The organism is Antarctobacter heliothermus, assembly GCF_002237555.1.
GTDB lineage: Bacteria > Pseudomonadota > Alphaproteobacteria > Rhodobacterales > Rhodobacteraceae > Antarctobacter > Antarctobacter heliothermus_B.
In genome coordinates, this window is the sequence record NZ_CP022540.1 from 4348228 (window position 1) to 4461593 (window position 113366).

The 113366-nt window shown below is 62.9% G+C and carries 105 protein-coding genes (1 of these 105 running past the window's edge); 36 read left to right on the plus strand and 69 right to left on the minus strand.

What is annotated here, in order from left to right:
- Window positions 1-222 precede the first annotated feature (222 nt).
- Together ANTHELSMS3_RS20595 and ANTHELSMS3_RS20600 are read left to right on the plus strand one after the other, a co-directional pair.
- Entirely contained in the window at window positions 223-3297 is a 3075-nt protein-coding gene (locus ANTHELSMS3_RS20595; protein ID WP_094036504.1) for a valine--tRNA ligase, read from the plus strand.
- Window positions 3298-3518: 221 nt separating this feature from the next.
- Complete coding sequence (locus ANTHELSMS3_RS20600; RefSeq protein ID WP_094033518.1) at window positions 3519-4769, plus strand: IS256 family transposase; 1251 nt, start codon at window positions 3519-3521, stop codon at window positions 4767-4769.
- Between the two features lie 1076 nt (window positions 4770-5845).
- On the opposite strand, the gene ANTHELSMS3_RS20605 is transcribed toward ANTHELSMS3_RS20600, so the two are convergent.
- The 5 genes from ANTHELSMS3_RS20605 to metZ form a co-directional block, all read right to left on the minus strand.
- The gene (locus ANTHELSMS3_RS20605; RefSeq protein ID WP_094036505.1) at window positions 5846-7432 is read right to left on the minus strand and encodes a 5-guanidino-2-oxopentanoate decarboxylase; all 1587 of its coding nucleotides are present in this window, start codon (window positions 7430-7432) and stop codon (window positions 5846-5848) included.
- The gene (locus ANTHELSMS3_RS20610) at window positions 7432-8880 is read right to left on the minus strand and encodes a TrkH family potassium uptake protein (RefSeq protein ID WP_094036506.1); all 1449 of its coding nucleotides are present in this window, start codon (window positions 8878-8880) and stop codon (window positions 7432-7434) included. The genes ANTHELSMS3_RS20605 and ANTHELSMS3_RS20610 overlap by 1 nt, the downstream gene beginning before the upstream one ends.
- Before the next feature lie 93 nt (window positions 8881-8973).
- The gene (locus tag ANTHELSMS3_RS20615) at window positions 8974-9201 is read right to left on the minus strand and encodes a hypothetical protein (RefSeq protein WP_094036507.1); all 228 of its coding nucleotides are present in this window, start codon (window positions 9199-9201) and stop codon (window positions 8974-8976) included.
- Between the two features lie 154 nt (window positions 9202-9355).
- Window positions 9356-10456: a GTP cyclohydrolase FolE2 gene (gene folE2, locus ANTHELSMS3_RS20620; RefSeq protein WP_094036508.1), complete on the minus strand. Its 1101-nt coding sequence runs from the start codon at window positions 10454-10456 to the stop codon at window positions 9356-9358.
- A 127-nt stretch (window positions 10457-10583) separates the two neighbouring features.
- The gene (gene metZ, locus ANTHELSMS3_RS20625; protein WP_094036509.1) at window positions 10584-11777 is read right to left on the minus strand and encodes an O-succinylhomoserine sulfhydrylase; all 1194 of its coding nucleotides are present in this window, start codon (window positions 11775-11777) and stop codon (window positions 10584-10586) included.
- A gap of 248 nt (window positions 11778-12025) precedes the next feature.
- Here metZ and ANTHELSMS3_RS20630 point away from each other — a divergent pair, with 248 nt between their 5' ends.
- Together ANTHELSMS3_RS20630 and ANTHELSMS3_RS20635 are read left to right on the plus strand one after the other, a co-directional pair.
- A complete protein-coding gene (locus tag ANTHELSMS3_RS20630; RefSeq protein WP_094036510.1) occupies window positions 12026-12952 on the plus strand; it encodes a T6SS effector phospholipase Tle3 domain-containing protein in 927 nt (308 codons plus the stop codon).
- Window positions 12953-13074: 122 nt separating this feature from the next.
- Window positions 13075-14949 (plus strand): cation:proton antiporter domain-containing protein, encoded by a 1875-nt coding sequence (locus tag ANTHELSMS3_RS20635; protein ID WP_094036511.1) that lies wholly within the window; start codon window positions 13075-13077, stop codon window positions 14947-14949.
- 75 nt (window positions 14950-15024) lie between these two features.
- On the opposite strand, the gene ANTHELSMS3_RS20640 is transcribed toward ANTHELSMS3_RS20635, so the two are convergent.
- The 5 genes from ANTHELSMS3_RS20640 to ANTHELSMS3_RS20660 form a co-directional block, all read right to left on the minus strand.
- Window positions 15025-15531, minus strand: coding sequence for a CarD family transcriptional regulator (locus ANTHELSMS3_RS20640; RefSeq protein ID WP_094036512.1), 507 nt, complete (start codon window positions 15529-15531; stop codon window positions 15025-15027).
- A 272-nt stretch (window positions 15532-15803) separates the two neighbouring features.
- Entirely contained in the window at window positions 15804-16142 is a 339-nt protein-coding gene (gene fdxA, locus ANTHELSMS3_RS20645; protein WP_094036513.1) for a ferredoxin FdxA, read from the minus strand.
- A 55-nt stretch (window positions 16143-16197) separates the two neighbouring features.
- Window positions 16198-16578, minus strand: coding sequence for an RNA-binding S4 domain-containing protein (locus ANTHELSMS3_RS20650; protein WP_094036514.1), 381 nt, complete (start codon window positions 16576-16578; stop codon window positions 16198-16200).
- Entirely contained in the window at window positions 16579-19581 is a 3003-nt protein-coding gene (locus tag ANTHELSMS3_RS20655; protein WP_094036515.1) for a helicase-related protein, read from the minus strand. It abuts the gene before it with no gap.
- Between the two features lie 57 nt (window positions 19582-19638).
- The gene (locus ANTHELSMS3_RS20660; protein WP_368074424.1) at window positions 19639-20190 is read right to left on the minus strand and encodes a tetratricopeptide repeat protein; all 552 of its coding nucleotides are present in this window, start codon (window positions 20188-20190) and stop codon (window positions 19639-19641) included.
- Between the two features lie 88 nt (window positions 20191-20278).
- Here ANTHELSMS3_RS20660 and ANTHELSMS3_RS20665 point away from each other — a divergent pair, with 88 nt between their 5' ends.
- Window positions 20279-20569, plus strand: a complete 291-nt coding sequence (locus tag ANTHELSMS3_RS20665; RefSeq protein ID WP_094036517.1) for an SCP2 sterol-binding domain-containing protein — start codon at window positions 20279-20281, stop codon at window positions 20567-20569.
- On the plus strand, window positions 20569-21531 hold the full coding sequence (locus ANTHELSMS3_RS20670) for an alpha/beta fold hydrolase (RefSeq protein WP_094036518.1): 963 nt from the start codon (window positions 20569-20571) through the stop codon (window positions 21529-21531). The genes ANTHELSMS3_RS20665 and ANTHELSMS3_RS20670 overlap by 1 nt, the downstream gene beginning before the upstream one ends.
- Window positions 21532-21565: 34 nt before the next feature.
- Here ANTHELSMS3_RS20670 and ANTHELSMS3_RS20675 read toward each other — a convergent pair whose 3' ends face one another.
- Window positions 21566-22336, minus strand: a complete 771-nt coding sequence (locus tag ANTHELSMS3_RS20675) for an HpcH/HpaI aldolase family protein (protein WP_094036519.1) — start codon at window positions 22334-22336, stop codon at window positions 21566-21568.
- A gap of 98 nt (window positions 22337-22434) precedes the next feature.
- Here ANTHELSMS3_RS20675 and ANTHELSMS3_RS20680 point away from each other — a divergent pair, with 98 nt between their 5' ends.
- From ANTHELSMS3_RS20680 to ANTHELSMS3_RS20705, 6 genes are all read left to right on the plus strand, one after another.
- The gene (locus ANTHELSMS3_RS20680) at window positions 22435-23430 is read left to right on the plus strand and encodes a ligase-associated DNA damage response exonuclease (RefSeq protein WP_094036520.1); all 996 of its coding nucleotides are present in this window, start codon (window positions 22435-22437) and stop codon (window positions 23428-23430) included.
- Window positions 23427-25019, plus strand: coding sequence for an ATP-dependent DNA ligase (locus ANTHELSMS3_RS20685; protein ID WP_094036521.1), 1593 nt, complete (start codon window positions 23427-23429; stop codon window positions 25017-25019). The genes ANTHELSMS3_RS20680 and ANTHELSMS3_RS20685 overlap by 4 nt, the downstream gene beginning before the upstream one ends.
- 98 nt (window positions 25020-25117) lie before the next feature.
- The gene (locus ANTHELSMS3_RS20690) at window positions 25118-25984 is read left to right on the plus strand and encodes a hypothetical protein (protein ID WP_094036522.1); all 867 of its coding nucleotides are present in this window, start codon (window positions 25118-25120) and stop codon (window positions 25982-25984) included.
- A gap of 176 nt (window positions 25985-26160) precedes the next feature.
- Window positions 26161-27972 carry a M3 family oligoendopeptidase gene (locus tag ANTHELSMS3_RS20695; protein ID WP_094037272.1) on the plus strand — a complete coding sequence of 604 codons (1812 nt, stop codon included), beginning with the start codon at window positions 26161-26163 and terminating at the stop codon, window positions 27970-27972.
- 149 nt (window positions 27973-28121) lie between these two features.
- Window positions 28122-28412: a PAN domain-containing protein gene (locus ANTHELSMS3_RS20700; RefSeq protein ID WP_094036523.1), complete on the plus strand. Its 291-nt coding sequence runs from the start codon at window positions 28122-28124 to the stop codon at window positions 28410-28412.
- Window positions 28413-28499: 87 nt separating this feature from the next.
- Window positions 28500-28883, plus strand: a complete 384-nt coding sequence (locus ANTHELSMS3_RS20705) for a hypothetical protein (protein WP_094036524.1) — start codon at window positions 28500-28502, stop codon at window positions 28881-28883.
- Window positions 28884-28888: 5 nt separating this feature from the next.
- Here ANTHELSMS3_RS20705 and ANTHELSMS3_RS20710 read toward each other — a convergent pair whose 3' ends face one another.
- On the minus strand, window positions 28889-29149 hold the full coding sequence (locus ANTHELSMS3_RS20710) for a PAN domain-containing protein (protein WP_094036525.1): 261 nt from the start codon (window positions 29147-29149) through the stop codon (window positions 28889-28891).
- Window positions 29150-29316: 167 nt separating this feature from the next.
- Here ANTHELSMS3_RS20710 and ANTHELSMS3_RS20715 point away from each other — a divergent pair, with 167 nt between their 5' ends.
- A complete protein-coding gene (locus tag ANTHELSMS3_RS20715; protein WP_254694798.1) occupies window positions 29317-29820 on the plus strand; it encodes a glutathione peroxidase in 504 nt (167 codons plus the stop codon).
- A gap of 51 nt (window positions 29821-29871) precedes the next feature.
- On the opposite strand, the gene ANTHELSMS3_RS20720 is transcribed toward ANTHELSMS3_RS20715, so the two are convergent.
- The 10 genes from ANTHELSMS3_RS20720 to ANTHELSMS3_RS20765 all read right to left on the minus strand — a co-directional run bounded on the left by ANTHELSMS3_RS20720 (window position 29872) and on the right by ANTHELSMS3_RS20765 (window position 39391).
- Window positions 29872-30108 (minus strand): YdcH family protein, encoded by a 237-nt coding sequence (locus tag ANTHELSMS3_RS20720; protein WP_094036527.1) that lies wholly within the window; start codon window positions 30106-30108, stop codon window positions 29872-29874.
- Window positions 30109-30223: 115 nt separating this feature from the next.
- Complete coding sequence (locus tag ANTHELSMS3_RS20725; protein WP_368074425.1) at window positions 30224-30823, minus strand: thermonuclease family protein; 600 nt, start codon at window positions 30821-30823, stop codon at window positions 30224-30226.
- A gap of 155 nt (window positions 30824-30978) precedes the next feature.
- Entirely contained in the window at window positions 30979-32631 is a 1653-nt protein-coding gene (betA, locus tag ANTHELSMS3_RS20730) for a choline dehydrogenase (protein WP_094036529.1), read from the minus strand.
- A 103-nt stretch (window positions 32632-32734) separates the two neighbouring features.
- Window positions 32735-34195 (minus strand): betaine-aldehyde dehydrogenase, encoded by a 1461-nt coding sequence (gene betB, locus ANTHELSMS3_RS20735; protein ID WP_094037273.1) that lies wholly within the window; start codon window positions 34193-34195, stop codon window positions 32735-32737.
- Between the two features lie 24 nt (window positions 34196-34219).
- Window positions 34220-35728, minus strand: coding sequence for a choline-sulfatase (betC, locus tag ANTHELSMS3_RS20740; RefSeq protein WP_094036530.1), 1509 nt, complete (start codon window positions 35726-35728; stop codon window positions 34220-34222).
- A complete protein-coding gene (gene betI, locus ANTHELSMS3_RS20745; protein WP_094037274.1) occupies window positions 35725-36291 on the minus strand; it encodes a transcriptional regulator BetI in 567 nt (188 codons plus the stop codon). The genes betC and betI overlap by 4 nt, the downstream gene beginning before the upstream one ends.
- Window positions 36292-36424: 133 nt before the next feature.
- Complete coding sequence (locus ANTHELSMS3_RS20750; protein WP_157733597.1) at window positions 36425-37471, minus strand: DUF1036 domain-containing protein; 1047 nt, start codon at window positions 37469-37471, stop codon at window positions 36425-36427.
- 72 nt (window positions 37472-37543) lie between these two features.
- Window positions 37544-37723, minus strand: a complete 180-nt coding sequence (locus ANTHELSMS3_RS20755; RefSeq protein ID WP_368074426.1) for a hypothetical protein — start codon at window positions 37721-37723, stop codon at window positions 37544-37546.
- 130 nt (window positions 37724-37853) lie between these two features.
- On the minus strand, window positions 37854-38753 hold the full coding sequence (locus ANTHELSMS3_RS20760; protein ID WP_439098659.1) for a DMT family transporter: 900 nt from the start codon (window positions 38751-38753) through the stop codon (window positions 37854-37856).
- A 44-nt stretch (window positions 38754-38797) separates the two neighbouring features.
- Window positions 38798-39391, minus strand: a complete 594-nt coding sequence (locus ANTHELSMS3_RS20765) for a LysE/ArgO family amino acid transporter (protein ID WP_094036534.1) — start codon at window positions 39389-39391, stop codon at window positions 38798-38800.
- 140 nt (window positions 39392-39531) lie between these two features.
- Here ANTHELSMS3_RS20765 and ANTHELSMS3_RS20770 point away from each other — a divergent pair, with 140 nt between their 5' ends.
- A complete protein-coding gene (locus ANTHELSMS3_RS20770; protein ID WP_094036535.1) occupies window positions 39532-40242 on the plus strand; it encodes a DUF5765 domain-containing protein in 711 nt (236 codons plus the stop codon).
- A gap of 9 nt (window positions 40243-40251) precedes the next feature.
- Here the strand turns inward: ANTHELSMS3_RS20770 and ANTHELSMS3_RS20775 are convergent, their stop codons facing one another.
- The 3 genes from ANTHELSMS3_RS20775 to ANTHELSMS3_RS20785 form a co-directional block, all read right to left on the minus strand.
- On the minus strand, window positions 40252-41001 hold the full coding sequence (locus ANTHELSMS3_RS20775; RefSeq protein ID WP_157733598.1) for a hypothetical protein: 750 nt from the start codon (window positions 40999-41001) through the stop codon (window positions 40252-40254).
- A gap of 223 nt (window positions 41002-41224) precedes the next feature.
- Window positions 41225-42619: a sensor histidine kinase gene (locus ANTHELSMS3_RS20780; RefSeq protein WP_198319849.1), complete on the minus strand. Its 1395-nt coding sequence runs from the start codon at window positions 42617-42619 to the stop codon at window positions 41225-41227.
- Between the two features lie 575 nt (window positions 42620-43194).
- Entirely contained in the window at window positions 43195-43944 is a 750-nt protein-coding gene (locus ANTHELSMS3_RS20785) for a YebC/PmpR family DNA-binding transcriptional regulator (RefSeq protein WP_094036538.1), read from the minus strand.
- Window positions 43945-44061: 117 nt separating this feature from the next.
- On the opposite strand from ANTHELSMS3_RS20785, the gene ANTHELSMS3_RS20790 reads away from it, so the two are divergent.
- Window positions 44062-44796, plus strand: coding sequence for a glutamine amidotransferase (locus ANTHELSMS3_RS20790; protein ID WP_094036539.1), 735 nt, complete (start codon window positions 44062-44064; stop codon window positions 44794-44796).
- 3 nt (window positions 44797-44799) lie between these two features.
- On the opposite strand, the gene ANTHELSMS3_RS20795 is transcribed toward ANTHELSMS3_RS20790, so the two are convergent.
- From ANTHELSMS3_RS20795 to ANTHELSMS3_RS20820, 6 genes are all read right to left on the minus strand, one after another.
- A complete protein-coding gene (locus ANTHELSMS3_RS20795; RefSeq protein ID WP_094036540.1) occupies window positions 44800-46578 on the minus strand; it encodes an SLC13 family permease in 1779 nt (592 codons plus the stop codon).
- Window positions 46579-46603: 25 nt separating this feature from the next.
- The gene (locus ANTHELSMS3_RS20800; RefSeq protein WP_094036541.1) at window positions 46604-47524 is read right to left on the minus strand and encodes a DMT family transporter; all 921 of its coding nucleotides are present in this window, start codon (window positions 47522-47524) and stop codon (window positions 46604-46606) included.
- The gene (locus tag ANTHELSMS3_RS20805) at window positions 47521-48336 is read right to left on the minus strand and encodes a TIGR00282 family metallophosphoesterase (RefSeq protein WP_094036542.1); all 816 of its coding nucleotides are present in this window, start codon (window positions 48334-48336) and stop codon (window positions 47521-47523) included. The genes ANTHELSMS3_RS20800 and ANTHELSMS3_RS20805 overlap by 4 nt, the downstream gene beginning before the upstream one ends.
- 98 nt (window positions 48337-48434) lie before the next feature.
- Window positions 48435-50066 (minus strand): FAD/NAD(P)-binding protein, encoded by a 1632-nt coding sequence (locus tag ANTHELSMS3_RS20810; RefSeq protein WP_094036543.1) that lies wholly within the window; start codon window positions 50064-50066, stop codon window positions 48435-48437.
- Between the two features lie 134 nt (window positions 50067-50200).
- On the minus strand, window positions 50201-50956 hold the full coding sequence (locus ANTHELSMS3_RS20815) for an FG-GAP repeat domain-containing protein (protein WP_254694799.1): 756 nt from the start codon (window positions 50954-50956) through the stop codon (window positions 50201-50203).
- Window positions 50956-51279 (minus strand): 2Fe-2S iron-sulfur cluster-binding protein, encoded by a 324-nt coding sequence (locus ANTHELSMS3_RS20820; protein ID WP_094036544.1) that lies wholly within the window; start codon window positions 51277-51279, stop codon window positions 50956-50958. Before ANTHELSMS3_RS20820 ends, ANTHELSMS3_RS20815 begins: the two co-directional genes overlap by 1 nt.
- 153 nt (window positions 51280-51432) lie before the next feature.
- Here ANTHELSMS3_RS20820 and ANTHELSMS3_RS20825 point away from each other — a divergent pair, with 153 nt between their 5' ends.
- Together ANTHELSMS3_RS20825 and ANTHELSMS3_RS20830 are read left to right on the plus strand one after the other, a co-directional pair.
- Window positions 51433-51765, plus strand: a complete 333-nt coding sequence (locus ANTHELSMS3_RS20825) for an OB-fold nucleic acid binding domain-containing protein (RefSeq protein WP_094036545.1) — start codon at window positions 51433-51435, stop codon at window positions 51763-51765.
- 120 nt (window positions 51766-51885) lie between these two features.
- Window positions 51886-52437, plus strand: coding sequence for a peptidoglycan-binding domain-containing protein (locus ANTHELSMS3_RS20830; RefSeq protein WP_094036546.1), 552 nt, complete (start codon window positions 51886-51888; stop codon window positions 52435-52437).
- Window positions 52438-52510: 73 nt separating this feature from the next.
- Here the strand turns inward: ANTHELSMS3_RS20830 and ANTHELSMS3_RS20835 are convergent, their stop codons facing one another.
- From ANTHELSMS3_RS20835 to ANTHELSMS3_RS20855, 5 genes are all read right to left on the minus strand, one after another.
- Window positions 52511-53902, minus strand: coding sequence for a Do family serine endopeptidase (locus ANTHELSMS3_RS20835; protein ID WP_439098679.1), 1392 nt, complete (start codon window positions 53900-53902; stop codon window positions 52511-52513).
- Between the two features lie 318 nt (window positions 53903-54220).
- Window positions 54221-54379 carry a DUF2065 domain-containing protein gene (locus tag ANTHELSMS3_RS20840; RefSeq protein WP_302630581.1) on the minus strand — a complete coding sequence of 53 codons (159 nt, stop codon included), beginning with the start codon at window positions 54377-54379 and terminating at the stop codon, window positions 54221-54223.
- 33 nt (window positions 54380-54412) lie between these two features.
- On the minus strand, window positions 54413-55522 hold the full coding sequence (locus ANTHELSMS3_RS20845; RefSeq protein WP_094036548.1) for a protease modulator HflC: 1110 nt from the start codon (window positions 55520-55522) through the stop codon (window positions 54413-54415).
- On the minus strand, window positions 55522-56691 hold the full coding sequence (gene hflK / locus ANTHELSMS3_RS20850) for an FtsH protease activity modulator HflK (RefSeq protein WP_094036549.1): 1170 nt from the start codon (window positions 56689-56691) through the stop codon (window positions 55522-55524). Before hflK ends, ANTHELSMS3_RS20845 begins: the two co-directional genes overlap by 1 nt.
- A gap of 61 nt (window positions 56692-56752) precedes the next feature.
- Window positions 56753-58192, minus strand: a complete 1440-nt coding sequence (locus ANTHELSMS3_RS20855; RefSeq protein WP_094036550.1) for an FAD-dependent oxidoreductase — start codon at window positions 58190-58192, stop codon at window positions 56753-56755.
- Window positions 58193-58375: 183 nt separating this feature from the next.
- Between ANTHELSMS3_RS20855 and ANTHELSMS3_RS20860 the strand changes: the two genes are divergently transcribed.
- Window positions 58376-59329, plus strand: coding sequence for a calcium/sodium antiporter (locus ANTHELSMS3_RS20860; RefSeq protein ID WP_094037277.1), 954 nt, complete (start codon window positions 58376-58378; stop codon window positions 59327-59329).
- Between the two features lie 108 nt (window positions 59330-59437).
- Window positions 59438-60700 (plus strand): SulP family inorganic anion transporter, encoded by a 1263-nt coding sequence (locus tag ANTHELSMS3_RS20865; RefSeq protein WP_094036551.1) that lies wholly within the window; start codon window positions 59438-59440, stop codon window positions 60698-60700.
- A gap of 154 nt (window positions 60701-60854) precedes the next feature.
- On the opposite strand, the gene rpiA is transcribed toward ANTHELSMS3_RS20865, so the two are convergent.
- The 4 genes from rpiA to ANTHELSMS3_RS20885 form a co-directional block, all read right to left on the minus strand.
- The gene (gene rpiA / locus ANTHELSMS3_RS20870; RefSeq protein WP_094036552.1) at window positions 60855-61637 is read right to left on the minus strand and encodes a ribose-5-phosphate isomerase RpiA; all 783 of its coding nucleotides are present in this window, start codon (window positions 61635-61637) and stop codon (window positions 60855-60857) included.
- Window positions 61638-61728: 91 nt separating this feature from the next.
- On the minus strand, window positions 61729-62160 hold the full coding sequence (locus ANTHELSMS3_RS20875) for a hypothetical protein (RefSeq protein WP_094036553.1): 432 nt from the start codon (window positions 62158-62160) through the stop codon (window positions 61729-61731).
- A gap of 118 nt (window positions 62161-62278) precedes the next feature.
- Entirely contained in the window at window positions 62279-62962 is a 684-nt protein-coding gene (locus tag ANTHELSMS3_RS20880) for an anti-sigma factor (RefSeq protein WP_094036554.1), read from the minus strand.
- Window positions 62959-63510 carry a sigma-70 family RNA polymerase sigma factor gene (locus tag ANTHELSMS3_RS20885; protein ID WP_094036555.1) on the minus strand — a complete coding sequence of 184 codons (552 nt, stop codon included), beginning with the start codon at window positions 63508-63510 and terminating at the stop codon, window positions 62959-62961. The genes ANTHELSMS3_RS20880 and ANTHELSMS3_RS20885 overlap by 4 nt, the downstream gene beginning before the upstream one ends.
- A gap of 92 nt (window positions 63511-63602) precedes the next feature.
- On the opposite strand from ANTHELSMS3_RS20885, the gene cobS reads away from it, so the two are divergent.
- From cobS to cobT, 3 genes are all read left to right on the plus strand, one after another.
- Complete coding sequence (gene cobS, locus ANTHELSMS3_RS20890) at window positions 63603-64589, plus strand: cobaltochelatase subunit CobS (RefSeq protein WP_089278288.1); 987 nt, start codon at window positions 63603-63605, stop codon at window positions 64587-64589.
- 201 nt (window positions 64590-64790) lie between these two features.
- A complete protein-coding gene (locus ANTHELSMS3_RS20895) occupies window positions 64791-65186 on the plus strand; it encodes a hypothetical protein (RefSeq protein WP_094036556.1) in 396 nt (131 codons plus the stop codon).
- Window positions 65187-65449: 263 nt separating this feature from the next.
- Window positions 65450-67327: a cobaltochelatase subunit CobT gene (gene cobT, locus ANTHELSMS3_RS20900; protein ID WP_094036557.1), complete on the plus strand. Its 1878-nt coding sequence runs from the start codon at window positions 65450-65452 to the stop codon at window positions 67325-67327.
- A gap of 80 nt (window positions 67328-67407) precedes the next feature.
- Here cobT and ANTHELSMS3_RS20905 read toward each other — a convergent pair whose 3' ends face one another.
- On the minus strand, window positions 67408-67893 hold the full coding sequence (locus ANTHELSMS3_RS20905; RefSeq protein ID WP_157733599.1) for a hypothetical protein: 486 nt from the start codon (window positions 67891-67893) through the stop codon (window positions 67408-67410).
- A 127-nt stretch (window positions 67894-68020) separates the two neighbouring features.
- On the opposite strand from ANTHELSMS3_RS20905, the gene ANTHELSMS3_RS20910 reads away from it, so the two are divergent.
- Both ANTHELSMS3_RS20910 and ANTHELSMS3_RS20915 read left to right on the plus strand, forming a co-directional pair.
- The gene (locus tag ANTHELSMS3_RS20910) at window positions 68021-69787 is read left to right on the plus strand and encodes an aminopeptidase P family protein (protein WP_094036559.1); all 1767 of its coding nucleotides are present in this window, start codon (window positions 68021-68023) and stop codon (window positions 69785-69787) included.
- 57 nt (window positions 69788-69844) lie between these two features.
- Complete coding sequence (locus ANTHELSMS3_RS20915) at window positions 69845-70186, plus strand: DUF427 domain-containing protein (RefSeq protein ID WP_094036560.1); 342 nt, start codon at window positions 69845-69847, stop codon at window positions 70184-70186.
- Between the two features lie 63 nt (window positions 70187-70249).
- On the opposite strand, the gene ANTHELSMS3_RS20920 is transcribed toward ANTHELSMS3_RS20915, so the two are convergent.
- Window positions 70250-71062 carry a sulfotransferase gene (locus ANTHELSMS3_RS20920; protein WP_094036561.1) on the minus strand — a complete coding sequence of 271 codons (813 nt, stop codon included), beginning with the start codon at window positions 71060-71062 and terminating at the stop codon, window positions 70250-70252.
- 153 nt (window positions 71063-71215) lie between these two features.
- On the opposite strand from ANTHELSMS3_RS20920, the gene ANTHELSMS3_RS20925 reads away from it, so the two are divergent.
- The gene (locus tag ANTHELSMS3_RS20925; protein WP_198319851.1) at window positions 71216-72418 is read left to right on the plus strand and encodes an SH3 domain-containing protein; all 1203 of its coding nucleotides are present in this window, start codon (window positions 71216-71218) and stop codon (window positions 72416-72418) included.
- Window positions 72419-72506: 88 nt separating this feature from the next.
- Here the strand turns inward: ANTHELSMS3_RS20925 and ANTHELSMS3_RS20930 are convergent, their stop codons facing one another.
- Window positions 72507-74114: a chloride channel protein gene (locus ANTHELSMS3_RS20930; protein ID WP_094037278.1), complete on the minus strand. Its 1608-nt coding sequence runs from the start codon at window positions 74112-74114 to the stop codon at window positions 72507-72509.
- 146 nt (window positions 74115-74260) lie between these two features.
- Between ANTHELSMS3_RS20930 and ANTHELSMS3_RS20935 the strand changes: the two genes are divergently transcribed.
- A complete protein-coding gene (locus tag ANTHELSMS3_RS20935; protein ID WP_094036563.1) occupies window positions 74261-75634 on the plus strand; it encodes an FAD-binding oxidoreductase in 1374 nt (457 codons plus the stop codon).
- A 79-nt stretch (window positions 75635-75713) separates the two neighbouring features.
- On the opposite strand, the gene recN is transcribed toward ANTHELSMS3_RS20935, so the two are convergent.
- The 13 genes from recN to ANTHELSMS3_RS21000 form a co-directional block, all read right to left on the minus strand.
- The gene (recN, locus tag ANTHELSMS3_RS20940; protein ID WP_094036564.1) at window positions 75714-77366 is read right to left on the minus strand and encodes a DNA repair protein RecN; all 1653 of its coding nucleotides are present in this window, start codon (window positions 77364-77366) and stop codon (window positions 75714-75716) included.
- Window positions 77367-77402: 36 nt separating this feature from the next.
- Window positions 77403-78257 carry an outer membrane protein assembly factor BamD gene (locus tag ANTHELSMS3_RS20945; protein WP_094036565.1) on the minus strand — a complete coding sequence of 285 codons (855 nt, stop codon included), beginning with the start codon at window positions 78255-78257 and terminating at the stop codon, window positions 77403-77405.
- 129 nt (window positions 78258-78386) lie between these two features.
- Complete coding sequence (gene lpxC / locus ANTHELSMS3_RS20950) at window positions 78387-79316, minus strand: UDP-3-O-acyl-N-acetylglucosamine deacetylase (RefSeq protein WP_094036566.1); 930 nt, start codon at window positions 79314-79316, stop codon at window positions 78387-78389.
- A 387-nt stretch (window positions 79317-79703) separates the two neighbouring features.
- On the minus strand, window positions 79704-81335 hold the full coding sequence (ftsZ, locus tag ANTHELSMS3_RS20955; RefSeq protein WP_094036567.1) for a cell division protein FtsZ: 1632 nt from the start codon (window positions 81333-81335) through the stop codon (window positions 79704-79706).
- A gap of 387 nt (window positions 81336-81722) precedes the next feature.
- Window positions 81723-83051 (minus strand): cell division protein FtsA, encoded by a 1329-nt coding sequence (ftsA, locus tag ANTHELSMS3_RS20960; protein ID WP_094036568.1) that lies wholly within the window; start codon window positions 83049-83051, stop codon window positions 81723-81725.
- A complete protein-coding gene (locus ANTHELSMS3_RS20965; protein ID WP_094036569.1) occupies window positions 83048-83962 on the minus strand; it encodes a cell division protein FtsQ/DivIB in 915 nt (304 codons plus the stop codon). Before ANTHELSMS3_RS20965 ends, ftsA begins: the two co-directional genes overlap by 4 nt.
- Window positions 83950-84870 carry a D-alanine--D-alanine ligase gene (locus ANTHELSMS3_RS20970; protein ID WP_094036570.1) on the minus strand — a complete coding sequence of 307 codons (921 nt, stop codon included), beginning with the start codon at window positions 84868-84870 and terminating at the stop codon, window positions 83950-83952. The genes ANTHELSMS3_RS20965 and ANTHELSMS3_RS20970 overlap by 13 nt, the downstream gene beginning before the upstream one ends.
- Before the next feature lie 227 nt (window positions 84871-85097).
- Window positions 85098-86024: a UDP-N-acetylmuramate dehydrogenase gene (murB, locus tag ANTHELSMS3_RS20975; protein ID WP_094036571.1), complete on the minus strand. Its 927-nt coding sequence runs from the start codon at window positions 86022-86024 to the stop codon at window positions 85098-85100.
- 40 nt (window positions 86025-86064) lie between these two features.
- Window positions 86065-86349: a hypothetical protein gene (locus ANTHELSMS3_RS20980; protein ID WP_094036572.1), complete on the minus strand. Its 285-nt coding sequence runs from the start codon at window positions 86347-86349 to the stop codon at window positions 86065-86067.
- A gap of 66 nt (window positions 86350-86415) precedes the next feature.
- On the minus strand, window positions 86416-86664 hold the full coding sequence (locus ANTHELSMS3_RS20985; RefSeq protein ID WP_094036573.1) for a DUF2484 family protein: 249 nt from the start codon (window positions 86662-86664) through the stop codon (window positions 86416-86418).
- Between the two features lie 513 nt (window positions 86665-87177).
- Window positions 87178-88584 (minus strand): UDP-N-acetylmuramate--L-alanine ligase, encoded by a 1407-nt coding sequence (murC, locus tag ANTHELSMS3_RS20990; RefSeq protein ID WP_094037279.1) that lies wholly within the window; start codon window positions 88582-88584, stop codon window positions 87178-87180.
- Between the two features lie 13 nt (window positions 88585-88597).
- Window positions 88598-89734: a UDP-N-acetylglucosamine--N-acetylmuramyl-(pentapeptide) pyrophosphoryl-undecaprenol N-acetylglucosamine transferase gene (locus ANTHELSMS3_RS20995; protein WP_094036574.1), complete on the minus strand. Its 1137-nt coding sequence runs from the start codon at window positions 89732-89734 to the stop codon at window positions 88598-88600.
- Between the two features lie 100 nt (window positions 89735-89834).
- Complete coding sequence (locus tag ANTHELSMS3_RS21000) at window positions 89835-91001, minus strand: peptidoglycan glycosyltransferase FtsW (protein WP_094036575.1); 1167 nt, start codon at window positions 90999-91001, stop codon at window positions 89835-89837.
- Window positions 91002-91200: 199 nt separating this feature from the next.
- Between ANTHELSMS3_RS21000 and ANTHELSMS3_RS21005 the strand changes: the two genes are divergently transcribed.
- Window positions 91201-92385, plus strand: a complete 1185-nt coding sequence (locus ANTHELSMS3_RS21005; RefSeq protein ID WP_094036576.1) for an NAD(P)/FAD-dependent oxidoreductase — start codon at window positions 91201-91203, stop codon at window positions 92383-92385.
- A 9-nt stretch (window positions 92386-92394) separates the two neighbouring features.
- Here ANTHELSMS3_RS21005 and murD read toward each other — a convergent pair whose 3' ends face one another.
- The 8 genes from murD to ANTHELSMS3_RS21045 form a co-directional block, all read right to left on the minus strand.
- Window positions 92395-93798 (minus strand): UDP-N-acetylmuramoyl-L-alanine--D-glutamate ligase, encoded by a 1404-nt coding sequence (gene murD / locus ANTHELSMS3_RS21010; RefSeq protein WP_094036577.1) that lies wholly within the window; start codon window positions 93796-93798, stop codon window positions 92395-92397.
- Window positions 93799-93860: 62 nt separating this feature from the next.
- Window positions 93861-94943, minus strand: coding sequence for a phospho-N-acetylmuramoyl-pentapeptide-transferase (gene mraY / locus ANTHELSMS3_RS21015; protein WP_094036578.1), 1083 nt, complete (start codon window positions 94941-94943; stop codon window positions 93861-93863).
- A 14-nt stretch (window positions 94944-94957) separates the two neighbouring features.
- Entirely contained in the window at window positions 94958-96400 is a 1443-nt protein-coding gene (locus tag ANTHELSMS3_RS21020; RefSeq protein ID WP_094036579.1) for a UDP-N-acetylmuramoyl-tripeptide--D-alanyl-D-alanine ligase, read from the minus strand.
- Window positions 96397-97890, minus strand: a complete 1494-nt coding sequence (locus ANTHELSMS3_RS21025) for a UDP-N-acetylmuramoyl-L-alanyl-D-glutamate--2,6-diaminopimelate ligase (RefSeq protein WP_094036580.1) — start codon at window positions 97888-97890, stop codon at window positions 96397-96399. Before ANTHELSMS3_RS21025 ends, ANTHELSMS3_RS21020 begins: the two co-directional genes overlap by 4 nt.
- Window positions 97891-97957: 67 nt before the next feature.
- Window positions 97958-99757, minus strand: coding sequence for a peptidoglycan D,D-transpeptidase FtsI family protein (locus tag ANTHELSMS3_RS21030; protein ID WP_094036581.1), 1800 nt, complete (start codon window positions 99755-99757; stop codon window positions 97958-97960).
- Window positions 99754-100101 (minus strand): cell division protein FtsL, encoded by a 348-nt coding sequence (gene ftsL / locus ANTHELSMS3_RS21035; RefSeq protein ID WP_094036582.1) that lies wholly within the window; start codon window positions 100099-100101, stop codon window positions 99754-99756. Before ftsL ends, ANTHELSMS3_RS21030 begins: the two co-directional genes overlap by 4 nt.
- Before the next feature lies 1 nt (window position 100102).
- A complete protein-coding gene (gene rsmH / locus ANTHELSMS3_RS21040; protein ID WP_094036583.1) occupies window positions 100103-101104 on the minus strand; it encodes a 16S rRNA (cytosine(1402)-N(4))-methyltransferase RsmH in 1002 nt (333 codons plus the stop codon).
- Window positions 101104-101556, minus strand: a complete 453-nt coding sequence (locus ANTHELSMS3_RS21045) for a division/cell wall cluster transcriptional repressor MraZ (protein ID WP_254694800.1) — start codon at window positions 101554-101556, stop codon at window positions 101104-101106. Before ANTHELSMS3_RS21045 ends, rsmH begins: the two co-directional genes overlap by 1 nt.
- A gap of 814 nt (window positions 101557-102370) precedes the next feature.
- Between ANTHELSMS3_RS21045 and ANTHELSMS3_RS21050 the strand changes: the two genes are divergently transcribed.
- The 8 genes from ANTHELSMS3_RS21050 (at window position 102371) to ANTHELSMS3_RS21085 (ending at window position 108505) form a co-directional block, all read left to right on the plus strand.
- Window positions 102371-103018 (plus strand): MotA/TolQ/ExbB proton channel family protein, encoded by a 648-nt coding sequence (locus ANTHELSMS3_RS21050; RefSeq protein WP_094036584.1) that lies wholly within the window; start codon window positions 102371-102373, stop codon window positions 103016-103018.
- A 4-nt stretch (window positions 103019-103022) separates the two neighbouring features.
- Entirely contained in the window at window positions 103023-103400 is a 378-nt protein-coding gene (locus ANTHELSMS3_RS21055) for an ExbD/TolR family protein (RefSeq protein ID WP_094036585.1), read from the plus strand.
- Window positions 103401-103404: 4 nt separating this feature from the next.
- The gene (locus tag ANTHELSMS3_RS21060) at window positions 103405-103809 is read left to right on the plus strand and encodes an ExbD/TolR family protein (RefSeq protein WP_094036586.1); all 405 of its coding nucleotides are present in this window, start codon (window positions 103405-103407) and stop codon (window positions 103807-103809) included.
- Window positions 103806-104711 carry a hypothetical protein gene (locus tag ANTHELSMS3_RS21065; RefSeq protein ID WP_094036587.1) on the plus strand — a complete coding sequence of 302 codons (906 nt, stop codon included), beginning with the start codon at window positions 103806-103808 and terminating at the stop codon, window positions 104709-104711. Before ANTHELSMS3_RS21060 ends, ANTHELSMS3_RS21065 begins: the two co-directional genes overlap by 4 nt.
- A 64-nt stretch (window positions 104712-104775) precedes the next feature.
- The gene (locus ANTHELSMS3_RS21070; protein WP_094036588.1) at window positions 104776-105579 is read left to right on the plus strand and encodes a TatD family hydrolase; all 804 of its coding nucleotides are present in this window, start codon (window positions 104776-104778) and stop codon (window positions 105577-105579) included.
- Entirely contained in the window at window positions 105576-106376 is an 801-nt protein-coding gene (locus tag ANTHELSMS3_RS21075) for an MBL fold metallo-hydrolase (RefSeq protein ID WP_094036589.1), read from the plus strand. Before ANTHELSMS3_RS21070 ends, ANTHELSMS3_RS21075 begins: the two co-directional genes overlap by 4 nt.
- Window positions 106377-106399: 23 nt before the next feature.
- The gene (locus tag ANTHELSMS3_RS21080; RefSeq protein WP_094036590.1) at window positions 106400-107335 is read left to right on the plus strand and encodes an AEC family transporter; all 936 of its coding nucleotides are present in this window, start codon (window positions 106400-106402) and stop codon (window positions 107333-107335) included.
- Between the two features lie 246 nt (window positions 107336-107581).
- Complete coding sequence (locus tag ANTHELSMS3_RS21085; RefSeq protein WP_254694801.1) at window positions 107582-108505, plus strand: DMT family transporter; 924 nt, start codon at window positions 107582-107584, stop codon at window positions 108503-108505.
- A gap of 2 nt (window positions 108506-108507) precedes the next feature.
- Here the strand turns inward: ANTHELSMS3_RS21085 and ANTHELSMS3_RS21090 are convergent, their stop codons facing one another.
- Both ANTHELSMS3_RS21090 and mgtE read right to left on the minus strand, forming a co-directional pair.
- Window positions 108508-109062, minus strand: a complete 555-nt coding sequence (locus ANTHELSMS3_RS21090) for a 5-formyltetrahydrofolate cyclo-ligase (protein WP_094037280.1) — start codon at window positions 109060-109062, stop codon at window positions 108508-108510.
- A 2-nt stretch (window positions 109063-109064) separates the two neighbouring features.
- On the minus strand, window positions 109065-110459 hold the full coding sequence (mgtE, locus tag ANTHELSMS3_RS21095) for a magnesium transporter (RefSeq protein WP_094036592.1): 1395 nt from the start codon (window positions 110457-110459) through the stop codon (window positions 109065-109067).
- Between the two features lie 110 nt (window positions 110460-110569).
- On the opposite strand from mgtE, the gene guaD reads away from it, so the two are divergent.
- A complete protein-coding gene (guaD, locus tag ANTHELSMS3_RS21100; RefSeq protein ID WP_094036593.1) occupies window positions 110570-111856 on the plus strand; it encodes a guanine deaminase in 1287 nt (428 codons plus the stop codon).
- On the opposite strand, the gene ANTHELSMS3_RS21105 is transcribed toward guaD, so the two are convergent.
- The 3 genes in view from ANTHELSMS3_RS21105 to nthA are tightly spaced (each overlapping or abutting the next) and all read right to left on the minus strand, a layout consistent with a single transcriptional unit that may run on beyond the window.
- Entirely contained in the window at window positions 111853-112167 is a 315-nt protein-coding gene (locus ANTHELSMS3_RS21105; protein ID WP_094036594.1) for a nitrile hydratase accessory protein, read from the minus strand. The two genes, guaD and ANTHELSMS3_RS21105, sit on opposite strands and share 4 nt — an antisense overlap.
- The gene (gene nthB, locus ANTHELSMS3_RS21110) at window positions 112164-112838 is read right to left on the minus strand and encodes a nitrile hydratase subunit beta (protein WP_094036595.1); all 675 of its coding nucleotides are present in this window, start codon (window positions 112836-112838) and stop codon (window positions 112164-112166) included. The genes ANTHELSMS3_RS21105 and nthB overlap by 4 nt, the downstream gene beginning before the upstream one ends.
- On the minus strand, window positions 112835-113366 hold the 3' portion of the coding sequence (nthA, locus tag ANTHELSMS3_RS21115; RefSeq protein WP_094037281.1) for a nitrile hydratase subunit alpha. 89 nt of this gene lie beyond the right edge of the window; the window shows 532 of its 621 coding nt (coding positions 90-621); its start codon lies off the right edge, out of view; the stop codon is at window positions 112835-112837. The genes nthB and nthA overlap by 4 nt, the downstream gene beginning before the upstream one ends.

The window sequence follows — 113366 nt, forward strand, 5'->3', positions numbered from 1 at the left end:
CCTGGCATCGCCGCACCCTTATCGTTTCGAGGCCCCTCTCCTCCTCCCTGGGGCTCTCGTTGACTCAACCCGCGATGCTTGTCATCGCGGGTTTTTTTCCGTGCTTTCCCCCGTTCTGGACCCGCCGTGGCCGCCCTCGGACAGCGGCCCGGTCTCCGCGCCCCTTCCCCTTGGCGTCCACCTGTCGTAGACCCAGCGCCAACACAGACGAGGACGAGACCGATGCCGCTGGAAAAGAGTTTCAACGCTGCCGAGGCCGAACCGCGCCTCACCGCCAAATGGCTGGACACAGGGGCCTTCCGCGCCGGGGCAAACCGCTCGCGCGACGAAAGTTTTACAATCATGATCCCGCCGCCGAACGTCACCGGCGCGCTGCATGTGGGCCATGCGTTCAACAACACGCTGCAGGACATCCTGACCCGCTGGCACCGGATGCGCGGCTTTGACACGCTCTGGCAGCCCGGACAGGACCACGCGGGCATCGCGACCCAGCTGCAGGTCGAGAAAAAGCTCAAAGCCGAAGAAGGCAAGCGCCGCACCGATCTGACGCGCCCCGAATTTCTGGACAAGGTCTGGGAATGGAAAGGCCAATACGGCGGGACCATCATCAACCAGCTGCAGCGCCTCGGCTGTTCCTGCGACTGGGACCGCAACGCCTTTACCATGGCGGGCGCGCCGGGTGACCCGAAGACGGGGCATGAAAACAGCCCCAACTTTCACGACGCCGTCATCAAGGTCTTTGTCGACATGTTCGACAAGGGGCTGATTTATCGCGGCAAACGCCTCGTGAACTGGGACCCGCATTTTGAGACCGCGATTTCCGACCTTGAGGTCGAGAACATCGAAACCCCCGGCCACATGTGGCACTTCAAATACCCGCTCGCCGGTGGCGTCACCTATATGTACGAGGAAAAGGACGAAGAGGGCAAAACCGTCTTCTCCGAAGAACGCGATTACATCTCCATCGCCACCACCCGCCCCGAAACCATGCTGGGCGATGGTGCCGTTGCCGTACACCCATCGGACGAACGCTATGCCTCGATCGTTGGCCAACTCTGCGAAATCCCCGTCGGCCCGAAAGAGCACCGCCGTCTGATCCCGATCATCACCGACGAATACCCCGACCCCACCTTTGGCTCGGGCGCGGTCAAGATCACCGGCGCGCATGACTTCAACGACTACCAGGTCGCCAAGCGCGGCGGCATCCCCATGTACCGCCTGATGGACACCCGCGCCCAGATGCGCGACGACGGCGCGCCCTACGCCGAGGCCGCCGCGATCGCCATGAAGGTGGCCCAAGGCAAACAAACCCTGACAGAGGCCGAGGCCGACGCCATCAACCTTGTCCCCGACCACCTGCGCGGCCTCGACCGGTTTGAGGCCCGCGAAAAGGTCATCGCCGAGATCACCGCCGAGGGCCTGGCCGTCATGACGACGTCGGACGACCCCCGCCTTGGCCCGCAGAAAAAGCTAAAAAAAGGCGAGGAACCGCCCGCCGTCACCCCCGCCCCGCTGGTCGAATCCAAGCCGATCATGCAGCCCTTTGGCGACCGCTCCAAGGTCGTCATCGAACCGATGCTGACCGACCAGTGGTTTGTCGAAACCTCTGAAATCGTTGGCCCCGCGCTGGATGCCGTCCGCAGTGGCGACATCAAGATCATGCCGGAATCGGGCGAGAAAGTGTACTACAACTGGCTCGACAATATCGAACCATGGTGCATCTCACGCCAGTTGTGGTGGGGCCACCAGATCCCGGTCTGGTACATCCCCGGCGAAGAGGACTGGTACCCGATCTGCGCCGCGAACGAATCCGAAGCGTTGGACAAGGCCCGCGCCATTTCCGCCGAAGGCACCGAATTCCGCATCGTCGAGAACGCTCAAGAGGCGGCTGAGGTGCTCGAAGACCTCCGCGAGCACATGCATCTGCGCACCGAAGGCCGCATTCGCACCGCCGATAGCCCCGCGCAACTGCCCATGTTCCGCGACCCCGACGTGCTGGACACATGGTTCTCATCCGGTCTCTGGCCCATCGGCACCCTTGGCTGGCCCGAGCAAACCGATGAACTCAAACGATTCTTCCCGACCTCCGTGCTGATCACCGGGCAGGACATCCTGTTCTTCTGGGTGGCGCGGATGATCATGATGCAGCTTGCCGTCGTCGATCAGATCCCCTTCCACACCGTCTACCTGCACCAGCTCGTCCGCGACGAGAAGGGCAAGAAGATGTCGAAAACCACCGGCAACGTCATCGACCCGCTGGAGATCGTTGACGACTACGGTGCCGACGCGCTGCGCTTTACCAATGCCTCGATGGCTTCTATCGGTGGCGTGCTGAAACTCTCGGTCGACCGCATCGCGGGCTACCGCAATTTCGGAACAAAACTCTGGAACGCCTGCCGCTTTGCCGAGATGAACGGCGTTTTCGAGGGCCACGCCACCCGCGCCGAGGCCCCGCAGGCCGCGCAAACCGTGAACAAGTGGATCTTGGGTGAAACCGCCCGCGTGCGCGAAACCGTGGATCTGGCGCTGACCGAATACCGCTTCAACGATGCGGCCAACGCGCTTTATGCCTTCACTTGGGGCAAGGTCTGCGACTGGTACGTCGAATTCGCCAAACCCCTGTTCGACGCGCAGGATGAGGCCGTCGTGGCCGAGACCCGCCAGACGATGGCATGGGTGCTGGACCAGTGCCTGACCCTGCTGCACCCGATCATGCCCTTCATCACAGAGGAACTCTGGGACACGCTGGGCGCGCGGTCCAAACTGCTGGTTCACGCCGATTGGCCGACCTATGCCGCCGCCGACATGGTCGACCCGGCCGCTGAGGCCGAAATGTCATGGGTTATCGCCCTGATCGAAGGCGTCCGGTCGGCGCGCGCGCAAATGCACGTCCCCGCGGGCCTTTATGTGCCGATGCTGGTCAAGGGCATCTCTGCCGACGAACAGGCCGCGTGGGACCGCAATGAGGTGCTGATCAAGCGCCTCGCCCGGATCGAGGGGCTAGAGGCGGTCGCCGACTTCCCCAAAGGCTGCGTGACCGTCCCCGTGGGCAACGCCACCTTTGGCCTGCCGCTGGCCGACATCATTGATGTAGGCGAAGAAAAGGCCCGTCTGGAAAAGACCCTTGGCAAGCTGGGCAAGGAAATCGGCGGACTTAAAGGCCGGTTGAACAACCCCAAATTCGCCGTCTCCGCCCCGCCGGAAGTGGTCGAAGAAGCCCAGGAAAACCTCCGCCTGCGCGAAGGCGAAGAGGCCAAGCTGAAAGAAGCGCTGGCGCGACTGGCCGAAATCGGCTGACGATCCAGACCGCAGACATGAAAAGGCCGGGCAACGTGCCCGGCCTTTTTTGTTGCCTGCGGGTTTGGGTGCTCTGTGACGGCAAAGCTTTTGACATCTTTGGTGGGGCGTTGCGGGCTGGTCGGAGAGATATGCGCGAAAGTTGGTGATGCCCTGAGGGGCGACATATCATGGCGGTGTCGAAGCGCCGTCAATTCTCAACCGAGAAAGGGATATGCCACATGCAAGAGAATACCATCACCCAGCTATCTGATCCATCCGGGATTTCGCCGGACCCGCTGACCGACCTCATCCGGGACGGCGCGCGCAAGCTGATCGAGCAGGCGATTGAGGCGGAACTGTCCACGCTGCTTGGCGCCTTTGCCGATCACAAGCTTGAGGATGGTCGCGCAAGACTGGTTCGTCATGGGCACCTGCCCGAGCGTGAGATTTTGACCGGTGTCGGGCCTGTTGCCGTGACGGTGCCGCGTGTGCGGGACCGCAAGCCGGGCACGGACAAGATCGCGTTCACGCCCAGCATCCTGCCGCGGTATCTGCGCAAGGCAAAGTCGGTCGAAGAGCTGCTGCCCTGGCTTTACCTGAAGGGCGTGTCCACCGGCGATTTCAGTGAGGCGCTTGCCGCCCTGCTGGGGCCACACGCCAAGGGCCTCTCGGCCACTACGATCACGCGGCTGAAAGCGGACTGGTGGTCCGAGTACGAGGCCTGGGAAAAGCGTGACCTCGGCACCCGGCGGTTTCTCTACATCTGGGCCGACGGCGTCTATTTCAAGCCGCGAAGGGCCGAGGAAAAACAATGCGTTTTGGTGATCGTGGGTGCGGATGAATACGGCCGCAAGGAGCTGCTGGCCATGACCGACGGCTTCCGCGAAAGCACTCAGAGTTGGCGCGAGGTTCTGCTCGATCTCAAACGCCGCGGACTGAAGCAGGATCCCAAGCTCGCCATAGGCGACGGCGCCCTGGGGTTCTGGGCGGCACTGCGCGAGGTCTTCCCCTCGACACAGGAGCAGCGGTGCTGGCTCCACAAAACCATGAACGTGCTCAACGCGCTGCCGAAATCGGTGCAAGCCAAGGCCAAGGCGCACCTGCACGACATCTGGCAGGCCGAAACCCGAGCCGCGGCGTCGGCCGCCTTCGACTTCTTCGTCGATGCCTACGGCGTGAAATGGGACAAGGCAGTCGCCAAGTTGGTCAAGGATCGGGATGCACTACTGACCTTCTACGACTACCCGGCCGAACACTGGAAACACATCCGGACGTCAAATCCGATCGAGAGCACGTTCGCCACCGTCAGACACAGGACGAAACGCACCAAGGGCTGCCTCAGCCGCAAGACTGGGCTCGCCATGGCTTTCCGGCTGATGATGTCTGCTCAGACGAAATGGCGAAAACTCGACGGGCGGAATCGCCTCCCGGAGGTCATCAGCGGGGTTGAGTTCCGCGACGGCGTCCGCCAACTTCAAAACGCCGCCTGATCACGCGTCACCAACTTCTGCGCATATCTCCTGGTCGGAACGGCACAGCCACTTGCCGCTATCACACTCTCGGCAGCCCCTGACAGGACTTCACCGAAAGATAGTGCCGGAACTAGACCCATCATTGTATATGCAGCCCAGTCTGCAAATGTAGTAATCGACCCAACACCACATCCCTGACCAGCCAGATGATCGACCATCCGAGCAACTGTTAAGCCTTTGCTCGCATCCGATTTCGCACCATAGATCTGGCAGTTCCGGGCCGCCTCCGCCCGGCACGTTTGGCGCTCGCATTGCTTGAGCAGACATGCCGTTGCCGCTGTCTGAGCAACCGCAACTACAACTTTTTTGAGGAGACGTAGACATCGCCACCAGCAGGATGTCTGAGATTGAGACCGTTAGCCGCCCACCAATCGTTATCTCAGATTTTGGATCAAGAAAAAAAACGGCGGTGTCGTGCGAGTCACTTGGAGTAGCCACATCAACGATTGAGCTTTCATCAATCTCAATGGTTTGGCCCATCGGAGACAGGGACCTATGAATACAAATCTTCCCCTTTCCGGCAGGGCCGTTATAGCCCCGAACGCCGATTAGCGGTCGACCTTTCTTTTCTAATGATGGATGGATTCGAATGTTCTTTGCGGATTCTTCCATTGCAATTGTCCTCCGAATTGTGAACGGGAACTGGTGTTCACAGCGGCATTCTATCACACTAACGCCATCTACGCTTCACAAGGCTGGGGAGAGATGCTGTTTCGGAGAGTGGTGTAGGTTCTGCTATCGCAGATCAGGACCTGTCGTGCGTCACACAACATTGGCCTATCTGGGGTCAAAGAGGTCCGTGCGTTCCGAAGAGCTAGTGATCCCGCTTCGACCTCCAAACCCACAAAATCCGGGCGCTTTTTGCTGCCCTGTCTATGTCATGCAGACCTGCATACGACACGCCGACCAATGCGCAAACGCCACGCGCCTCCGCACCCGCCGGGGGAGGCAAACCTTAACGGTTCGTAAAAACGCCTCTGTAAGCCATTGATTTCACTTAGGCGCAAAGCTGTCCACGCGTGGACAGCCCCAATTCACACCAGTGCCGGGGTCATTCTGATCACAGTCGGCCCCTCCGCCTGAAACGCCTCTACCAGCGCCGCTTGTAGCCCCTCCAGATCCGACGGCTCCACCGAGCCGGCCCCATAGGCCCGCGCGAGGGCCAGAAAATCAGGGTTCCTCGCCACCACCGCATTGGGGGCGATCTGGCTGGCCACCATACTGTCGCGGATCTCCCCCAAAGAGCCATTGTCCCAGACCAGAATAGGCAGCGGCAGGCCCAGCTCCACCGCCGTGCCCAGCTCTGGCAGGGTATATTGCAGGCCATAGTCGCCCATGATCGCACAGGTCGGCAGCCCCTTGCGCGCCACCGCCCCACCAATCGCGGCGGGCAGCGCATAGCCCAGCGTGCCAAAGCCGGACGGATGATGCCAATGGCCCGCGCGCGGCATGTCCCAGACCTCCTTGCCGCCATAGGCCAGCTGGGTCATATCCGAATAGATCATCGCATCGTCCGGCATCGCGGCCCGCAACGTCTCCGCCACCTCAACAATGCCGGGACGCTCCGCCATGATCTCGCCCCGCCAACGACGGCGCGTCTCGGCCACACGGCCCGCATCCCAACAGGCAGTCCGATCATCGTTGCGCGCCGGGATCGCGATGGTCAGTGCTTTCATCAACGCCGCCGCGTCGCCGACAAACCCCATGTCCCCAGCCCGCAAGCCTGACAGCACCTCCGGATCCAGATCCACCCGGATCGTGCGCCCCGTGTTGCCCAAGCGATCCCGCCACAGATCCACTTCGGACAGTTCCGTCCCCAAGGCCACAACCAGATCCGCCTCTGCCGCGATCCGCGCGCTATCGGGTCGTGCAAGGAACGAGCCAAAGAACAGCGGCTGATCCGCAGGCACAATGCCCCGCCCCGCATAGGTCACGAAACTGGCCGCCCCGGTCTGCTGCAACAGCGCCGGCACATACTCGGCCCCCGCCGCCGCCCCGCCACCAAACACGAACAAGGGTTTCTCTGCCTCGGTGAGCGCATCAATCACGGCGTAGATCTGATCGTGTGTCAGATGCGGCACCTCGGGCCGCAAGGGGGGCTCTGGCGCCGGATCGGCCAGCGCACCCAACGCCGCAATCGGCACATGCAGCGCCTTGGGCCGGGGCCGCGCGCTGGCAAATTCGCCAAAAGCCCGGTCAATCAGGGCAAAGACCGCCGTCGGATCAGAGGCCGTTTCCGACCAGTCGCACACCGTCGCGCCCGCCGCCCGCTGGTCGCGCATCTGGTGCAACTGCCCGCGCCGCGCCGCCACCTCATCCAGACAAGAGGCCAGCGCCAGCACCGGCACGCTGTCGGAATAGGCCTGCCCCAGTGCCGTCATGGCATTCACAAAACCCGGACCCGTGATCAAATAGCACACGCCCGGACGCCCCGAGGCACGGGCATAGCCATCGGCCATGAACCCCGCCCCCTGTTCGTGCCGGGCCAGAACATGCGTGATGCCGGCCTCTTCGATGCCGCGATACATTTCGACATTGTGCACGCCGGGAATGCCAAAGATCACCTCGACTCCACGCGCTTTCAGGGCATGGCTGATCTGTGCGCCAAGGGGTTTCTGCATCAGGCCCTCCAAAAGCCAATTGTGAACAGGGCAAAGACGGCCAGCAGTTCCAGCCGCCCGACCAGCATGGCAAAAGTCAGGATCCATTTTGCCGTGTCGCTGAGACCAGCAAAGTTGCCGGTCGGACCGATCTTATCCCCCAGCCCCGGTCCGATATTGGCGATCGCCGTGGCCGCCCCGGAAACAGAGGTGATGAAATCCAGCCCCGTCAGGCTGAGTGCGACAGACAGCACCCCCAGCGTGACGACAAAGAAAACAAAAAAGCTCATGACCGAACTCATGACATCCGGGCCCACCGGGCGCCCCTCGTAACGCGGAACGAAAACACCGTGTGGGGCACGAATACGGCGCAACTGCACCCGGATCGAGGCGAACAACAGTTGATACCGAAAAATCTTGACCGAACAGGCGGTCGATCCCGCACAGCCGCCAATCAACCCGATGAAAAAGAACATCGCCACAAGGAACGGCCCCCAAGTCATGTAGTCGACGCTGGAAAAGCCGGTGCCCGTCATGATCGAGGTGATATTGAACAGGGCTTCGCGCACGGCCTGTTCCGGATGGTGTGGAAAAATCGACAATAAGATAGAGGCGGTGACGACAACCAACACAGCGATGATGGTCACAAACGTCACAACCTGACTGTCCCGGAACAAAACAAAACGGTGCCCGGCAACCATCTGGACGTAGCGGACAAAAGGCAGCGCCGCGAGCACCATAAAGACCGAGGCGACGTACTCTGCCGGACCTGCAAAGACTGCAAAAGAGACATCGTAATTGGCGAAACCGCCGGTGGACACGGTGGTCATCGCGTGCACCGTCGCGTCAAAGGCGTTCATCCCGCAAAACAGGTAGAAGATCGTGCAGAACAGCGTGAGCGAAATGTAGATCGACGAGATCGACGCCGAGATTTGCGTCGCACGGGGCAGGATCTTGCCCATCGTGTCAAACGCCTCAGACCGAAAAATCTGCATCCCGCCGACCCGCAGTTCGGGTAGAAAAACCATGGCGACAACGATGATGCCGATCCCCCCCAGCCATTGCAGCAACCCGCGCCACAGCAACAGCCCTTTGGGAAGATCGTCGAGGCCAGTAAAGACGGTCGACCCGGTGGTGGTCAGCCCCGACATGGCCTCGAACAGCGCGTCCGTATAACTGGCGTCTGTGGCGCCCAGAACAAACGGCAAGGCACCAAAGACCGGCAGAGCGACCCAAACCCCAGTGGTCAACAAAAAGGTCTGCTGAAGGGTCAAGCCCTCTTTGACCGCGTTGGAGCAGGCCAATGACGTCAGCCCGCCCGCCAGAATGGTGATTGAGGCGCTTTCCAGAAAAACTGGCCATTCGCCACGGCCTTCGGCCAGATCGACCACAAGGGGCAACAGCATGGTGCCACCTAGACAGGCGACCAACAGGCCAATCACATAGGCGACAGGACGTACATCGAACATGAAGGCGAGCGTTGGCCTGACCGCGCGGGACTGTCAAGCATACGGGTTACAACTGAGCGCCAGATCACGGTAACTGTCCCCGCCAGACGTTGATCAAGCAGCCAGAAGATCGCGAAAGACAAACGGTAGAATGTCGTCCCGACGGATACCAAGGCTGGCCAGTTCGGCGTCGCTTGCGCATTCCAACGTGATGATCTGGCGTAACCGGGCACGGCGCAGTTGGGCCGGGTTTAGCCCGAACCCTACTTCAGACAGATAAACGTCAATCCGGGTGTTGAGAGACCTGTGGCCCATTCCGATCTGGATATTGTCGCGCGTCATGACTGGAAACCTTTCCTTCTTACGGTCGGTTTCCTCCCTGTGCGGAGATTGCCACAGAACCCCTGACCAAGCTATGAATGGGAATTACAATGCCGTGAGGCCCGGTGCGCTGCTCAAAGTCGCGGCATCCGTTGCCCGGGTGCCGCGAAAATCATCATCCGACATGAAAGAGCGTCGAGAACAGTTTAGGGTCAAGACTGTCGGCGGCAAACAGATCGCCCTCTGTCAGGACAGAGACCGCATCATGGCTGTGCAGACTTTCTTGATGGCTGGCCACAACGCGATAGTCGCCCACCCGTTCGTCCGCCTGCAATTGTTCCGCAAATAGGCGCGCTGCGTCTTCGACAAAGATCGGGTTTGCGGCGTTCAGCTCTGCAAAGGCCTGTTCGTCTTCACGTTTGACCATAACTTGCGTTTCTGTCGGCACGGCGCGGCGGCACATGTCCACCACATCTTCAAACCACAGGCAATCGCCTTCACGCAGCTCGACCGAAATCCTCGCAACCGACCGCTGCGAATGCGGCGTTGCCAGTTGACCGCGGGTCTGACGGGCATGTTCGCTAAGTTCCAGCGAGCAGGGACAGGTCGACGAATAGACATAGTCAAGATGCATGACCTTGCGGCGCACCCCGTCCCGTTCGACCAATTCCAGCGCGATGTCGTAGTACTGATAGCCGGACAGGCCGGACCGCAGGCTGTCCACCTTCATCGGAAAGGAAAAGCGCATGTTGATCCGTGCGTCAAAGCTTTCGAGGTCGGACTTGTAGTCGTCCAGCGCGGCCTCGATCACCTCAAAGCTAAAGGTTTTCTCCGCATGGGCATAAAAGGACCGCATGATGCGGCTCATGTTGATGCCCTTTTTGTCCGCCTCAAGGCTGACCGTACCCGTCACCGAGGTTTCCAACCGCAAGTCGCCATTGTCTCGTGTGCGATACTGGATCGGCAGGCGAAAGTTGGAGATGCCGACATGCTGGATGGCACGGTTTGCCCCCCGGATCAGAGAGGACGGGCCATTCTGCAGATCCGGCAACGTGTCCTTATAGGCGGCATCGACGCTGAAACCCTCAGGGTATACGCGCGCAAACGCCGGATAGGTTTCTGGCGTGGCGTCGGGCGTCAAGCGCCCGACAATCGGATCCAGCGCCGCAATTTCGGCGTCATGCGCCTTGGACGCCCAGCGCCGTAGCAGCGCCAGCGCCTCTGCCGCCTCTTCCTTGCTGGGTTTCCGGTCGATGGCCGGTGTGTGGATATTCATGTCAGGTCCACCTCTTTCGCGCATGTCCTACACCTTGAGACCTAAGAACTGTTTAGCACAATTCCAATCTCAACCACATATACGTCATCGGCATCCGATCGGATCATTCACAGACGGCACTGGATCGTCAAACTACGTCCAAGGCCTGTTTCACATCGCGAACAATGTCGGCCGGATCCTCGATCCCGACCGACAGACGGATCATCCCGTCACCGATGCCCAGCGAGGCGCGTTGTTCCGGCTTTAACCGCTGATGGGTTGTCGTGGCCGGATGAGTAGCGATGGATTTCGCATCCCCGAGATTGTTCGAGATGATCACGATCTGCAAAGCGTTCAGCAGGCGAAATGCCGCCTCCTTGCCGCCGACCACTTCGAAGGACACCAGCGTGCCGCCGGCCCCCAACTGGCGCTGGACCAGTGCGTGTTGTGGGTGGCTGGCATGGCCGGGATAGATCATCCGCGACACCTTGGGGTGGTCTGCCAGCGCCTCTGCCAGCGCCACGGCACCCTCTGTCTGGGCGCGCACACGCAGGCCCACGGTTTCCAACCCTTTGAGCATGATCCACGCGTTGAACGGGCTCATCGAGCCGCCTGTGTGCTTCATGTAGGGTTCCACGACGCCGCGGATGTGTTCCCGCGTTCCCAGGATCACACCGCCCAGACAGCGGCCCTGCCCGTCGACGTGTTTGGTTGTGGAATAGACAACCAGATCCGCGCCTTGTGCGATGGCCTTGGAGTAAACTGGCGTCGAAAAGACGTTGTCGACAACTACAGTCGCCCCCACCTTGTGGGCCAGCGCGGCCACGGCCTCTATGTCGACCAGTTCCAGTGTCGGGTTGGACATGCTCTCGAAAAAGACCGCCTTGGTCTCCGGGCGGAGCGCTGCCTCCCACTGGGCCAGATCGGCGCCATCGACAAATGTCACCTCGACCCCGTAGCGTGTCAGAACGTCCTCAAGGATATACAGACACGACCCGAACAGCGCGCGGGCGGACACCACATGGTCCCCCGCCTTTAACATAGACGTCAGCGCGCCATTGACCGCCGCCATGCCAGACGCACAGGCAAACCCGTCTTCAGCCCCTTCGAGCAGCGCCATGCGCTCTTCGAACATGGCGACCGTCGGATTGCCGTAGCGGGCATAGATAAATTCATCCTCACCCGCCTTCAGAAAGCGCGCTTCTGCCGCCTCAGCGGTGTCATAGACAAACCCCTGCGTCAGAAAGATCGCTTCGCTGACCTCTCCCCACTGGCTGCGTTTGGTACCACCGTGCACGAGGTTGGTTGCCTTGCCAAAAGGTTGGCCGTTGTCAATTGTCATGGGTTCTCTCCCAACAAAAAAGCCCCGATCGCGGTCAAGCGAAAGGAGCCTTCCGTCTGACCTCTTTAGCGGAATTTCAAGGGGCGATGCCCTTTGTGGCCCGCAATCCGGTAAACAAATCGCCACGCCGATTGGCATAGAGACGTTAAAAACACATTGCAAGAGCGTCACGTCAATGTAACCGGACCTTCACGAATTCGTCGCAGCCTTGGCTTAGCTCCTCGCACAAGATGTAGTGGGACGTTGCAATGCCAATGCTATGCGTCACCGTGACGGATTCCGACCCTCGCCTGCATGGCGATGATGTACCCTTGCAGCCCGCCCTTGCCGCTGCTCTTGCGGCGGACTCCGGGCCGGTCACCATCATGGTGCATGGGTACAAGTACCAGCCGGGGCACCCTATCCATTGCCCGCACGGCACACTGATGTCGCCAGAGCCGCGCAATGGCGACTGGAAGATTGTCAGCTGGCCAGAGCGGCTGGGACTGCATGGGCAGCGCGGACAGGGTCTGGCAATCTCTTTTGGCTGGCGGGCACGCGGGTCGATTTGGGCGGCGCACCGGCGGGCCGAGGCGGCTGGCCATGCGCTGGCCGCGCTTGTCCGCGAAATCCGTCAATACGCCCCCACCCGCAGAATCAATGTCGTCGCGCATTCTCTGGGCGCACGGGTGGCGCTGACTGCGATACGCGTCGGCCCTTGTGGCGCGATCACGCGCGCAGTTCTGCTGGCGGCGGCAGAATACGGCGAGATCGCGTCACAGACGCTGGACAGCCCGTCCGGGCGGCTGACAGAGGTGCTCAACGTCACCACGCGCGAAAACGATCTTTATGATTTCATGCTGGAATGCCTCGTGCCCCCGCAGCGGCGGGGCGATCGGATGCTGGGCCATGGCGGCCTGCGTCACCCGCGCCTCGTCACCCTGCAATTGGACGACACCCGCAGCCTTGCTGCGCTGCGCCATGCGGGCTTTCCGATTGCTGCGCCAGAGCGATTGATCTGCCACTGGTCGCCCTACCTGCGGAAAGGGGTCTTTCCGCTCTACCGCGCCGTCCTGACTGGAGCGATGCCGCTGGATCGGCTGCGCGCGCTCTTGCCGGACGACTGCGCACCGCGCTGGTCGCGACTGCGACTACGCCTGCCCCGTCCGCAACCCCGACTGCTGCCCGCAGAGTGAGCGTCGATTGGCCTACAAAGGGCGGACCGCATTGATTTGAGGCAGACGGGAAATGTCACCTGTTGCCACTGACGCCGTCTCCGGCACACTATGGTGTATAGGCGCAAACAGTGGGGTGGGGTGTGGATTCCTTTCTTTTTCAGGCTTCTGTTTTTCTGCTTGCCGCAGTGATTGCCGTCCCGCTGGCCACACGGCTGGGGCTGGGATCGGTATTGGGTTACCTTCTCGCCGGGCTGGTCATCGGTCCCGGGCTGGGCTTGGTTGTCGATACGGCGGACATCCAACACTACGCCGAATTCGGCGTGGTCATGATGCTGTTCCTGATCGGGCTGGAACTGGAACCTCGCGCGCTCTGGGGCATGCGGCACCGTCTGATCGGGCTGGGCGGTCTGCAAGTCACGCTGACGACCTGCGCGATCCTTGCGGGCGCTATGGCGTTGGGGCTGGCCTGGCCGACGGCGCTGGCCGTGGGACTTGCACTGGCGCTGTCCTCTACCGCTATCGTATTGCAAACTCTTAATGAAAAGAAACTGATGCAAACCAACGGCGGCCGCTCTGCCTTTTCGGTCCTGTTGACGCAAGACATTGCGGTTATCCCCATGCTGGTGATCTTTCCGCTGTTGTCGGTTGCGGCGTTTGTCAGCCCCGCACAATTCCTGAACAACGTCGACGACCACGCGGCCGAAGCCCACCACGCCAGCCTGTCGCTGGTCGAAGGATTGCCCGGTTGGGGGGCGGCACTTGTGACGCTGGGCGTGATCGCGGCGATCATCCTTGCCGGGGCTTACGGAGCAAGACCGCTGTTCCGCTACGTCCACGCCGCCCGCCTGCCAGAGATGTTCACTGCCGTGGCGCTGCTGATCGTGATCGGCATTGCCTTTCTGATGATCCTGGTAGGGTTGTCCCCGGCCTTAGGCACCTTTCTTGCCGGAGTTGTTCTGGCCAACTCGGAATTTCGACATCAGCTGGAATCGGATGTCGAACCGTTCAAGGGCCTGCTGCTGGGTCTGTTTTTCATAACCGTGGGCGCAGGAATCGACGTTGACGCGCTATTGGCCGAACCGCTGACCATACTTGGGATAGCTCTGGCGGTGATCTTGATCAAAGGCGCGATCCTCTATGGGCTTGGGCGCAGCTTTGGCCTGCGCAAGCGTGGTCTATGGCTGTTTACGTTGGGCCTGGCACAGGCTGGCGAATTTGGCTTTGTGTTGATCTCATTCGGTCGTCAACAAAACGTCTTTCCCGACGTTCTGGGTGATCGACTATTGCTGGTGATCGCCATGACCATGCTGATCACACCGCTTTTGTTCCTGTTTTTCGACCACCTCAATAAAGGCTTCAGCAAGGTCACCGAGGACCCGACCGAAGACACGATTGACGAAGAAGGGCCCGTAATCATTGCCGGGATCGGGCGCTTTGGGCAGATCGTCAATCGTCTGGTCCGGTCAGCCGGCCATCGGACGGTGGTTCTGGACCACGATATCAAGACCATTCAGTTGATGCGGCGCTTCGGGGTCAAAGGCTTTTTCGGCGACCCCACCCGGCCAGAACTGATGCATGCTGCGGGAATCGAAACCGCGCGCGTTCTGGTGGCCGCATTGGACGACCCCAAGGCCACGACCAAGCTGGTCGCCTATGCCCGACGCGTTCGCCCCGATCTGCACATTGTCGCCCGCGCCCGCGACCGAATGCATGTTTATGCGCTGTACCAGGCCGGCGCCAATGACATCGTCCGTGAAATGTTCGATTCCAGTCTGCGCGCCGGGCGCTATGTTCTGGAAAACGTGGGCATGACAGAGTTTGAGGCCGCCATCGCCGAAGAGACCTTTTACCACCATGACAGAAAGACCATTCAGGAACTGGCGGAACTGTGGGATCCTTCCGTGCCACAGGCCGAGAACGCGGCCTATGTGGCGCGATCCAAGGAGTTGGAGCGCGAGTTGGAAACCGAACTATACACCGCCCTCGCCGCGCGCGGAAAGCAGGACGCCGCCTGACCCTTGATCGATCAGCCCAAGAAAAAACCGCGCCCGGTTAGGGACGCGGTCAATACAGTTCAGACTGTCGTTAGATTACGCGGCGCGCAGGCTCAAAACGTCGTCCACCTGCTTGGCGGCGGCGGTCTCATCACCGGAAACGGCGGCAACCTCACGGGTCAGACGCTCCAGCGCAGCCTCGTACAGCTGACGCTCAGAGTAGGATTGTTCGCGCTGGTCATCGGCGCGGTGCAGGTCGCGTACGACCTCGGCAATTGCGATCAGGTCGCCCGAGTTGATCTTTTGCTCATACTCCTGGGCGCGACGTGACCACATGGCCCGCTTGACCTTGGCCTTACCGCGCAGCGTTCTCATCGCCTCGTCCACCACATCGGGTGAAGACAGGGACCGCATGCCAACTTCGGTGGCCTTGTGCGTCGGAACGCGCAGGGTCATCTTGTCCTTCTCAAAGGAGATCACAAAGAGTTCGAGGTTGATCCCGGCGATCTCTTGCTTTTCAATCGACACGATCTGGCCGACGCCATGCGCCGGATAAACCACATATTCATTGGGACGGAAGTCAGCTTTTTTGGTCTTGGTCATGTAAGTCAGTCCTCGCAACTCATCAGTTGACAGGCGACAAGAAAGACGACCGGGGATCGCAAGATTCCCGTTCATCTCATGTCATACAGTCTGGTTATGCCCCGAAAGGCCGTCGGGCTTTGCGCCCGGCATGTGCAGCATCATGTGAAACATATGTATAGCACAGAATGCGAGCGCATCCTAGCACAGTCACATATTCGCAATTACGCCTGAAAAATCAGGCGCTTGCCCAGAGAACTGCGGATTTCTCCACAGCATCCTCGCGAATCAACTCAGCCCCCTTCGCCCGGAGCCTCGGTAAAGTACTTGTCCAGCTTGCCAGTCTCACCGTCGCGTTCCTCGGCTTCTGGCAGAGGGTCTTTCTTAGTGATGATCACAGGCCACATTTCAGCATACTTGCGGTTGAATTCAACCCATTTTTCCATGTCCGGCTCTGTGTCCGGGCGGATCGCATCCGCCGGGCATTCCGGTTCGCAAACGCCGCAATCGATGCATTCGTCGGGATGGATCACCAACGCGTTCTCACCCTCATAGAAACAATCCACCGGACAGACCTCGACGCAATCCGTGTATTTGCAGGCGATGCAGTTGTCGGTGACGACGTAGGTCATGAGGCTCTCGTTCCTGGGGGCGCACTTTGGGGACTAGCTAATCCAGCATCCGCCATCATTCAAGCGCGGAAGACCGCGACTTGTCGTACTGGCGGCGGTCCTTCTTGGTCGGGCGACCGCCACCGTCATAGCGCGGGGCCTCTGGCTGGCGTTCTCGTGGCACCGGGGGCGACAGATCTTCATACAGCGCCTGCGCCTCGGGGGCCGGGCCGCGCCGGTCCCCCAATGCGATGACGCGGATCACCCGCACATCGCGCCCCTGTGGAAAGGTCAACACATCGCCGGGGGCCACCATGTAGGCTGGTTTGGCCACCGGGTTGCTGTTCACCCGGCAATGCCCGCCCTGAACCGCCTTGGCCGATAGCGAGCGCGTTTTGAAAAAACGCGCTTGCCAGAGCCATTTGTCGATGCGGATCTTGAGAGCGGGGTCAGCCAATCAAGTCTTGTCCTTGAGCCCCATAAGCGCGGCTGCAAAGGGGTTATCCGGATCGATCGGCTTTTCCCTGCGTGGTGGACGCGCCTCAAAGGTTTTGCCACCCTCGTGCTTGGGCGGTCTGCCCTTGCCCTTGGGTTTGCCGCCCTTGCCGCGTGGCCGGTCGCCGCCTTCGCCGCCCTTGTTGCCACGCTGGGGACGTCCGCCGCGATCGCCTTTGGGGGCATCGGCACCGGATGCGTCAGCATTGCCACCACGCGCTTGGCGACGGGGCTTGTTCCCGCCCGCACCACGGCGCTGGTTGTTGCCGCGATTGCCACCCCATGTGAAGGCGTAGAACACCTCCAGCTCTGGTCCGGCCAGCGCCTCGTCCGGGGCGGTCCCGGGCAGGATTTCCTCTTCGGGCGTGTCGGGAACAGGGGTTTCAGCGACAGGCTCCGCCGGTTCGGCAGACACTGGCGCCTCACCTTGATCTTCCAACTGGGCCACTGGTTCTGCCACATCCGCAGGCGCGGGCGTTTCTGCCGCATCAGGTGTCACACCTGCCGGTTCCTCCGCGGCGGCATCCATCACGGGCTTGTCGTCTGCCGGGGCACCTGCCTCTGTCGCCACAACCGCATCGACCGGCTTCACCTTGGCGCGTTCGCCCTTTTCAGCACGATAGCCAAGGCCCTGCATCAGGTCGGCAAACTGCTCCAGCGTCATGCCGGTGATCGACAGCATGTCCGGCTTGGCCTCAAACCCGCTACGGCTGTCCTCGGCGCGCAGCATATCGGCCAGACGTTCCAGCATGTCGATGCGAATCGACCGAGCACCCGCCTTGCGATACCCAGCCAACGAGTAGTGCTGCGCCGGAACCTCATCAATGTTTGGCACGGTCACAAGCCCCGGCGGCGGTGCCTCGGGGAACTCATCCAGCCCGTTTGCCAGCGACCACAGCACCAGCCGCAGCCTTGTGGGCGCGGGCTTGAGCAGCAGAGGCATAAAGATCGTGTACTGACCAAACCGCACACCGTGTTTGCGCAGCGCACCGCGCGAATCCTGATCCAGTGCCTTGACGTCATCGGCGATCTGGGCGCGCGGAATGACGCCCATGGCCTCGACCAATTGAAACGCAAATCCGCGCGACAGTCCGGTCAGCGTCTCATCGTCGCGCATCTTCAGCAGAGGCTCAAACAGCGCGGCGATCTTGCGGTCCATGAAATGCTGCAAGCGGCGCTCGACCTTGCTGGCCACGTCCGGCCCGGCCTCTTCGTCCACAAAGGCAACAACGCGCGGTTTCAGCGCGTCGTCACCCTTGGCGAGTTTGCCGACCGCCTGGCTGCCCCACATCAGGCCGCCCTGCTCGGTAAAATCGATCTCGGTATCCGGCGCATTGTAGAATCGGTCCGCCCGCAGATGGAAATGCGGCGTCAACGCCTGCAGGCTTGCCTGCCGCAGCGTCTTGGCCTCTTGTCCGGTTGCCTCTTTGTCCTGGCGGAACCGGAACCCTTCGAGCCGACCGACGAGATGACCCTCGACAGTGACTTCACCTTGATCGTTTACTTCGGCCAAGAGGGCCTCCTTTTGTTTCAACCGCCGCAACAGCACAGAGGTGCGGCGGTCTACAAATCTTTGCGTCAGACGGTCGTGCAGCGCATCCGACAGGGCGTCTTCTACAGCGCGAGTCCGCCCGCGCCAATGGTCTTCGTCCGCGATCCAGCCTTTGCGCTGCGCGACATATGTCCATGTGCGGATATACGCCAGCCGTTTCGACAATGTGTCAATGTCGCCATCGGTCCGGTCGATGCGGTTGACCTGTCGGGCCATGAAATCATCGGGAACGCCGCCTCTTTGGTGCAGGTGTCCAAAGATAACGCTCAACAAGGCCGCATGTTCCGCCGGAGAGATTCCCCGAAAATCAGGGATTCGGCACACATCCCACAGCAGCTTGACCGACACCGCATCAGAGGCCCGCGCCCGCACCTCGGCCTCGCTGGCCAGCGCGCGCAGGGCGCGCAGATCATCAGATTCGCGCGTCCTCAACAGGGTGTCGTTGTCCGGGCTGACCTCCAGACTGGCCTCCAGCGCGTCGATGGACCCAAAGCGCAGTACCGAAGACCGCCATTGCAGCTTTTTCAGCGGGGCAAAGCTGTGGTTGCAGATCGCCTCGGCCCACTCATCCGGCAACGGCCCCGCATCGCCGGTCACGCCAAAGGTGCCGTCCGACATGCCGCGCCCAGCGCGCCCGGCGATCTGCGCCAGTTCATTGGGCTGCAAGGCGCGCATCCGCCGACCGTCGAATTTGGCCAGCGAGGAAAACGCCACATGGTCGATGTCCAGATTCAGGCCCATGCCAATGGCATCTGTCGCCACCAGATAATCGACCTCGCGGTTCTGATATAGTTCCACTTGCGCATTGCGGGTCCGGGGTGACAGCGCGCCCATGACGACCGCAGCGCCGCCCTTTTGTCGCTTCAGCAGTTCGGCAATGGCATAGACGTTGTCGACCGAAAAACCGACAATCGCGGTGCGCGCAGGCAGTCGGCTGATCTTTTTCGACCCTGTATAGACCAGTTGGCTCATCCGTTCGCGTCGGACGTATTCCACCCCCGGCACCAGCGCCGAAATCGGCCCGCGCATGGTATCAGCCCCCAGAAACAGCGTCTCGTGGGTGCCGCGCATCCGCAGCAGACGGTCGGTAAAGACATGGCCGCGTTCAGGATCAGCACATAGCTGGATCTCGTCGATAGCGACAAAATCCGGGCCCATCCCCTCGGGCATCGCCTCGACGGTGCAGACCCAGTATTGGGCGCGCGGCGGCACGATGCGTTCCTCGCCCGTCACCAGCGCCACAACGGACGGGCCGCGAATAGCCACGATCTTGTCGAATACCTCGCGCGCCAGCAGGCGCAATGGCAGACCGATCACACCGCTGCGATAGCCAAGCATCCGCTCAATGGCATAGTGGGTCTTGCCTGTATTGGTCGGGCCAAGAACGGCCGCGATCCGAGAGTTCTGGGCCATGGGGCCGCCTATGTTTCGGGCACCCGCCCCAAGCCAGAGCAGCGTCCGTTCGCCTCGTCAGAGTGTGATGCCGATGGCCTCACGTTCAAGCCGCTCCATCGCCTGTGAAACGTTGGGGTCGTGCGGCCTGAGTTCAAGTACCTTTTCAAAGGCGCGATAGGCAAGGATCGGTTTGCCGACCTGCTCATTGATCGCCCCCACCCCGCGCAGCGCGGCAAAATGGTCCGGGTTCAGAGCCAGAACATGTTCCAGAGCATCCATCGCCGGGCCGAACCGTTCCGCCTCGAAGTACGCCAGCGCCAAACCGTGCCAGCCTTCGGCGAATTCCGGCGCATGGTCGGTCAGAGCGTAAAAATGTTCGATCGCAGCGGCAGAATCCTTGACCTCCAGCGCGTCTCGCCCGCGCTTCAACAACAAGTCCATGCTGGCAGATCCGGACTTTGACCACTCAGAAATGATCTGATTCTCAAGACGCTGCGCGGCCACCTCGGTTTCGGCCTGCGACAGCTCTTGCAGCAGCTCCTCTGCCCTGTCCTGAGCCCGCCCAAGGGAAGGTAGGGAAATCATGACTAGGGCACAAAATGCCGCGAGGATACGTTTGTATTCCATATTAGCCGTCCTCATAACTTGGGATGAGTGTAGCGCCAATGCGCCGATTGGCCAGCGCACGTTTTTGAGAGAAAGCCGAGGAATAAAAATGAGTGACACTGTTAACGCGGCCGTAACCGCCCTGAATGAAAAAATGGACGGAAACGGGTTTGAAGGCACCGCGAAAATGACCATCGAAGACGAAGGCAGCCTGATCATCGACGAAAACGGCGCTCATGCCGGCGAGGAAGACGCGGATGTCACCCTGACCGCCAGCGCCGAAACCTTTGAGGCGATCGTCAGCGGCGATCTTGATCCGACATCGGCCTTCATGTCCGGCAAGCTAGCCATTGAGGGCGATATGTCCGCCGCCATGCGTCTGGCACAGGTTCTGGCCTGATGAACGTCTCCCCCGCCCCTTTTCATGCCGATCTCGCTGAGGGTCCGGCTGACTCCCGTGCCTGGTGGATGACCACCTCGGACGGGTTGCGCGTGCGCATCGCGCATTACGCAAGCCAAGGGGCGCGGGGCACGGTTCTGCTCTTTCCCGGCCGCACTGAATATGTCGAAAAATATGGCCGTGTGGCGCGCGTCCTGTCGGACGCGGGCTATCACACGCTGGCCATTGACTGGCGCGGCCAGGGGTTGGCCGACCGGATGCTGGGTGAACGCCGCACGGGCCATGTCGGCGTGTTTGAGGATTATCAGCACGATGTCGCGGCGATGACGCGGCTGGCAGATGATCTGGGCCTGCCCGGCCAACGCCACCTGATTGCCCATTCCATGGGCGGCTGTATCGGGTTGCGCGCCGTCTATGACGGGCTTGACGTGGCCTCTTGTGTCTTTACAGGGCCGATGTGGGGCATCCGCATCGCCGACCCGGTGCGCCCCGCCGCATGGGCCATCTCACGCATGTCGAAAACCGTGGGGCTGGGACATCTCTTTGCCCCCGGAACCGGTGTCGACAGCTATGTCGCCTCTAACGCCTTTGCGGAAAACCTGCTGACCACCGACGCCGAAAGCTGGGACTATATGCGCCGTCAGGTGCTGGCGATCCCGGAGCTGCAACTGGGCGGGCCATCGCTGCACTGGCTGCATGAGGCTCTTGCAGAAACGCGTCGCCTTGCCCGCCTGCCCTCCCCCCAGCAGCCCAGCATCTGCTATTGCGGCACCAATGAACGGATCGTCGACATCGACCGAATCCGCGCCCGCATGGCCCGCTGGCCGAACGGACGGCTGGACATGGTCGACCAAGGTGAACATGAAATCCTGATGGAGGCACCGCTGATCCGGGAACGCGTCCTGGCAGAGATTGTCTCCCATTTCGACAGCGCGGGCGCGCAGACCGCGCTGCGGGCCTGATCCCGCCGACACACCCACGCGCCGCACCGTTCACTCAATCGCTGATGCCGTGAACCGCCCGGGCCGCCTCTGCCGCGCCCTGCCGCATCCATGTCTGTTCAGAGGCGATGCAGAAGATGTTGACGCCATATTGCGCGGCCCAGTCCTGCGCCGCAGCTCCTGTGCCGACAAAGCTGGCATAGCCCTTGCCAACCGCGCGGCACGCGGCCCCCACGCGGGCCAGCGCCGCCTTGACCTCATCATTGTCTATATCGGTATGCCCGTAGCCCACCGACAGGTCCGCCGGGCCCAGAAACAACCCGTCCACGCCCTCGACCGCCGCGATCTCTTCGCAGGCCTCGACCGCCGCAGGTTCCTCGATCTGGGCCAGCACCACGGTTTCGTCCCGGCTTTGGGCCAGCACCTCGGGCATAGAGCGGATGCTGTATCCGGCCCAGCGGCTTGACCCGGCATAGCCGCGCCCGCCCAGACCAAAATGGGCTGACCGCGCCACGGCCTCCGCCTGAGCCACGGATTCGACATGGGGGACAATCACCCCCACCGCGCCATAATCCAGCGCCTGCAAGATCTCACGCGGACTGGCATCGCCCACCCGTACCATCATCGGAAAATCCAACGCCCGCGCCACGGCAATACAGGCATCCATCCCCACCCGGTCGAACGGCGCGTGTTCCGCATCCAGACAGACAAAATCCAACCCCGACTGCGCCAGCACCTCGATCACCGGGATCGAAGGTGCCTTGACAAAGGTGCCCGCCAACGGTGCGCCGCTCAGTACCTGTTTCTTGAAATCCGCGTAACCCATGGGCCCTCCTGCTGTTCCCGCCACCCTTGCGCACCCCATTGGAGGGGCACAAGAGCACCCTCGCTGGTCCGCGCTAAAAAAGCCCCTATCCTTGCACCATGACAAAGCCGGTCCTCACCTTTACCGACCGGGGCATCTATTGCCCCGCCGGGGATTTCTACATTGATCCGTGGCGCCCGGTGGACCGCGCGCTGATCACCCACGGCCATGCCGACCACGCCCGACCGGGGCACGGCGCGTATCTGGCCACAACTGGCGCGCTGCCGGTGATCCGTCATCGGCTGGGGGAGATCACCGCAGAGGGTATCGCCTATGGCGCGGCGCAGGCCATCGGCGGCGCGCGCGTGTCCTTTCACCCCGCTGGACACCTGCCCGGTTCCGCCCAGATCCGGGTTGAGGTCGGCGGACAGGTCTGGGTGGCGTCGGGTGACTACAAGACCGCGCCTGACGGTCTGTCCGAACCGTTTGAGCCAGTGCGCTGTCACGCCTTCATCACCGAATGCACCTTTGGCCTGCCCGTCTTCACATGGCCGTCGCAGGACGCAGTTGCGGCAGACATCAACGCATGGTGGGCCGGCAACGCCGCGCAGGGCCGCGCGTCGCTGTTGGGGGCCTATTCGCTGGGCAAGGCGCAGCGTCTGCTGTCCATTCTGGCCCCCCAAGGCCCGATCCTGACCCACGGCGCGGTCGAGGCCACCAATGCCATCCTGCGCGCGCAGGGCTATGCGCTGCCCGACACGATCCCGGTCACACCAGATACGGACACCAAGTCCCACAAGGGTGCGCTGATCCTTGCTCCGCCTTCGGCACTTGGCAGCACATGGGCGCGCCGTTTCGGTCCAGCCTCTACCGGGTTTGCGTCCGGCTGGATGCGCCTGCGCGGCATCCGCCGTCGCCGGGCCATGGACCGGGGGTTTGTCGTATCTGACCACGCCGACTGGCCCGGCCTGCATCAGGCGATCAAGGCGACCGGCGCGGAAAAGGTATTTACCACACACGGTTACACGGATATCTTCGCCCGCTGGCTCAAGACCCAAGGCTATGACGCCGAAGTTGTCCCGACCGAGTTTGGCACCGAGGAAGAGGCGTCATGAAACGCTTTGCCGCCCTCTTCACCGCCATCGACCAGACCACCAAAACCACGGCCAAAACAACGGCTTTGGCCGAATACTTTACCCACGCACCCGACAGCGACAAACTCTGGTGCATCGCGTTGTTCACGGGCCGTCGGCCCAAACGCGCCGTCACGACCACTGCCTTGCGGACATGGGCGGCAGAGCGCGCTGAAATTCCTCTCTGGCTGCTGGAAGAGTCCTATCCCATCGTCGGCGATTTGGCCGAAACTCTGGCCCTGATTCTGCCGCCGCCTTCGCGGACCTCTGACCACAGCCTGACCCACTGGATCGACATTCTGCGCGCCTTGCACGACGTCCCGCTGGAGGAGCGCAAACCCCGCATTCTTGATGCATGGGACCAGTTGGACCCAACAGAACGGTTCCTGTTCAACAAACTGATCACCGGCGGGTTTCGCATCGGCGTCAGCCGAAAGCTGATGACCCGCGCGTTGGCGCAGGCCACCGGGCAACAAGAGGCCACCCTTGCGCACAAGCTGATGGGCGGTTGGACACCCGGCGACACTAGCTTTCACGCCCTGATCGAGGCCGACGACCCCGCCGCCGATCAAAGCCGTCCCTATCCGTTCTACCTTGCGCATCAACTGGATGACGCACCTGACGCGCTGGGTGCTCCGGCAGATTGGCAAGCGGAGTGGAAATGGGACGGCATCCGGGGGCAGTTGATCCTGCGCGACAATGCCCATCACGTCTGGTCGCGGGGCGAGGACCTGATGACCGACCGTTTCCCCGAATTTGCCCGCGCCGTTGATTTCCTGCCGCCGGGCACCGTGCTGGACGGTGAGATTGTCGCGTGGGACGGCACGCAACCGCTGCCGTTCAACACGCTGCAACCGCGCATCGGGCGCAAGACAGTGCCCAAGAAACTGCTGCGCGAGGCCCCCGTGATCCTGCTGGCCTATGACCTACTGGAACACAACGGCCAACACCTGCGCAACAGCCCGCTGATCGACCGCCGCGCGGCACTGGAAACGCTGCTGGCCGACCTGCCAGAGGACGTCCCCATCCGTCCCTCCCCCGCCTTGCCGTTCGACAACTGGGCCCAACTCGCCAAGACCCGCGACAAGGCTCGTGACATGCGCGCAGAGGGCCTGATGCTGAAACGCAAAAACAGCCCCTATCTGTCAGGCCGCAAGAAAGGCGACTGGTGGAAGTGGAAGCTGGATCCGCTAACCGTCGACGCCGTCATGATCTACGCCCAACAGGGCCACGGCCGCCGCGCCAACCTGTTCACCGACTTCACCTTTGCGGTCTGGCAAGGCAACGATCTGGTGCCATTCACCAAGGCCTACTCCGGCCTGACCGACGCCGAGTTTGAGGAGATCACCCGCTGGGTGCGCAAGAATACCCTGCAACGCTTTGGCCCGGTGCGGCAGGTACGGCCCAAACATGTCTTTGAGATCGCCTTTGAGGGCATCCAGCCAAGCCCTCGGCACAAGTCCGGCCTTGCCTTGCGGTTTCCCCGCATGGCCCGCTGGCGGCATGACAAAACCGCCCAAGAAGCCAACACATTGGACGATCTGCATGCGCTGCTTGCCGCCTACGGCTGACACAAACCGCGGTTTCCGCAGGGTCCGGTATTGCGGACTGGCAGGGCCAGCGCCTAAGTGGCTACCCTTGGCACATTAAATTCAAGGTATTGCCACTCATGCTCCGTCCCGCGCTGCTCTCATTTGTCCTTCTGTCGCCCGCTGTCGCATCAGCGCAATCCTTCAGCTTTGACGGCACGGTTGCGCTTGGCACGACCGACATCGCTGGCGGCTCTGGGATTGGTGTGATCGACGCCACGGCGGCCATTCCCTTGACCCAACGCTTTCCCCTGACGTTCGAGATTGGCACTTATCTCTTCGGGCTTGACGGCAAGCGACCGCACGAAACCTATGCTGCCTTTGCCTGGGACGACACATGGCGCGCAGGTGTGGTGCGCCCGGCCTTTGATCAGGTGCTGCCGTCGGTCTTTGCCCGAACAGCCCCCTATCTGGCCTATGAGCGCGCCGAATACACCCGCGCCCACGCCACGGTCGAAGCGATGCGCCGCACGGCGGTGCCGTGGGGGGTGTCGTGGCAACAGGCATTCGGTCAAACAGACGTCGCCGTTTCGATCCACGATGCGAAAAAGGGCAACTTTCGCTCTGCCTCGGTCGCGCTGACCTATCAGGGCGCGGGCTGGACGCTGGCGGCTGCGGTGGAAACCGTGACGTCGGACGATTTTACCCATGAGGGATTCAACGCCAAACTGGGCGCGCGGTTTGACGTGGGCCAGATGGATGTCGGCGTCACCTACCTAAGCCCGGACGTCAACGAAACCCCCGACGCGCTGGCGCTGGACGTCGTCGTTCCGGTGTCCACCCGGTTTGATCTACTGGCGTTTGGTGAGTTGACGGACAAAGCCACCGATGACGCCTACGGGCTGGCGCTGGACTACAAGATCCAGCCGGACTCCAGTGCCCTGTTTGCTGTCACCGATGGCGAACGAGACAGCGCGGTTCACCTGACGCTGGAACGCCGTTTCTGACGGCCGCATAGCGGCGGTGCGGGCCGACCTGCACCGCGTGACCCGCGCCATTTCCCCTGCCCATGACCGGCATAGACGGATTTTCGACGAAAATCCGCACCGCCATACCCGTTTCGACTGTTGAAGCCGCCCGGGCAGCGGCTTAGCTGTTGATCAAACAGACCAAGGAGAACCCCATGACCCTGCGACCCGTCTTTGATGCCAATGCCACTGCCGGGGGCAAGGGCCTGGGAGATCTGCCCGAATGGGACCTGACCGATCTCTACGCCTCTCCCGACGCGCCGGAACTCAAGCGCGATCTGGACTGGCTCGAAGAGGCGTGCCGCAGCTTTGCCGCCGACTATGAGGGCAAGCTGGAGACACTCGACTCGGCGTCCTTTCTGACGCTGGTGCAGCGCAATGAACGGATCTCCGCCGTCGCGGGACGCATCATGTCCTTTGCCGGCCTGCGCTACTACCAGCTGACCACCGACGCCGAGCGCGCCAAGTTCCTGTCCGATTGTCAGGAAAAGATCACCAATTACACCACGCCGCTGGTGTTTTTCTCGCTCGAGGCCAACCGCCTTGGCGACGACCACTATGAGGCACTGTTTACCGGCAACCCCGATCTCGCCCGCTACAAACGCGCCTTTGACCGGATGCGCGCGATGAAGCCCTATCAGCTGTCGGATGAGCTGGAAAAGTTCCTGCACGATCTGGGCGTGGTCGGCGACGCCTGGGAAAGGCTGTTCGATGAGACCATCGCCGGGCTGACCTTTGACGTCGACGGCGAAGAGCTGAACATCGAGGGCACGCTGAACCTGCTCACCGATCAGGACCGGACCAAGCGTGAGGCCGCCGCCCGTGAACTGGCCAGCGTCTTTGCCGACAACGTCCGGACCTTTGCCCGCGTTCACAACACCCAGACCAAGGAAAAGGAAATCCTTGATCGCTGGCGCGGTATGCCCACAGCGCAATCCGGCCGCCACCTGTCCAACGACGTCGAACCCGAGGTGGTTGAGGCTCTGCGCAACGCCGTTGTCGCCGCCTATCCGCGCCTGTCGCACCGTTATTATGAGCTGAAGCGCAAGTGGCTGGGTCTGGACGTGATGCAGGTCTGGGACCGCAACGCGCCGCTGCCGATGGAAACCGAACGTGTCGTCGACTGGGACGAGGCGCGTGAGATGGTCATGACCGCCTACAACGCCTTTGACCCGCGCATGGGCGAGATCGCCACGCCCTTCTTTGACAAGGGTTGGATCGACGCGGGTGTGAAACCGGGCAAAGCCCCCGGTGCCTTTGCCCACCCCACCGTCACCGATGTCCACCCCTATGTGATGCTGAACTACCTCGGCAAACCGCGGGACGTGATGACGCTGGCGCATGAACTGGGCCACGGCGTGCATCAGGTGCTGGCCGCCGATCAGGGCGAAATGCTGTCCTCCACCCCCCTGACGCTGGCGGAAACCGCATCGGTCTTTGGGGAAATGCTGACCTTCCAGAAGATGCTGGAAAACGCCAAAAGCGACAAGGAGCGCAAGGTCCTGCTGGCGGGCAAAGTCGAGGACATGATCAACACGGTCGTGCGCCAGATCGCCTTCTACGACTTTGAATGCAAATTGCATGAGGCACGCCGCGGCGGAGAGTTGACCCCGGACGACATCAACGCCCTGTGGATGTCGGTGCAGGCGGAATCCTTGGGCGGCGCGTTCGAGTTCATGGAAGGCTATGAAACCTTCTGGTGCTACATCCCGCACTTCGTCCACTCGCCGTTCTACGTCTACGCCTATGCCTTTGGCGATGGCCTCGTGAACGCGCTCTACGCCGCCTACCAAGAGGCGCCAGAGGGCTTTCAGGACAAATACTTTGACATGCTCAAAGCAGGCGGATCGAAGCACCACAAGGACCTGCTGGCCCCCTTCGGTCTTGACGCCAGTGACCCCAAATTCTGGGACAAGGGCCTGTCGATGATCGAAGGCTTCATCGAAGAACTTGAAGCGATGGAATGACCGCAATGGCCCCAGCGCGTCCGCCGCGCTGGGGCCATACCAACGAGTTGACTTGCCCTAGGGGAAACCGCCACAGGAATTCCCCGTTCCGAAACGGTAGCGATTGATAGGGTCAGCCCTATTCAATCAACATTTCGGAGACGTATTTCATGTCCTGCAAACTATTCTTGTCCGCATCCATCGTTTCGATTCTGTTTACCGCCAGCGTTCAGGCGGAAGAATTTGAAAAATGCTCCATCACCCCAGTCGATCAGGTCGGGTTTATCGACACCTTCACCACACCCGACGACTGCGTTGCTGCCTGCAAGACCACTGAGGGCTGTGATAGCTGGACTTTTCGACCGCACAGCTTTGACGCTGGGATGCCCGGCCAGTGCAAGCTGATCAAGGGCGTGTTCAGCCGCGAAGAGTCCGACAAGGTCTATTGCGGCGAGATGTGATCGCCCCTGCCGGTCGCGGGTTTTCGGCGACCGGCTGCCCTGACCGGGGGCAACCCCATGACCTTTGGTCTCTGACAGGAGCCCCCCATGAGATCCATACGTCTTCTGGCACTGTTCGCCTTTCTGGGCCTGACAGCCCTGCCCGGCCATACGCAAGACACCTATCCCGCCAACGGCACACAGATCGAACTGGAAGGGACCAAGTGGATCGTCGCGGGCGCAGGCACCACGGCAATGGACTACACCGCCACAGGTGAAAGTCTGGCCGTCTACATCAATGAACCACATGGCTGGGTCGCGGTGATGACCCTTGTGCCCGATGCGGGCAAAAAGGTCGCTCTGGACCCTGCCGCGCCGATGCTCTGGATTGACGGCGAAGAATACAAGCCGTTCTCCGGCAACGGCTACCTGTTGAAAACCGGTAAGGGCAAACCCTTCATGTTGCTGGAATACGACCGCGCGGCCAACTGATCCGCTCAGCCGCCCAGGCGCCCGCAGAAGTCGCGCGTATGATCCTCTCGCGTGCCGTCATCCGGCAGCAAACGGCATTCCCCCGGCGCGGTCTTGGGGTTGAAAGTGTGCGGCGTATAGGACCAAGCCACGCATCCCTCTGTTTGTTCACAAAACGCCAGACAGGCGTCCGGCCCCACCAGTTCATAGCTGTACTCGATCACGCTGCCGGTGGGGTACAGCTTGCAGCGGTCCTCGGCGACGGACGGCCCTGACAGGGTCGCCAAACACACGGCCCAACAGATCGTTCTGCAAGATGGGGACACCTGAACCTCCATTTTCGACGCCGCATCACCCGTTCAGGATGCGCAATCCTGCGCAGGGGTCAAGCGCGCCCGGCTAGGATGCCCACAAACGCGCCGGGGATCGCCACAGCCTCATTACGGGCCATCCCTTGACCCTGTTCGCCGCTCTGCTCGCGTTTCCCGTCTGGGCCGCGCAGGGCTTTACCTTTGCCAACATCGACGGCGGCACGCTGTCGATGGATGACTGGCAGGGCCGTCCCGTGCTGGTGGTCAACACCGCCTCTCAATGTGGCTTTACCCCGCAATACGACGGGCTTCAGGCGCTTTATGACCGCTACCGCGACCGGGGTCTGATCGTGCTTGCCATTCCGTCTGACGACTTCCGGCAAGAACTGTCCACCGCCCAAGAGGTCAAGGATTTCTGCGCGGTCAATTTCGATCTCGACATCCCGATGACCGACATCACATCCGTCCGGGGTCCGCAGGCACACCCGTTCTACCGCTGGGTCGCGCAACAGTCCGGATTCACCCCGGCATGGAACTTCAACAAGGTTCTGATCGGCCCCGACGGCCAGATCAATGAGACCTTCGGCTCTGCCACCCGACCGCTGTCGGGAATAATCACCCGCGCCATCGAGGCGGCGCTGAAATGAAATACGCCCCGGGTCATCCCGGGGCGCGTTCCTACTGATCAATGCCCGTGTTCAGGCGCGCAGCATGCCATAGATCTCATCCTTGAGCGACGCGCGCTGCTTGCGCAGCTGATCTTCGGCCAATTGTTCCATCGGTTCGACATTGGTCTCTGCCCGATGCACCTGACGGTTGATTGCATGATACTCGTCCGCAAGTTTCACGAAATGTGCGTCCGACTGTTTCAACTCGTGCATCTTGTCCGCGAATTCCGGAAACTCTTCGGGCAGTTCGTGCGGTGTGTGTGACATCGGCGTCTCCTTTTCTTCTGTTCGAAGACCAATTTACACAAGCCGGAACCACATGCTTTGACCGGGATCAAATCCGCGCAGCCATTGCCTTTTTTCTCACAGCCAACTCAGGCTGTCAGCGTTGCGCCCGCCGCCATCCGGCATCCTGCGCCTCAGCCTCTGAACAGAACCAGCGCTCTCCTTTGGCCGGACTGATCCGCGTCGTCCCATACCACGATTGCCCCGGGACATGGTAAATCCGCGCATTGCCTCGGCTAGAGATATTGCCCTTGATCACACAGCCATCGGGGGCCTTGGCAAGATGTTGCGCGTCATGACCACGCCGCGCCGCCTTGCGAAAATCGGCTGGTGATTGCACACCCGCCCCGTGCAGGCCCGCGCCGCGTTGCATCGCGGCGGCCTGTTGCGGCAGGTAATCATGGGAATAGTCCAGGTACGCAAAGGCCAGTCCGCCCCGCACCAGCGCCGCGCCCAGATCCTCACCCGCAACTTCGCAGCGCGCAACGGTGCGCCCGTATTTGTCGATGTCCACAGCCGCGCACCGGGCATTGCGACCGTCGAACCGCGCCCGCACCTCGCCAGTGATCCAACTGCCACAGGGCCACATCGGAGCTGTCCGGCTACCGCAGAACTGCGCCTTTTCAGGCGCGTCGATGCCATGCAGCCGGATACGCGTCTCACCAATTACGACCGTATCACCGTCGATGACACGCAAGGGCCCGCTCAGGTCCGCCAAAGCGACCGACGCCAGCGAAGAGAGAACAAGAGCGAAACAAAATCTTAACATATCGTTAAGATCGGCCCGCCCGCACCCAAATTCAAGCTGCAAGTTAACGAATGGTTAACCGGACCTTAACTGCATTAACAGTTTCAGCGCTGCGCGGTTTCCCACTCCGGATGCACCCAAGGCTGCACATTCTCCGGTGGCATACGACGTCCCAGAACGTGATCCGCGATTTTCTCCCCCACCATGATTGAGGGCGCGTTCAAATTGCCATTGGTGATACGCGGAAAAATCGAACTATCCGCCACTCGCAGCCCCTCAACCCCAATCACCCGGCCCTCTGGATCGACCACCGACATGGGATCGTCCGCCGCCCCCATCCGGCAGGTGCCGCATGGATGATAGGCGCTTTCGGCGTGCTCGCGGATCACCGCGTCCAGATCCGCGTCCGATTGCGCCTGATCCCCCGGCTGCAATTCCTTGCCGCGATAGGGCGCAAAGGCCGCTTGCCCAAAGATCTCCCGCGTGAGCCGGATACAGCGGCGAAAGTCCTGCCAGTCCTGCTCTTCGCTCATGTAGTTAAACAGAATGCGCGGGTCCGTATCGGGATCGGCTGACCGCAACGTCACCTCGCCCCGTGACGGCGACCGCATCGGCCCCACATGCGCCTGAAAGCCATGCCCCTCGGGGGCGACCTGACCATCGTAGCGCACGGCGATGGGCAGGAAATGGTACTGGATATCCGGGTATTGCACCCCCGCCTGCGACCGGATAAACCCCGCGCTTTCGAACTGGTTCGACGCCCCCGGCCCCTTGCGCGCCAGCAACCATTGCAGCCCGACCCAGGCCTTGCCCATCAGGCTCCAGTATTTCGCAAGGCTGACCGGCTGCGTCGCGGCCATTTGGATATACAGCTCCAGATGGTCCTGCAGGTTCTGCCCCACGCCCGCCCGGTCCGCCAAGACCTCGATGCCATGTTCTGCCAGATGAGCGCCGGGCCCGATCCCCGACAGCATCAACAGTTTGGGTGAGTTGATCGCACTGGCGGCAAGCATCACCTCAGCCCGCGCGCGGATCACCTCGACCGCGCCGCCCCGCGTCACCTCGACCCCCACGGCGCGGCCCTGCTCAAAAACAACCCGCCGCGCCAAGCCGCGCACCAGTTCCGCCCCCTGCGCCAATGCCGGACGCAGATAGGCCTTTGCCGCCGACCAGCGTTCCCCTTGCCAGACGGTCATGTCAAACGCGCCAAAGCCTTCTTGCTGCTCACCGTTGTAATCGCCCGTGACCGGATAACCCGCCTGCCCGCCTGCCTCGACAAAGGCCTGCACCAGCGGGTTGTCCCGCTTGCCGCGCGTCACATGCAGTGGCCCGCCCTGACCGCGCCACGACGGATCGCCACCATGCCCGCCGTCGTGCCAGTCCTCCATCCGCTTGAAGTACGGCAGCACATCCGCATAGCCCCAGCCCTCACAGCCAGCATCGCGCCAATGGTCATAATCCAGCGCATGACCGCGCACATAGATCATGCCGTTGATCGACGACGACCCGCCGATCACCTTGCCACGCGGACAGGCCATGCGCCGCCCGCCCATGTGCGGTTCCGGTTCGGTCTGATAGCCCCAGTCATAGCGCGGCATGTTCATCGGATAGCTCAGCGCGCCGGGCATGTTGATGAACGGCCCCCAGTCGCTGCCGCCATGTTCGATGACGATCACCGATTTGCCCGCCTCGGTCAGCCGCGCCGCGATGGCACAGCCGCCCGATCCCGCGCCGACAATCACATAATCCGCTTCCATGGGTCCGCCCCTTCAACCTTCAAAACGGGCACACACCCTACCGCCCCCACCGCGCGCTTGCGGGCGCGGGGTGGGCGGGTGGGCGCGCCCGCAAGCGCGCCCCTCAGAACGGCGCCTCTACGTCGCCCATCCGCACAAACACCGACTTCAACTGCGAATAATGTCCGATCGCCGCCTTGGAATTCTCACGCCCGACACCCGACATCTTGACGCCCCCAAAGGGCAGTTCTACCGGCGCGTCATTGTACGAATTGATGAAACACGATCCCGCGTCCAACGCCTCGATCACCCGATGCGCGCGCGCCAGATCGCGGGTAAAGACCCCCGCCGACAGCCCCATCGTGGTGTCATTGGCGCGCGGGAGCACCTCATCCTCGGACTCGAAATCCAACACCGCCATGACGGGGCCAAAGATCTCTTCGCGCGCGATCACCATGTCATCGGTCACATCGGCAAAAACCGTCGGCGCGATGTAGAACCCGTCCCGTTCCAGCGCAGCCCCGCCGCAGACCAGCCGCGCACCCTCGGCCACGCCCTTTTCGATATAGCCCAGCACAATCTCGCGCTGCCGGGCGCTGACCATCGGGCCAAATGTCACCGCCTCGTCCATCGGATCGCCGATCACAGCCCCTTGCAGACGCACCGCCAGACGCTCCAGAAACGCCTCCTTGATGCCCTTTTGCACAAAGACCCGCGTGCCGTTGGAACAGACCTGCCCGGAGGAATAGAAATTCCCGAGGATCGCGCCCCCAACGGCGTTTTCCAGATCCGCGTCGTCAAAGATCACCAGCGGGGATTTCCCGCCCAGTTCCATCGTCACATGCTTCATGCCCTCGGCGGCGGCGGCATAGACCTTGCGGCCCGTAGGCACCGATCCTGTCAGCGATACCTTGTCGACACGGGGATCGGTGACCAGCGCCGCCCCCACGGCCCCCGCGCCCTGCACCACGTTATACAGCCCTGCGGGCGCGCCCGCCTCGATCATGATCTCGGCCACTTTCAGCGCGCAGAGAGGCGTTTCCTCAGACGGTTTGAAGATCATCGCATTGCCGCAGGCCAGCGCAGGCGCGCCCTTCCAGCAGGAAATCTGCGTCGGATAATTCCACGCGCCGATGCCAACGCACAGGCCCAGCGGTTCGCGCACCGTGTAACCCCAGTTGCCGTCCGGCAGTTGCACATGTTCACCCGTCAAACTGCCCGCCAGACCGCCGAAATACTCCAGCGCATCCGCCGCGCTGGTCGCATCCACATACAGCGTTTCGGACAGCGGCTTGCCGGTGTCATAGCTTTCCAGAACCGACAGATCGCGGTTCCGTTCGCGTATGATATCGGCCGCCCGGCGCAGCACGCGGCCCCGTTCCGTCCCGCTCAGCTTGCGCCATTCGGCCTGCGCCCGCCGCCCGCTGGAAATCGCCTGTTCGATCACCGCCGGCGTCGCCGCGTGCAGGCGCGCAATCACCGCGCCGGTGGCCGGATAGACCACCTCGATCACCTCACCTGCGGTATCCTCAAGATACTGGCCATCGACAAAATGCGAGGCCTGCGGTTGCGTGTCATAACTCATCATCTGTCTCCTGTAGAACCGACGCTACTCGCCGCGTGGAAAGCGCTGGCTGTCTTCCACGTCATTCAAATCCATATGGTTGCGCATGTACCGCTCGCTGGCTTTTTGCAGCGGCTGGAAATCCCACGGGAAATAGCCACCCTGCCGCAACGCCTCATAGACCACCCAGCGCCGCGCCTGAGACTGCCGCACCTCGGCATCGAACCGCTCCAGATCCCAGCGCGCGGCGGATTTGACCCGGAATTTCTCCAGCACCTCCGCATGGACCGCGTCCTCGGCCAGATTGGTCAGCTCATGCGGGTCAGCCTCAAGGTCAAACAGCTGCTCGGGGTCCAATGCGCAGTTGGTGTATTTCCACCGCCCCTCGCGCAGGCAGACCAGTGGCGCATAAGAGGCCTCTGCCGCATATTCCATCGCCACCGGGGAAATGCGCGCGCGCCCCTGCATGACCGGCGTCAGGCTTTCACCCTCGGTCCACGGCATGACCTCGGACATGTCCACCCCCGCCAGATCACACAGCGTCGGGCACAGGTCGATGGTCGAGACCGGCGCGTCGATCCGCGCGCCCTCGGCCCCCGGTACCGCGATCATCAAAGGAACCCGCGCCGCACCTTCGTAAAAGCTCATCTTGAACCACAGGCCCCGCTCGCCCAGCATGTCGCCGTGATCTGAAACAAAGACCACAATCGCCTCTTGCCGGGTCTCTTCCAGCACCTCCAGCAGCTTGCCGATCTTCTCATCAAGGTATGAGATATTGGCGAAATAGGCGCGCCGCGACCGGCGAATATCCTCTTCCGAGATGTCAAAGCTGCGCCAGTCGTTGGCGTCAAAGATCCGCTTGCTGTGCGGATCGTGATCCTCATACGCCATGGCCGGAACCTCTGGCGTCAGGTGGTCGCACTCCTCGTAAAGATCCCAGTACTTCTTGCGCGCCACATAGGGGTCATGCGGATGGGTAAAGCTGACGGTCAGGCACCAAGGGCGGTCGTCCTTGCCCCGCGCCAGATCATACAACTTGCGCTCGGCGTGATAGGCCACCTCATCGTCGTATTCCATCTGGTTGGAAATCTCGGCCACACCGGCGCCCGTCACCGACCCCATGTTGTGATACCACCAGTCGATCCGCTCACCCGGTTTGCGATAGTCCGGTGTCCAGCCGAAATCTGCGGGGTAGATATCCGTGGTCAGCCGTTCCTCGAACCCGTGCATCTGGTCGGGACCGACAAAATGCATCTTGCCAGAAAGACAGGTCTGATAGCCCGCCCGCCGCAGGTGGTGCGCATAGGTGGGGATGTCCGAGGCAAACTCTGCCGCGTTGTCATAGACCCGCGTCATGCTGGGCAATTGCCCGGACATGAAACTGGCCCGCCCCGGCGCGCACAGCGGACTGGCGGTATAGGCGTTCTGGAATCGTACCGACCGTTCCGCCAGCGCGCGCAGGTTCGGCACATGCAGCCAATCGGCAGGACCATCCGGGAACAACGTCCCGTTCAACTGGTCCACCATCACGATCAGGATATTGGGTTTGGTCATGTCGTCCTCATCAGGGCGTGGGCGGTTTCGATGACTTGGCAGGCGGCCCCCTCGACGCCGTTGCCCGACAGCGCCGCCCGCAGGTAGACGCCATCAATCAGCGCCGCGATCTGCTGGGCCACCGCGTCCGGGTTGTCGGCCCGGTCGCGCAACGCATGCACCAGATTGGAATGAAGCCGCCGTTGATAGACATGCAACAGGCGCGCGGCCTCTGGTTCCTTCCGCGCCAGCACATAGAAATTCAACCACGCCGCCACCGTGTCAGAGCGAAAACAGCTATCGGCAAAGTTCGCCGCGATCACCGCCTCCAACCGCGCACCGTCCGGGGCAGAGGCCAGCGCATGGCGCACCTCGGCACCGTATTCTGTCAGGATATGGCGCATGGCGGCGAGGAAGATCTGTGCCTTGCCGCCAAAGTAATGATGCGCCAGCGCGCTGGACATGCCGGCCCGCCGCGCGATTTTTGAGACGGTCACGTCCAGCGACCCGGCCTCTCCGATCTCGGCCACCGTGGCCTCCATGAGCGCCGCGCGCCGAATTGGTTCTTGTCCGATCTTTGGCATCGCCACAGGATGGTTTTTATTGACTGTCCAGTCAATCAAAAACACCGCGACCAACAACCACACGCAAAAAGCGCCGAAACCCTGCTCAGGTTCCGGCGCTGAATGTCTGTCGAAAACCTCCGTCGCGCGGCGGTCAGTCGACCCGGCGATAGGTCAGCACATCGCCCAACTCAGGGATGATCAGTTCCAGCCGGACCGCCGTCACCTCGCCCAGATGCTCACACCAACTCTCCTGCGTCTCCAATTCGGTCCGGGTGAACCCGACCCCCTCATAGGGCGCATCCGGACACGTCCCGCCCAGCGTCATCCACTGATGGCCGATGAATTCGCCGCCGTAGTAGTCGTAGACATCCGCTCCCGCGATCGTGAATTTCGCTTCGGGATCGTCCACCGACTGCCAAGACCCCTGCAACATGCGCCGCTCTTCGGCAAAGAAATCGCCGTCGAACACCTCTGTCACCCGCGCCAGCGCCACCTCGACCGTGATGTCGCCGTAGTTGACCATGTCGCCTTCGATCTCGACAGCCAGCGGCATGGGCCAGTGTTGCAGATCGTCCAGAATGCTGTCCGCCGAACCGCCGCCGTAATATGCGTGATATCGCCAGCCCTCGATCTCAAAGCTGCAAAAATCCAGCCCGTCGATCAGTTCACACCCCGTGAAGATGCCGCTTTGGGTAAACGGCTCTCCCAGACTGCCGCGCGGAAAAGGCACGACACTTTCCAGAGGCAGATCCTCTTCGTTGTATACGGGGTCTGGATCGTCTGGCTCCGGGCTGGCCCCGTCTGCCACCAATGTCAGGGTGAAATCCGCGGCCTCGCCGGTATCGACCTTGCGAAAGCGCGTGCTGTCATAGCCCCGCGCGGCGCAATCCGTGTCGCCCTCGATGGTGAAGGCCCCAGAGGTGCTGCAAAAGGAAAACGGCCCGTCGAAACCGCCACCTTGGACCGTAGCCCTGTAGTAGAAATACTGGCGATCAAAGGCGCGCGCCATGACCGTCTTGCACTCTCCCGGAGCCAGTTGCCACCAGCCCTCGGATGTCCAGATCCCGCCGGGGGCCTCATAGCCGATGGCCACGCTTTGCCGCAGATCCGTGTCGTTGCAAACGTCCAGTCCGGCCTGCGCGGCCATTGGCATTACCGCCAATACAAACGCAGCACGACGCAAATTCCGTGTCGTCAAATTCTGTCCTCCCTGTTTGGGAAAACATCAGAGACGTCACACGGACGCCCTGTCGAGCCTTTTGACGCAAAATCAGAGGTTCAGCGTACCCAGCACCCGGTTCTGCGGCAGGCGGGCCACTTCGACGCCGCAGTCGGTGCGCCGCAGGTTGTAGCCATAGCCGCGCATCCGAAACCGCCATTCTGCGTCGGAAAGAACCTTCTGCCGTTCGTTCAGCAGGAAATTCTCGATCTCTGTCATGTCTTCAGTCATTCTACCCTCCGCAAACATCTAATTTCTCCCGATATGCTGCACGCGAATGCTTGCAACATCGTTAAAAATTAGGGCGCGATTGCGCCTAATCGAAGGTGTTTCAGCGAAAACGTGACCTTGCGTCAGCGCATCAAATCTTGGTTTCCGGCACCAGCGGTGTGATTCGCCGCTTGAGCACCGCTTCACGCCAAGTGATGAAAATCACCGCCGCCATGATCACCGATCCACCCGCGATGACCCAAGGATCCACAGGCTCGCCAAAGACAATCGCGCCCAGCGACACGGCCCAGATCAGTTGCAGGAACGTCACCGGCTGCGTCACCGTCATCGGGGCGGCGGCAAAGGCCAATGTCATGGTGTAATGTCCGGCGGTGGCGAAAAACGCCACGCCCAACAACACCAGCAACTCCCACCACGTCGGCCAGACCCAGACCGCAATCGCCAAAGGCGCCAGGCCGATGGTCACGCCGACGGACAGCAGCGCCACCACCACCGCCGCGCTGACCTCACCCGACAGGATCTTGGCCAAAATGTACGACACGGCAAACAACAGGGCCGTCCCCAGCATGGCAAAATGCCCCGGGTCCAGTTCGCGAAAGCCCGGCCGCAAGATCATCAGCGCCCCGATCAGCGCCGCCACAATTGCCATCACCCGCCGCAGCGCCAGACGCTCGCCCAGAAAGATCACCGCCAGCACCGTCACATAGACCGGGTTGATGTAGTTCATCGCCGTCACCTCGGCGATGGGGATGCGGGTCATGGCGAAAAACCATAACGCCACGCCGCAGGTGTGAAAGACCGCACGCAGCGAGAACAGCCGCCACATACGCGGCGTCAGGCGGGCTTGCGCAAGGCTCTTGGCCATCGGCAACAAAAAGACCAGACCCAGCACATAGCGCAGAAAGGCCGACTCCGCCGCCGGGATGCGCTGGCCCAAGGATTTCACCAAGGCCGTCACCGCGACAAAGCACAGCCCCGTCACCACCATCCAGAACACGCCCCACGCCGGGCTTTGTTGATTGTTCGCCATGCCCATGGCTTAACCCATTGTTCCGCAGGCACAAGCCCTGCGGATCACATCAGGATCAGCTTGGCCGCGATGGCCCACATGGTCAGCCCGATCACCAGATCCAGCACCCGCCACGACGAGGGGCGCGCAAACAGCGGTGCCAGCGCCCTTGCGCCATAGCCCAGCGTAAAGAAAAACACGAAAGAGGCCGTCATCGCACCCAGCGCAAATCCCAGCCGGTCGTCATATTGCGCCGACACGGCCCCCAGCAGAACCACCGTGTCCAGATAGACATGCGGGTTCAGCCAAGTCAGGGCCAGACAGGTCAGCACAGCCGCCCGCAGGCTCTGTGCGCCTTCCCCCGCGGCCAGCACCGCGCCCCCCTTCCACGCCGCGTACAGCGTTCTGGCCCCGTACCAGATCAGGAACGCGGCCCCAAACAGGCGCATTCCCCATTCCAGCCCCGGCACCGCTTCGACCAGCACGCCAAAACCCGCCACCCCCGCCGCTATCAGCGCCGCGTCCGACACCGCACAGACCAGCACCACGGGCAGCACATGCGCCCGACGCAGCCCCTGCCGCAGCACAAAAGCGTTCTGCGCCCCGATCGCAAGGATCAGGCTCAACCCCAGGGCAAAGCCCGCCAGTACCGCTACCATTGTGCCCCCGCCTGTTGACATGCTCCGGTGCCGTCCCCTCGCGCGGAACCGCCCCAAGGGCAAGCGAAAACACCGCCACCCCGCCAGGGCATTGACCTTGCCCGCCCTTTCCAGAAATCTGTCCGTAAGGGAGCAAACACATGTGCTGGAGTGAAACCGCCACATTCGCCATGGTCGGGCTTGGGACCGCCGCCACCGTCGCCACATGGCGGCGCGGAGACCCCGCGGGCATTTGGGGAACGCTGGGCTATTTCACCCTGATGGAGGGGCTGCAGGCCTGGGGCTATGGCGTGGTCGACCAATGCGGCACGCCCGCCAATACCACTGTGACCGTGCTGTCCTACCTGCACATCGCTTTACAGCCCATCGTGATCAACCTGTTCTGTCTGGCCCTCGTCGGGCCGGGCATTGTTCCACGCACCAGACAGCGGGTGCTGATGCTGGCGTCGCTGGCCTCGCTCACCCTGTTGGCGCGGCTGATCCCGGCGGATTGGCTGGGCACCTGCCTGCCCGGCACGCCGCTGTGCGGGGCGGCGTTCTGCACCATCTCGGGCGACTGGCACATCGGCTGGACCATGCCGCTGAACAACCTGTTCAGCCTCGCCCATTGGGTCGGCGGGATCGGGCAATACCCCGACTACCTGCTGGCCAGCCTCGTGTTGCCCTGCCTCTACGGCGCATGGCGCTTTGCCGTGCTCAACACGCTTGCCGGGCCACTGCTGGCCTCTGGGCTGACCAGCAACCCCGCCGAGATGCCGGCCATCTGGTGCCTGCTGTCGATCGTTCTGGTGCTGATCGGGATCAGCCCGCTGATCCGGCGGCAGGTCTTTCCCGCACGCGCCACCGCCTAAGATCCCGCCTCAACGCCGCGTCCGCCCCGGTGGGTAAAACAGATACTCCGCCAACACGCCCAGCTTGAACGGCAACCGCCCCTTGCGTTCCACCAGTTGCTTCAACGTCAGATGGCGGCGGCGCACAATAGCGCGGGCAATGCGAAACTCGGTCCGCCGCTTGCGCTCCAGCACCGCGGCGGGCAGCAGCCGCTTGATGCCTTTCCACAGCCAGCCCAGCTGCAAAAACGCCAGTGCCTTGAACAGGCCCTTTTGCAGCGACGACCATGTCACCCGCACCGTTGCACTGCCCACCGCCACCAGCCATAGCGGCAGTTGCACCGAAAACAAAATCAACCACAGGCCCATCGACGTCACCGACAAGGCCAGCGAGGCAAACAGGATCACCAGCCACGCCACCGCCCGCTCCGCCCGGCTAAGCCCGTTGAACCAGTCCATCAGCCGCGCATAGCGCACCTGAACAATCGCCAGATAGCCCTTCATCATCAACTGGATGCGCCGCAACAGCGCCTTGCCCAACATCAGGGGCACAACCGATGACATCAGCCATTTCTTGATCAGCTCGACGCGAAAGAACATAGCGCCCTGCGTCTTGAGCCAAACAAAAAGCACCGGCAATTCAACACCGATCAGCTTTTTCATCAGCACCTTGAGCTGGGTCAGGATCAGCCCCAGCGCAATCAGCACCTCATGGCCGAAATACCAGGTCGCCGCCCCCGAAAGCGCGACGACAACGACCAAAAGCAAGAGCGCGCGCAACAACATCCCCCCGGCTTAGGCGGTTTTTGCGCCTCCCCGCAAGTCGGGCATTCCGTCGGGATCGTGCCTATTTGACAGATACGGTGGCGCGACGCTGATCCAAAACCAGCGCCAGGACACTGGGCACAGCACGAATCTGCATGCGATCACAGCCGCCGCCCCGCGCACTGACATCGTCACAAAGGGCAGACGCCGACCTGCCCGCGCTTGGCGCCGTCACGGTTCAGCTGGCCTGAAAATGCGTCGAGGGCACATCAATCGTCCACTCGATCCCATCGGCCTGCATCTCGTAGGTGGTGTCCGCATTCAGCACTGTCCTTGCGTAAGACGTCAGGACAGTAGTGCCAAAACCATCTCGGACAGATTTGCATTCAACGACCACCCCGGTTTCCAGCCATCTGAAATGCAACCGACCATCGGCACGCGCAACATGCCAAGAGATCGCCACCTTACCGCGCCCCTGCTTCAACGCACCGTATTTTGAGGAATTGGTCGCCAGTTCGTGGATCGCCATCCCGATTGCCTGCACACAATCCGGTTGCAGCTTGATCTGTGGCCCGGTGATGACGACCCGCTGGCCGTCGTTTACAGACCTAAACGGCTCTAGATGCCCTGCGACAACGTCGTCGAGCGAAACATTCGACCAAGCGTTATGAACCAACAGGTCGGTCGATTTCGACAACGAGGCCAATCGCGCACCGAAATTCTGGGTGAACTCTTCCAGCGTTTCAGCGGTTCGTGCTGTTTGACGCTGAATGGCCAACACAACGCTCAACATGTTCTTGGCGCGATGGATCACCTCTTTCGAGATCAGGTCACGGGCCCGTTCCGCGTTGCGCACATCGGTGACGTCGCGATGAATATTTGAGATCGCGATGATCTCACCCTCCATGCTCCGGATCGGCGCGCAACTGACCCAGACCTCGCGTTTTGTGCCATCCTTGGCGACACGCGTTGCTTCAAAATCCTGCAACCTGCCAGCGATGATTTCATCTCGGTAATAGCTGGCGCGCGTCGGCCAATTCTCGGGGTAGAGTGTTTCAAGAGGCTGGCCAATAATTTCCGCCCGTTCGTAGCCGTACAGCCGTTCGGCGGACGGGTTCCAGGTGATGATTTTGCCATCCAGATCATAGCTTATGATGGCGTCGCTGGTTGTGGCGACCAATGCGGCCATTGCATTGGAATTGATGTGGGCCTGTTCTATTTCTTCCTGTTCGATATGCCGCTTGGTGATATTGCGATGCTGGACGATCAGGAACTGTTTATCGCCTCTCTGATAGCGGTTCGCGGTCAGTTCGAACCAGCGTTTTTCAGTCGGGCTGTTGCAGGGGTATTCGCACCGAAAGGTGTTGCCGGTCGTTAGTGTCCGTCGCAGCCCGTCCGGGATGATTTGCGCGACAGCGTTCGAAGAACCGCTCGCCGGGGTGCAAACCGCCATGTAATTACTGCCGACCGAGCAACTCGCCAGATTCCCCCCGTTTTCCAGACAAAAATTGTCCCATGCCGTGTTAGAGGCAAGAATGCAGCCGGTCGAGCTCAGCACGACAATCTCGTCATCCAGCGCATTCAGCATGTCCATCACGTCGGATAGCTCGTCAGTTTGAACGATTTCTTGCATCCCCACATTCCTTGGGCTTCGACAAACAACTGGGCGTAGGTATCCTTTTTCGCGTCCCATGCACTATGACAGCTTCCTTAGATTTAGAAACCTGCCAACATCGTCAAAGCAGCTTGCGCCGTTTCGCTGATTTGAAGGACGTCGCGACTATTCATTCAACCAGCAAAGAATGCAATTCGTCACGTCAACCGCAGGATCTTGCACGCCGGGAAAACCCCTGCCGCATGCCTCAGATCGCGCAATATTTGGCCAAACCCGCCGCCCCTGCGGCCCCCCGCACAACGGTCCAATCCCGGCCACCGTGCCATACGCGTCTCAATCGTCTACAGGACGTCCAAAGTCTGCCACGGGCTGCACAGTAAATCCCTGTCAAAACCACCCAATTCCTCCGCCAGAAACAGGCCCGGAAATCTAGGCCACTCCATGCGCAAATCTTAACGCCGCGTAAAAACGCCTCTGTAACCCTTTGATTTCGCGTCACCGAGTCGTTGTCCACGCGTGGACACACTCTCAACCCCAAACAAAAACCCCCGCCAAAGCGGGGGTTTCCTCACGTCTCTGAAAGGCCTGAAAGTTCAGGCTTCTTCCAGCTTCGCCATGACCTCATCCGAGGCTTCAAAATTGGCCGTCACCCGCTGGACGTCATCATCATCCTCCAGCGCCTCGATCAACCGCATCAAGGACTGCATGCCCTCAAAATCCATGTCCGTGGTGGTGGTCGGCTTCCACACCAGCTTGGTCGAATCCGACTCGCCCAGCTCGGCCTCCAGCGCGGTCGACACCTCGTTCAGATCGGTGTCGGCACAAAAGATGACATGGCCGTCCTCGGCGCTTTCCACGTCCTCTGCCCCCGCCTCGATCGCCGCCATCATGACGGTATCGGCGTCCCCCACGGAGGCCGGGTAGATGATCTCTCCCTTGCGCTCGAACATGAACCCGACAGAGCCGGTCTCACCAAGGTTGCCGCCGTTCTTGGCAAAGGTCGACCGCACCGTCGACGCGGTCCGGTTGCGGTTGTCGGTCATCGCCTCGACGATGACCGCCACACCGTTGGGGCCATAGCCCTCATAGCGGATTTCTTCATAGTCCTCGGCGTCACCGCCGGTCGCCTTCTTGATGGCGCGTTCGATGTTGTCCTTGGGCATCGACTGCCCCTTGGCTTCTTTCACAGCCAACCGCAGGCGCGGGTTTTTCTCGGGGTCAGGGTCGCCCATCTTGGCGGCGATGGTGATCTCTTTCGACAGTTTCGAAAAGATCTTGGCCCGGATCTTGTCCTGACGGCCCTTGCGGTGCTGGATGTTTGCCCATTTGGAATGGCCGGCCATGGTGGATGTGCCTCTTTGTCGGATGTCTTGATATATCCGCGCCTCTATATGCCAGCGCCGCCCCCCTTGCCAAGTCCGGGCGTTGCGCGGGGGGCTGACCTGCGCTAGCGCTGGGGTATGAGCAAATTCCTTCTCCTCCAATTGCGCCCCGAACCAGAGGCCAGCGACTCTGAGTATCACGCCATGCTCACCACCTCGGGCCTGACAGAGGCGCGCGTTCACCGCATATGTCTGGACCATGAGGACCTGCCTCCTGACCTCGACCCCGGCGACTATGCCGGCGTGATCGTCGGCGGCGGCCCCGGCTGCGTCAGCGATCCGCCCGCCAAAAAGGCGCTGGTAGAGCGACGCATCGAAGAGGCGATCCTGCACCTGATGCCAAGGATCACGGCGCAGGACATCCCCTTCATGGGCTGCTGTTATGGCATCGGCATCCTCGCGCATCACCTTGGCGCGGAAGTGTCCAAAGAGCGGTTTGGCGAACCCGTGGGCGCGGTGACCTGCCATCTCACGCCCGAAGGCGCACAAGACCCGCTGACCGCCGACCTGCCCAGTCAGTTCGACGCCTTTGTCGGCCACAAGGAGGCGGTGCAGCACCTGCCCAATGGCGCGGTCCACCTGATCTCATCCGGGCCCTGCCCCTATCAGATGATCCGCTACGGACAGAACGTCTATGCCACACAATTCCACCCCGAGGCGGACGCCGCCGAGTTCGAGACGCGCATCCGCATCTACCGGCACAAGGGCTACTTCGCCCCCGAAGAGGCCGACACCCTGATCCAGATGTGCCGCGCCGCCCGCGTCACCGAACCGCCCCGCCTGCTGGAAGGGTTCGTAGAACGCTACGGCTGAGAACTACAGCGGCCAGAAAAACGGGATCAGGACAGAGGCCAGCACGCCAATGCTCAGGTTCAGCGGCAGGCCGACCTTGAAGAAATCCGAAAACTTGTACCCGCCGGGACCGTAGACAAGCGTGTTGGTCTGATAGCCGATGGGCGTGGCAAAGCTGCACGAGGCCGCAACCATGACCGCCACGACCAAGGGACGCGGATCGACGCCTATCGCGGTGGCAAGGCTGATCGCGATGGGCGTCACCACCACGGCCACGGCGTTGTTGGATACGGTTTCCGTCAGCAGGCTGGTCATCAGGTAGACCGCCCAGATCACCAGCGGTGCAGGCAGCCCGGTCATCAAGGGGGCAACCCCGCCCACAATCAATTCAACCGCGCCAGAGGCTTGCAGCGCCGCGCCTATGGCCAGCATGGCAAAGATCAGCGCCAGCAACTGCCCCTCGACAAAGGAAAACGCCTCATCCGCGTCGATGCAGCGGGTCAGCAGCACAATCGCCACGGCCACCACCGCAAGCGACAGGATGGGGGCCACGCCAAAGGCCGACAACACCACGATCCCGGCCAGCGCCAGCAGCGCCACCGGGGCATGCCCGCGCCGAAACGCCCGTGCCGACGGTTGCGCCACGTCGACCAGCTCCATTTCCGTAGCCAGCCGCTTGATGTCTTCGGCGCTGCCCTCCAGCAGCAGGGTATCGCCCACCCGCACCACCAGATCGTCCAACTGCCGCCCGATGTTCTGGTTTCGCCGATGCACCGCCAGCGGATAGACCCCGAATTTCCGCCGCAGACGCAGCGCGCCAAGGCTGCGGCCCACCATCTTGCAGCCCGGCGTGATCAACACCTCGACCGTCGTCGTCTCTTTGGCAGAGACCTGATCGACGCGTTTCAACTCTTTATTGCGTTGCAGGGACAGCAATTCGTTCATCTTGGTGCGCAGGACCACCCGGTCACCTACCTGCAACTCAACGCCTCGCAGATTGCGGCGCAGCGACTCATCACCCCGGATCACGTCAATCAGGCGCACGCCGTCGCGTTTGAAAAGCTGAACGCCCAGAACTTCGCGCCCGATCAGGTTGCTGTCCGGCGGGATAACCGCCTCTGAGAAAAACTTCATCCGCGAACGGTCCGACAGCATCCCCGCCATAGAGGTCCGGTCCGGCAGCAGAAAGCGACCAAAGAACAGCAGATAGAACATGCCCCAGGCCACAAGGATCACAGCCAGCGGCGTGACCTCAAAGATGGTGAACGGCTCCATCCCCTGCGCGCGCGCCACACCATCGACCAACAGGTTGGTCGAGGTGCCGATCAATGTCAGGGTGCCACCAAGGATCGCCGCATAGCTGAGCGGGATCAGCAGCTTCGACGGGGCAATGCCCATGGAATTGGCGATTTGCACAAAAATGGGCAGCATCACGACCACCACGGGGGTGTTGTTCATCACCGCAGAGGCCACGACAACCACCATCAGGATACCTGCAATGGCCTGTCGCGGACGTCTGGCAACCTGTTCCTGCGCGTATCCGGTAAAGGCATCCAGCGCCCCGGTCCGCACCAACGCCCCCATGACGACAAACATCGCCGCGATGGTCCATGGTGCGGGGTTTGACAGCACCTCCAGCGCCGCCTCATAGGGCAGCGCGCCCATCAGCAACAGGACCGCAACACCACCGATGGCGGTCACCTCTGTCGGATAGGACTCGCGCACAAATAGCACGAACATCACGGCCACAACGGCAAGGGTGACCACCGCTTGGCCCGTCTGGCTCAGCTCTATTCCGATCATGTTTCGCTCAGCTTTCCGCCCGCTCTCAACCGACCGCATTCTGGCGTGGCGCCGGTTCGGGTACAAGCGGTTTACGCTGCGGCTGCACAAGGAACATCCCCGCCATCATCAGGATCAGCGCGGCCCAGACCCAGCCGACATAGGCCTCTGACAGGAACAGCATCGCCCATGTGACCCCAAAGAGTGTCACCAGATAGCTGACCTGTGCGGCAAACACCGCCCCCGCCCGACCCACCAGCCAAACAAAGGTCGAATAAGCAAACCCATGCAAAACGGCTGCGGCGATCATCGCCTTGTCCGGCGCGCCCAGCGGCAGGCTTGGCACAATGAACTGTCCACTGGACAGCGCCAACGGCAGGCTCAGGACCGCCCCAAGGACCGACGCTCCGGTCAACACTTGCACAGAGTCGAGCCCCTGCATGCCCCATTTGGCAACCACATTGCCCTCCAGCGCGTAACAAACAGGGGCGATCAACCCGATCGCGATCCAGATTGCATCGGTCCCGGCGGGCAGGCTGGCCTCTGGCAGCACCAGCAGGGCGACCCCGCCCAGCCCCGACAACAAGCCCGCCACACGCGAAAGCACCAGACGATCCGTCCCCAGCGCCAGCGCGATCGGAAACGCAAACATCGGCACCGAACTCAGCAAGATCGACAACACGCCCGATGGCAGATGCACCGCCGCCTGATAGGAGGCGATGCCGGGTGCCACCGTGCCGATCACAGCGATAAACAGATACAGTCGCAGGGCTGCCGGGTGCATCGGCAGGCGCTTGCCCTTGAGCAGCGTCAGCATGCCCAGCAATAGCCCCACCAACACCGTCTGCCAAAAGATCAGCCCGAAATGGCGATAGCCCTCAGACACCGCGATCTTTGTCAACGGTTGTGTCGCCCCCCATGCCGCGCCCATGATCACCAGCATGGCAAAGGGCAGCAACCGGGTCATGCGGGACCGGACTGTTCCAGCCGCCCGCCTTGCCGAACCATCTTGACCGTGACGGCCTTGCCGGTGGCATCGTCGGTTTCGACATAAACGCCCGATAGCGTCGCCTCACCCAGCGCAGGGTTGAACCGGCTTTTGCCCATGCCGTTGACAAAACGCCGCAGCGGCTCTGCCGGGTCCATCCCGATGACAGAGTTGTAGTCGCCGCACATACCCGCGTCAGTTAGAAGGGCCGTGCCCCCGGGCAGGATCTGGGCGTCCGAGGTCGGCACATGCGTATGCGTGCCAACCACCAGACTGGCCCGCCCGTCGCAGAAATGCCCCATGCCCATCTTCTCCGAGGTCGCCTCGCAGTGCATGTCGACCACAATCGCCTGCGCCTGCCCGCCCAGCGGATGCCGCTTGAGCAGATCGTCGATGGCCACAAACGGGCTGTCGTAATTGCGGCTCATGAACACCTGCCCCAGCGCCTGCGCCACCAGCACCTTGCGCCCGCGCGCGTCTTTGTACATCGCGGCCCCACGCCCCGGTGCCTGACGGGCAATGTTCAATGGTCGGATGATGCGCGTGTCGCCCTCGATATGGGTCAGCATTTCCTTTTGGTCGAAGGCGTGATCGCCCAGCGTGATCACATCCGCACCGGCCTCAAAGATCGCCTTGGCGTGTTCGCCTGACAGACCCGCGCCATTGGTGGCGTTTTCGCCGTTCACGATCACGAAATCCAGCCGCCAGTCCTTACGCAGGGCCGGTAGCCGCTCTGAGATTCCCTGCCGCCCCGCGCGGCCCATGACATCGCCAAGAAAGAGTATTTTCATGGGCGACAGGGGTAATTCGCGCCGCCGGGAAAGCAAAGCCCCAATCGTGCGCCAAACAACCCGCCAGCTTGCCAAATTGCCGCTGGACCACGCAGCAATCAGCCCAGCCGCGCCAGCACCCCCTCGGCCCAGCGGTCGCCGGAGGCCCCGAAACAATCATGCAACGAATCCGCCGCCACCACACTGCCAAGCGCCAGCCGCCCCAACAGACACAGCCCCAGCGCCACCTTCCCGTCCTCGCCAATCACACGTCCATCCGCGGTTGTCTGCGCGGCAAGCCCGTCCGCCAGCGGGCTCATCCACCCGTCGCGCACCAGACCCGCCACCAGAGGCGCAGTGATCGACGACAGGACAGGCGATGGCAAAACCGCATCGATCATCACCGAAGCCGCCTCTGATCGGCCATCCCCCTTCAGGACCCAGCCTGCCGGAACCATGTCGATGTCCGGATCGCTGGCCAGAGCCAGATCAACCACTCCGGCGTCGATCAGCACCGCCAGTTCAACGCTGGACGACAAGGGCGGGCCATAAGAATACCGCTTCACCCCTTCGTCAAACCCGACCAGCGCCTGTGCCGTCTCCGCATCCGTCTGCGCGGCGTTGTACCCGGCCCGCAACTCGTCCTGCCATTTCCGCCAGACCTGACCGACGGCATAGCCAATCGTCGGCGCAGCGGATCCCTCTGCCATCGCAATACCTGATCGCAGGGTGTCCATCGGCCCGTCTGTCTCTTGCGCGCCGGGCGTCCGCCATTCCGTGTCCAGCCACTGCATGACCTGCTCCGCTGTCTTAGCAGCGCCGCAACCCGCAAGAATGCGCACAACCGCCGGCACCAGCGCGGCGTTGATAATTGCCGCCGCCTCCTTGGCAGAGGCACATGCCGCCTTGGCGATGGCCCCTTCAAATGCCGCCGTTTCAGACGCCAATGGCGTGAACCGCGCATCCAGCCCCTCTGTGCCCGGCTTGGGAAAGGGTGGCTTGCCGTCCAGCGAAAACGGCAGGATCCGCGCAGGCTCTTGCCCGGAGGGGATATACCTGCCTTGATCGAACCGCCCGCCCTGCGCTGTTGTCAGCGCCCGAAGCACATCAAAGGCCGACAGTGCCAAACCGCGGATCGCAACGGTCTGCCCCGCCCACCCAGAGGCCGCAGAGACCAGCCGCGTGGCCGGATACGCCTGCGCCAGGGTTCCGTCCGATTGGCGGCTGTGCGCCTGCCAATCTGCTAACTGGTCATCTGGCGTGACCTCTGGCTGACCGGGGGCCAGCAGCACCTCGGCATAGGGACCGCGCCATTGGCCATCGACCTGCAACGTCCAGCCGCCCTCAGCCTGCTGCACGGCCTCAACCAGACCGGCATGACGCGACACGCCTAGATAGCCCAGTTCCCGCAGATCCGCCCAGCGCGCCTCTAGATAGCGGCCCATTGCGGCGCGGGTCGGAAAGGCATCCGGTCCCGGCGCATCGGCCAGCCAATCGGCAAAGCTGCCGACGCGCGAATATTCCGGCGGCCGTATCTCGATATCGCGCACAGGGATGTTCAACAGACACGTCGGGCTTTCGTCCGGGGAAAAATTCGGACCAGCGCCGCAGGCCGGCAGCGCATCGAACACATCCACCTGCAGGGACACCCCGGCTTTACGCCCTTGCGCCGCCAGCGATTCCAGCGCGCCAAGCCCGCGCGGACCCAATCCGACAACGGCAATCATTCTGGATGGGTCATCGCGTTCCATGGATATGCCTTCATGTTACTTGCGCAGGCACGTTGGCAGAGCCCCCAAGCCGCCACAAGCTGTTCCAAGGCTGACATCGGGTTAGGCGGTCTGACACTACGCCCAAACCGACCACAACACCCGCAGGGGCAGTCTCAGCGGCAGGCCATCGTGGCGGCCATCCGGTCCGCGCCATAGGCCCCCAGATCCCGCGCCGCAAAGGTTCCGTCGAAGGTCACCGCAACGATCCGCGTCCAATCCCCACTGGCAAGGATCATCTCCGGCCTGGCACCACATGTGCGCAGCCCGCCCGCGATATAATCCCAACCGATCCGATGGTTGCTATAGTCGGTCGCCGCCGCAACCTCGTGCAAGGCCCCATCGACAAACCGCCAGACGCGCAGGGTCTTGGCCAAATGCGGGCGGTCGACATAGGCGATTTCTATCGCGCCGTCGCCATCCAGGTCCGCCGCCCCCACCGGTGCCAGCCAGCGAAACCGCTGGCCGATAAAGGGGGTCGCCGCCAGCGGGTCAAGGCTGCCTCCTGCAACGGACCAGACCGCCAGCCGCGCGCCGCGCGTCTCGTGGCTCTCGACCGTTACGATCTCTGGCAGTCCGTCGCCGGTCACATCCCACAGCCGTGGCGCCACGTCCTCGAACACCAGTGGCGCGTTCCAGCGGCGGCGCAGCACGCGCCCGTCGGACAGGGTCACCGCCAGCGTGTCGTATTCGACCTCATCGCCCAGCACGCCATGCGGGTAGCGCGTCACCGCGCCCTCATAGCGCGCCGAAACCGCCTCCTGCGCGACAGCCGCCACAGGAGACGTCAGCCACAGGCAAACCGCCATCCCCGCGCCGCGTGTGATCGCCGTCCAAGGACGCCCCGGTTGACGCGGCGCCCCCTTGCGCATCAGATCTGCTTCTCGGGCATCTTCACGACCAGACCGTCCAGCGCATCGGTGACGCGCAACTGGCAGGTCAGGCGTGACTGCGTGGCATTGGGTTCAAAGGCGAAATCCAGCATGTCCTCTTCCATGTCTTCTTTCGCGGGCAGCTTTTCGACCCAGTCCTCGGCCACATAGACGTGGCAGGTGGAACAGGCGCAGGCGCCGCCGCAATCCGCTTCGATTCCGGGGATATTGTTGTCCCGCGCCCCTTCCATGACGGTCAGACCGTTGGGGACGTCGACGACATGTTCTGTGCCGTTGTGCTCGATATAGGTGATCTTGGCCATTTCACCGCTCTCCTTGAAATTCGACATCCTAGGTAGTGCGCCCATCCCGCCACCGCCAGCCCCTATTGCACCTGTGCGACCACAGATGCCTTTCGTGATCAGGACATCGCGAAAAACATGGCACTATCCAGCATATGTTCTATATTTGTTCACATGAACTGGCCCCGCCCCCCTTCTTGCATTCCCGCGAACCGCTTGCGCGAGCCGCCCAATGGGGCACGCGTCACCGTGGCGGGACTGGTGATCCTGCGCCAACGGCCCGGCACGGCCAAAGGCGTGATCTTTATCACGCTGGAGGATGAGACCGGCGTGGTGAACATCATCGTCTGGCGCAAGCTGTATGAACGGTTCCGGCGCGCGGTGATTGCGGGCCGCATGTTGCGCGTCACTGGCCGGGTCCAGCGCGAAAATGGCGTGACCCATATCATCTCGGAACAGATCGAGGATATCTCATCCCTGCTGGACCGTTTGCTGGACACCCCGTAACTCGGCGCGACCGGCGGCCGGTCGCTATCGGCGCTCTGGGCGAGGTCCGGCACTCTAGGCAGCGCCTGTCAAAACCGCTATGTTCCCCGCAACAAAGGCACACAAGAGGCCCGAGCAGAGATGTCCCGACCCACAACGCCCTCGGCCGCGCTGCTGGCAGCGCTGACCGCGCTTGCCGCCTGTGGCGACCCACAGACCGTCAGCCGTGGTGCGCTGCCCGCCGCCGGCCAACCGCCCATGGCCGAACATGTCGAGGACGGCACCTGCCGCGCCCGCGACGTGCAACCGGCGATCTATGAGCATGTCATGGGCGAGGTGCAGGTGGTTCAGGCCGAGATCGCCGAGGATGGCACCGTGATCCGCCCGCCGATCTACCGCAAGGCCCCGGTGCCGCGCGTTGTGCGCGAACGCGGCGAAATCACGTTCCAGGCCCCCTGCCCGGAACAGATGACCCCCGAATTCATCGCCTCGGTCCAGCGCGCGCTGGCCGCGCGCGGCTACTTTGCGGGCAATGTCACCGGCACGCTGGACGCGCCGACCACCGCCGCCGTGCGCGCCTATCAGTCAGAGCGCGGGCTGAAAAGCGCGCAGCTTTCACTGGAAACCGCGCGGGCGCTGGGGCTGGTTGCGGTCGAGCTGCCGCCAAGGGATACAGGCGACGCCGCCCTCTAGCCCGACACATCCCCGAACGGAAAAAGGGCGGCCCGAAGGCCGCCCTTTGTGTTTCAAGCATCCCGGCGACGGATCAGCCGTCAGACAGGCTCAGCGCGACAAAACGCGGGTCGCCACCGCTGCGCACCAGCAACAGGATCGACTTGCGACCCTCGTCGCGAGCCTCGGTGATCCGGGCCTCAAGGTCGTCGATGCTGCTGATCGCCTGCTGACCTGCTTCGGTGATCACGTCACCGGCGCGCAGGCCCTTTTCAAACGCCTCAGACGTGCCATCGACATCCATGATCGCCAGACCCTGCATACCAGCAGGCACGCTCAGCTCCGAGCGGATCGCATCCGTCAGTGGGCTAAGGGTCAGGCCAAGGGTCTGCAATTCCTCTGCCGCCTCCGGCGCCACCGGTGCTGCAGCGGGTACGGCGCCCTGCGCCTCTTCGCGGCGGCCCAGCGTGACCTTCAGCGTCTGCGTCGCACCATCACGGTTGACGACCACACGCACGGTCTTGCCCACCGGGGTGTTTGCCACGATGCGGACCAGCTGCCGGGTGTCTTCGACATCGACCCCGTCGAACGACAGGATCACGTCACCTGCGGCCACACCGGCCTCCAGCGCCGGGCCTTCGGGCACGTCCGACACCAGCGCGCCTTTGGCTTCGACCAGATTGAGCGCGTCGGCGACATCTTCGCTGACGTCCTGAATGCGCACACCCAACCAGCCGCGACGGGTTTCGCCGAACTCTTGCAGCTGGCCGACCACATTGGTCACCACGTTCGACGCCATCGAGAACCCGATGCCGATCGACCCGCCGTTGGGCGACAGGATCGCGGTGTTCACGCCGATCACCTCACCCGCCATGTTGAACAGCGGACCGCCAGAGTTGCCGCGGTTGATGGCGGCATCGGTCTGGATGTAGTCGTCATAGGTGCCACTCAGGGCGCGGTTGCGGGCCGACACGATCCCGGCCGAGACGGAAAAGCCCTGTCCCAGCGGGTTGCCCATCGCCATGACCCACTCACCCACGCGGGCGGTGTCACTGTCGCCAAAGCTGACATAGATCAGCGGGCGCTCTGCCTCGACCTTCAGCAGCGCAATGTCGGTGTTCGGGTCCGTGCCCACCAGCGTCGCAGGCAATTCGAACCCCTCGAAGAATTCGATGGTGATCTCATCCGCGCCTTCGATGACGTGGTTGTTCGTCACGATAAATCCGTCTTCGGAAATGACAAACCCGGAGCCCAGCGCCGAAGAGCGGCGCGGACGGTCGGGACCGCCACGGTCCTGGAACTCACGAAAGAAGTCCTCGAACGGGCTGCCTTCGGGGACCACGCCGCGCGGGCCGGTCCGACCGGCAACCGTGGTCGAGGTGGTGATGTTCACGACGGCAGGGCTGATCCGTTCTGCCAGATCGGCAAAGCTCTCAGGCGCGCCACGCGCCTGTGCCATCAAGGTTTGCGATACGATCAGGATCATCGACAGCGATGCCAGCCAGAACAGCCGCAGCGGTGTCGCATTTTCCTGCGTCAATGCGGGGGATTGCGGTTTCAATGGGGTCTCCTTGTCTCTGCCAGCCAGCAGACGCGCGGGGCCGCACGCCGCCGCCTGCCTCCTGTCGGTCAGTGTGTCAAACATAGGTGCGCGCGCGCAACACCAAAGGGATGAAATCCCACCTCACCGGTTTGTGAGAGCGTCGTGACAGGGGGGAATCGGCACATTTCCGCTAGGCGATCCTCTGCCACCGGCGAAAAAACCGTTTGGCAGCGGACCTCTGCACGCACCGGCCAAGCGCACTCAGCCTTTGGCGATCCACAACACCAGCAGGCCAGAGACCAACGTCAACAGCCCCAGATTGCGGCGCTGTTCGATGGACAGGCTGCGGAGCGCCTCCAACAGGCGCTCCACAAGCGAAGGGGCCAGCGCATAGACCAGCCCCTCGATCACAAGGACCATTCCGATCCCCGTCAGTATGTCCGTCCCGCTCAATTAATTGTCGGCGGGCGGGGTGTCGGCCTCAGGCGCCTCGGGTGCGGGCGCCGGATCAACCGCTTCGGGGGTCGGATCAACCGCCTCCGGGCTTTCGGGGGCCGGATCGACCGGAGCCGGATCAACCGGGGTCAGGTTGAACGGTTCCGGCATTTCCGGCGCTTCGGGGGCATCCGGCGCTGGCGCATCCGGGGCCTCGGCGCGGGCCACAGGGTCCGGCAACGTCACAGAGCCGTTGGTCGACAGCTCGTTCTTGAAGTATTCAAAGAACTGGCTGTCCGGCGTCATGACCATGGTCGAGTTATCGCCCTTCAGCGACGTCTCATAGGCCTGAAGCGAACGGTAGAAGGCAAAGAACTCAGGGTCGGCACCATAGGCATCGGCAAAGATCCTGTTGCGTTCAGCGTCGGCCTCACCCCGGATCACGTTGGCATCCCGGTCTGCAACCGACAGCGTTTCAACCACGGTACGATCGGCCAAGGCACGAACACGCTGCGCGGCTTCGTTACCACGGGCGATTTCGTCCGCCGCTTCGCGCTCACGCTCTGCCTTCATCCGGTCAAAGGTGGCTTCAAGGTTGCGCTGCGGCAGGTTGGTCTGCTTGAGACGCACGTCGACCACATCCAGACCCAGCGAACGGGCCTGTACGCGGGCGCTGTCACGGATGCGGATCATCAACTCGCCCCGATCCTTGGACAGGATACGGTCCGATGTGACCTGATCGGCACCCAGCACTTCGCGGATCTGCGCGTTCAGGATGCCTGACAGCCGATCCTCGGCCACGCGGATGCCACCGACACCCACAGCCTGACGGAACTGGACAACATCGGCGATCCGGTAACGGGCGAAGGCGTCGACGACCAAGCGGCGGTCATCCGACGGCGTCACCTCGATGGTTTGCGTGTCCAGCGACAGGATACGGTCGTCATAGCGCACAACCTCCTGAATGAGCGGGATCTTGAACGCCAGCCCCGGCTCTTCCTTCACGGCCTTGATCTGGCCGAACTGCAGCACCAGCGCTTTTTCACGTTCGTCCACCACAAAGATCGACGACAGCACGACGACAATGGCCACCACGAGGGCGGGCAATAGGTAAGTTGTCTTGCGCATCAGTTGTTCCCTCCGCTGCGGCGAAGTTCATTCAGCGGCAGATACGGCACGACGCCGCCACCGGCAGCCCCGCCACCATTGGTCACCGAATTGTCGAGGATCATCTTGTCGACCGAGCCCAACACGCTTTCCATCGTCTCGATGTACAGACGGCGGCGCGTGACCTCGGGGGCCAGCGCGTATTCCTGCTGAACGCTGGTAAAGCGCGCGGCCTCACCGACCGCTTGGTTCACGACCTGCGCCCGATAGCCTTCAGCCTCTTCGCGGGTCTGGGCCGCTGCACCGCGTGCCTCGGCAACGACACGGTTGGCGTAGGCGTCAGCCTGACGTTCCAGCCGGTCACGTTCCTGCTCGGCCGATTGCACGGCGCGGAAGGCATCGATCACTTCGCCCGGCGGGTCGGCATTGTCGAGGTTGATCCGAACGATGCTGATACCACTGTCGTATTCGTCCAGCGTTGCCTGAATCTGTTCACGCGCGCCATCGGCAATCGCGCCACGGTCACGGTTAAGGATCGGGGCAAGGGTCGACGCCGCGATGATCTCACGCATCACCGATTCCGACACCGCCTGAACGGTCAGTTGCGGATCGCGGATGTTGAACAGCAGCTTGGCAGGGTCCGAGATGTTCCAGACCACCTGGAAATCGATGTCGACGATGTTCGCATCGGTGGTCAGCATCAGACCGTCGTTGCCACCACGGCCTGCGCCCACGGTTTCGGTCCGTTCCGAGGTCACATTGACAACCTCATAGGTCACAAACGGCCAAGGCGCGATGTTCAGACCCGGATTGCCGGTGTTCGAATACGTGCCAAGGAACAATTCGACCGACTGCTCTTCTGGCCGCACGGTATAGACGCTGGCAAAGGCCCACAAACCGAACAGCACCAGCACGCCGATGCCCACGGTGCCCCGCGTCAGGCCGGGACCACCCGAGCCGCCGCCGCTGCCGCCAGCGCCGTTGTTGCCCGATCCGCCGCCGCGCCCGCCCATCAGAACGCGCAAGCGTTCCTGGCCTTTTTTCATCAGCTCGTCGATCTCGGGGATCTGGCTGTCTTCCGGACGTCGTCCGCCGCCGCCACCGCCGCCACTGGGCGGGCGTTGACCGTTGCCACCACCGTTCTGGTTGCCACCGCCACCCCCCCAGGGGCCGCCGCTGTTACCTGCCATGAACTTCCGTCCTTCCTCGTCTGTCGATGTGTTATGTTACCTGTGCCCGGCGCCCGCAAATTCAAGCGGTCCGGGTCGGATTGCGCATCGTCACCATTTCCTCGGACATTGTCGGATGCACCGCCACCGTCCGGTCGAAATCTTCCTTGGTTGCGCCCATCTTGATGGCGATACCCGCCAGCTGGATCATCTCCCCCGCTCCCGGTGCCACGATATGACATCCCAGCACCTTTCGCGAGGCCTTGGAGACGATCAGTTTCATCAAAACGCGGTCGGGTTTGTCGGCAAAGGCGGTCTGCATGGGCCGGAAAGAGGTGCAGTACACCTCGATCTCTTCCTGTTCGGCCGCAGCCTCTTCGGTCAGGCCGATGGTGCCCATTTCGGGCTGGGTGAAAACCGCGCTGGGGATCAGCTCGTGATCGACCAGCGTCGGGTTGCCCTTGAACACCGTTTCGACAAAGGCCATGCCCTCGCGGATCGCCACCGGGGTCAGGTTCACCCGGTTGGTCACGTCGCCGATGGCATAGACCGAGGGCACCTTGCTCTGGCTGTACTCATCCACCTCAATGGCCCCGCCCCGGCCCAGTGTGACACCGGCCTCCTCCAGCCCCATGTCGGCAGTGTTGGGCGCGCGGCCCGTCGCAAACAGAACCGCGTCGAACTCGCGGATCTTGCCGTTGGTCGCCTTGACGCGGATCGCACCGTCGCTGGGCCCCACATGGTCGTCGCCGCCATATTGCATTGCTTCGACCGGCGCGGCCTCCAGTTCTTTGTCCGCGTCGCACGCGCGCTGCATCTCGACGATGTTGGTGCCGGTGTGCAGGTCGATGCCGCGTTCCTTCATCGCGTCCGCGATCAACCCGCGCGCCTCTTCGTCGAAACCGCGCAGGATCTGCGCGCCGCGATAATACTGCGTCACCTCAACACCCAAGCCGTGCAGGATGCAGGCGAACTCACAGGCGATATAGCCGCCACCGATGATCAGGATCGACTTCGGCAACCGCTCCATATGGAACAGATCGTCCGACACCATGCCCAGATCGGCATTCGGCATGTCCGGCCGCACAGGCCGCCCGCCGCTGGCGATCAGGATGTGTTTCGCCGTCTTCACCTCGCCGGTGGACAGCTCGACCGTATGTGCATCTTTCAGCCGCGCGCGGGCGTCAAAGCTATCGACACCAGACCCGGACAGCAGCTTGCGATAAACGCCTTCCAGCCGGTCCAGTTCGGCGTCCAGCTTGCCGCGAAACGCCGTCCAGTCAAAGACCCCGTCCGCCACGTCCCAGCCATAAGAGCGCGCCTCGGCGGGCATCCCGGCGTATTCGCTGGCAAAGACCATCAGCTTTTTCGGCACACAGCCGCGGATCACGCAGGTGCCGCCATAGCGGTCCATCTCTGCCAGACCCACCTTGGCCCCGGTCTCACCCGCCGCAACACGCGCCGCGCGCACGCCGCCAGAACCGCCGCCGATGACAAAGAGATCGTAGTCGAAATCGCTCATATCTGCATCCTTGCCTGACCCGCCAAGGTGTATTTCACAGGCAGCCCGGGAAAGCCAGACAGCGAATGCCCCGCATCCGTCACAGCCGCGTGGCCCAACGGGGCGCTGGGACTTGTAGCGCGGCCGCGCACCCCCATCTTGGCGCTGTGCCCCTTCGGCACCTTTCATGACAGAACGGACATCATGACCTTTCTCTTTGTTCTGGGCGGTTTGATCGCCCTTGTGGCGGGCGGAGACCTGCTGGTGCGCGGCGCGGTCAACCTTGCCCGCAGCCTGTCCGTGCCGCCCTTGGTGATCGGCCTGACGCTGGTCGGCTTTGGCACCTCCGCGCCGGAACTTGTGACCAGCCTGCAAGCGGCACTCAGCGGGTCGCCCGGTCTGGCCGTGGGCAACGTGGTGGGCAGCAACATCGGCAACGTGCTGCTGATCCTCGGGATTGCCGCACTGATGGCCCCGATCGCGGTGGACACCCGCGCGTTGTGGCGCGACGGCGCGGTGCTGGCAGGGGCCACCGCACTGGGGATGTGGGCCATGACCCAAGGCACGATTGGCCGCGCAACCGGCGCGGTCTTTGTGCTGGCGCTTGTGGCCTATGTCTTCACGACCCTTGTGCTGGAACGTCGCCGCGCCAGCGAAACCGCCGCGATCTACACTGCCGAGGCGGACCTGCTGGCCCAACACCCCACCCGAACCGGCCGCGATGCCCTGCTGACAATCGCCGGGCTGGTGCTGACGGTCCTAGGCGCGCGGTATCTGGTACAGGGCGCTGTGGGGATTGCCGCCTCAATGGGGGTCTCGGAGACCGTGATCGGTCTGACCATCGTCGCAATCGGCACGTCCATGCCTGAACTGGTCACCTCCGTCATGGCTGTCCGGCGCGGCGAAGGCGCGGTCGCCCTCGGCAATGTCATCGGCAGCAACGTGTTCAACCTGCTCGGCATTCTGGGCATCACGGCGCTAGTGGTCCCGATACAGGTGCCCGCCCAGATCCTGAACGTGGACATCTGGGTCATGGCCGCCGCAACCGTGGCGCTGCTGGTCTTTGCCACAACAGGGGCGCGGGTTTCACGGCGTGAGGCCGGGGCGCTGCTGGCGGCCTATGGCGCTTATTTGGGCTGGCTGCTGATCACCGCCTGAAACAACACACAATTGGCCCGCCACGCCCGCCCCTGCGACTTTGCTGCATTTGCAGCGACTAAAACCAGACGTTAGGTTGAGCTCAGACATTTCAAAAAACCTGAACTCATGAAACCCAAATTGATGACGGTTCTGCCCGGCTACAGCCGCGCAGACCTATCCCGTGACACGCTGGCCGGCGTGACCGTCGCCATGGTTGCCCTGCCCCTCAGCCTCGCCATTGCCATCGCCTCGGGGGCCGATCCCGGGGCGGGATTGGTGACTGCCATCATCGGCGGTTTTCTGGTGTCGCTGCTGGGCGGCAGCCGGGTGCAGATCGGCGGGCCAACCGGCGCGTTTATCGTTGTGGTCTATGGCACCATCATCGCCCACGGCTATGACGGGCTGGTGATCGCCACCTTGATGGCGGGGGTCTTGCTGCTGATCGCAGGCGTGCTCAAGGCGGGCAAGCTCATCGAACTTGTGCCAGAGCCGGTCATCAACGGCTTTACCATCGGCATTGCCGTGATCATCGCCGCCAGCCAGCTCAAGGATCTGCTGGGCCTGACGATGGCAGAGGTTCCGGCCGATTTCCTGCCCAAGATCGAGGCGCTCTGGGCCGCGCGCGACACATTCAACGGGGCCGCACTGGCCACCGGGTTGGGAACGATGGTCCTGATTGTTTTGCTGCGCCGCGCCGCACCCCGGTTTCCGGGGCTGGTGGTGGCCGTGGGGTTGGGGTCCGCCGTTGTGGCCCTGCTGGCGCTGCCCGTCGACACGATCCAATCCCGATTTGGCGCGCTGCCCGCCACCCTGCCCACGCCCGCCCTGCCCGAACTGTCGCTGGCCCGGATGCAGGAACTGCTGCCCTCGGCGGTGGTGATCGCCTTTCTGGCGGGGGTGGAATCGCTACTGTCGGCGATGGTTGCTGACCGCATGATCGAAGGAAAGCACCGCCCCAATGCCGAGATGCTGGCACAGGGGGCTGCCAATATCGGTTCATCCTTGTTTGGCGGCCTGCCAGTGACGGGGGCCATTGCCCGCACGGCCACAAACGTCCGTGCTGGTGGCCGCACGCCCGTGGCCGGGTTGGTCCATGCGACGACGATCCTTGTGGTGATGCTGGTGGCCGCGCCTCTGGCTGGCAAACTTGCGATGCCCGCGCTGGCCGGATTGCTGATCCTGACCGCATGGAACATGTCAGAGCCGCACAAATGGCGCGGCTACATGGCCGGTCGTCGGTCGGATGTGGTGCTGTTGGGTCTGACGCTGGTGTTGACGGTGTTGGCGGATCTGACTGTGGCAATTGCCGTCGGCGTGGCCTTGGGACTGGCCCTGCGGCTGGCCCGCCGCGACGCCCCACCCGCCGACTGGACACCGCGCGACAAATGATCCGCGCGCCCCTCCAAACCTTGCCGTAGGCCGGGCTTAAGCCCGGCACACGCCGTCGCGAAAACAAAGGCAAAGCCTAACAGTTCGTTAAAACGCCTCTGTAAGCCCTTGTTTTTACACAGGCGCAACGCTGTCCACGCGTGGACAGCCCCGCTCAGAGGTCGCGAAAGATGTTGTCATCCTCGGCAAATTCCAGCTGCGCCTCACTGACGGTGCCTTCATTGATATCGCGGGTCTCAACCCGTCCGTCACCATAGCCAATGATCACCTTGTCGCAGATATCGACGAACAACCCATTCTCGACCACGCCGGGAATCTGATTGAGCACCATGGCCAGCTGCCGCGCATTGCCGATCCGCCCCAGATGCAGGTCCAGAATATGATTGCCCTCATCGGTATAGAACGGCTTGTCGCCATTCATCCGCAGCGTCGTCTGACGGCCCATCACATCCATTGACACCAATGTCTCTTCGATCAACGCCTGCGAGGTCTGCAGGCCAAAAGGGATCACCTCGACCGGCAGCGGAAAACTCCCCAGCCGCTCGACCTCCTTGGCCGCGTCGGCGATGACCACCATCTGATCGCTCGCCGTCGCCACGATCTTTTCCTGCAGCAGTGCGCCGCCGCCGCCCTTGATCAGGTTGAGATCGCCGTCGAATTCATCCGCGCCATCAATGGTGATGTCCAGCCAGCGCGCCTCATCCAGAGAGATCACCTCGATCCCCACATCCCGCGCCAGTTCGGCGGTGCGGGTCGAGGTCGGCACGCCACGAAAGCGCAGCCCCTCTTCGCGCACCAACTCCCCCAGGCACCGAACCAGCCACGCCGCAGTCGAGCCGGTGCCCAGCCCCACACGCATGCCGGTCTCCACAAGGCTTGCCGCGTGTTTGGCAGCGGCGAATTTCGCCTTGTCGATCGGGGACAGCTCTCCGGTCATGGATCTCTCCTATGGATTTGGGGCAACGGACCGCGCCCTTATAGGCGGCACCTGTCCGAGGCGCGAGATCAAAATACCGCGAAAAGCGGGGTCAGTCCCGAACCCAGACCGGATCAAAGCCCAGCAAGAATCGCCCGCCCTGTCCAGACACGCCAGCCAGTGGTTTGCACCGGGCTTTGGCCGTTGTCAGATCGGTCTTGCGCGGCGTGCGGTTAAAGTAGCTGAGATCGGTCAGGACCTTGCGGTCGTTCACCTTGATCCATGCCTTGCGAAAGGCAGTGCGAGTGTTGCGGTGGGCAAAGCTGCTGGTGGCGCTGGTGGCACCACAGACATGCGCGACACCGCCGATGTCCAACACTGCCCACGCCAAATCCACCCCACCCATACTGGCGTCCCAATTCAGCGTGTTCTGGGTGAATGCGGCAGTGACCGGGATCTCGACAACTGTCTGCTGCGCGGGGGCCGCCCCGGCAGCACAGACCATTGCAGCGGCGACAAGTGTGGACAGGCGAATGCGGACCATGGTGACTTCCAAAATAACAACTGGGGTTCCCTCCAACGGCTAAGCCGCGCGATCCTGTGCTTCAAGCGCCCACCGCCGGTGACGCCAAAGCGCGTCGTAAATCGGCAACACGGACGAGTCAGGGGGTGGTCAGACGGCCCTCGGCGCGCAGCCCGGACGACGGTTGCCCCTGTGGGGCACCGCCCGCAGGCTCTTCGCTGACCAGCAGCACCGCACCGCTGAAATCGCGCGCAAGGTCCGGAGACAGCGCAACCAGCGTTTCCTGACCGCGCAACAGCGCAAGCGACACCGGCTCACCGTCGTCCCGCAAATGCCACAGTTCCAACACGCGACCGTCCGCAACGCCGTCGGACGTTCGCACCACGGTCAGCACTCCGGTCGAGGCATCAAACCGCGCTTCCAGCGTCAACGCGCCATCGGCTCCGATCAATGTACCGCTCAGGACCGGGCGGTCGGGTTCCAGCAGCCCGGAGGCAAAGACAATCCACGCCAGGGCCACGCCGACCACCGCGCCAATCAGATAGGGCAACACCTGCTGCCACACCGGGGCCTTCTCGACCGCACCGAACACCTTGCCCTCGATCCGGCGCAGCACCTGGGGCGGTGGTGTCTCTTCGGGGATCAGATCGGTGAAGCAGGCGAAATATTCCGCCCATGCCGCGACATCCTGTTGCAGGTCCGGCTCTGCCACCAGATGTGCCTCGAAGCCGGCGATCTCATCTTTGGGCATCAGACCCAGCGAATATTCCGCTGCCCCGGCTTCCCAGCCGCCCGGCACATCCCTGTCCAACGTCGTCTTCATCGGCTCAGGCAGTCGCGCAGCGCCAGCAAATCGTCGCGCAATGTCGCTCGCAGACTGTCCTGCGACGCCCCCGCGCTGCGCGCCAGATCGGCATAGGTTGCCCCGTACAGATAGGCCTGTCGCAGCATGTCGGCGCGGGCGCGCGGCAATTCGCGCAGACAGGTCTCCAGCGCCTGTGCCTCTGCGCGCAGACCCTCTAGCTCTTTGACCTCAGGACGGGGCGCATACAGCCGCTCGGTGATTTCCACCGGACCGGTCATCCGGCCCGCCGCGCGTTCTGCCCCAAGCCGCGCGATAGAGGCGTCGCGGGTGATCGTCACCAACCATGTCAACGGCGAGGCCAACGCGCCACGATACTGCGCGGCGCGTTCCCACACGCCGGTAAACACCTCTTCCATGACCTCCTGCGCCAGCGCCTCATCGCGCAAGATGCGCAAGGCGATGCCGTAGAGTTTCGAGGATGTCGCCGCGTACAACTTGCGGAACGCGGTCCGGTCGCCGCGGGACACGCGGGCCAGCAAAGCTTCGATCTCTTCCTGCGCGGTCATACCGATGGCCTCACCACTTCCTCTTGCCCCTCGCCAAGATATGTTGCACCTAACGCGAGGCATTAGAGATTTGACAGAAGGACGCGGGCACCATGGCCGACGGGATGATCGATATCAACGCGAAACCGACCGAGGAAATCTCTGTCCGCGAGGTGTTTGGCATCGACAGCGACATGATTGTCCATGGCTTTCCGGATCGCACCGCACGGGTGCCGGACCTTGATTCCACCTACAAGTTCGATCCCGATACGACCTTGGCGATCCTTGCAGGCTTCAACCGCAACCGCCGTGTGATGATCCAAGGCTATCACGGCACAGGCAAATCGACGCACATCGAACAGGTTGCAGCGCGTTTGAACTGGCCCGCCGTGCGCGTGAACCTCGACAGTCACATCAGCCGGATCGACCTGATCGGCAAGGACGCGATCAAACTGGTGGACGGCAAGCAGGTCACGCAATTCCAGGAGGGCATCCTGCCTTGGGCGTTGCGCAACCCGACCGCGATTGTCTTTGACGAATACGACGCAGGCCGCGCCGACGTGATGTTCGTGATCCAGCGCGTTCTGGAAACCGATGGCAAGCTGACGCTGCTGGACCAGAACGAGGTCATCACCCCGCACAAATACTTCCGCATCTTTGCCACGGCGAACACCGTTGGTCTTGGCGACACGACGGGCCTGTATCACGGCACCCAGCAGATCAACCAAGGTCAGATGGATCGCTGGTCGCTGGTGGCAACGCTGAACTACCTGTCGATCGATGCGGAAACCCAGATCATTCTGTCCAAGGCCCCACACTACAACAACGAAAAGGGCCGCAAGACGATCCGCCAGATGGTGACCGTGGCCGATTTCAGCCGCCGCGCCTTTATGAATGGTGAACTGTCGACCGTCATGTCGCCCCGGACCGTGATCGCCTGGGCGCAGAACGCTGAGATCTTCCGCGATGTCGGCTACGCCTTCCGCGTGTCCTTCCTGAACAAATGCGATGAATTGGAACGCCAGACCGTGGCCGAGTTCTACCAGCGCTGTTTTGATGAGGAACTGCCCGAAAGCGCGGCATCGCTCAGCCTCGGCTGACGGAAAGGCCCGCTTGCGGCCGCATTGAGACAACAAACAAATGGGCGCGTTGCCAGTCAGGCACGCGCCCGTTTTGCGTCTGGCACTTAGATAGCCAAAGGCGCGGTCCGCCGCAGAAACCTGTAACCCGGGCGTTACATCCCTAAAAAGTTTTCATACCGCACAACAGATCATCCATATTTTGGCACTAAAGTCCAAATCATGAGCGGTTTGAAAACATTTCTTCTGACCTTCTGCGTGATCGGCTCCATGGCGCCACCTTGTGTCGCAATGCCCGATGACATGCGCGAACGCGCGCAGGTTTTTGCCACCTGCCTTGGCCGCGCATCCGCCGAGATGGAGCATAGCTGGCTCATCGGGGATGGCGCGGATGCGGCGCAAGACCGTCGCGCCCTGTTCGAGATGCTGTTGGACACGGTTGCGCCCCGGTCTGGCATCCCCGGCCCCGAACTGCTTGATATGCGCATCCGCGCCAAGTTTGCGCAGGCCCATCTGCTGCAAATAGCCACCTTCCACACGGACCCGGACCGAAAACGCCGCGCCGGAGCGGCGGCCCGCCGGGCACAACGCCCCTGCGCTGCGTTGATCATGGGCTGATCTGCTCGCCCCGGCCCAGGTACAGCCTAGACAGAACCTGTTCACGTCTTCTCGGAAACGGCCAATCAGACGCTTTGCCGGACACCAAGTCCAAAAGCACCCGACCCGGCCTCACCAGCAGACAGGTCCGGATCTTGTGCAACATCGCGAAAATCTCTTCACTCAAAACAAAATGGGCAAATTCGGCAGCCTTCCCCAAAAGCGCTCCACGACCACGCCTGCGCCCCCTTGCGGGCGCACCTCAAAGGGCGGATAAAAGCCCCATGAACAAGCCCAGCGACAACCCCGCCGATCCGTTCAAGAAGGCCCTCGCCGAGGCGACCAAAGTGATGGCCGACGACCCTGAATTGTCGGTCAGCTATTCGGTCGACCCGTCCGGCGTGTCAGGTGAATCCATGCGCCTGCCACAGGTTTCGCGGCGAATGTCGCGCGATGAGGTCATGCTGGCGCGTGGCACCGCGGATGCTCTGGCGCTGTATCACCGTTATCACGACAACAGCACCCATTCGCGCTACATGCCGCAAGGCGACATGGCGCGCGAATTGTACGAATCGATGGAAACCGCCCGGTGTGAGGCGATGGGTGCGCGCGACATGCCCGGCACCGCTGGAAACATCGACGCCAAGATCGCCGCCGAAGCAACCCGGCGCGGCTATGGTCAGCTCCGTGAGGCGGCCGATGCGCCGCTGTCAGTGGCCGCCAACTATCTGATCCGGCATCTGGCGACCGGGCGCGATCTGCCGCCCGACGCCACCAACGTCATGAACCTGTGGCGCGGGTTCATGGAAAATCAGGCGAGTGGCACGCTTGACCGGTTGGACGAGACACTCGCCGATCAAACCGCCTTTGCGAAATTCGCCCGCCAGATGATCACCGATCTGGGCTATGGCGACCAATTGGGCGACGATCCCGACAGCTTTGACGACGACTCCGATGAAGACGGCGTTGACGACGATCAGGACGATCAGGAACCCGATTCCACCGGCGACGACGACGATGACGGCGAAGAGGCAGAGGCCTCTCCCGAACAATCGCAGGAAGACACTCAGGATCCGTCGCAGGCGCAGGTCTCGATGGATGAGATGGCCGATCAGGAACTGGGCGAAGAGACCGAGATGCCAGAGGGCGAGGCCCCGCTGGAGCCGCCCGCCCCGCAGCCCTTTTCTGAGGCCGATCCGGATTACACCGTCTATTCGACCGACCACGACGAAGAGATCGCCGCCGAGGATCTGGCCGAACCGGTCGAGCTGGAGCGCCTGCGTGCCTACCTCGATCAGCAGCTGGAACCGCTCAAGGGCGCGGTGTCGCGACTGGCCAACAAACTCCAACGCCGACTTCAGGCGCAGCAGAACCGCAGTTGGGAGTTCGACCGCGAAGAAGGCATTCTGGACGCCGGTCGCCTTGCCCGTGTGGTGGCCAACCCGACCACCCCGCTGTCGTTCAAGGTCGAGAAAGACACGGAATTCCGCGATACGGTGGTGACACTGCTGTTGGACAACTCGGGGTCCATGCGCGGCCGCCCGATCAGCATTGCGGCGATCTGTGCCGACGTTCTGGCGCGCACGCTGGAACGCTGTTCTGTCAAGGTCGAGATCCTCGGCTTTACCACCCGCGCGTGGAAAGGCGGGCTGGCGCGTGAGGCGTGGCTGAACGCGGGGCGCGAACAACAGCCCGGCCGCCTCAACGACCTGCGCCACATCATCTACAAACATGCAGACGCGCCGTGGCGGCGCACGCGCGACAATCTGGGCCTGATGATGAAAGAAGGCCTGCTGAAGGAAAACATCGACGGTGAGGCGCTGGAATGGGCGCACCGCCGGATGGCAGGCCGCCCCGAAGCGCGCAAAATCCTGATGGTGATTTCCGATGGCGCGCCGGTGGACGATTCCACACTGTCGGTGAACCCGGCCAACTATCTGGAAAAGCACCTGCGCGACGTGATCGCCATGGTTGAACGCAAGCGGCAGGTCGAACTGCTGGCCATCGGCATCGGCCACGATGTCACGCGCTACTATGACCGCGCCGTGACCATCACGGACGTCGAACAACTGGCCGGCGCCATGACCGAACAACTGGCCGCGCTGTTCGACAGCGATCCGCGCGCCCGCGCCCGGTTCATGGGGATCAAGCGCGCTGGCTGACAATCGGCCGGACTGACACAGCGCAACACAGCGCCACATCTGTTCCGGTCGCGTACATCGCGACGCCGCTCTGGACGCTGTCACCCACTTGTACGGGCCTGAGTGTCATCATTGTCACCGCGGTCCAGCGCATAAGGTTGCTTGACCGCAGAGTTGAGCGGATTGCGCCCGTCGACGGTGAATTGTGCGTGGTGCACCTTCCAGCAATCGGGGTAGCGGTGCAGGATCGAGAACCCTTCATGGGGCGAATCTGACAGCACCTTATTGTGGTACACATAGCGCGTTTCATGCGTGGCCCAGATCGTGTCCGGGTCGCGAAATTCGGCATGGGTGACTCGGCGGATCATATGCGTGATGCATTGCTCGTGTTGCCGCGCCATGATCGTCTCAAACAGCGCCCGCGTCTCGGCCTCTGTGTTCAGGGTTCGACGCCCCTCAAAGCTCTCGACGGTGTTCGGGATGGCGAACCAGCGCAACAGGGCCGTCATATCCCTCGACAACATGGCGCCGCCAGAGCGGTCCAGCAGATCCTGAAAGATACGGTGGGCTTCTGGATGATCGTTCACGAAGCGGCTCCTGCGGTCAATTTCGACATGCAACATATGGGGTCGGGCACAGTATGGCGCGCGGCAAATCGCCTGCCCTTGCCACCCGCGCGCCTGACGCTAGTCTGCGCCGCAAAGGAGACACCGCATGTTTCAGACCTTTGTTGAGACCGCCTCACCCGATCAGGGTCCGCCCCGCCTGACCGCCTTGCGCGAAAAATTGGCCGAGGCGGGCCTAGACGGGTTCCTGATCCCCCGCGCCGACGCGCATCAGGGCGAAGATGTCGCCCCACGGGATGAGCGTTTGTCATGGCTCACCGGGTTCACCGGGTCGGCGGGCTGGTGCGTGGCCCTCCGGGAACGAGCGGCAGTTTTTGTGGACGGACGCTACCGCGTGCAGGTCAAGGCACAGGTGGCCGATGTTTTCGAAAAGGTCGACTGGCCGGAAACCTCGCTCGCCGACTGGATCGGCACCGTGCTGGACACGGGCAAGCTGGGCTTTGATCCGTGGCTGCTCAGCGTGGATCTGCACCGCGCGCTGGCGGACAAACTGCCCGGCCTGACCCTGCCCCCCACCGACAACTTGGTCGACGCGATCTGGCCGGATCAGCCCGCCCCGCCGCAGGGGCGCGTCTTTGCGCAACCGCTGGATCTGGCCGGGGAACCCCACGCGGACAAAATCACCCGGCTGGCCAAGGATCTCTCCGCTCAGGCGGCGGTGATCACCCTGCCCGACAGCATCGCATGGCTGCTCAATATCCGCGGAAGCGACATCGCCCGAACACCTGTTCCGCACGGTTTCGCCGTGCTGCACGCCGATGCCACCGTGACACTGTATTTGGACGCGGCCAAGTTGGCGGATCTGGGCGATCACCTTGGCCCGCAGGTCACGACACGCGCGCCCGAGGACTTTCTCACGGATCTTGCCGCCCTGACCGGCCCGGTGCAGATCGACCCGGCCAGTTGCCCTGTGGCCGTGGCCGATGCCCTTGGCGACCCGAAGGACGGCCCCGATCCCTGCCTGTTGCCGAAGGCGATCAAGAACGCTGCCGAACTGGACGGCACCCGCGCCGCCCATCACCGTGACGCATTGGCGATGGTGCGGTTTCTGGCGTGGTTGGACGCACAAGCCCCCGGCACATTGACAGAAATCGGCGTCGTCAAACGCCTTGAGGAAGAACGCCGCGCGACCAATGCCCTGCGCGACATCTCATTTGAGACGATCTCTGGCAGCGGTGCCAACGGTGCAATCGTACATTACCGCGTCACCGACAACACCGATCGCCCCGTGGGCGAAGGTGAGTTGCTGTTGGTGGATTCGGGTGGTCAGTATGTGGATGGCACCACCGACATCACCCGCACCATTGCCATCGGCACACCGGGTCGTGATGAAACACAGGCCTTTACCCGTGTTCTCAAGGGCATGATCGCCGTCTCTCGCCTGCGCTTTCCAAAGGGGCTGGCGGGGCGCGACATTGATCCCTTTGCCCGCGCCGCGCTGTGGGAGGCTGGACTGGACTATGGCCACGGCACCGGCCATGGCGTTGGCTCTTATCTGTCCGTCCACGAAGGCCCCCAACGCATCGCCCGGACTGGCACCGTGCCGCTGGAGGCGGGCATGATCCTGTCCAATGAGCCCGGCTTTTACCGCGAGGGCGCTTTCGGCATCCGGATCGAGAACCTGATCGCCGTGCAATCCGCGCCAAAACTGGATGGGCAGACCGTTCCTCAGATGCTGGAATTTGAAACTTTGACCTGGGTGCCCATAGACACCCGGCTGATCGACGTTACTCTGCTGACCGAGGCCGAACGGAACTGGCTGAACAGTTATCACAAACAGGTCTATGAAACATTGGCCCCGCATCTGGATGCGGCAACAGGTCAGTGGCTGTCTGGGGCCTGTTCTGTCATCTGACATACCAACGTTACACGGCCCGCGTCTTTTGTGCGGGCAAATTCTGGGGGACATGACATGAGCAATATCACCATCACGCCGGCCACCGGCACCTGGGTTGTGCGCGCAGGGGGGGCCGTTCTCGGCGAATCCAGCAATGCGCTGGAATTGCAGGAAGACGGTTATCCGATGGTCGTCTACTTTCCGCGTGGCGACATCGCCATGGCCTTTCTGGATCGCACCGACCACACCACCGCCTGCCCACACAAGGGCGCGGCCAACTATTTCTCGATCATGTCGAAATCCACGACTTATGTGAACGCCGCGTGGTCTTATGAGGATCCAAAGGCGGATGTGTCCCAGATCAAGGACCACATCGCGTTTTCAGTGCAGGACGGCGTGGCGGTCGAACGCGTCTGACCGCAGGCCTTGCCGTTAAGATGACCCAGACCCCGTGCGCCCCCGGCGCGCGGGGTTTGCGTTTCAACCGCGCCGTTTCAGCAACCCGTTGGAATAGACCAGCCGCTGATTGATACGTCCGCAGACGCCGGTCAGCAGGCCCGACACGATGGGGTATTCGTTTGCCGCCATCCAGCTGCCATCATAACGGATCGTTGCCGCCAGATTGGGTTTGCGGATACTGCCATTGCCCGTGATGATATGGCTGCGGGTTTTGCCAAAGGGCGTCAGCATGGCCTCTTCGAACGGCACATCCAGCCAATTGCAGATCAAGGTCAACACTTCGCGCGGGCGCAGAGCCAATTCCTCATACCCCAACTGAAATCGGGGAAGATCACGTTGTGCCAAGTCTGTGTCGATCCGTTTGACGTTGCGCAGCCATGTCACATAAGCCGAAATCAGATTGTCGCCCTTTCGCCGCCGCCGCGACGCCACCCAGGACCGCACGTCGCGGGTGACTTGCAACACCCGCACATCGTAGTCCCCCAGTGCGTCAACGTGATCCAGTGCGTTCGGCGAACTGTCGAGAACATAGCGCACCGCAGGCGACAGCCCGCGCGCCGCGTCATCCACAAGCGGAAAATGCGATTTGACGGTAATGTCCGGGTTCAGCTCTGGCAGGACCTTGGCCCAGAGCGGACATTGATTGGCGGGCCGACCGCAGGTGCAGATACGCTCGGCCCCCCTGCCCTTCAGGTGGTCGGTGTTTACCCCGGATGTCAGGCGCACGGCCTCACCGACGCCCACGACATGGGGAGAGACACCCAGCGCCGCGTCAAGGATCGTCGTGCCGCTATGCGCAGCGCCGACGACAAGAAGAACCTGTTTGCGGGTCACGCGGTGTTACCCCCCGTTTATAGCAACACGCTCGCGCCATACCGCAGCCCCTGCGCGCGGGCAAAGCCGAAATCACCGCCCGAACCGGCCATCCGCCGCCGATCGCACGGTTTGCGCGCCGCGCGCACCGATTTTCCGACTCCGGGCAACCGATTGATATATAATGATGCTATCCCCTATCACGCCCCTGACATTGCCCAACCGGGCGCTATGGGCCACGTCTGGGACATCGCCTATGCAACAAGGGACGACACCATGCTTAGATTGCTGACACTCCTCTCGGCCATTTTCTTCGCCAGCGCGGCAGCGGCTACCAGTTTTTGGGTGGATGCCCCCAGGGACGGGTATCTCAACCTGCGCACCGGGCCATCCGTCCAATACCAGATACTTGGCAAGATGCCGCACGGCAGTCAGGTCAAACTGCTCGAAGCGCCCGGGAAATGGGTCAAGGTGCGGCATGTCTCTGGCCTGATCGGCTGGACCCACAGCGGTTTTCTGACCGACCGCAATCCGGCCAAGGGCCATGACCGTGACCCCGGGCATAGCCGCGGGCAGGATTACTGGATCGATGCCCCCCGTGACGGTCACCTCAACCTGCGCAATGGACCGGGACAGGCCTATCATGTCATCGAAAAGATGCCCCATGGCGCCAAGGCCCGCGTAATCTACAAACAGGACGGTTGGTACAAGCTGACCTTTGGCGGCAAGACCGGATGGGCCAGCAGCCGCTACCTGTCAGAGCGTAAGCCGGCGGCCCAACATGACCGCAACCCCGGTCACAGCGCGGGTCAGGACTATTGGATCGATGCCCCTCGCGACGGGTATCTGAACCTGCGCAACGGACCGGGACAGGCCTATCATGTCATCGAAAAGATGCCGCACGGTGCCAAAGCCCGCGTGATCTATAAACAGGACGGTTGGTACAAGCTGGTTTTCGACGGCCGGACCGGATGGGCCAGCAGCAGATACCTGTCAGATCGCAAGCCGGCGGTCCACCGCGACCGTGACCATGACAACGGGCAGGTCTACTGGATCGACTCCCCCCGCAATGGCCGCCTGAACCTGCGCAACGGACCGGGGAAGGGCTATAAAGTCATCGACAAGATGGCCCATGGTGCCAAGGTCCGCGTACTCTACAAACAGGACGGTTGGTACAAGCTCACCTTTGACGGCAAGACCGGATGGGCCAACAGCCACTTTCTGTCGGACCGCAAGGTCAAAGGCAATGGCAAGACCAATAACAAGAAAGGCGGCAAGACTTTCGACAGCTTTGAGGATGCCGTGGCCGCATGCAAAGGGGTGTTGGGCGTCGACCGCCAAGCCTGCCTTGCCAGGAACATCTCAAGGATCAAGTGACCGCGCCACGGTGCCAGTGCTGATACCGACGATTAACCCAAACACAGGGCGGGCCATGCGTGGCCCGCCTTTTCACATTCCGTCAGATCTACCTGTGCTCTTCCTTCGCGGTCGCCGCCAGCGCCCGGTTATAGGCCTTTAGCGCATCGACGTGGAACAAGGCGCCTTGCAGCACCGGTTTGTCCTCAACCAACGTCACCACCGGCAGGAACGCAACGCCCGACTTGTCGAAACGCGGCAGAGCCGTCTCCAGCGTTGCGGTGGCCTGCACATACAGTTCCTGCTCTATCATCCGCAGGCAGGCGTCCTCATCCGCGGCATTGTCGTCGGTCGGTTTGCGCATCACGCCCTGCACCCGGAACATCGCCAGCAGATAGGCCTGCGGCCCGGCTGCCAGATGCACGTTGCGCCGCTTGAGCTGGGTCAGGAAGAAGGATCTGTTCACCACCCGGCTGGCCAGCGCGGTCGACATCGACACCGACACCATCACAGCCAATCCGGTCTGCCAGTCCCCGGTCAGTTCAAACACGATCAGCGTGGTCGAGATCGGCGCGCCCAGCACCGCCGCCGCCACTGCGCCCATGCCCGCCAGCGCGTACAGCGTAAAGGCCGACGACACCTCTGGGAACAGTCCCGTCGCGATATGGCCAAAGGTCAGCCCGGTCAGCGCCCCCACCATCAGCGAGGGCGAGAAAATCCCGCCGCCCATGCGCCCGGCCATGGTGATCGACACCGCCGCCACCTTGATCACCGCGAACACCAGCGCCTCGTGCATCAACAGCCCGCCTGTCAGCGCGAGGGACGTCGTCTCATATCCGACCCCGATGATATGGGGATACAGGATCGCCAGCCCGCCCAGCAGCAGGCCCGCCACCGCCGGACGCAGCCAATAAGGCAGGCCCAACCGCTTTTGCAGCCGCGTTTCCATGTCGTCGGCGAAAAAGATCGCGTTCATCATGATCACCGCCACCAGCCCGCAGACCAGCCCGAGAATGAAAAACGCGGGCAATTCTAAATAGAACTCTACCGTCGTCGTCCCCGGCAGGACAAATTCGGTGACATCGCCATACACCAACCGGTTGATCACCGTCCCCGCCGCGCTGGCCACCACAATCGGCGCAAAGGCGTGCAGGGCAAAGTGTCGCAGGATCACCTCCAGCGCGAACAACGCCCCGGCAATCGGCGCGTTAAAGCTGGCCGAGACCGCCGCTGCAACCGCGCAGCCCAGCAGATCGCGCCCGGTGATCCCGTCCACCTTCAGGGTATTGGCGACCCAGCTCGACGCCATGGCGGCGATATGCACCACCGGCCCCTCACGTCCTGTCGATCCGCCGGTCGACAGGGTGATCCATGAACACAACGCCGAGGCGATGCCCGCTTTTTTCTCGACCCGGCCATCGTTCAGCGCCGCGCCTTCGATCACATCGGCCACCGCCCGCACCCGCCCGTCCGGCGTGGCCACATGCAGGATGAGCCCCACAGCGATCCCGCCCAGCACCGGGATCACCAGAACCCAGATCCATGGCAGATGCTCGGCAAAGGAATGCAGCGTGTTGACGTCCGGCGTGCCGTAGACCAGCGTCTGCAGCCACTCGACCGCGCCGCGAAAGGCAATCGCCGCGAGGCCAGAGGCGATCCCGACACCTAAAGCGATGAACCAGAACTGGATCTGTCCCGGCCCTTGGTGCCGTAACATATTCCAGCCTTGCTGGCAGGCTGCCTTGATGCTGTGCAGTTGCTCTCGCAGCAGGCTGGACAATCCCGCCTCCCCAAATCCCGTGTCTTTCGCGCGACGCGCGCGCTGGTTAAGGTAGCCCGAGCAAAATGCCGGAGTTCCCCCCAATGCCCATCGCGCAGGCGATCGATGATCTTAAGACCCTCCTAGGCGAACGCGTCAGCCTGTCCAAGAGCGATCTCGACGCGCATGGCGCATCGGAATCCTATTTTCCCTCCACGCCCCCTCAGGCCGTGGTCTATCCCCGCACCACAGAAGAGGTCCGCGACATCGTCAAAATCTGCGCCAAGGCCGATGTTCCGATGATCGGCTGGGGGGCAGGCACTTCTCTTGAGGGCCACGGTCAGGCGCTGCGTGGCGGCGTCACGGTGGATTTCCGCCACATGAACCGGGTGCTGGAAATCCGTCCTGCCGATATGGACGTGACCGTACAACCCGGCGTCACCCGTGAGGCCCTGAATGAGGAACTGCGCGCCACTGGCCTGTTCTTTCCGGTCGATCCGGGGGCCAATGCCTCACTTGGCGGCATGGCAATGACTCGCGCCTCTGGCACCACAACTGTGCGCTATGGATCGATGCGCGACAATGTCATGGGGCTGGAGGTGGTGCTGGCAGACGGTCGAGTGATCCGCACCGGCACCCGCGCCCGAAAAAGCGCCGCAGGCTATGACCTGACCGCGCTCATGGTCGGCTCTGAGGGGACGCTGGGTCTGGTGACGGAACTGACCCTGCGCCTGCACGGTCAGCCAGAGGCGGTCAGCGCCGGGATCTGCGCCTTTCCCGACATGAACGCGGCCACTGCATGCGTGATGGAGACGATCCAGATGGGCATTCCCCTTGCCCGGATCGAATTTGCCTGTGCGCAAACCGCCCGCGCCTTTAACGCCTATGCCGGCACCGACATGGCAGAGGCACCGCACCTGATGGTCGAGTTTCACGGCAGCCCGCAAAGCACCGAACAGGACGCCGAACGCTTTGCCGAGATTGTCGCAGACCACGACGGCAGCGCCTTTCGCTGGTCCGCCCGCGAAGAGGAACGGCGCGCGCTCTGGGCGATGCGCCACAACGGCTATTACGCCATCCTTGCCTCGCGCCCCGGTGCCCGCGCGGTTGTGACCGACATCTGCGTGCCAATCTCGCGTCTGGCACAGGCGGTCGAGGCGACACAGGCCGACATTGCTGCCAGCGGCCTGCCCGGCCCGATCCTTGGTCATGTGGGCGACGGCAATTTCCACGCGATCCTGTTGGTCGACCCCGACCAGCCCGCCGAACTGGACAAGGCCAAGGATCTGGCCGCCCGCATGGCCACCCGCGCCATTCAGCTGGGCGGCACCTGCACCGGCGAACATGGCGTGGGCTACGGCAAACTGCCCTTCATGCAATCCGAACACGGCGACGCATGGCAGGTCATGGGCAGCGTGAAAACCGCGCTGGACCCGCAGAACCTGATGAATCCCGGCAAACTGGTGCCCAGCAACTGATCGCCCTTGTCGGAAGTGGTTGGATGTCCATCCGCCTACCGGGCGGTCAAGACACTCTAAGATGCCCCCGGCCCGCGCCTCAGGCCTTGAGCAGCGCCCGCGCCGCCGCGCGGGCCTCAGAGGTGACCACATCGCCGGACAGCATCCGCGCGATCTCATCCTCGCGGTCGCCAACCGCCAGCGGCAACACTTCGGACAGCGTCATCTCGCCCTCGACCCGTTTGGACACCCGCCAGTGATGCCCGCCAAGCGCCGCCACCTGCGGCGAATGCGTCACCACCAGCACCTGCCCGCCCTCGGACAGTGCCTTGAGCCTGCGGCCCACCGCATCCGCCGTTGCCCCGCCAACGCCGCGGTCGATCTCATCAAAGATCATCGTCGCCCCGCGCCCCTGCGCCTCTGTCAGGCAAACCTTCAGCGCCAGCAGAAACCGCGACAGCTCGCCGCCAGAGGCGATCTTGTTCAGCGCACCCGCTGGGGCACCGGGGTTGGTCGCCACGGTAAAGGCCACCATATCGCGCCCCTCCGGGCCTGCCGGGCCCTCGGACACGGCAGTGTGAAACACCGCCCGCTCCATCTTGAGCGGGGCCAGTTCGCCCGCCACCGCCACGTCCAACCGCCCCGCCGCCTCGCGCCGTAGCGCACTGAGCGCCTCGGCCGCCGCGTCATAGCCCGCCTCGGCTGCCTTTAGGTCCGCGCGCAGCCCACCGATCCGCGCCTCGCCCGCGTCCAGCGCCGCCAGCCGTTCTGACAGATCCGCCGCCAATCCCGCCAGTTCATCCGGCATCACCTGATGTTTGCGCGCCAACCCACGGATCGCAAAAAGGCGTTCCTCGGTGTCGTCCAGATCCGCCGGGTTGAACTCCAGCGCCTCAAGGCAATCGGCCACGCCCCGCGCCGCCTCGTCCAGTTCCGCCATGGCCCGCGTCAGCGCGCCAATAGGCGCATCCAGCCGCCCCTCGGCCTTTTCCGCAGCCCCGTCCAGCCAGCGCAGCGCATTGGCCATCGCGCCCTCTGCGCCATCATATCCCAGCGCACTAGAGGCCTGCCCGATGTCGTCACGGATCTTTTCCGCTGCTTGCATGGTGCGACGGCGGGCGTCCAGCTCTGCCTCTTCGCCCTCAACCGGACCCAGCTTGTCCAACTCATCCACAGCGTGACGCAAAAATTCCTCTTCTGCACGCACCGCCTCCAACGCCGCCTGCGCCGCATCCAGTGCCTTGCGCGCCGCGCCCATCGCGCGCCATGCGCGACGCACCTCGGCCTGAGCCGGTCCTGCGTCCGCGTACAGATCAAGGATCGCGCGGTGCCCCTTGGGATCCAGCAACCCGCGATCGTCATGCTGTCCGTGCAACTCGACCAGGGTTTCCGACAGACGCCGCAGCACCTCACCGGACACCCGGCGGTCATTGACCCAGCCGGTCTTGCGCCCGTCCTTGGTGTTCACCCGGCGCAGGATCAGTTCATCCGACGCAGGCAACCCTGCCTCTTCCAGCACCGACCACGCCGCGTGACCTTCAGGCAACTCGAATTCGGCGATCACCTCACCCTGCTCGGCACCAGAGCGCACCAGCTCGGCACGCCCGCGCCAGCCCAGCACAAAACCCAGCGAATCCAGCAGGATCGACTTGCCCGCGCCGGTTTCACCCGTCAACACGTTCAGACCCGGCTGGAACTCCAGTTCCAGCCGCTCAATGATCAACATGTCCCGTATTTCAAGCGCGCGCAGCATGGTTCGCCGTCGGGCAGACCTGTGGTCCGCCGCTCCTTACAACCACTCGCCCTTGATCATCTGACGATAGATCGCCGACAGCCAGTTGTCGCCCAGCACAGAGGGCTTCAGCCCCTGCTTGGTCAACAGTTTGAACCCATCCTCATACCAGTCTGTCGACTGATAGTTGTAGCCAAGGATGGCCCCGGCGGTCTGCGCCTCCTCCAAAAGACCAAGCGAGAGATAGGACTCAATCAGTCGATACAGCGCCTCGGCCGTGTGGGTCGTGGTCTGGAAGTCCTCGACCACCACACGGAATCGGCTGATTGCGGCACCGTAATGCGACCGTTTCAGATAATACCGCCCGACTTCCATTTCCTTGGCTGCCAGATGATCAAAGGCCAGATCGAATTTCAGGATCGAGGACCGCGCGTATTCGCTGTCAGGATAGCGTTCGATCACCGTGCGCAGTGCCTGCAACGCCTGAAAGGTCAGCCCCTGATCGCGGCCGACCAATTCGATTTGATCATAGTAGGACAGCGCAAGCAGATACTGCGCATAGGCGGCGTCGTCCTCGGCGGGATAGAAATCGATGTAGCGTTGCGCCGCAGAGCGCGCGTTCTCATAGTCGGCATCTTCGTGGTAAGCATAGGCCTGCATGATCAATGCACGCTTGGCCCATTCCGAATAGGGATATAGCCGCTCTACTTCACCAAAGTAAAAAGCAGCGTCCTTTTCGTCCTTGCGCGACAGTTCATATTCGCCGCGTTCGAAGATCTGCTTGGCGGTAAAGCTTTCCAGCGGCACGCCACCGGGGCCCACTTCTTTGCGCTGCAATTCACCACAGCCCGCTAGCGACAGCGCAAGTGCCATCGCCACGACCCCAAGTTTCCGCGATCCGCCCCCAGTCATGCCCGATCGTCCTCTACTTCGTGCGGCACCGCCTTGAGCGGTTGCCATTGGGAGCGGTCTAGCACAGAAAATTCCGGTGCAAAATGTCTTGTGGACCGAATAATGCGCGCCATGCCGCCCACGGGGCGCTTAGGCCACGGCCGGAATCTCGTGCCGCTCGACACCTGCGCCCGGAAGGCGTGCCGCCTGCGCCGGATCACACAAAACCACGCGGAACGCACCGGGCATGTCAAACAGCGCCCGCAACAGGGCATTTGTCATCGCGTGACCGGCCTTGTGGCCTTCGTAATGGCCAATGATCGGCGCGCCAGCCAGCGCAAGATCGCCAAGCGCGTCCAGCATCTTGTGCCGCACCGCCTCGTCCGAATGGCGCAGTCCGCCGGGTGACAGGACCTTGTCGCCATCAACCACAACCGCGTTTTCATAGGTGCCGCCCAGGGCCTTGCCCGCCGCATGCATCGCTTCGACGTCCGAGGCGCGGCAGAAGGTGCGGCTGTCGCACAGTTCGCGCACAAAGGCGCCGTTCGCAAGGTTGAGCGTCTTGGTCTGTTCGCCAATCGCCGCGTCGGCAAAGTCGATGTGGAATTGCATGGTCAGGCCCTGCCCCATCTCCGCCGGAGACAGACGGGCCCACCCCATGTCAGTACGCACTTCGACAGGGGCAAGAATTTCAATCGCACGGATCGGCGTCGCCAGTTGACGCAGGCCACGTGTAAGGATGCCGCGCACAAACGGAACCGACGACCCGTCGAGGATTGGGGCCTCGGGTCCGTCGATCTCGATCAATGCGTTGTGGACACCGCAGCCCGACAGGGCCGCCATGACGTGTTCGACGGTCGACACAGAGGTGCCCGCGCGGTTCACGATCCGGGTACACAGCGGTGAGGCATCAACCGCATCCCACCGCGCAGGAACCATCGTGTCGCCAAGCGCGATGTCGGTGCGTTTGAACCAGATGCCATAGTCGGCACTGGCAGGACGGATCGTCAGGCGCGCAGGCGCGCCGGAATGAAGTCCAACACCAGTAAATGTGATCGGCGAACGAAGAGTGGTTTGCACGAGGCTGCCCCTGAGTTGCACACGTCCCCCCAACCTGGACGCGGCTTTGACATTGGACCTAGCGAAGCCTCACCCTTGCCTCAAATCAAACATTGCAACGGTGTGAAACATCACCCGTGAACAGTCGGCGAAACCCCGCCACACGCCTGAATACATCACCTCAACTTATTGAAATATAATCCCTATTCCGTCGAATCCCACCCTGCATCACGACACCATGAATCCGCCGAAAACCGGTGTTTTTTGCAGAAATGTTGCGCTTTGTGAGCACCTTTGTTCCCCGCTCTGAAACAGAAAAACGCCCCCTGCTTGGGCAGAGGGCGTTCTCACGAGGTCGACTTGGTCAGGCGCTCGGGTCGGGCCCGTCCGCCTTAAGTTCACTCAGGTTCAGTTGGCCTGACGGCGCAGGAAGGCCGGAATTTCGATCCGGTCATCTTCGGCTTCGGGCTCTTGGTCATGGATCGGCGCCGGGCGATGCGCCTGCACCGGAGGCTGCGCGCGGCGGGCCTGTGCCGGAGCGGCTTGTTGCTCGGTGTGGCCGGTCATCCGACCGATCAGAGAATTGACGCTAAAGCGCGAGCGTTCCTCTGCCGGGGCTGCGGGCGCGGGCTGCGGAGCAGCGGCGGCCTGTTGTGCCTCTTCGCGGGTCCGCGCGGCGGCGGCCTTCAGCCGGTCCAGCGTGGCCGGGCTGGGCGTGCCGGGAGCGGGGGCGCGCGGCGCGACAAAGTCCTGCGGGTCCGCCTCGATCGTGTCGGGGGCGGGGCGGAACTCTGCCACATGGGCGCGGTACACCGGCGGCGGCAGGCCGTCGTCGGCGTGCTCTTCCTCGATCACCTCGTCATAGTCACGAGAGATGACCGGATCGGCCTGACCGACCTCATCCATCTGACCGAACAGCGACGGCTCCGGCTCTGCCTCGGCGGCGCGGGCGGCAACCGGTTCCGGTGCGGGCTGCGGCGCGGGGGCCGGAGCAGGAGCCGGGGTTGTGTTTGCCAAAGTGCCCAGCGGCTTGGACAGCGGACGGCGCGGCACCGGCACATCGCCGGTGTTTTCGCGGGCATCAATACCGGTGGCGACAACCGACACACGCATCCGACCTGCCATACCATCGTCCAGCGTGCTGCCGACGATGATGTTCGCCTCGGCGTCCACTTCCTCGCGGATGCGGTTGGCCGCTTCGTCCAGTTCGAACAGCGTCAGGTCGTGTCCGCCGGTGATGTTGATCAACACACCGCGTGCGCCCTTGAGGCTGATTTCGTCCAGCAGCGGGTTGGCAATAGCCTTCTCCGCGGCCTGAACCGCGCGATCTTCGCCCTCGCCCTCGCCGGTGCCCATCATGGCCTTGCCCATCTCGTCCATCACCGCGCGCACGTCGGCAAAGTCGAGGTTGATCAGACCCGGACGGACCATCAGATCCGTCACCCCTTTGACGCCCTGGTACAGCACGTCATCCGCAAGGCTGAACGCCTCGGTAAAGGTGGTCTTTTCGTTCGCAAGGCGGAAAAGGTTCTGGTTCGGGATGATGATAAGCGTATCGACAACCTTTTGCAGGCTTTCGACACCGGCCTCAGCCTGCTTCATCCGCTTGGCGCCCTCAAACTGAAAGGGCTTTGTCACCACGCCAACGGTCAGCACACCCAGTTCACGCGCCGCTTGCGCGATGATCGGGGCCGCCCCTGTCCCGGTGCCCCCGCCCATGCCTGCGGTGATGAAACACATGTGTGCGCCGGCCAGATGGTCAACGATCTGTTCGATGCTTTCCTCGGCCGCCGCAGCACCCACACTGGCGCGCGCCCCGGCACCCAGACCCTCGGTCACTTTCACGCCCAGCTGCACGCGGCTTTGCGACATGCTTTGGGCCAGCGCCTGAGCGTCGGTATTGGCGACGACAAAGTCGACGCCTTCAAGGTTTTTCTCGATCATGTTGTTGACGGCATTGCCGCCCGCGCCGCCCACGCCAAAGACCGTGATCCGGGGTCTCAGCTCGTCCTGTCCGGGCATCGAAAGATTCAGTGCCATGTTGTCGTCCGCCTGTTTTTTATTCCGGTTTCAGGCCTGTGCGCGGCCCGTTCACTTGAATCCTACCGATAGACGCCCGGTCCGTCACGCGAAAAACGCGTGAAAACCACCAGATGTGGCAATTTCGCGGCAAATTTTGGCTGTATTTCGCCAACCCGGCAACATACTGGGGGTTGGGCCTATCAGACCACTAAAACCACGCCACAGACACTCGTGGCGCGCTTTATACCGACTGACATTTTGAGGGAGTCTGCCCGACATCCCGTAGCCCCGCCTCTGTGGACGGATTTGTGTATAACCTAACAGAAGCTTGCCAGCCCGTCAGCCCCGGAAGTGATCCTCAAAACGGATTTTTTCGGGCCTGACGGCCAGCGGTGTCCAGCCCTGTTACCAGTTCTCACGGAACCATTGCATTGCGCGTTTCAGCGACCGCGCCGGCAGCCGATCCACCGGAATTTCAAAGTCCCACCATTCGTCCTGCGGATGCGCTGCGAACAGGCACAGACCCACCGCCGTGGCAAAGCCCGGCCCCGTCGCCGCCTGCGGCAATCCGTGGACGCGCAAGGGGCGGCCAAGGCGCACCTGCTGGCCAAGGATCTTGGTTGCCAATCCATCCAGACCGGGGATCTGTGACGCTCCGCCGGTCAACACGATCTGCTGGCTTGGCAAATGGTCAAAGCCCGCCGCATCCAATTGCATCCGCACCTCTTCAAGGATCTCCTCGACGCGCGGACGCATGATGCCGATCAACTCGGCGCGGCTGACGGTGCGGCGGTCATGTTCCCAATCGCCGGTATCGCCGCCAATCTCGATCATCTCACGGTCGTCGATGCCAGTGGCAACCAGCCCGCCGTAAAACGTCTTGATCCGCTCCGCCGTCGCCATCGAGACCTTCAGCCCCTTGGAAATGTCGCGGGTAACGTGATCGCCGCCCATGCGCACGCTGTCGGCGTAGATCATGTGTTTCTTGATAAAGATCGACAGACCCGTGGCACCGCCGCCCATATCGATACAGGCAGCCCCCAGTTCCTGCTCATCCTCGACCAGCGCCGAGACACCGCTGACATACCCGGAAGAGGCCAATCCGGCCAGTTCCAGATCGCAACGCTTGATACAATGGGCAAGGTTCTGGATCGCCTGCCCTTCGACCGTCAGCATGTGCATGTCACAGCCCAGCTCATTGCCGATCTGCCCGCGCGGATCGATCAATCCGCTGCGATGGTCCAGCACAAAGTTCACCGGCTGCGCGTGCAGCACCTCACGACCATAGCCAAAGTCCGGCACATCACAGGCCGACAGCACCCGCGCCACGTCCTGTTCATCTACCGTGGTGCCCATTACCTCTGCTTTACCCGCCAACCCGTAAGAACGCGGCTCGGCCCCTGAAAAGGCGGCGATGACATGATCGACCCGGATACCGGCCATCTTCTGCGCCGCCTGCACCGCCGTGCGGATCGACCGTTCGGTGGCGCCCATATCGTGCACTTCGCCGTGACGCACCCCGCGCGACCGCGTTGTCGCGGCCCCGATCACCCGGAATCCAGACTGCCCCGCCAGCGACCCGATGCCATCATCCGACGGGTCTGTTCCGTCGAAACGCAACACCAGACAGGCCACCTTGGACGACCCCACGTCCAGAATGGCCACCACGCCGCGCTGCATCGCCGCGCGACGCATGTTGCGCATCGCTCTTTGGGACTCGTAAAGTTCGATCATCGCACCACTTCCCTACCAGCCTCAATCGCCTTGATCCGCCACATCTTTTGCGTGGCGTCCTCGGTCATTCGTATTGTCGGTCTGCGCGGCAACCGCAGATCGACCACCGTCAAATCCCGCGCCAACAAGTCCAGACCCGGCGTCAGCGCCATGCCGATGGCCTGTTCCAGCGCCCGTTCCGCGCCCGCCTCGGGCAGCATGATCCGCTGATCACGGTCCAGCACCACGTCCCAGCGCCGCGCGCCGATCCGTTCAAACCCGCGCAGCCGCGCCCGCACCGGCCCGGTCAGCGCGTACAGCCGCAGCGCCTCGTCCACCGCCAGCTCCGCCGCGTCGCCCGCCACCACCGGCAGCGCCGCATAGGCCGCCCGCGCAGCGGCGGGGCCGACAAAGACCCCTTCGTCATCCAGCAATTGCAGCCCGTCAGCGGTCCGCCACAGCACAACCGGCTGGCGCTGGATCACATCCACCTGCAACACCCCGCCCTGCCGAACGCGCACCTGCGCCGTCTTGACCGCATCCAGCGCCGTCACCGTGCGCTGCACCTGCTCAAGATCCAGATCGAAAGAGCTTTTGGGAAAGTCGATCGACAGGTCTTCCCGGATCGCCGCCGCCACCTCTGGTGCCGCGCCGTCGATCGCCATCATGCGGACCTGAAACTCTGGCCGGTTCTCGACCGTGTCACGCACTTCGCTCAGCATCAGGTGAAACGCCTCGCGGTTCTCATCCACCGCGAACCACGCCGCCCCGATCCCGAAACACAGCCCAAACGGCAGCAACACCCGCAAGGTAAACCGAAAGAACGGCGTCAGCATGAGCCGTTCCAGCCGGTACTTCAGCTTGGACGCCCGCGGGTCCAGCCGCGCCATTTGCGGATCGTCATTGGCGGCCTGCGCCTCTACCTGTCGCATGAGGCCTCCTCGACCATCCAGCCGCAGAACTGGCCAAAGCTCATCCCAACCAGCGCGCCGTGCTCTGGTGACAAGGACGTCGGCGTCATGCCCGGCTGCGTGTTCGTCTCCAGCAGGATCAACCCGGCCAGCCCGCGCGCCTCATCCCAGCGGAAATCGGTGCGCGACACGCCCCGGCACCCCAGTGCCTTATGGGCGCGCAGGGCGTAATCCAGACAGGCGTCGGTGATCTCTTGCGGCACCTCGGCGGGGCAGACATGCCGCGACCCACCGGTCTTGTATTTCGCGTCGTAGTCGTACCAGCCCTCGGTGACGATATCCGTCACGCCCAGCGCCCGGTCCCCCATCACGGTTGTGGTCAACTCACGCCCCGGCACAAAGGCCTCGACCATGACAACCTCGGGCATCGCCGCATCCAGCGCTGGCGGCCCGTTGGCCGCCTCATCCACCAGATAGACCCCGACCGACGATCCCTCATTGTAGGGTTTCACCACATAGGGCGGCGTCATCACATGGCGCGCGCGCACCTCATCGGCCCGCGCCAGCAGGCTCTCGGCCACCGGCAACCCGGCGGCGCGGTACACGTCCTTGGTCTTTTCCTTGTCCATCGCAAGGGCCGAGGCCAGAACCCCGGAATGCGTATAGGGGATGCGCAGCCACTCCAGGATACCCTGAATACAGCCGTCTTCCCCCCAGCGCCCATGCAATGCGTTGAAAACCACGTCCGGGGTGAGCACTGCCAGCCGCTCGGCCACATCGGGGCCCGCGTCCAGTTCAATCACCTCGTATCCTTCGCCCCTCAAAGCGGCGGCGCATTCCCGACCGGAAACAAGCGAGACCTCGCGCTCTGACGAGGGACCACCTTTTAACACCACCACTTTCGGGATTGTCCTGCTCGACATTCCCAAATCTGCCTCAACTGCCCGGGGGCCTTGCCCCCATTCTTATTCAGGGGGGTACACCCCCATTTTTTTACAGAGGGCCAAGCCCCCGTTCTGTCTCAGGGGGAAACACCCCCATGGATCGCGCAGCGGTTCAACACCCTGTCGCTGGTTCTTGCGCGGTCACTGCCGCAATATGTTGTACAACCTGCCTGTGGTTGCCGGACCCTGCTTTTGTTGTTGTGCCAGTGGCCCTAGCTGCGGTCCGGCTCACCGACCCGCATGATTTCCCAGTGTAGCTCTATTCCGCTGTGTTGGAAAACCTTTTTTCGCACCGATTCGCCCAGCCCTTCAAGGTCCGCTGCCGTGGCGCCCCCGGTATTCACCAGAAAATTCGAATGCTTGGGCGACATCTGCGCGCCGCCCTGCGTGGCCCCGCGCATTCCCGCCTCATCGATCACCTTCCACGCCTTCAGGTCATGCACATCGTCCGCCTGCCCGGTCGAGGAAAACCCCGCCGGATTGCGGAACGTGCTGCCTGCAGTGCGGTCCTTGGTCGGCTGCGTCTCATCGCGCTTCTTCAACTGCGCATCCATCCGCGCGGCCAAGGCATCGGGATCGCCCGGCAGCCCCTCAAACACCGCCTCGACCAGCACCCAGCCCTCGGGCAAATCGCTTTGACGGTACTGCAAAGCCAGCTCCGCCGCCGGGATCACCACCAGATCGCCGTCCCGCGTCACCACGCGCACCTCGACCAGATGATCGGCCACATAGGTGCCATAACACCCCGCATTCATCCGCACCGCACCGCCAATACTGCCCGGAATGGTGCGTAGAAATGTCAGGTCAACGCCCGCCTCTGCGCTGCGCTTGGCCACATGCGCATCCAGCGCCGCCGCCCCCGCCGTCACCCGAGACCCTTCAACCGTGATACCGTTAAAGCCGCGCCCCAACCGGATCACGCAGGCCCGAATGCCGCCATCGCGCACAATCAGGTTAGAGCCGACGCCCATCGGGAACACCGGCACTTCGCGCGGCAACTCCGTCAGAAACGCACGCAGATCGTCCAGATCAGCAGGTTGAAACAGCCAATCCGCAGGCCCGCCCACGCGCAGCCATGTCAGATCGTTCAGCGGGCGGTCCGGGGTCAGCCGCCCGCGCGGGGTAGGAAGATCGCTCATGTCCGGTTGCTAGGCCGCACGACGCGCCACCGCAAGGGGATCATTCAACCTGTGGGACCATCTCGGCCTTGATCCGCCGCCAACGCCCGATCAACGCGCCCAGCCCAAGACCCAGCAACGCCGGGGCCGCGCCCAACAACCAGATCACAACATAGGCCAGCGCATCCCAGCCCTGCGCCACCTGGCTCTTGTACAGCCCCCAGGCCATCAACACCGCCAAAAGGACGGTCACTGTCCACGCAGCACTCGACATCCCATAACGCAAAAAGCCCCAACCGGCAGTCAAGCCGATCAGCGCCGCAACAGCGGGAATAACGAAAATCATCGGCGGGGCCCTCCTTGCGGCAACAGTCTTGCCGCGCAGACTCAAACCGCACCAGTCAGGATGCCCTTACCTTGCAGCGGTCTGCCGCATCCAGCGAAACATGTAGCGCACTGGCCAGCGCAACACACTCATGCCCGCGAACAGGACAAACAGCCCGACCCAAGGGCCGTTCTGATAGGTGACAAACCCGACAAGGGGGATGCCCAGCGCGATCAGCACATAGGCACGCGTCCAATGATTGTCCCGCGACGGGAGCATCGCCAGCACATTGGCCAGCAAGGCCCAAGCACAGGCGAGTATTAGCGATACCGACATTGTCTGCCCTCCGTATCCCCCCAGAGGTGGCGATAGCTTGCGCCAGTCGCGCCAATCACGCAACCCCCGCGATCTGTTCAAATGCAGAAAAGGCGATGAGTTTAAGCCTTTTACACCGATCTGTCGGCACGAAATGCCACTTTGGCCCGCCAGCGCTCCATATCCGTGTTCAGCGCCGGCATATTCTCGAGCAGACCAAATTGCCGCTCAAACGCCGTCCCCGGCCCCTCTATCCGGGCCCGTCCACACCTCGAACACCCAAGGGTCTTCGATGTTCCGACCGCGCGCGACAAAACACCCGCCGCCAAGCCAAACCGCAACGGCTTATCCCTCACCCCAGTTTCTTCTGTCCAAAAATATCCCGGGGGAGGCCGAAGGCCGGGGGCAGCGCCCCCCAAACAAAAACAGCCCCCGAAGGGGCCATTTCTTAAAGAAACGTAAAATCGTCTCTGTAACCTATTGATATCTCACACCCCACACGCTGTCCACGCGTGGACAGGGGTAGGCCGGGCTTCAGCCCGGCACCGCCTCCAGCCGCGCCGGCAACCCATTTGCCCAGGCCGAAATCGTGCCCGCCCCCAGACAGACCACCATATCGCCCGGCTGCGCCTGCTCACGGACCAGCCGCTCCAGATCGTCCTCGTCGCGGATCGCCCGCGCATGCCGGTGGCCGTGCCGGACCAGTCCCGCCACCAGATCGTCCCGCGTCGCCCCCGGAATGGGCTCTTCCCCGGCGGCAAACACCTCGGCAATCGCCACCACATCCGCCTCGTTGAAGCAGGAACAGAATTCCTCAAAGTGATGCGACAGACGGCTGTACCGATGCGGCTGATGCACCGCGATCACCCGCCCCTCACTGGCCTGCCGCGCCGCCTTCAAAACGGCGGCAATCTCGACCGGGTGGTGGCCATAATCGTCGATCACCGTGACCCCGTTCACCTCACCCACCTTGGTAAAGCGCCGGTTCACGCCGCCGAAGGCCGCCAAGGCCTTGCGAATCTCATCGCCCGACATGCCCAGATGCCGCGCCACCGCGATGGCCGACAGAGCATTGCTCACGTTGTGATCGCCCGGCATCGGCAGGGTCATGTCCTCGATCACCTCACCCGTCTGCTGGAACACCACGTCAAAATGCGCCACGCCGCCTTTGTAGGTCAGCCCCACGGCGCGCACATCCGCCTGCGCATTGAACCCATAGGTCACCACGCGCCGATCAGACACACGCCCCACCAGCGCCTGCACCTCGGGGTGATCGGTGCAGCAAACGGCCAGCCCATAAAAAGGAATGTTCGACACGAAGTCATAGAACCCGTTGCGCAGGTTCTCGATCGTGCCCCAATGTTCCATATGCTCGGGGTCGATGTTGGTCACGATGGCGATGGTTGCGGGCAACCGATTGAAGGTGCCGTCGCTTTCATCCGCCTCGACCACCATCCACTCACCCTGCCCCATGCGGGCGTTAGAGCCATAGGCGTGGATGATCCCGCCATTGACGACCGTGGGGTCAAACTCACCGGCGTCCAGCAGCGTGGCGACCATCGTGGTGGTGGTGGTCTTGCCATGCGTGCCCGCGACGGCGACGTTGGATTTCAACCGCATCAGCTCGGCCAGCATCTCGGCCCGGCGCACGACGGGAAGACCACGGCGGCGCGCCTCGTCCAGTTCGGGATTGCCCGGCTTGATCGCCGAAGAGATCACCACAACCTCGGCCCCCTCAAGGTTCGAGGCCACCTGCCCCTCGAACACCCGCGCGCCCAGGTCCACCAACCGCTGGGTGATCTTAGTTGATTTCAGATCAGAGCCCTGCACCGAATAACCGTGGTTCAGCAGCACCTCGGCGATGCCGGACATGCCGATGCCGCCGATGCCGACGAAATGGATCGCGCCCACATCGCCGGGCAGCTTTGTCGCGCCGGTCATGCAGGCGCCCCGCTCAATCCCCAAGTCCTTCATCTACCGTGCCCTCATCGTTTGTTGTTATGCCTGCCAGTTCTTCGACCAGCGCGGCCAAGTGGTCCGCCGCCTCGGGTTTGCCCACCCGCAGCGCCGCTTGGACCATCCGGATCGCGCCCTGCTCATTGCTCAGAACCGCCTGGATCGCCTCTGTCACCGTCTCGATTGTCAGTTTTGTTTCCGGGATGCGGATAGCCGCGCCAGCATCCACCAGCGCCTGCGCGTTGGCCATCTGATGATCGCCTGTCGCATGCGGATAGGGGATCAGGATGCTGGGCCGTCCGATCACCGCAATATCCGCCACCGACGACGCGCCAGAGCGCGAGATCACCAATTGCGCCTCACTCATGCGGGCAGGCACATCATGAAAGAACGGCTGCACATCCGCGTCCAAACCGTGTTCGGCGTAGTAAGTCGCCACGCGCAGCTCATCCTCGTCCCGCGCCTGATGGCTGACGCGCAGGTTGCCGACCATCTCCAGCGGCAGCGCCGCAATCGCGGGTGGCACGATGTCCGACAGCGCCCGCGCGCCCTGAGAGCCGCCGATCACAAGGATCGACATCGGATAAGGTCCGGGCGCGATATAGCCCGCGCCCGCCCGTTCCCGCACCGTCAGGCGCACCGGGTTGCCGGTATGGATGCCCTCGACCCCTTCGGGCAGGTCAGTCGGCCAAGTGCCGCAGGCCATGACGTCAACCTTGCTGGCAAACCAGGTGTTCACTTTGCCCAGGACGCCGTTTTGTTCGTGGATCATGCGCGGCAATTTCATCAGCCAAGCGGCGGTCAGCGCCGGGACACTGGGATAGCCGCCAAAGCCGACCACCACGTCGGGGCGATCCCGCCGCATCCCGATCATCGCCGACACAACGCCCGAGGCCAGCCGGAACGGCACCAGCGCCTTTGCCAGCACCCCGCCACGATCAAACGTTGCAGAGGCCACGGTTTCGATTTCGACCGCTTCAGGAAAGGCGCCGGTATAGCGTGCGCCGCGCTGGTCGGTTGACAGCTTTACCCGCCAGCCGCGCGCCAGCATGATTTCCGCAAGGGCCTGCGCAGGGAACATATGTCCACCTGTGCCGCCCGCCGCCATCACCAGCAAAGGCTTGCGCTCGCCCATTTACCCAACTCCGTAACCGATCCACGCGCGGATATATCATCCCCACGTCCTCGTCCATGACAAGGGGAAGACCGGCAGGTTCCTGCCCATAAGGCCGGTGTCACCGCGCCCGTCCGCGCAAAATGTCGCGGATTTCGCCTTGAGGGCGCGACCGGGTAAAGGCCAGCAGCATCCCCACCGCGATGCCACCCGCGATCAAAGACGATCCGCCGTAACTGACAAAGGGCAGCGTCATGCCTTTGGCCGGCAACAACCGCACCGCAACGCCCATGTTGATCATCGCCTGCACGCCGAACATCGCCGCAAGGCCGGTGCCTGCCAGTCGGATGAACGGATCGCGTTCCCGCATCAGTCGGATCAGGCTGCGCATCACGATAGCGGCGTACAAGGTAAGGATCACCAAAACCATAAGCAGGCCGTATTCCTCAGCCGCGACGGCGATGATGAAATCTGTATGCGCGTCCGGCAGGCTCCACTTCACCTGCCCCTCACCCACGCCAACACCGAAAAAGCCCCCCTCGCGGATCGCGTTTTCGGCATAGCCAAGTTGTGAGGTTGGATCGACCTCGGGGTTCAGGAACCCGTCAAAACGGCGCTGAAAGTGCTCGGACGAGTTATAGGCCACCATGCCGCCAAGCACGACCAGCCCCGCCAGACCCACAAGCAGCAACATCGGCGCGCCGCCGACAAACCACATCACACCCCAGCCGAACAAGACCAGCGCCGCCTGGCCAAAGTCCGGTTGAAACGCCAGCATCATCACAATCGCAAACATGAGAATAAAGGAGTACATCCGCCCCGGCGGGCCGCTCAACTCTTGCCCAGCCGCCATCAGCCAAGCGGTCAGGATCACGAACAGCGGCTTGAGAAACTCGGACGGCTGCACGCTGGCAAAGCCCAGCGAATACCACCGCACTGCGCCCTTGCCGAAATCCGTGCCCAACACCGGCAAAAGCGCCAGTGCGATAAAGGCCACAAAGAACCCCATCACCGCCAAACGGCGCACCATCACCGGCCCCATCATCGAGGTCAGCACCATGGCCACCATTGCCAGCCCGCCAAAGAACGTCTGCTTTTGGACATAGTAGAACGGTGGCTGGCCGAGGCGATCCGCCAGCGGCGGCGAGGCCGCTAGCCCCAGCAACAGCCCCACACCGAACAGCATGAAAATAAAGGACAAGGTCCACTTGTCCACCGTCCGCCACCATTTCGGCAACACAGGCTCGCCACCCTTAACGGGCACCGTGCCGTAAACCATTTCTGTCATCTGAACACCGCTACTGCCTCGGACCGCCCGGTTTTCCGGGTCTGACGGTCAGTGTAGCGCAGAAATCTAAGTCACGCCAAATGAATCCGGCGACTGCCGAGGCGGTGTGCCCACGCGGCCACGTTCATCCCTGCCTTTCGCGGGATGACTCCGCGCCGCCCTCTGGCCTTTTCCTAGGTTTGCCCCTACCTCCCGCCCCATGCATGTCAACACCTTGATCCTTGGCGCAGGTGCCGCCGGACTGATGGCCGCCGCTCAGGCGGGGCCGGATGTTCTGGTCATCGACCATGCCAAAGCCCCCGGCGAAAAGATCCGTATCTCCGGCGGCGGCCGCTGCAATTTCACCAACATGTATTGCGATCCCGATAGCTTCCTGTCTGAAAACCCGCATTTCGCCAAATCCGCGCTTGCCCGCTTTACGCAATGGGAATTCATCGAAATGATCGACCGCCACGGCATCGCGTGGCACGAAAAGACGCTGGGACAACTATTCTGCGACGGGAAGTCTACCCAGATCGTCGACATGCTGTTGAAAGAGATGGAAAAGGCCGGTGCATGCCTCTGGCTGCGCACCGCAATCAAGGACACCCGCCACACCGACGGGCGCTTTGTCACGCTGCTGGAAAAAGACGGTCGGGAGATTGAAGTCACCTCTCAAAACCTGATCCTCGCCACAGGCGGCAAATCCATCCCCAAGATGGGGGCCACCGGCATCGCTTACGACATCGCGCAACAGTTTGGCCATGACCTCACGGACATCCGCCCCGCGCTGGTCCCCCTTACCTTTGGCGACCGTTTCGCGCCGCTGGCCGGGGTCGCGACAAACACACGGGTTTCAACCGAGGCGACCAGCTTTTCCGAGGCCATGCTATTCACCCATCGCGGCCTGTCCGGCCCCGCCATCCTGCAAATCTCCAGCTATTGGAGTGAAGGTCAGGAGATCGTGGTTGACCTGTTGCCGGATCTCGATCTTTCCAATCTTCTGCGGGACAAGCGCCAAACCGATGGCAAGCGTGCGCTCAGCGCCGAACTGGCCACACAACTGCCCGCACGTCTGGTGAGCTTTCTTGGTCAGGAGATTGATCTGAAAGGCAATATCGCGGATCTATCGGACATCCGTATGGATCAGCTGACAGAGGCCCTAACCGAATGGCGGCTCAAGCCCACCGGATCTGAGGGCTATCGCACCGCCGAAGTCACCCTGGGCGGCGTCTCGACCACCGGTCTCGACTCCAAGTCTCTGATGTCAAAGCACCTTCCCGGTCTGTATGTCATCGGAGAGGCCGTCGATGTTACCGGCTGGCTGGGTGGCTACAACTTTCAATGGGCTTGGGCCTCTGGCATGGCCGCGGCGCGCGACATTCAGAGCCGCGCAACCGCTTGAAATCGGACGCTATTCCTGACCTGTCGCGGACATAACGCAGGCGATGAAGTCATCCCCGCGTTGTTCAAAATTGTCATACTGATCGAAACTAGCGGCCGCCGGGGCCAGCAGAACCACCTCTCCCGGCTGCGCATCCGCAGCGGCACGGGCCACCGCCGTTGCCATGTCACCGCAGATTTCCGCTGCCACACCCGGCAGTTGCAACGCAAAGCTTTCTGGTTCGCGGCCGATCACATAGGCTTTGGCCACATGATCCAACGCAGGCTGCAACGCCCCCAAACCGCCGTCCTTCATCAACCCGCCACAGACCCAGCGAATTTTCGGGAATGCCAGAAGCGCCTTTAGCGCGGAGTCGACGTTTGTTGCCTTTGAATCATTGACAAAGGTGACGCCGTTCACCTCGGCCACCCGCTGGCTACGGTGCGGCAAACCGGTAAAACTGCGCATTGCGGCCTCGATCTCACGCGGGGCAAGGGTCAGACTGCGGCAGGCGGCGTAGGCAGCGCATGCATTCTGGTGGTTATGCGCCCCTGGCAGCCCGGCAATGTCGCGCAGATCCAATGAGGCCACCTGCCGCCCCTTGCGCCACTCTGACAAAAACCCTTTGCGCACAAAGACATACCATCCCGGCCCGCCCAGTTTTTGCCCACTGGAGACCCGGATCACACGGTCATCCGCGCGCCCCTCAGACAGTTGACCGGCCAGGTACAGCCCCTCGACCTCATCGACGCCAATGACAGCGCGGTCCGGTCCACCCTCGGCAAACAGCCGTCGCTTGGCCGCGAAATAACCGCCAAGGCCCGCGTGCCGGTCCAGATGATCAGCGGAAAAATTGGTGAAAACAGCCACATCCGGCGTCAAGCTGCGTGCCAGATCGGTCTGATAGCTGGACAGTTCCAGAACCACGACCCCGCCATCCTCCGGCGGGTCGATGTCCAGCACGCCGCGCCCGATATTGCCGGCAAGCTGGCTCTCGCGGCCCGCTGTCGTCAGGATATGATGGATCAGCGCCGAAGTGGTGGACTTGCCGTTGGACCCTGTCACCGCAATCACCTTGGGCGGTTGGTCAAACATGTCCCAATCGCCACCAAGGCTCTGAAAGAAAAGCCCGATATCGTTGTCCACCGGTACACCCGCCCGCAGGGCTGCCGCGATGGCTGCATTGGGTTGCGGATATAGATGGGGGATACCGGGCGATGTAATCAGGCAGGCCACATCGTCAAACGCCTCTGCCCGGTCCAGCCTGCGGACCTCAAACCCGTCGTCTTCGGCCCGGGCCCGGGCCGCGTCAGTGTCGTCCCAGACCACCACCCGCGCACCACCCTCGCGCAGCGCGCGCGCCGCCGACAGCCCGGATCGGCCCAACCCCAGCACCGCGACAACGGCGCCCTCGTACCCGAGAACAGGGATCATGACAGTTCTCCCACAAGGTCACAAAGGCACGCCAAGCGCCTGTTGGACATGAAGCTTCCGGTTCAGCGTACTTTCAGTGTGGCCAGTCCGATGATCGCAAGGATCAACGAGATGATCCAGAACCGGATCACGATAGTCGGTTCCGCCCAGCCCTTTTTCTCATAGTGGTGGTGGATCGGGGCCATCAGAAAGACGCGCTTGCCGGTCTGTTTGAAATACAGCACCTGAATGATGACCGACAGTGCCTCGACCACAAACAGCCCGCCGACGATGGCCAGCACAACCTCATGTTTGGTGGCTACCGCAATCGCCCCCAATGCACCGCCCAGCGCCAATGACCCGGTATCGCCCATGAAAACCGCCGCAGGGGGCGCGTTGTACCACAGGAATCCCAGACCGCCGCCAACAACCCCAGCGGCAAAGATCAGGATCTCACCAGTGCCTGGCACATAGTGCACGTCCAGATACTCGGTGAAATCGACCCGCCCCACCGCATAGGCGATCACCCCCAGCGTCGAGGTGGCGATCATCACCGGCATGATGGCGAGCCCGTCCAGACCATCGGTCAGGTTAACTGCGTTGGCCGCGCCCACAATCACGATCATGGCGAAAGGCACAAAGAAATAGCCCAGATAAACCAGCGTATCCTTGAAGATCGGAAAGGCCACGCGGTACGACAAGTCGTCAGGATGATAGGCCGCAGCCCAGAATCCGGCGATCCCGGCAATGACAAATCCCAGCAATAGCCGCACCTTGCCGGACACGCCTGCGGTGTTCTGCTTGCTCACCTTGGCGTAGTCGTCGGCAAACCCGATAGCCGCATAGGCAATCGTCACAAACAACACCATCCAGACAAACGGATTGTCCAGACGCGCCCACAGCAGGGTCGACGTAACCAGCGCCCCGATGATCAGCAACCCGCCCATGGTGGGGGTGCCCGCCTTGGCGAAATGCCCCTCGGGACCGTCAGCGCGGATCGGCTGGCCCTTCCCCTGCCGCTTGCGCAGCACGTTGATCAGCGGCGGACCAAAGAGAAAGCCAAAGATCAACGCCGTCAGGAACGCCCCGCCTGCGCGAAACGTGATATAGCGAAACAGGTTGAAGGCGTCGCCGCCGTCACTGAATTCTGTCAGCCAGAATAGCATGGCCCTCGTCCTTCCTAGCCTTCCAGATCCGGTGTCGATTGGCGCAATTTGCGGATGGCGTCAACCACGCGCCCCACCCCCATCGAAAGAGAGCCCTTGGCCAGCACAACGTCGCCCGCGTCTAAATCGCGCCCCACACGCTCGGCCATCTTGTCAGCGGTTTCGGTCCAATGACCGCGCTTTTCCGTCGGCAGGTCGCGCCACAGGTGCTGCATCAGCGGCCCGATACAATGAACAACATCAATCCGGTCCAATGCCGGGTTCTGTGCAATTACGCGGTGCAGAGCCACTTCGCTGCGGCCCAGTTCTTTCATGTCGCCAAGGTACGCGATCCGACGCCCCCGCGAGACGCGCCCAATGCCGTTGCGCGGTTCTGCCGCCGCCAGCACTTCCAGCGCAGCCGCCAGCGACGCCGGGTTGGCATTGTAGGCATCGTCGATCAGATCGACGCTGATGCGCCCATCCACCGGGTCCAGCGCAATCTTTTCGCGTTGGCCGCGCCCCGCGCCCGGCTGCCATTGGCCCAGCGCCATAACTGCCAATGCCGGATCAAGACCCAGCGCATCGGCCACAGCCAGTGCGCCCATGGCGTTGACGGCAAAGTGCCTCCCCGGAGCCAGAACCTTGAACAGACGCGTCTCAACCCCCGCCCGGCCCACGGCCACCGTGCAGGCGTCTCGCACTGTGACGCGGTACAAACGGTACTGGTTGCAGGCCTTTTCGCCAAAGCTGACGGCAAAGCGGCGCCCCGCATCGGCCTTTTCCCGCAAGATCGGGCTGATCGGCAGATCGCCGTTGAAAATGGCGGTGCCGTAGGGTTCCAGTCCATCAAAGATGGCGGCCTTTTCGCGCGCAATGCCCTCAACGCTGTCAAAGGCGGCAAGGTGTGCGGGCGCGACAATCGTGACCAGCGCCACATGCGGGCGGGTCAGCCGCGCCAAAGGTGCAATTTCGCCGGGGTGGTTCATGCCGATCTCGATCACGGCAAAATCCACATCGCGTGGCATCCGCGCCAGCGTCAGCGGCACACCCCAGTGGTTGTTATAGCTTTTCTCGGCGGCATGGACGCGGCCCTGCGCGCCCAGGACCGTGCGCAGCATTTCCTTGGTCGATGTCTTGCCGACCGAACCTGTCACCGCAACGATCCGCGCGCGGGTGCGGGCGCGCGCGGCCTCACCCAATGCTTCAAGTCCGGCCTGCACATCCTTGACGATCAATAGAGGTGCAGAGTCATCCACACCCTCCGGCACATGGCTGACCAGTGCCGCCGCCGCGCCACTGTCCAGCGCTTGTTTGACGAAATCATGACCGTCGCGCGCCGCCTTGAGCGCCACAAACAGATCGCCGGGCTTCAGGGTCCGGGTATCAATCGACACGCCCGTTGCAGTCCAATCGCAGGGCGTGGTGCCGCCGGTGGCGGCGACCGCCTCGGCCGAGTTCCACAAAGGCGTGCTCATATCCCCTTCCCGTCCAACGCCGCCACCGCAATGCTGGCCTGCTCTACGTCGTCGAAGGGGTAAACCGTGTCTCCCACGGTCTGCCCGGTCTCATGCCCTTTGCCGCAGATCAGCAGCGCGTCACCGGGGCCCAGCCCGTCGACACCGCGCAGGATCGCCTCTGCCCGGTCAGCGACCTCAAGTGCCTCAGGCGCGCCCTGCATCACCGCTGCGCGGATCAAGGCGGGATCCTCAGAGCGCGGGTTGTCGTCGGTGACAATCACGCTGTCGGCGTTTTCGGTTGCTGCCATGCCCATCAGCGGGCGTTTGCCACGATCCCGGTCGCCGCCCGCGCCAACCACGGCGATCAACCGCCCCATGACATGCGGACGCAACGCCTTGCAGGCGGTCGCCACCGCGTCAGGGGTATGGGCGTAATCGACAAAGATCGCCGCCCCGTTGACGCGCTTGGCGGCCAATTGCATCCGTCCGCGCACCGTCCCCAACAGGGGCAGCACATCAAACACATCCTCCGGGTCACCGCCGCAGGCAATCACCAGCCCCGCCGCGACCAGAATGTTTTCCGCCTGAAAGCCGCCGATCAGGCCAAGGCGTTCCTGCCGCACCGTGCCCTCAAAGCTCAGCCGGATTTCCTGCCCCGTGGCATCAAACCTCTGTGCCTCAAGACACAGATCTGCCGCCTCACGTCCCACGGTGATCACCTCTTGGCCGCGTGCCCGCGCAATGGCGAGCATGTCCACGCCGCGCGGGTCGTCGATGTTGATCACCGCGATCCCGTCCTCGGGCAAGACGCGGGCAAATAGCCCCGCCTTGGCAGAGAAATACTCGTCAAAGCTTTCGTGGTAGTCCAGATGGTCCTGGGTGAAGTTGGTGAACCCCGCCGCCGTCAGCGTCACGCCGTCCAGCCGCCGCTGCGCCAACCCGTGACTGGACGCCTCCATCGCGGCGTGGGTCACGCCCGCCTCCGCCGCGCCGGACAACACCCGGTGCAGGGTGATCGGCTCTGGCGTGGTGTGCTTCAGCGGTGTTTGCCAATCGCCCTCAACGCCGGTGGTGCCGACATTGACCGCGCGCAGGCCCAGTTCCTGCCAGATCTGCCGGGTAAAGCTGGCGACCGATGTTTTGCCGTTTGTGCCTGTCACCGCAACCACGGTTTCCGGCTGAGATCCGAACCACAACGCGGCCGTATAGGCCAGCGCCTGACGTGGATCCTCGGCGATTACCAGCGCCGCGTTCGACGCCGCCAGTTCCGCCTCTGCCATCTTTGCGCCCGCCGCATCGGTCAGTACCGCTGCAGCCCCCATGCGCAAGGCGAACTGGATGAACTCTCCGCCATGCACCCGCGTGCCCGGAAGCGCGGCAAACAGAAAGCCCTCGCGCACCTCACGGCTGTCAACTGCCAGCCCCGTCACCGCGACCTCTTTTCCGCCACGCGCGGTAAGACCCAGTTGTGACAGACTCTTTGTCAGGATGCTGCGTTCAGACGCCATGTTTCAATCGCCCCCGGCTGTGGTTCTGGCCCTGCGGTTCCACAGGTAGCCCTGCGCCCACGCGGCCCTAGTCTGAGGCCGTCGTCAACGTCTTCTCCTGCCCCGTATCATAATCAGGACGCAAGTCCAGAAGCGGGGCAATTCGCGTGATCATCTCGGCGGCAACAGGCACAGCCGTCCAGCCAGCGGTGCGGCGCGGGGTCGATCCGGAGGTCTCGACCGGCTCATCCAGCATCACAACCAGCGCATAGCGCGGCGCATCCGTCGGGAACACCGAGGCAAATGTCGCAATCACCTTGTCCTTGTGATAGCCGCCGCCGCGTTCCTTGGGCTTTTCCGCCGTCCCGGTCTTGCCCCCGACCCGATAGCCCGGCACCTCGGCAAACGACGCGGTGCCCTTCTGCCCGATCACGACCTTGCGCAGCATCGTGCGCGCCTGTTCCGCCACCTCATCGCGCAACAGCTTGTCCCCCATGCGGGGGCCATCCTGTTTCAACAAGGTCGGCTGCACCACATGGCCGCCATTGGCAATCATCGCGTAGCCCGCCGCCAGATGCAGCGGCGAGACGGAAATCCCGTGGCCATAGGAAATGGTGACAGCCGACAGATCCGTCCACCGTTCGGGGATCAGCGGCTTGGCATTGCGGGCCTCGACGATTTCCAGAGGGGAAGGCGCGAACATGCCCAGATTTTCGTAAAAGTCCTTTTGCCGGCCCCGCCCGATCGCCATGACCAACTTGGCCGTGCCCCGGTTCGAGCTGCGCACAATCACGTCCTCGACCGTCAGCTTGCCATAGTTCTTGCCCTGAAACTCACCCACCTTGAACCCCAGCACCTCATAGGGCGGCGAAGTGTCGATCACAGTTTGCGGATGGACCAACCCCAGTTGCAGCGCCTGCGCTGCGGTGAAGATCTTGAAGGTTGAGCCGAGCTCATACAGCCCCTGCACCGCACGGTTGAACAGCGGACTGTCGCCTGCCTTTTCCCCCGCAATTGGCACGCGCGGGCGGTCGTTGGGGTCGAAATCCGGCAGGGACGCGATGGCAATCACCTCACCCGTGTAAATATCCATCAGCACACTGGCAGCACCCTTGGCGTTCAGCAGCTTCATGCCCGCATCCAGCACCTCTTCGGTGGCGGCCTGAATGGTCAGATCCAGCGACAGCGTCAGCGGCACGCCCTGCCGGGCAGGATCGCGCATTTCCGCATCAAAGTACTTTTCGATGCCCGCCGTACCGATCACCTCCGCCGCATGAACCCCCTCATCGCCAAAACTTGCGCCGCCCAAAACATGGGCCGCAATCGCGCCGTTGGGATACAGCCGCATTTCACGCGGGCCGAACAACAGACCCGGCTCCCCGATGTCATGCACTGCCTGCAACTGCTCGGGGCTCAGCTTTTTCTTGATCCAGAGGAACTTGGTCTTGGGGTTGGTAAACCGCGCCCCCAGCTTTTCGGCGTCGATGTCGGGAAAGATCGCCGCAAGCTGCTGCGCCGCACGCAGCGGATCAACCATCTGCTGTGGATGCGCATACAGGCTGTGGGTCGACATGTTGGTGGCCAGAATGCGGCCATGCCGGTCGGTGATGTCCGCCCGGGTTGCGACGATGGACGCCCCTGTCAACTGCGCGCGCGGCTCTTCGGGTTCCGACGCGGACAAGACCCCCATCCGCGCGCCCACCACGCCATAGGCACAGACGAACATGACCGCCAGCACCAGCAACCGCCCCTCGGCACGCAGTCGCAGCCGGTCACGGATCTCTTCGTGGCGCAGCCTGCGGTTCTCGCGTTCGATGACGTCGGGGTTTTCGCCATTCTGGCGGGCTTCAAGGATGCGTGCCAGCGGGCGCAGCGGCGTGCGGGTCATGGGTTTGTCGCTCCGGCAGAGGTGACATCGACGGGTTTCGTCAGATCAAGCGCCAGAGGCTGCGGATAGGCCACCTGATCAATGCTGCCAAACTGATCCGGGCGCAGCGGCAACAGCCCCAGCCGGTCAAAGTTCAGCTCTGCCAGATCGCGCAGCCGGTCGGGCCGATTCAGATAGGCCCATTCCGCACGCAGGATCGCCAGCCGTTCACGCGCGGCACCTATGTCGCGGCGCAGATCGTCCACGTTGTCCAGTTCCGCCTTGGTTCGGTAGTTTTCATAGTAGGCCCAATAGCCGGATGTGATGACGGCCATGGCCGCGAGCAGGAACAAAACACTGCGCATCTCATCGTCTCCTAGGTGTTTGTGGTGTTTGTTTCATCATTGGCATCGACAGTTCCGCCGCCTCGACCGGACGTGCGGGGATATCTGTCCGCCGCCCCACGCGCAGCTTTGCAGAGCGTGAGCGCGGGTTCTCTGCAAGTTCTTCGGCATCCGGCCCCACCGCCTTGCGCGTCAGGACCGTAAAGGGGTCCGTCGCCTCATGGGTCTGGTCGCCATAGCGGTTCACATGGGTTTTCTTGTCGCCGTGCAGTTGGAAAAAGCGCTTTACCATCCGATCCTCGACCGAATGAAAGGTCACAACCGCCAAGTGCCCGCCGGGTTTCAGCACCCGCTCAGCCGCCATAAGCCCCTGCCACAGCGCGTCATATTCGCCGTTCACCGCAATCCGCAGCGCCTGAAAGCTGCGGGTGGCGGCATGGGCCTGCCCGGGCTTGGTGCGGCCAAGCACCCGCTCAATCAACTCGGCCAGCGGCAAGGTCCGATCAAAGGGACGGTCCTGCACAATGGCACGGGCAATCCGGCGCGATTGCCTCTCTTCCCCATAGATGAACAGGATATTGGCAAGCTCGGCCTCTTCGACCGAATTGACAAGATCCGCCGCCGTCGGCCCCTCTTGCCCCATCCGCATGTCCAGCGGCCCGTCTCTCATGAACGAAAAGCCGCGTTCGGCCCGGTCCAGCTGCATCGACGACACGCCCAGATCCAGCACCACGCCATCAACGGCCTCTGCCGCCTTGTCCATCTGCGCGAAATTGCCCTGCCACAGCGACAGCCGGTCGCCGTATTCAGCCCCCCAGTCGCGCGCCATCTCATGCGCCAGCGGATCACGGTCGATGCCGATCACCTTGTCGGCCCCGGCCTCCAGCAATCCGCGCGCGTAACCGCCCGCGCCCAGCGTACCGTCGATCCAGACACCCGATACCGGGGCCACGGCCGCCAGCAAAGGGCGCAACAGCACCGGGACATGGGGTGCGCCGCCGGTTTCCGCAGCGGGCCGGGCCATCAGAGGCCCTCCAGCGCGTCCAGCAGTTCCATCGGGTCTTCGGGAAGATCCACTGCCAGTTCATCCTCTTCGATCGCATCGGTCGGCGTATAGCGATCCGCGCTCCAGATCTGGAACTTGTTCAGGCTTGCCACGGCCCAGGCCTCGGCCCCGATCCCGAACCGCGTGCGGAACCGCGCCGACAACACCAGACGCCCGGTTTCGTCCACCGTCGCGGGCGTTGCCCCCGACGAATAGATTGCCGTCAACGCCTGTTTGTCCGGTCCGGCCTTCAGCTTTTCGATGCGGGCTTCGATGCGTTCGATTTCCTCGATGGTATAGACCTCAAGGCATTTCTGCCGCGGGTCGCCTGTCACCATCACTAGGCTGGGGTTGGCATTGTCCTTGGACTCCGGATCCCAGTCAGGATCACCCGCAGCGAGGACACGGCGAAAACTGGCCGGAATGGACATCCGACCCTTGCTATCGACCTTCAGTCGATGTTCGCCTCTGAACCTCAGCCTGCGGCTCACTGCCCTCGGCCCCTTCAATCCCCCGTTTTGAAACGAAATACGGCGGGTTGATCAGCTGCCATTGATCAACCCGCCGCTGGACCCGCTATGCGGGTGTCTCCGACTGCGCGCGCCACCTGGGGGGATGTCTGCTCGCCCGCGCGCCGGATCCTTGTGTCACGATGAGAGCGTGCGCCTGTATGAAACCTGCTCTTATTATTATTTGAGTTCAGTGCCGGGTCTTGGATGCCCTTGCTGCCGTTCTCATCGTGTGAACTATGAATGACATGGGAGACGATGGTATTCAATAGTTTTTTGTGGGAAATCGGTGAACTGGGCGGTAGTCAGGCCCAGAGAAATAAGGCAAAATCCAGTCATCTCGGCCGATCCGGCGCAGACCTAGCGAAACACGACCCCCGCGCACACAACATATAGACGCAGGCATGAGCGATAAAAAAATCCCATTCAGGACCACAAAATCCCCGCCAATGCCACTCAAACCGCTTGGTGGTGCCGCCCGATACCTGCCTTGTGCCGCAATCCTGGGTCCGAATCATCTGAAATCGGTGCGAATCCGGGTGAATCGGCAGTGTTCCGCCCGCAAACCCCGCCTCTTCTCTGGTTCGGACCATCAAATCCCAAATCCTGTCCCATCCCGTCCCAAATCGGACCGCCCCAATGCCCGTATCGCGGCGCAAAACCCGCACTCGCACCAAACGCCGTTTCATGAGATCACTAAACAAGGCACCCTCTCCCCCACGCGGAAGGCCCCCCAATGCTGAGCACAATCCCCCAGTTCCTCGATCGCGGCGGCCCGGCGCTCTGGGCTATCGCTGTCCTGTCGGTCCTGACGCTAAGCCTCGTTCTGTGGAAACTCTGGCAGATGTTCCGCAGGGGCACATGGAAACGCGAAGGCGCAGAGACCGCGCTACGGTTCTGGGGTCAGGGACAGACCACACTGGCGATGTCCCATATCTCTTTTGATCCCGCCCCCCGCGCCCGCGTCGTACAGGCCGCCATGCAAGCACGCCTGTCGATCCCCGAGGACGACGCCCGCGAAGAGGCCGCACGCCAGGCCCGCGCCGTGCTGAATGAGACCCGGCTTGGCCTGCGGATGCTGGACCTTGTTGTCACCATCGCCCCATTGCTGGGCCTGCTGGGCACTGTACTGGGCATGATCGATGCCTTTCAGGCCCTGCAAGACAGCGGCCAGCAGGCTGACCCCGCCGCGCTGGCGGGCGGCATCTGGGCGGCGCTGCTGACCACCGCTGCCGGCATGGCCGTGGCGATCCCGGCCAGTGTCATGTTGTCAATCTTTGACGGCATGGCAGACCGGCTGGCGCATGATCTGGAGGATCTGGTCACCCGCGTCTTCACAACCCCCTGGGCCTATGCCGAGGAAGAAGAGGAGCCATCAGCCTGATCCCATGCTGAACCTGCCCACCTCTCCGCGCCGCCGCCGCCCCAGCCTGACCCCGATGATCGACGTGGTCTTTCTGCTGCTGGTCTTCTTTATGCTGGTGGCGCGCTTTGGTGGCACCGATGGCATTTCCCTGCTGCTCTCCGCACCCGGAGAGGAAACCCCCTATTCTGGCCCGCCCCGCCTTGTATCGGTTCTGCCAGACGGGCTTGCCCTGAACGGCCAGACCGTTTCGGACCTACCTGCGGCCCTCGCCCCGCTCATGACCACGCAGGACGATCTCATTGTCATCCGCCCTGTCCCCGGCACCGGCGTCGCGCGTCTGGTCGAAGTGCTGAACACGCTGCGCGAGGCTGGTTTTGCGCGCCTTGCCGTGGTGGAATAGCGGCATGGCCCGTGTCCCTCTCAGCACGCCCCGCCGGTTCTGGCCCGGTCCGCCCAAGGCGCGGGCAGAACCCGTTGTGCCGATGATCAATGTGGTCTTCCTGCTGTTGATCTTCTTTCTGATGACCGCGCAATTCGCCGATCCCGGCAGCGCGGGGCGCAGCAAGCTGTCGGTCGAGGAGGCTCCCGGCCCGATGCGCTCGGTCCTGATCCTTGCGCCCTCCGGGCTGGTGTCCTTTGGCACTCTGCGCGGAGAGGCCGCCATCACCGCCGCCGCCGGGGCTGGCCCCGTGCGCTTGCAGACCGACGGGCAAACGGACGCCGCCGCCTTGGCGCGTCTTCTGACGTCGCTGGCGCAGGCGGGCGCGGGGCGGGTTGATCTTGTGACCACCGGAAAGGCGGCGCAATGACCCGCGTGCGACTGTTAGAGGCGTTGGTCTGTCTGGTGCTGGCGCTGGCAGTACATCTGGCGATCCTTGCGGTACTGGCCCGGCCACAGGCAGACGCACCCGACCCGGCGCTGGCCCTGTCGCCGGTCACACCCGGTCTAGGCGATCTCGTTGCCGCATGGGACCGCGCGCCAGAGACCGGCTTACCCGACACCCCTTCCGCGCCGGTGGCCGAGGACGCGCCTACCCCGCCAAAGGCACTGCCCGCAGCGCCGGTGCGCGTCAAAGCCCCGCCGCCGCCCGTGACGCCTGTCGCCCCGACAGTACTGCCTGTGCCCGACCTCACGCCGCGCCCGCGTCCGGTGGCGGCGGGCGATGTCCCTGCCGTCCTGGCGCGCCCGGCACCCTTTGCCGCAACCGAATTGTTGACCGCTCGCGCCACGTTGCAAACCGCGCCCATGGCCGCCCGCACCCCCGGCGGGCCCCTTGCCGCCCCGGCCCAAGGCGCGCTGCCGCAGATCGATACGACCCCGGCAGCCCCGCCGCCACCGCCCGCGCCCTCAGTTCCAGAGGTTGTGTTGCCGGAAACCGTGGTGCCGGAGGAAACCGTGCCAGCGATCGTGCTGCCAGAGGTGACTGTGACCCCGGAACCAGCCCCCCCGCCGCCCCCAGCGGCACCCGCGCCACAGCCGCAGCCGCAGCCGGATCCAACACCGCAACCCGATCCCGTACCACAACCCGATCAAGCCCCCACCCCGGACACCGCGTCTCCGGGCCCTGAAATCCCCGACCCCGAGCGCGGCCCACCCACGGCCCAAGCGCCCGAATCCTCGCTGCGCCCCATCGCGCGCGATCCCGGTTTCCGCCCGGATCCGTTCACCCTGCGCCCGGTTGCCCGCCCCGCAGGACTGGGTGCGCCCTAGTCGCCGCCGCCGTCTTGACCCTCCCCGCCCCATCCTAGATACCACCGGCAACCAAGGAGCCGTCATGACCGTTCCCGCCATTACAGACAGCCATTGCCACCTCGATTTTCCGGACTTTGATCAGGAACGCCCAGAGGTCATCAGCCGCGCCCTTGAGGCCGGAGTGCACCGCATGGTCACCATCTGCACCCGACTGCGAAATGAACCCCAGGTGCGCGCCATCGCCGAGGCGAACGCCCCCGTCTTTTATGCCGCAGGCACCCACCCAATGTCCGCCGCGGAAGAGCCGCTGGCGACGGTGGATCAACTGGTGACCCTTGCCAAACACCCCAAATTCGTAGGCATCGGTGAGAGCGGACTTGACTATCACTACACCGCTGAAAGCGCCGAGATCCAAAAGCAAAGCCTGCGTATCCATATCGAGGCCGCGCAGGACACCGGCCTGCCGCTGATCATCCACGCCCGCGCGGCGGATGACGACATGGCCCGCATCCTGACCGAAAGCTACCGCGCGCAGCCTTATACCTGTGTCATGCACTGCTTTTCCTCCAGTGCTGAACTGGGGCGCGCGGCGCTTGATCTTGGGTTCTACCTGTCGATGTCCGGCATCACCGCCTTCCCCAAATCGCAAGAGCTGCGCGATATCTTTGCCGCCGCCCCTGTCGAGCGCATTCTGGTCGAAACCGACAGCCCCTACCTCGCCCCGCCGCCGCATCGCGGCAAACGCAATGAGCCCGCCTACGTCGCCCACACCGCGCGCAAGGGTGCCGAGGTCTTTGGCCTCAGCTATGAGGATTTCGCTGCCCAGACAGAGGCCAACTTTGACCGGCTCTTTGTCAAGACCGCCGCGACGGAGACCGCCCTATGAGCGGTGAGCTGCGCTTTACCATCCTTGGCTGCGGATCATCAGGGGGCGTGCCGCGCCTTGGCGGTCACTGGGGCGCATGCGATCCGCAAAACCCCAAGAACCGCCGCCGCCGCTGTTCCATGCTGGTGGAACGTGAAACCGAGGCAGGCACCACAACCGTCCTGATCGACACCTCACCTGATATGCGCGAACAGCTGCTGGACGCCGGGGTGGGCAAGCTGGACGCCGTAGTCTGGACCCATGCCCACGCAGACCATACCCACGGGCTGGACGACCTGCGCCAGGTCGTCTTCAACACGCGCGAGCGGCTGAACGTCTGGGCGGACGGCGACACCCAAAGCGACCTGCTGTCGCGCTTTGCCTATGCCTTTGTGCAACCCGAAGGCTCTCCCTATCCGCCGATCCTGAACCTTCACACAATCAAGGGTCCCTTTTCGATCGACGGTGCAGGCGGCCCGATCATCCTGACCCCGTTCGAAGTCAACCACGGCAGTATCGAGGCGCTGGGGTTCCGCATCGGCGATCTGGCCTACCTGCCGGACGTGGCAACCATCCCCGATGACGTCTGGCCGCAACTGGAAAATCTGGACTGCTGGGTGCTGGACGCGCTGCGCCGCAAACCACATCCGACCCACGCACACCTTGCGCTGTCGCTGGAATGGATCGCGCGCGCGCAACCGCGCCGCGCCGTACTGACCAATATGCACATAGACCTCGACTATGCCGAACTCGATGCAGAGACCGCCGCGAATATCACTCCGGCCTATGACGGCATGGTCCTGCGCTATGACATCTGACATAGCCCGAAAAACCCGCTGATATGCAGGCGCTTTTGGAGGTCGTCCTGCCAGTCTTTCTGGTCATCGCCGCCGGATACGGCGCAGTCTGGAAAGGCTGGTTTTCGGACGCCGCCGTCGACGGGCTGATCACCTTTGCCCAGAATTTTGCCATCCCCTGTATGCTGTTCCGCGCCATCTGGACGCTGGAACTGGGCGATGATTTCAACCCCTGGCTGCTGGTGAGTTATTACACCGGGTCGGCCACCTGCTTTACCGCCGGGTTGCTGGGCGCGCGCTATCTGTTCAAGCGCGACTGGGAGGATGCGGTAACCATCGGGTTCTGCTGCCTGTTCGCCAACACGGTGGTGATCGGCCTGGCCCTGACCGAACGCGCCTATGGCAGCGACGCCCTGCAAGCCAACTATGTGATTGTCGCGCTGCATTCGCCGTTCTGCTATGGCGTCGGCATCACCGCGATGGAGATTGTCCGCGCCCGATCTGCCGGGATTTCGAACCGGGCGCTGCCGGGCAAGGTCGGTCGGGCGATGTTCCGCAACGCCATGGTGATCGGCATCGGTCTGGGGATGTTTGCCAATCTCGCCGACCTGTCCCTGCCCACAGTCGCCACAGACGCGCTGGACATGATGATCCGCACCGCCCTGCCCGCAGCGCTGTTCGGCATGGGCGGCGTCCTTTGCCGCTACAGGCCGCGGGGAGACGGTCGGGTGATCGCCTATATCTGCGTGATCTCGCTGGTGTTGCATCCCACCATCACATGGACACTGGGCACGATCACCAACCTGTCGGTCGAGGCGTTGCGCTCTGCGGTGCTGACCGCCGCCATGGCGCCGGGATTCAATGTCTATGTCTTTGCCAACATGTACGGACGGGCGCGGCGGGTGGCGGCCTCGGCGGTGTTGATCACCACGGCGCTGTCGATAATCACCGCGTGGATGTGGCTGTCCGTGCTGCCCTGACGGCGGCGTCGAGTGGGATCGCCCCACCTGTGATGGCAGCCTGCCCGGGCATGGAATCTGGTGCCTTGAAGAGTTTGTCCTTTCATCGCGACCGATGCCAAAGTTCGATAGGTGACAGGGGGCGCTGCCCCCGTCTCCCTGCGGTCGCCTCCCCCGGGATATTTTTGGACAGAAGAAACCGGGGCGATCCGCTTTGACATTTAAGTGCGGCGCAGGTCATGTGGCGCGACACATCTGTGAGGTTTCATGTCCCCCCCATCCGAGCGCACCACCCTTGGCATTCTTTTCATGCTGGCCTTTTGCGCGTTTGCGCCCGTGATGGACGCGATGGCCAAGGCCACGCCCGAGGTGGTGCCGGTGTCGCAGATCCTTGTCTATCGCTTTGCCATTCAGGTAGCGATCCTGTTGCCGCTGGCCGGGTTTCTGGGGCACAGCCTGCGCATGTCGCTGCGAGATGTCTGGCTGCATCTGGCGCGAGCGGCGGCGCTGGTGGCAGCGACGGGATGTTTCTTTACCGCGCTGCGTTACATGCCGATCGCGGATGCGATTTCGATCTTTTTTGTCGAACCGTTTGTGCTGATCCTTATGGGGGCGGTGTTTCTGGCAGAGCCGGTGGGCTGGCGTCGTCTGACCGCCTGCGCCGTGGGGTTTGGCGGGGCCTTGTTGGTGATCCGACCCAGCTTTTCCGATCTGGGGCCGGTGGCGTTTCTGCCCTTGGTCACGGCGGCGCTGTTTTCGATCTACATGCTGATGACGCGCGCCATGGCGCGGCGGCTGCATCCGCTGGTCTTGCAGGGGCACACGGCACTGGCGGCGACCTTGCTGATCCTGCCGCCGCTGCTGATCTTCAACGGCACTGGCAACCTTTATTTCGATCCGGTCTGGCCCGAAGGGCGCGCGGTCTGGACGCTGTTGGGGGTTGGCGTGGTGGCGACGGTCTCACATCTGTTCCTGACTTATGCGTTGCGGCTTGCGCCTGCGGGCACCATCGCGCCGTTGCAGTATCTGGAAATCGTGGGGGCCACGGTGATCGGCTATCTGGCGTTTGGCGACTTCCCCACGCCGCTGACATGGGTCGGCATTGCGATCATCGTCGCCTCTGGTCTGTATGTGTTCGAGCGCGAGCGGCGGCTGGAATTGCGCGCCAAGCCACCCGCGCCGCCGATCTGAGGTCAGGGTTTGGGTGTGATGACCTCGGATTCGGTGACGATCATGTCCAATGGTTGATCCGTAGGTTCCAGCGGCAGATCGATGTCCTCTTGCGCGGAGAAGGCAAATCCGATGGCCAAGGTTGGCCGTTTGGCGCGCAGCATCTCCAGCGTTCGGTCGTAGAACCCGCCGCCATAGCCCAGCCGCCCGCCGCTGCGTGAAAAGGCGATCAGCGGCACGATCAGTACCTCTGGTTCGAGAAACTCGGCCGGGTCGGGGATCATCACCTTGAACGCGCCCTCAACCAGCGTGCAGTCCGGCTCCCACCGGGCGAACTTCAGCGGCGTCGCCTTGGCCATGATCACCGGCACGCCGACGGGGCCGTGGGCTGCGGCCTCTGCCATGGCCGGGACCGGGTCGATTTCCGTGCGGATCGGCAGAAACCCCGATACAGGCACCCCGCGGTAGCCGGCCAGCACCTCGCTCAGCTTGCCCGCGGCACCGGGCCTTTGGGTGTCAAACGCCTGCTGGCGGCGGGCAAAGCCCGCCTTGCGTGCCGCCGCCTTGCGCGCGGCCAGCGTCACAACAGCACCAAGACGGCCAGCCCGAGGAAGGCGAAGAAGCCGACCACATCGGTCACCGTCGTCACAAAGGCGCCCGAGGCCAGCGCCGGGTCCACCCCGGCCTTTTCAAGGATCACCGGTATCGCGATCCCGGCCAGCCCGGCGACCACCAGATTGACCACCATGGCCACCGCGATCACACCGCCCAGTTGCAGCGACCCGAACCAGACGATGCCGACAATCCCCATGATCACCGCAAAGGCGATCCCGTTGATCAGCCCCACCGCGACCTCACGCCGGATCACCCGCCAGATGTTCGACCCGGTCAAATCCTTGGTCGCCAGCGCACGCACCGCCACGGTCAGCGACTGGGTGCCTGCGTTGCCGCCCATCGAGGCGACAATCGGCATCAGCACCGCCAGCGCCACAACCTGCGTGATCGCCTCTTCGAACTGCGAGATCACAAGCGAGGCCATGACAGCCGTCAACAGGTTCACTGCCAGCCAGGGAAAGCGCCGCTTGGTGGTTTCGATCACCTTGTCCGACAGGCGGCTTTCGCCGTCCACACCGGCCAGCCGCAGGATGTCTTCTTCGTTTTCCTCGTCCAGCACCGCCATGGCGTCGTCGATGGTGATCACCCCCACCAGCCGCTCATTGTCATCCACCACCGGGGCGGAAATCAGGTGGTACTGGTTGAAGGCATAGGCCACCTCTCCCTCATCCCGTGTCACCGGGATGGTGTGAAAGGTGTCCTCGACGATGGATTTCAGCAGAACGTCGCGCCGCGACGACATGATCTTGCCCAGCGTCACGTTGCCAACCGGGCGCAACTTAGGGTCTACCAGAATCACATGATAGAACTGCTCCGGCAGATGCTCCGAACTGCGCATATAATCGATGGCGTCGCCCACGCTCCAGTATTCCGGGGCCATGACCACCTCGCGCTGCATCAGACGCCCGGCTGAGAACTCCGGATAGGCCAGCGACTGGCGCACCGCCGCCGCATCCCCGGCCTCCAGCGCGTCAAGGATGGCGTCCTGCTGCGCAGTCTCCAGATCCTCGACCAGATCGACCACGTCGTCGGTGTCCAGTTCGCGCACCGCCTCGGCCAGTGTCTGCGGCGTCAGCGCGGCAATCACCTCTTCGCGCAACGCCTCGTCGAGTTCCGACAGGATCTCGCCGTCGATCTCCTTGTCGTAGAGCCGGATCAGCCGACCGCGATCAAAGGCGTTGATCTGTTCCAGAAGGTCGGCGATGTCCGCCGCGTGCAGCGGCTCCATCAGCTCTGTCAGCTGGGCGCGATCCTCGACATCCACCGCATAGAGGATCGCCGACACGGCCTTGCGGTCGAGGGCATAGGCGTCGTCGCGCTCGGGCGCCTCGGTGGTGTCTGCCTCCAGGTCTTCGGCCATGGTTTTTCGCCCTCACACTGCTTCGCTTAGACAATAAGTCATGCACAGAGCGGGCAACAGGGGGGCATCAGAGATTTACCTTTTCCGAAAGCCCCCCTAGGCTTTGCTGCATGAGCAAACAGCACTTGCACCTTGGTCAGACGCTGACCTTTTCCGGCGACCCGTTTCACGACGGGCTCGACACCGCGCGCCACAGCCGTGACGGCGCGCTGGTGGTTGAGGATGGCATGATCGCCGCCGTGGGAGAGGCCGAGGATCTGCGCACAGGTGACTACGCCAGCGTGACCGATCATGGCGCGTCCCTGCTGCTGCCCGGCTTTGTCGATGCGCACGCCCATTATCCCCAGACCGCCATGATCGCCAGTTGGGGCAAACGGCTGATCGACTGGCTGAACACCTATACCTTTCCAGAGGAAATGCGCTTTGGCGATCCGGCCTATGCGGCAGAGATCGCCGGGCGGTATCTGGACCTGTTGCTGGCCAACGGCACCACCACCGTGTGCAGCTATTGCACCATCCACCCCTCCTCCGTCGATGCCTTGTTTGAGGCGGCCCGCGCCCGCGGCATGCGCGTGCTGGGCGGCAAGACCTGCATGGACCGCAACGCGCCAGAGGGGCTGCGCGACACCGCACAGCGCGCCTATGACGACAGCAAGGCGCTGCTGACCCGCTGGCACGGGCAGGATCGCCTTTCCTACGTCATCACACCGCGCTTTTCACCCACCTCGTCGCCTGCGCAGCTACAGGCGCTGGGGACACTGTGGGCCGAACACCCCGATTGCCTGATGCAGACCCATCTCAGCGAACAGGTGGACGAAATCGCTTGGGTGAAATCGCTGTTCCCCGAGGCGCGCGATTACCTTGATACCTATGAGCAGGCGGGGCTACTGGGGGCCAACGGCCTTTACGGTCATGCCATCCACCTTGAACCGCGAGAGGCGCACCGCCTGCAAGAGGTCGGTGCCGCGCTGATCCATTGCCCGACTTCGAACACGTTTATCGGGTCGGGCCTGTTCGACATGGACGGGCTGACCCGTGACAACCAGCGCATCGGGCTGGCCACTGACACCGGCGGCGGGTCGTCGTTTTCCATGATGCGCAGCATGGCGGCAGCCTATGAGATCGCCCAGTTGCGCGGCCGCGCGCTGCACCCGGCGGAACTGATCTGGCTGGCGACAGAGGGATCCGCCCGTGCGCTGCGGCTGGATCACCGGATTGGCACGCTGGCACCGGGGACAGAGGCGGATTTCATCGCGCTGGACCTTGCCTCGACCCCTGCCATCGCCCAACGCAATGCACGCGCGGGCGACATCTGGGAATCACTCTTTCCCACCATCATGATGGGCGATGACCGCGCCATCGCCGCCACCTATGTGGCGGGCCAGCGCGTCGTCTAACCGTCAATCCGTACCGGCGCGCCGTGCGGCGTTGACAGATAGGCGTGCGCCCACTCTTGGCGCAGCGCCTCCAGATCCCCGGCTCCGGCAATCCCTTTCGCGGTGCAGATCCGTTCCAGCGCGACCACCCAAGCGTGGAAATAATCATCGCCGCCGTCCAGATCTTTGGCCTTGCCATGCTCTGCCAGAACCGCACCAAAAACCTGCGTCCATTCCGGCCATGTAAACGCGCCGCCCGCCTCCAGCGAAACGGCTATGGCAAAGGCCTCGGCGTGCCATGGTGCCTCAAACACCGGCGCGGGCGCGCTCATGCCACAGGCTCCAGATAGCTTTCCCACAGATCGCAACTGACCGTGTCGCCGGGGGCCTCCGCCCTGCCCCACGCCTCTGCCGCATCAAAGACAACCGTATACAGCGGTTCTGGCTGCTCACCTTGGTCATGCGCGTTGGCATCCGGAAAGACGTGGCAGCCGTGCAGCAGTTCAACCGTTCCCACCAGCCCCGCCGCATAGCCCGGCAGGCGGGTATGCCCGCCATCGACCATCACGTTGCGCGTCGGGTGACGCGTCCGCACCCTGTCGCCTTTGGCGAAACGTGGCGCAGCGCCGTCCCGCGACGCCGGTCCGCCCCGCGCCAAAACGCCCGCCACCGCCTCGGGCTTCAACCGCCTGTCTGTCAGCGTCGAGGCCGCAGGTATCGCCCCCGCCAATTCCGCCCGCGTGACAACGCCGCGCATCACCAGCAGATCGGCCAACCCCGCCAGCCACTTTTCATAGTAGGAAAACGCCATGTAATCGCCGGGCGACAGACATTCCCGCGCGTGCCGCGAAACGTCCAGATTCCACTGCCCCAACGCCCCCGCCGCCAGCGTCAGGGCCAGCGCCTGCGCGTGCCACTCTTGTGCAAAGATCGGATCGTCCTCGGACCCGGGCACCACCGGCCCATCGCCAAACCGCCCGCCCATGTCATGCACCCGGCTCATGTGGGGGCCGCCACCAGCGCGGTGCCGATCATCGCATCGCGGCTGACCAAAGCCGCCAAAGCCGCCTCATCCATGCTGCCCGTGCCCTCGGGCCGCATCGGCAGCACCAGATACCGCACCTCAGCGGTCGAATCCCAGACCCGCACCCGCGTGGCGTCGGGCAAGGTCACGCCGAACTCCGCCAATACGGCGCGCGGTTCGCGTACCGCCCGCGCCCGGTAGGCATCGGATTTGTACCACCCCGGCGGAATCCCCAGCAAAGGCCACGGGTAACATGAACACAGCGTGCAAACGACCATATTGTGTTGCTCGGGCGTGTTCTCCACCGCCACCATATGCTCGCCTTGCCGCCCGGCGAATCCCATCTCCGCGACCGCCGCCGTCGCATCCGCCAACAGCCGCGCACGAAAATCCGCATCCACCCAGGCCCGCGCGACCACCGCCGCGCCGTTGCGTGGCCCCACCTTGTGCGCATAGGTCTCAATGATCTCATCCAGCGCCGCCGGATCGACCAACCCCTTGCGGGTC

Excerpts from the sequence above, each read along its gene's own strand:
- ANTHELSMS3_RS20595 (WP_094036504.1), top strand. The coding sequence starts at position 223 with ATGCCGCTGGAAAAGAGTTTCAACGCTGCCGAGGCCGAACCGCGCCTC.
- ANTHELSMS3_RS20600 (WP_094033518.1), top strand. The coding sequence starts at position 3,519 with ATGCAAGAGAATACCATCACCCAGCTATCTGATCCATCCGGGATTTCG.
- ANTHELSMS3_RS20605 (WP_094036505.1), bottom strand. The coding sequence starts at position 7,432 with ATGCAGAAACCCCTTGGCGCACAGATCAGCCATGCCCTGAAAGCGCGT.
- ANTHELSMS3_RS20610 (WP_094036506.1), bottom strand. The coding sequence starts at position 8,880 with ATGTTCGATGTACGTCCTGTCGCCTATGTGATTGGCCTGTTGGTCGCC.
- ANTHELSMS3_RS20615 (WP_094036507.1), bottom strand. The coding sequence starts at position 9,201 with ATGACGCGCGACAATATCCAGATCGGAATGGGCCACAGGTCTCTCAAC.
- folE2 (WP_094036508.1), bottom strand. The coding sequence starts at position 10,456 with ATGAATATCCACACACCGGCCATCGACCGGAAACCCAGCAAGGAAGAG.
- metZ (WP_094036509.1), bottom strand. The coding sequence starts at position 11,777 with ATGACAATTGACAACGGCCAACCTTTTGGCAAGGCAACCAACCTCGTG.
- ANTHELSMS3_RS20630 (WP_094036510.1), top strand. The coding sequence starts at position 12,026 with ATGCCAATGCTATGCGTCACCGTGACGGATTCCGACCCTCGCCTGCAT.
- ANTHELSMS3_RS20640 (WP_094036512.1), bottom strand. The coding sequence starts at position 15,531 with ATGACCAAGACCAAAAAAGCTGACTTCCGTCCCAATGAATATGTGGTT.
- fdxA (WP_094036513.1), bottom strand. The coding sequence starts at position 16,142 with ATGACCTACGTCGTCACCGACAACTGCATCGCCTGCAAATACACGGAT.
- ANTHELSMS3_RS20655 (WP_094036515.1), bottom strand. The coding sequence starts at position 19,581 with ATGGCCCAGAACTCTCGGATCGCGGCCGTTCTTGGCCCGACCAATACA.
- ANTHELSMS3_RS20660 (WP_368074424.1), bottom strand. The coding sequence starts at position 20,190 with ATGGAATACAAACGTATCCTCGCGGCATTTTGTGCCCTAGTCATGATT.
- ANTHELSMS3_RS20665 (WP_094036517.1), top strand. The coding sequence starts at position 20,279 with ATGAGTGACACTGTTAACGCGGCCGTAACCGCCCTGAATGAAAAAATG.
- ANTHELSMS3_RS20670 (WP_094036518.1), top strand. The coding sequence starts at position 20,569 with ATGAACGTCTCCCCCGCCCCTTTTCATGCCGATCTCGCTGAGGGTCCG.
- ANTHELSMS3_RS20675 (WP_094036519.1), bottom strand. The coding sequence starts at position 22,336 with ATGGGTTACGCGGATTTCAAGAAACAGGTACTGAGCGGCGCACCGTTG.
- ANTHELSMS3_RS20680 (WP_094036520.1), top strand. The coding sequence starts at position 22,435 with ATGACAAAGCCGGTCCTCACCTTTACCGACCGGGGCATCTATTGCCCC.
- ANTHELSMS3_RS20685 (WP_094036521.1), top strand. The coding sequence starts at position 23,427 with ATGAAACGCTTTGCCGCCCTCTTCACCGCCATCGACCAGACCACCAAA.
- ANTHELSMS3_RS20690 (WP_094036522.1), top strand. The coding sequence starts at position 25,118 with ATGCTCCGTCCCGCGCTGCTCTCATTTGTCCTTCTGTCGCCCGCTGTC.
- ANTHELSMS3_RS20695 (WP_094037272.1), top strand. The coding sequence starts at position 26,161 with ATGACCCTGCGACCCGTCTTTGATGCCAATGCCACTGCCGGGGGCAAG.
- ANTHELSMS3_RS20700 (WP_094036523.1), top strand. The coding sequence starts at position 28,122 with ATGTCCTGCAAACTATTCTTGTCCGCATCCATCGTTTCGATTCTGTTT.
- ANTHELSMS3_RS20705 (WP_094036524.1), top strand. The coding sequence starts at position 28,500 with ATGAGATCCATACGTCTTCTGGCACTGTTCGCCTTTCTGGGCCTGACA.
- ANTHELSMS3_RS20720 (WP_094036527.1), bottom strand. The coding sequence starts at position 30,108 with ATGTCACACACACCGCACGAACTGCCCGAAGAGTTTCCGGAATTCGCG.
- betA (WP_094036529.1), bottom strand. The coding sequence starts at position 32,631 with ATGGAAGCGGATTATGTGATTGTCGGCGCGGGATCGGGCGGCTGTGCC.
- betB (WP_094037273.1), bottom strand. The coding sequence starts at position 34,195 with ATGAGTTATGACACGCAACCGCAGGCCTCGCATTTTGTCGATGGCCAG.
- betC (WP_094036530.1), bottom strand. The coding sequence starts at position 35,728 with ATGACCAAACCCAATATCCTGATCGTGATGGTGGACCAGTTGAACGGG.
- betI (WP_094037274.1), bottom strand. The coding sequence starts at position 36,291 with ATGCCAAAGATCGGACAAGAACCAATTCGGCGCGCGGCGCTCATGGAG.
- ANTHELSMS3_RS20755 (WP_368074426.1), bottom strand. The coding sequence starts at position 37,723 with ATGACTGAAGACATGACAGAGATCGAGAATTTCCTGCTGAACGAACGG.
- ANTHELSMS3_RS20760 (WP_439098659.1), bottom strand. The coding sequence starts at position 38,753 with ATGGCGAACAATCAACAAAGCCCGGCGTGGGGCGTGTTCTGGATGGTG.
- ANTHELSMS3_RS20765 (WP_094036534.1), bottom strand. The coding sequence starts at position 39,391 with ATGGTAGCGGTACTGGCGGGCTTTGCCCTGGGGTTGAGCCTGATCCTT.
- ANTHELSMS3_RS20770 (WP_094036535.1), top strand. The coding sequence starts at position 39,532 with ATGTGCTGGAGTGAAACCGCCACATTCGCCATGGTCGGGCTTGGGACC.
- ANTHELSMS3_RS20780 (WP_198319849.1), bottom strand. The coding sequence starts at position 42,619 with ATGCAAGAAATCGTTCAAACTGACGAGCTATCCGACGTGATGGACATG.
- ANTHELSMS3_RS20785 (WP_094036538.1), bottom strand. The coding sequence starts at position 43,944 with ATGGCCGGCCATTCCAAATGGGCAAACATCCAGCACCGCAAGGGCCGT.
- ANTHELSMS3_RS20790 (WP_094036539.1), top strand. The coding sequence starts at position 44,062 with ATGAGCAAATTCCTTCTCCTCCAATTGCGCCCCGAACCAGAGGCCAGC.
- ANTHELSMS3_RS20795 (WP_094036540.1), bottom strand. The coding sequence starts at position 46,578 with ATGATCGGAATAGAGCTGAGCCAGACGGGCCAAGCGGTGGTCACCCTT.
- ANTHELSMS3_RS20800 (WP_094036541.1), bottom strand. The coding sequence starts at position 47,524 with ATGACCCGGTTGCTGCCCTTTGCCATGCTGGTGATCATGGGCGCGGCA.
- ANTHELSMS3_RS20805 (WP_094036542.1), bottom strand. The coding sequence starts at position 48,336 with ATGAAAATACTCTTTCTTGGCGATGTCATGGGCCGCGCGGGGCGGCAG.
- ANTHELSMS3_RS20810 (WP_094036543.1), bottom strand. The coding sequence starts at position 50,066 with ATGGAACGCGATGACCCATCCAGAATGATTGCCGTTGTCGGATTGGGT.
- ANTHELSMS3_RS20815 (WP_254694799.1), bottom strand. The coding sequence starts at position 50,956 with ATGCGCAAGGGGGCGCCGCGTCAACCGGGGCGTCCTTGGACGGCGATC.
- ANTHELSMS3_RS20820 (WP_094036544.1), bottom strand. The coding sequence starts at position 51,279 with ATGGCCAAGATCACCTATATCGAGCACAACGGCACAGAACATGTCGTC.
- ANTHELSMS3_RS20825 (WP_094036545.1), top strand. The coding sequence starts at position 51,433 with ATGAACTGGCCCCGCCCCCCTTCTTGCATTCCCGCGAACCGCTTGCGC.
- ANTHELSMS3_RS20830 (WP_094036546.1), top strand. The coding sequence starts at position 51,886 with ATGTCCCGACCCACAACGCCCTCGGCCGCGCTGCTGGCAGCGCTGACC.
- ANTHELSMS3_RS20835 (WP_439098679.1), bottom strand. The coding sequence starts at position 53,902 with ATGATCCTGATCGTATCGCAAACCTTGATGGCACAGGCGCGTGGCGCG.
- ANTHELSMS3_RS20840 (WP_302630581.1), bottom strand. The coding sequence starts at position 54,379 with ATGGTCCTTGTGATCGAGGGGCTGGTCTATGCGCTGGCCCCTTCGCTT.
- ANTHELSMS3_RS20845 (WP_094036548.1), bottom strand. The coding sequence starts at position 55,522 with ATGCGCAAGACAACTTACCTATTGCCCGCCCTCGTGGTGGCCATTGTC.
- hflK (WP_094036549.1), bottom strand. The coding sequence starts at position 56,691 with ATGGCAGGTAACAGCGGCGGCCCCTGGGGGGGTGGCGGTGGCAACCAG.
- ANTHELSMS3_RS20855 (WP_094036550.1), bottom strand. The coding sequence starts at position 58,192 with ATGAGCGATTTCGACTACGATCTCTTTGTCATCGGCGGCGGTTCTGGC.
- ANTHELSMS3_RS20860 (WP_094037277.1), top strand. The coding sequence starts at position 58,376 with ATGACCTTTCTCTTTGTTCTGGGCGGTTTGATCGCCCTTGTGGCGGGC.
- ANTHELSMS3_RS20865 (WP_094036551.1), top strand. The coding sequence starts at position 59,438 with ATGAAACCCAAATTGATGACGGTTCTGCCCGGCTACAGCCGCGCAGAC.
- rpiA (WP_094036552.1), bottom strand. The coding sequence starts at position 61,637 with ATGACCGGAGAGCTGTCCCCGATCGACAAGGCGAAATTCGCCGCTGCC.
- ANTHELSMS3_RS20875 (WP_094036553.1), bottom strand. The coding sequence starts at position 62,160 with ATGGTCCGCATTCGCCTGTCCACACTTGTCGCCGCTGCAATGGTCTGT.
- ANTHELSMS3_RS20880 (WP_094036554.1), bottom strand. The coding sequence starts at position 62,962 with ATGAAGACGACGTTGGACAGGGATGTGCCGGGCGGCTGGGAAGCCGGG.
- ANTHELSMS3_RS20885 (WP_094036555.1), bottom strand. The coding sequence starts at position 63,510 with ATGACCGCGCAGGAAGAGATCGAAGCTTTGCTGGCCCGCGTGTCCCGC.
- cobS (WP_089278288.1), top strand. The coding sequence starts at position 63,603 with ATGGCCGACGGGATGATCGATATCAACGCGAAACCGACCGAGGAAATC.
- ANTHELSMS3_RS20895 (WP_094036556.1), top strand. The coding sequence starts at position 64,791 with ATGAGCGGTTTGAAAACATTTCTTCTGACCTTCTGCGTGATCGGCTCC.
- cobT (WP_094036557.1), top strand. The coding sequence starts at position 65,450 with ATGAACAAGCCCAGCGACAACCCCGCCGATCCGTTCAAGAAGGCCCTC.
- ANTHELSMS3_RS20910 (WP_094036559.1), top strand. The coding sequence starts at position 68,021 with ATGTTTCAGACCTTTGTTGAGACCGCCTCACCCGATCAGGGTCCGCCC.
- ANTHELSMS3_RS20915 (WP_094036560.1), top strand. The coding sequence starts at position 69,845 with ATGAGCAATATCACCATCACGCCGGCCACCGGCACCTGGGTTGTGCGC.
- ANTHELSMS3_RS20930 (WP_094037278.1), bottom strand. The coding sequence starts at position 74,114 with ATGTTACGGCACCAAGGGCCGGGACAGATCCAGTTCTGGTTCATCGCT.
- ANTHELSMS3_RS20935 (WP_094036563.1), top strand. The coding sequence starts at position 74,261 with ATGCCCATCGCGCAGGCGATCGATGATCTTAAGACCCTCCTAGGCGAA.
- recN (WP_094036564.1), bottom strand. The coding sequence starts at position 77,366 with ATGCTGCGCGCGCTTGAAATACGGGACATGTTGATCATTGAGCGGCTG.
- ANTHELSMS3_RS20945 (WP_094036565.1), bottom strand. The coding sequence starts at position 78,257 with ATGACTGGGGGCGGATCGCGGAAACTTGGGGTCGTGGCGATGGCACTT.
- ftsZ (WP_094036567.1), bottom strand. The coding sequence starts at position 81,335 with ATGGCACTGAATCTTTCGATGCCCGGACAGGACGAGCTGAGACCCCGG.
- ftsA (WP_094036568.1), bottom strand. The coding sequence starts at position 83,051 with ATGATCGAACTTTACGAGTCCCAAAGAGCGATGCGCAACATGCGTCGC.
- ANTHELSMS3_RS20965 (WP_094036569.1), bottom strand. The coding sequence starts at position 83,962 with ATGCGACAGGTAGAGGCGCAGGCCGCCAATGACGATCCGCAAATGGCG.
- murB (WP_094036571.1), bottom strand. The coding sequence starts at position 86,024 with ATGAGCGATCTTCCTACCCCGCGCGGGCGGCTGACCCCGGACCGCCCG.
- ANTHELSMS3_RS20980 (WP_094036572.1), bottom strand. The coding sequence starts at position 86,349 with ATGATTTTCGTTATTCCCGCTGTTGCGGCGCTGATCGGCTTGACTGCC.
- ANTHELSMS3_RS20985 (WP_094036573.1), bottom strand. The coding sequence starts at position 86,664 with ATGTCGGTATCGCTAATACTCGCCTGTGCTTGGGCCTTGCTGGCCAAT.
- murC (WP_094037279.1), bottom strand. The coding sequence starts at position 88,584 with ATGACCGGCGCGACAAAGCTGCCCGGCGATGTGGGCGCGATCCATTTC.
- ANTHELSMS3_RS20995 (WP_094036574.1), bottom strand. The coding sequence starts at position 89,734 with ATGGGCGAGCGCAAGCCTTTGCTGGTGATGGCGGCGGGCGGCACAGGT.
- ANTHELSMS3_RS21000 (WP_094036575.1), bottom strand. The coding sequence starts at position 91,001 with ATGACAGAAATGGTTTACGGCACGGTGCCCGTTAAGGGTGGCGAGCCT.
- ANTHELSMS3_RS21005 (WP_094036576.1), top strand. The coding sequence starts at position 91,201 with ATGCATGTCAACACCTTGATCCTTGGCGCAGGTGCCGCCGGACTGATG.
- murD (WP_094036577.1), bottom strand. The coding sequence starts at position 93,798 with ATGATCCCTGTTCTCGGGTACGAGGGCGCCGTTGTCGCGGTGCTGGGG.
- mraY (WP_094036578.1), bottom strand. The coding sequence starts at position 94,943 with ATGCTATTCTGGCTGACAGAATTCAGTGACGGCGGCGACGCCTTCAAC.
- ANTHELSMS3_RS21020 (WP_094036579.1), bottom strand. The coding sequence starts at position 96,400 with ATGAGCACGCCTTTGTGGAACTCGGCCGAGGCGGTCGCCGCCACCGGC.
- ANTHELSMS3_RS21025 (WP_094036580.1), bottom strand. The coding sequence starts at position 97,890 with ATGGCGTCTGAACGCAGCATCCTGACAAAGAGTCTGTCACAACTGGGT.
- ANTHELSMS3_RS21030 (WP_094036581.1), bottom strand. The coding sequence starts at position 99,757 with ATGACCCGCACGCCGCTGCGCCCGCTGGCACGCATCCTTGAAGCCCGC.
- ftsL (WP_094036582.1), bottom strand. The coding sequence starts at position 100,101 with ATGCGCAGTGTTTTGTTCCTGCTCGCGGCCATGGCCGTCATCACATCC.
- rsmH (WP_094036583.1), bottom strand. The coding sequence starts at position 101,104 with ATGGCCCGGCCCGCTGCGGAAACCGGCGGCGCACCCCATGTCCCGGTG.
- ANTHELSMS3_RS21045 (WP_254694800.1), bottom strand. The coding sequence starts at position 101,556 with ATGTCCATTCCGGCCAGTTTTCGCCGTGTCCTCGCTGCGGGTGATCCT.
- ANTHELSMS3_RS21050 (WP_094036584.1), top strand. The coding sequence starts at position 102,371 with ATGCTGAGCACAATCCCCCAGTTCCTCGATCGCGGCGGCCCGGCGCTC.
- ANTHELSMS3_RS21055 (WP_094036585.1), top strand. The coding sequence starts at position 103,023 with ATGCTGAACCTGCCCACCTCTCCGCGCCGCCGCCGCCCCAGCCTGACC.
- ANTHELSMS3_RS21060 (WP_094036586.1), top strand. The coding sequence starts at position 103,405 with ATGGCCCGTGTCCCTCTCAGCACGCCCCGCCGGTTCTGGCCCGGTCCG.
- ANTHELSMS3_RS21065 (WP_094036587.1), top strand. The coding sequence starts at position 103,806 with ATGACCCGCGTGCGACTGTTAGAGGCGTTGGTCTGTCTGGTGCTGGCG.
- ANTHELSMS3_RS21070 (WP_094036588.1), top strand. The coding sequence starts at position 104,776 with ATGACCGTTCCCGCCATTACAGACAGCCATTGCCACCTCGATTTTCCG.
- ANTHELSMS3_RS21075 (WP_094036589.1), top strand. The coding sequence starts at position 105,576 with ATGAGCGGTGAGCTGCGCTTTACCATCCTTGGCTGCGGATCATCAGGG.
- ANTHELSMS3_RS21080 (WP_094036590.1), top strand. The coding sequence starts at position 106,400 with ATGCAGGCGCTTTTGGAGGTCGTCCTGCCAGTCTTTCTGGTCATCGCC.
- ANTHELSMS3_RS21085 (WP_254694801.1), top strand. The coding sequence starts at position 107,582 with ATGTCCCCCCCATCCGAGCGCACCACCCTTGGCATTCTTTTCATGCTG.
- mgtE (WP_094036592.1), bottom strand. The coding sequence starts at position 110,459 with ATGGCCGAAGACCTGGAGGCAGACACCACCGAGGCGCCCGAGCGCGAC.
- guaD (WP_094036593.1), top strand. The coding sequence starts at position 110,570 with ATGAGCAAACAGCACTTGCACCTTGGTCAGACGCTGACCTTTTCCGGC.
- ANTHELSMS3_RS21105 (WP_094036594.1), bottom strand. The coding sequence starts at position 112,167 with ATGAGCGCGCCCGCGCCGGTGTTTGAGGCACCATGGCACGCCGAGGCC.
- nthB (WP_094036595.1), bottom strand. The coding sequence starts at position 112,838 with ATGAGCCGGGTGCATGACATGGGCGGGCGGTTTGGCGATGGGCCGGTG.